The following is a 109135-nucleotide window of genomic DNA, read 5'->3' on the forward strand; positions in this document are numbered from 1 at the left end:
CGCTTCACCTCGACATCGACCCGACCGCCCACCCGGCCTGGACCGGCGGCACCGGCAAGATGCTCGACGCGGGTGGCCAGGTCGCGCGCTTCAACAAGCGCTTCGGCGGCCTGACGCTCGGCAAGAAGTAAGCCGGACTCATCGTCAGATGAACAAGGGACGCCTGGCTCCGACCCTGGAGACCGGGCGTCTTCTGTTACGGCCCTGGCGGCGGGAGGATTTCCGCCCCTATCACGCGATCATGAGCGAGCCCGCCGTGCATCGCTTCTTCGGTCCCGAACCCATGGGGCAGGAGGAATGCTGGCGCCGTCTCTGCGCCGCGATGGGCAATTGGCACATGAACGGCTTCGGCGGCTTCGCGGTCGAGCGGAAGGCCGACGGCAAGCTGGTCGGCAATGTCGGCGCCTTCACCGCCTGGCGCGACTTCGAGCCGGAGTTCGGGGACGAGCCCGAGATGGGCTGGATCTTCGCGACCGAGACCCATGGCGAGGGCATGGCGTTCGAAGCCTGCAGCGCTTTGCTCAACTGGGCGGAGGCGACGCTCGACCCGACGCCCGTCTGGGCGATCATCAGTGAGGGCAATGAGCCGAGTTTCCGCCTCGCCGCAAGACTCGGCTTCAAGCCGCTGCAAAGCATCGATTATCACGGCCCCACGACGGTCCTGCAGCGCCCGTCCTGGTAAGTCACGCGAACCCTTGCGGTTCGTTTTTGCTTGACTAGTAGGATTTGAACGGGCCTTCTCGTTCCGGTCGGTGCAGCGCGACTGTGCCGAGCGCGGGGGGCTCGCGGCGGGTCGGACCTATTGGTCGCGCCCGCCGCGGTTTCGGCCGGGCGGTGCAGTCAGCCGGGAAGCGGCGCGATCACGCAATTATCAGACGGTCCCGGCAAGGACCCCGACGACGGCGCCATCCTGCCGTGGTCCCAGCGTGCCCATCCGGGCCAGCTCGAGCCCCCGGGCGATCATGCCACCTGGCTGATCATGGCCGGGCGCGGCTTCGGCAAGACCATGGCGGGCGCCGAATGGATCGCGGCCAAGGTCCGCGAGGCCGAGGGGCCGATCCGCTTGGCGCTGGTCGCGGCAACGATCGAGGAAGCGCGGCAGGTGATGGTCGAAGGCTATAGCGGCCTCCTCGTCGTCGCCCCCGACATCATCGACCGCTTCCATTCGAGCAAGGGCGAGCTTCACTTCAAGAATGGCTCGATCGCCAAGCTGTTCAGCGGCGCGAGCCCCGAGAAGCTACGCGGCTTCCAGCATCACCACGCCTGGTGCGACGAACTCGCCAAGTGGAAGAAGGGCGTCGACACCTGGGACAATCTCCAGTTCGGGCTCCGGCTTGGCGAGGAGCCCAAGGTGGTGGTCACCACCACGCCCGCCGCCTCGCCCGCGCTCGAGCATATCCTCAATGCCTGCGACACGGTGGTCAGCCGCGGCACCACCTTCGACAATCCGCACCTGCCGAAGCGCTTCCTCGACAAGATGGAGCGCGACTATGGCCATACCCACAAGGGCCGGGTCGAGCTCTATGGCGAGATGCCGCCGCCCGAGGGCGCGCTCTGGACTCCCGAGATGATCGCCGCCAGCCGCAGCGACGAGCCCTGGCCGGCGCTCGACGATGTCGCGATCGGGGTCGATCCGCCGTCGGGCGGGGGCGTGTGCGGGATCGTCGCCTGCGCCCGCGATCCCGCCGGCACCTATCATGTGCTCGCAGACCACAGCGTCGGTGAGGCAAGCCCCGCCATCTGGTCGGGCCGGGTGGCCGATGCCGCGCGCTCCTACGAGGATCTGCTGAGCGACGGGCGGGCGGTCCAGATCGTCGCCGAGGGCAACCAGGGCGGGACCATGGTCGAGGACGTCATCCTCAAGCAGCCGGGAAGCGCGCTCAAGGTCGGGCTGGTCCACGCCCATGTCAGCAAGTCGGCCCGGGCCGAACCCATTGCCATGCTGTTCGAAAGCGGGCGGGTACGGCTTCACGGCAGCTGGCCCGAGCTCGAGCGCCAGCTGTGCGGGCTGATCGCGGGCGGCGGCTATGACGGACCGGGGAGGAGCCCCGACCGGGCCGACGCGATGGTCTGGGCGCTGACCAGCCTCAGCCTCAGCGCCGGGCGGACGCGGGCACCGCCGTGGCTTCGCTCGCTTCGCTGAGCGCGCGCCGGTCGGCCTCGCGCTTGGCCAGCGCCTTGCGATCGGGCTTGCCGATGAGCGTGCGCGGCAGATCGTCGAGGATCTCGATTTCGGCGGGACGTTCATGCTTGCCGACGCGGACGCTCACGGCCTTGAGGATTGCCGCCGGATCGGTCTCATGGTCTTCGTGGAGCACGCAGAAGGCCTTGGGCCGCTCGCCGACGCGGGGATCGGGGATAGCGATGACCAGCGCTTCCTTGATCGCCGGATCCTTGAGCAAGGCGGCCTCGACCTGGCTCGGGAAGACCTTGAACCCGCCGACGTTGATCATGTCCTTGGAGCGGTCGACGAGTCGAAGATAGCCGCCCGGTTCGACGAAGCCGAGGTCGCCGGTGTGGAGCCAGCCGTCGGCGAGTGGCTCGGGCCGGCCGTCCGCAGCGCGCCAGTAGCCGGTCATCACCTGCGGTCCCCGAATGAGGATCTCGCCTGCTTCGTCGGCGCGGAGCTGGCGCTCGGGCTGCTCGGCGTCGCAGATCCTGATCTCGGTCCCGGGAAGGAGCAGACCGGCGGTCCCGGCGCGGGTCTCGCCGACGTACGGATTGACCGACACGACCCCGCTGGTCTCGGTCAGCCCATAGCCCTCGAGCACCCGCGCGCCGGTCATGTCCTCGAACCGCTCCTTCAGCGCCGACGTCATGGCGGCACCGCCCGAGAAGCATTGCTGGACCGTGGCGAAGCTCGTCCTGGCGCAATCGGGATGGTCGATCATCGCCTGGTACATGGCCGGCACGCCGGCGAGGTCGGTCAGCTGGTTGCGGCGAATGGCGGCAAGCGCCTCGCCGGCGTCGAACCGGGCAAGCAGCGTGATCGTCCCGCCCGACAGCATCGAGCGATTGAGGACGCAGCTGTTGGCGAAGATATGGAAGAGCGGCAGCGCGCCAAGGACCCGGCCCTCGCGGACGCCATGGCCGGGATCGATCGCGGCAAGCTGCTGGGCGTTGGCGGTGAGGTTGGCATGGGTCAGCGCCGCGCCCTTGGGCACGCCAGTGGTGCCGCCGGTATATTGGAGGAGCGCGATGGCCGCCGGGTCGACCGCAGGAAGCGGCTGCTGCCCGGGGTCAGACAGGAGGCGCTGCCAGCTGCCGATCCGGCTGTCGCTCGGAAGGACCTGGCGCTCCTTGCGCTTCAGCAGGCGGAAACCGAGCGCCTTCGCCGCAGGCAGCACCTCGGGAAGGTTGCCGACCACCAGCTGCCGGACGAGGCCATCGTCGAGCAGCCGCTGGATTGGCGACCACAGCTTGGCGAGGTCGAGGCAGACCATGATCTCGGTCCCCGAATCACGCGCCTGGAAGGCGACCTCGTCGGGCGAATAGAGCGGCGAGAAATTGACCACGGTCGCGCCGGCGAGGAGGGCGCCATAATAAGCGATCGGATAATGGGGGGTGTTGGGCAGGAACAGGCCGACGCGCGTGCCCGGCTTCACGCCGAGGGCGAGGAAGCCCTGCGCCGCCGCCAGCGCATCGCGGTGGAGCTTCCGATAGCTCCAGATCCGGCCCATGAAGTCGAGCGCCGGGCGATCGCCATAGCGGGCCGCGCTGCGGGCGAGGATCTCACCCACTGGCATCGGCTCGGGCGTCCAGCCCTTCGGCACCGGGTGGCCTGTCATGCCCACTTCACCGTCCACCGCTCGCTCCCTTATTTCACGCTCACTGACAACATTGTCAGTGACAAGAGGTTAGCGCGCGGTAACGAGCCTAGAGCGAACGGGCAATCAGCTCCTTCATGATCTCGCTCGTCCCGCCGTAGATCCGGGTCACGCGGGCGTCGCGCCACAGGCGGGCGATCGGATATTCGTTCATGTAGCCCGCGCCGCCATGAAGCTGGAGCGAGGCGTCGCAGGCGGCGAATTGCAACTCGGAATGCCACAGCTTCGCCGCGCTCGCCTCGGCGGGGGTGAGCTGGTGGCGAAGGTGCCGCTGGATCGCCCAGTCGAGATGCGCCCAGCCGACCTGCAGCTGCGCCTTGAGGTCGGCGAGGGTGAACTTGGTGTTCTGGAAGTCGAACACGGTCTTGCCGAACGCCTTGCGATCCTTGGTGAAGTCGACCGCGAGGTCGAACGCCCGCTGGGCCGCCGCCTGGCACTGGACCGCGATCGAGAGGCGCTCCTGCGGAAGCTGGTTCATCAGCATGGGGAAGCCCCCATTCTCGGCGCCGAGCAGGCGGTCGGCGGGAAGGTGGACTTCGTCGAAGAAGAGCTCGGACGTGTCGTTGCCGTGGAGGCCGATCTTGTCGAGGTTGCGGCCGCGGGTGAAGCCTTCATCCCCCGTCTCGACGAGGAAGAGCGAGATACCGCGCGCGCCGCCTTCCTCGGTGGTCCGGGCGCAGACGATGACGAGGTCCGCGGCCTGGCCGTTGGTGATGTAGGTCTTGCTGCCCGACAGGCGCCAGCCGTTGCCGTCCTTGCGGGCGATGGTCTTCATCCCCTGGAGGTCGCTTCCCGCGCCCGGCTCGGTCATGGCGATGGCGGTGATCGCCTCGCCCGTGACCATCCGCGGGAGCCACTTCTTCTTCTGCTCCTCGGAGCCGTAGGCGAGGATGTAATCGGCAACGATGTCGCTCTGGAGCGAGAAACCGGCCGCGCTTCCAGCATAGCTCACTTCCTCGCTGACGATGGCGTTGAAGCGGAAGTCGAGGCCGGTGCCGCCATATTGCTCGGGCACCGTCGGGCACAGCATCCCCGCTTCGCCCGCCTTCAGCCACGCCTCGCGCTCGACGATGCCCTCGCGCTCGTGGCGGTCGGTGTCGAGCCCGCCGACGACGCGCCTCACGGTGTCGCGAAATGCCTCATGCTCGGGTTCGAACAGGATCCTCGTCGCGGTATCGAGCACGTCAGTCTCTCCTTGCCTTTGCCGCAGCCTACGGCCCAAGACGGCAAAGGAAAGGGGAAGCGATGCCGGGCGCGCTTGGCGGACTGACGATCATCGAGATGGCGGGACTGGGGCCCGGCCCCTTCGCGGGGATGATGCTCGCCGACCATGGCGCGCGGGTGATCCGGGTCGAACGGCCCGGCAATCTCAGCGTCCCCAACGATCCACTGACACGAAATCGCGAAAGCATCGCGCTCGACCTCCGGCAGGAGGAGGGGAGGGCGATTGTCCGGGCGCTGGCCGCCAGGGCCGATGGGCTGATCGAAGGCTATCGCCCGGGCGTGATGGAGCGGCTCGGGCTCGGGCCGGAGCCGCTTCGCGCCGACAATCCCAGGCTCGTCTATGGGCGGGTGACGGGTTGGGGGCAGGCGGGACCGCTGGCGCAGGCCGCGGGGCATGACATCAACTATCTCGCGCTCACCGGCTTGCTCTCCTGCATCGGTGAGCCCGACCGGCCGCCAGTGCCGCCGCTCAATCTCGTCGCCGATTATGGCGGGGGCGGGCTGATGCTCGCCTTCGGGATGGTGGCGGCTTTGCTCCATGCGCAGCGGAGCGGTGAGGGGCAGGTTATCGATGCGGCGATGACCGACGGCGCGGCGCTGACCGGTGCGCTCATCTACGGGCTTCGCGCGGCGGGTGCCTGGCGCGACGAGCGGGGGGCCAACCTGCTCGACGGCGGGGAACCGGTCTATGGCTGCTATGCCTGCGCCGACGGCAAGCCGATCAGCGTCGGCGCGATCGAGCCGCAGTTCCGTGCCGCGCTCTATGCCGGGCTCGGGATCGCGCCAGGATCGGGGCGCGAGGCCATCGCCGCGGCCTTCGCCAGCCGGCCGCGTGAGGCCTGGATTGCGCAGTTCGAGGGCGAGGATGCATGCGTCGCGCCGGTGCTGGACCTCGCAGAAGCCCCCGACCATCCGCACAATGTGGCGCGCGGGACCTTCGTTGCAGTTGGCGGTGTGGTTCAGCCCGCGCCGGCCCCGCGGCTGGAGGATACCCCCGCTGCGGCGCCGCGCCCGCCTCGCCGCGAGGGCGAGGATGGCGCGACGATCCTCGACGAACTTGGTTATGACCCCGAGGCCATTGCCGGCCTTCGCGAGACGGGAGTGCTGCGTTGAACCCTGCCTTCGAGGCCATGGACATCAGCATCTTCGAGAAGATGAGCCTTGCCGCAGCCCGGCACGGGGCGGTCAACCTCGGCCAGGGCTTTCCCGATTTCGGCTGGCCCGAACCCCTGCTGGACGAGGCCGCGCGGCTCCTGCGGGAGGGCAGCAATCAATATGCGCCTTCGCGCGGGCTCCCGGCCCTGCGCGAGGCGGTCTGTCAATTTTATTCAGTGCGACAGGGGCTTGCGGTCGATCCTTCGCAGGTGGTCGTCACCAGCGGCGCGACCGAGGCGATCGCCTCCATCCTCTTCGCCAGCCTCGACCGGGACGACGAGGCGATCATCGTCGCGCCGGCCTATGACGCTTATGCCCCGCTGATCCGGCGGGCCGGGGGCAAGGTCGCGGAGGTTGCACTGCGGCCACCGAGCTGGCGCCTGACCGAGGAGGCGATCGCCGCGGCGGTGACCCCCCGGACGCGGATGCTCGTCATCAATAACCCGCACAATCCGACCGGCCGCCTGCTCGACGCCGAGGAACTGGCGGCAGTGGTGACGGTCGCGCGGCAGCACGACCTCCTCATTCTCAGCGACGAGGTGTGGGAAGAAGTGCTCCCGCCGGGGGCGTCCTTCACCTCGCTGGCGGCGCTGGCGCCCGAGCGGGTGATCAAGGTCGGGTCGGCGGGCAAGATCTTTTCGCTCACCGGGTGGAAGGTCGGCTGGCTGATCGCGCCTGCCGCGCTCGCCGACGTCATCGCGCGGGCGCACCAATATCTGACCTTCGCGACCGCGCCCAACCTTCAGGCGGCGGTGGCGGTCGGGCTCGGCCATCCCGAATGGCTGGCCGAGGCCCGGACCGGGTTCGCGCGCGCTAGGAAACGGCTGGCGCAAGGACTTGAGAATGCCGGTTATGCGTTGTTGCCGAGCGAGGGGACCTACTTCCAGTGCGTCGACCTTCGCGCCTCTGGCATCGGCCTCGACGACGTCGCCTTCGCAGAGCGCGCGGTGAGCGAGGCAGGGGTGGCGGTGATTCCGCTGTCGCCCTTCTACGAGACGGCGCCCGAACGCGGGCTGGTGCGGCTCTGCTTTGCCAAGCAGGACGCGACGATCGACGCGGGGATTGCGGCCATGGCGCGGGCAAGGGCGCTTTAGTTTTCCTGCGAAGGCAGGAGCCTAGTGCCTTTTGCTCTGCCTCCGCAGGGGAACGGTCAGCTTGCGCTCCAGCTCAGCCGTTCGCTTCGAGCCGCTGGCGCAGATAGGGATCCTCGGGCGGGCGGATCAGCATCTTCCAGCGGCGCTTATGCCGGCTCGCCCAGGGAACGAGCTCGTGCGCTTCGAGCGGATGGGCGAGGAGATAGCCCTGGACGAGATCGCATTCGAGGGCGCGCAGCGCGGCGAGCTGCTCGACCGTCTCGACCCCCTCGGCGGTGACGGCGAGACCAAGGCCGTGGGCAAGCTCGATCACCGAGCGGACGATCACCTGGTCGTCGCGGCTAGTCGCGAGCCCCGTGACGAACTGGCGATCGATCTTGATCTCGGTGAAAGGGAGCTTCCTCAGCTGGATCAGCCCCGAATAGCCGGTCCCGAAATCGTCGATGGCAAGCCCCACGCCCTTGATCCGGAAGCGGGTCAGCGTGTCCATCAGCTTGATCAGCGGCTGGGTCGCGCCCTCGGTCAGTTCGAGCACCAGCCGCTCGGTCGGCACGTCCAATGCGCGGCACAGGCGTTCGACGAGGTCAGGAAAGTCGAGCTGCTCGAGGCTCATCGCCGAGATGTTGACCGCGACGTCGGTGTCCAGCCCCTCGTGATGCCAGTCGCGCCACTGGCGAAGCGCGGTGCGCAGCGCCCACTGGGTGAGGTCGTCGATCAGCCCATGATCCTCGGCCAGCGACACGAACTGGATCGGTGGGACGGCGCCCAGGGTCGGATGCTGCCAGCGGACAAGGGCCTCGACCCGCACGAGGCGCCCGTCGTCGGTCGCGACCTTGGGCTGGTAGGCGAGCCTCAGGCCCCCCGTCGCCAGCGCCCGCTCGAGGTCGTCGAGCAGTCGCCGCTCCTTGGCATTCACGGGACCAGGCCCGGCTTCAGCGAATGGAGCAAAGTCTCGAGCTCGTCGAGGCGAACCGGCTTCTCGAGCGGGCCGACCATGGTGAGCCCGAGCGCCGAGCCGAGGCGGAAGGCGCTTTCGAGCACGCGCCGGTCGAAGCCGGAGACGATCAGCACGGGTCCGGCGAAATCATGGTCGGCGAGGAAACGGAGGAATTCGACCCCGTCAGTGTTGGGCATGCCGAGGTCGAGCACGACCGTTTCGGGCCGCCGCGCGGTGAAGGCCTGCTCAAAACCCTGCCGGTCCGACGCGATCGCCGGGACATAGCCGCACAGCTCCGCCGCTTTTGCGACGAAGTCGGCAAGGGCCGGTTCGTCATCGATGACGAGGAGGCGGGGTCTGTCGGCCATTGGACCAACCCTTCAAGCCTTTGTGCCGGACATGCAACCGCTTCTTAACCTGCCGCGGCGTAAAGCGATGCCAATGCGCTCAGCGATGAGCCTCACTTAAGTCCCAAGCGCCCCGCGAGGAGACCGAGACGCGTGTTCCACAGTCTGATCCGTCGCCGTAGCCGGCATGCGGCCGAGGTCGACGCCGCGGCGTTCGATTCGACCACCGTTTCCCTGAGCCTCGCCGTGCCGCGGCCGCCCGAGCGGCGCAGCGACGACCGGGTCATGCCGACCCTTCGCGTCGCCAAGATGACCAGCGCCTTTGGCGAGCAGCTCATTCGCCTCCGCAACATGTCGGCAGGCGGGGTCATGGCCGATTGCTCGCGCTGCCCGCCGATCGGCGAGACGGTGACGGTCGAGTTCAACGGCCAGTCGATCCCGTCGAGCGTGGTCTGGATCCGCGAGGGACTGATCGGCCTCAAGTTCGACCAGGGCGTCGACCTTGGCGAGCTGTTCGCCGGCCGCAAGCCGCGCCACGGCTTCCGTCCGCGTCCGCCGCGCCTCGAGGTCGGCTGCTCGGCGACGGTCAAGCTCAAGAAGCTCTATTACAAGGTCGAGGTCCACGACATCAGCCTTGGCGGCATGAAGGTCGGCCCGATCGACGAATATTGCATCGGCGAGCCGGTGGTCGTGGTGGTCGAGAGCCTGCGCCCGATCCGCGGCGAGGTGCGCTGGTACAGCGATCGCCGCGCCGGCATCGTGTTCGACAAGGAGCTGACCTTCGACGAGCTCGCCGAATGGGTAGGCAAGCGCCTCGAGCTCGCCAGCCTCAAGGCAACCTTCAAGCACTGAACCCTTGCCTTGCGCCGGGCGTGCGACACGCCATATCCGCTCCGAAACAAGGAGTAGATAATGGCGCAAGAGCAAGCGATCCTGGCCGGCGGATGTTTCTGGTGCACCGAAGCGGTGTTCCTCGACGTGGTCGGCGTGTCGGGGGTCGAGAGCGGCTATATCGGCGGGCAGACCGTCAACCCGACCTACAAGCAGGTGTGCGGCGGCGATACCGGCCATGCCGAGGCGATCCGGGTCAGCTTCGATCCGGCCGAGATCAGCTATGGCGAGCTGCTCGACATCTTCTTCGCGACCCATGATCCGACCCAGCTCAATCGCCAGGGCAACGACATCGGCACCCAGTATCGTAGCGCGATCTTCCCGCTCACCGAGGCGCAGGAAGCCGAGGCCCGGGCCAAGATCGCGGCGCTGAACGAGGAGCAGGGCGGGCGGATCGTCACCACGATCGAGCCGGCCAGCGACTGGTATCCGGCCGAGGATTATCACCAGGACTATTGGGCCAATGAGGGCCAGCGCAATCCCTATTGCATGGCCGTCATCCCGCCCAAGCTGCAGAAGCTTCGCAAGAGCTTCCAGAACCGGCTGAAGGCGAGCGCGACCGCCTAGGCCAGGCGGCTGAGCGCGAAGGCGGCGAGAAAGCCCGTCACCGCGATCAGCCCGGCAAAATCGTGGGTGCCCTCGAAGGCTTCGGGGACCATCGTGTCGACGATCATCGCGAGGATGGCCCCCGCGGCGATCGCCTGCACGAAGGCGACCGCTTCGGGGGCAACGCCGGCAAAGGCGATGTAGCCGACGCCGGCGGCGATCCCCGAGGCGAGCGCGATGCCCGCCCACAGTGCCATGACCCCGCCGAGCTTCTTGCCTTCCGACTTCATGCCCGCCGCGCTCGACAGGCCCTCGGGGATGTTCGACAGGAAGACCGCGATCACCGCGACGAGGCCGACGCCCTTGCCGGCAAGCAGGCTGACCCCGATGACGATGCTCTCGGGAATGCCGTCGAGGAGCGCGCCCATCGCCAGCGCCGCGCCATTGTCGGGATGGTTCGCGCCCTGTTCGTCGCGGGCCTTGGACGGGCTGCGCTTCCGGTGCCGGGCGCCGCGGTGCGACAGCCAGTAATTGGCGAGGGTGTAGACGAGGGCGCCGGCGAGGAAGCCGCCCGCGACCGGCGCGAAGCCACCCTGCCGCCAGGCTTCGTCGATCAGTTCGAAGGACAGCGCGCTGATGAGGACGCCCGCGCCGAAGGCCATGATCGCGGCGATGGTCCGGCGCGACAGCGGCACGAACCAGCCGACCAGTGCCCCGAGGAGCAGCGCCGAACCCGAGAGGAGGCCCCACAGGCCGGCTTGCAGTGCCATTGGCATGATGGCGTAATGATCCTGCCGCCCGACGGTTGCCAGCCCGTTTTCCGACAAGCGGACGCGCCAGCCCCGGCGGCGCGTGCGCCGAGCCGACGAAAAGGCACTAGGCTCCTGCTTTCGCAGGAGAACATATCTGGTAGACCGCGCACATGCCGCGCCCCTGCTTCAAGCTCGAGAAGGACCATCCCTTGCCCCTCGCCGGGGTCGACGAGGCGGGCTGCGCGCCGCTCGCGGGGCCGGTGGTGGCGGCGGCGGTGGTACTCGACCGCGAGCGCTTCCCGCGCGGGATCGACGACAGCAAGAAGCTCAGCCTCGAGGCGCGCGAGGCGATCCACGCCAAGCTGATGGTCCAGGCCCGCTGCGGGGTCGGCATCTGCACCGTCGAGGAGATCGATGCGCTCAACATCTACTGGGCGCGGATGCTGGCCATGGCCCGTGCGGTCGAGGCGCTGGGCTTCGACCCTGCCTTCGTTCTGGTCGACGGTAACCGCTGCCCCAAGTGGGACCGGCCGAGCCTGCCGATCATCGCCGGCGACGCCAAGGCGCGCTCGATCGCCGCGGCTTCGATCGTGGCGAAGGTGACCCGCGACCGGATCATGGCCGATCATGCCCGCGACTATCCGGGCTATGGCTGGGAACGGAATCGCGGCTATCCGACCCCCGACCATCGCAGGGCGCTGCGCGACCTCGGCCCGACGCCGCTTCATCGCAGGACCTTCGGGCTGGTCCGCGAAGTGCTGGCCGAGCGCGCCCAGCCGAGCTTCGCCTTCGCCGCGGAGTAGCGCGCCGACGATCTTGGCGAGCCGAGTCCTTCGCGCCACACCACAGCTTCTTGAGTCCTGCTGACGGGCGAGGACTCAATATCTTGTGCCGAGCTCGTTGCGGACTCGTTCCGTTCCGGTCGCACGCCCGGGGCCGTTAACCCTTTCGTCGTTGACCGCGAGTCCGGGGGGACTCACCATGGCGGACGAAGCAGGGGACCTACCTTACCATGAACCTCGTACTGCCCGTCCGGGACATGCCCGTCCGCGCCCGCAAGAAGCCCGCCGCCGATCCGAGCGGGCGGATCATCGCGGGCGACTGCATCGCCGAGATGCGCAAGCTGCCGGCCAAGAGCGTCGACCTCGTCTTCGCCGACCCGCCCTACAACCTTCAGCTCGGCGGCGACCTGTTCCGGCCCGAGGGCGGCCGCGTCGACGCGGTCGACAATGACTGGGACCATTTCGACAGCCTTGCCGCCTATGACGCCTTTACCCGCGAATGGCTGACCGAGGCTCGCCGCGTGCTCAAGGACGATGGCGCGATCTGGGTGATCGGCAGCTACCACAACATCTTCCGGGTCGGATCGGCGCTGCAGGACCTCGGCTACTGGATCCTCAACGACATCGTCTGGCGAAAGTCGAACCCGATGCCCAATTTCCGGGGGACGCGCTTCACCAACGCGCATGAGACCCTGCTCTGGTGCTCGAAGAGCCAGGACAGCAAATATACCTTCAACTATCGCGCGATGAAGGCGCTCAACGACGATCTCCAGATGCGTTCCGACTGGGTCCTGCCCATCTGCTCGGGGTCCGAGCGGCTGAAGGGTGGGGACGGGCACAAGGCGCATCCCACCCAGAAGCCCGAGAGCCTGCTCTATCGCGTGCTTCTCGCCTGCACCCAGCCGGGCGACACCGTGCTCGATCCCTTCTTCGGAACCGGGACGACGGGGGCCGTCGCCAAGCGCCTCGGCCGCAAGTGGATCGGGATCGAGCGCGAGCCCGACTATCTCGCCGCTGCCGCCGCGCGGATCGAAGCAACGCTGCCGCTCGACGAGAGCGCGATGGAGACGGTGCCCGACAAGCGCTCGCAGCCGCGGGTCGCCTTCGGATTGCTCGTCGAGAGCGGGCTCATCGCGCCGGGCACAATGCTGATGGATTCGAAGCGGCGCTGGAAGGCGGCAGTGCGGGCCGACGGCTCCCTGTCCTGCGGTCCGCACACGGGGTCGATCCACAAGGTCGGCGCCGGGCTCAACAATGCGCCGAGCTGCAATGGCTGGACTTACTGGCATTTCGAGCGCGGCGGGCGCCTGCTTCCGCTCGACACGCTCCGGCAGGAACATCTGGCTTCCCTGACCTGATCTCGATGACCTTTCGAACCATCCTGAAGCCGACCGGCTTCGTCGACGCTCCCTTCGGCCATGACGGCAAGGTCGCACGGCTGGCGGGGACCATGTTGTGGTTCTCGGTAGTCGAGCTGCTGCAGGTCGGCGGGGATGGCAGGGTGACGAGCGAACTGGTCCCGGTCGAGCGGATCGAAGACCGGCTCGAGGATGACGTCATGGCGGCGAACTGGGCGGCACTGACCAGCCCCCGTGCGCCGCTGCAGCTTGGCGGGCGGACCATCCGCCTTGACCAGCCGCAGCTGATGGCAATCCTCAATGCCACCCCCGACAGTTTTTCGGATGGCGCCAAGGCGGCGAGCGCGGAAGACGGCTTTGCCGCAAGCGAGGCCGGCGCCGCGATCCTCGACGTCGGCGGCGAAAGCACGCGGCCCGGCGCCCGGACCGTTTGGGAAGGCGACGAGATCGAGCGGGTGGAGCCGCTGGTGCGGTCACTGGCCGCAAGTGGGGCCGCGGTCTCGATCGACACCCGCAAGGCGGCGGTGATGGAGGCCGCGCTCGCCGCGGGCGCCGCGCTGGTGAACGATGTCTCGGCGCTGACCTATGACCAGCGTTCGGCCGAGGTCGTCGCCAGGGCCGGAGTCCCGGTCGTGCTGATGCATCACCAGGGCAGCCCCGAATCGATGCAGGACTCGCCGGCCTATCCGCGCGGGGCCCTGGTCGAGGTCTATTTCTGGCTCGAGGACGCGATTGCGCGCGCAGTGGATGCGGGGATCGACCGCGCGAAGATCATCGTCGATCCGGGCATCGGCTTCGGCAAGACCGTCGCGCACAACCTCGAGCTGATGAACGGCCTTCCGGCCTTCCACGGGCTCGGCTGCCCGCTGCTGGTGGGGGCGAGTCGCAAGCGGACCATCGGCGCGCTCCACAACGAGGCACCGGCCGACCGGCGGCTGGGCGGGAGCCTTGCGCTTGCCCTGAAGGCGCTCGACGGCGGCGCGCAGATCATTCGCGCGCACGACGTCTATGAAAGCGTTCAGGCGATGCGGGTGTGGCGCGGACTTCGCGACCAGGCGCTGACGCCGCGCCTCTAGGGCGCGACCGCGACGATCATCGGGCCGAGCCCCGAAAAGCTGTCCATCCGCCCGTTGACCGGGTCCCACAGGCTGCTGACTGAGCCGTCGAGATACAGCGCCTGACGGCAGCCGAGGGAATCGCGGAACAGCCGCGCGAACTTGCCGAAGCTGACCGCCGTGTCGCTGATCGCGAAGACCGCCGTGCCCGAGGTGTCGATGCCGACCCCATTGCGGACGAAGCGCGAGCTGCCGTCGGCGGCAAAGCGGGGATTGGTCTTGCCATCGATCACCAGCATCGGCCCGCTCTGCGTGGCGAGCCTGATGTCGGGCGAGGGGGTAAAGGCGGGGGTCGTCAGGATCTGCGGCTTGCCGTCCTTGCGGACGAGGAAGACACCGTTGGGCTGAAGGTGGAAGTTGCCGCCGCCATTGGTCCGGCGATTGATCGCATGCCACTCGCGGTCCTCGGCGACCGCGAGGCCGATCGGGCGACCTTCCTCGTCGAACATGCCGGCATTCATCGCGAAGCGAACCGAGGCGGCGCGGGCCCCGAGCACATGCTCGAGCGCGGCGAAGCTTCGGTACGGGCTCTCGTCGCGTCCGGCGACATGAAGCTCGAGCCGTGCACTGGGCTCGCTGCAGACGGTAAAGCTGTCGCCTTCGAAATTGACCGTGCGGCAGGGACCCTCGGCGGTTTCGGGCGCGGGCTCTGGACGCTTGCAGGCGGCGAGCAGCAGGACGAGGAGCAGGATCGCGTGCATCGGACCAGAACGCCGATGCACCGGATCAGGGGCCGGTGTCGATGCCCAGTTCGGCGAGCTTGCGATAGAGTGTCGAACGACCGATCCCGAGGCGCCGGGCGACCTCGGTCATCTTGCCGCGATAATGGCCGATGGCGAGGCGGATGAGGTCGGCCTCGATCTCGTCCATCGGGCGAAGATGCCCGTCGGCGCGCCACAGGGTGATCGACGGCGCGCCGGCCAGCGCTGCGGACGCCGCCTGCTGGCCGATGTCGCGGGCGGTGTCGCCGACCCGGTTGGTGAAGCGCGACTGGAGCGCGATATGGGGGAAGTCCTCGGCGGTCAGCGCCGCGCCCTGCGACTGCAGCGCCGCCCGGAATAGGACGTTCGAGAGCTGGCGGACGTTGCCCGGCCAGCCGTAGCGCATCAGCACCGCGAGCGCGTCCTCGCCGATCGACTGCGGGCGAATGCCCGGCTGGCCGGTGTGGCGCGAGAGGAGGTGGCGGGCGAGGGCCGGGATGTCGCCGCTCCGGTCGCGGAGGGCGGGAACGCTGACGATGGTCCCGCCGAGCCGTTCGGCAAGGCCGGGATCGAAGCCTTCGGGCAGCGGGCGCGAGCAGGTGGCGATCACCCGCACGTCGACGCTGTTCGAGCCGTTGCAGCCGACGGGACGGACCTCGCCCGTGGCGAGCACGCGGTCGAGCGCGCGCTGCGTGGCGGGAGGCAGGTCGGCGATCTCGTCGAGGAGGAGCGTGCCGCCATCGGCCTCGACCAGCTTGCCGACGCGTTCCGCGAAGGCGCCCGGGAAGGCGCCCGCGACATGGCCGAACAATTCGCTGTCGACGATGTTGGCGGGGACCGCGCGGCAGTCGATCTGCACGAGGGGTCCGCGGGCGCGCGGGCTTGCGGAATGGACCGCGCGGGCGATGGTTTCCTTGCCGGTCCCGCCTTCGCCGAGGATCAGCAAGGGCAGGCGGCTCCGCGCGGCCTTGGCGGCGACCGCGAGCGCGATGCGGAAATCGGGGGTCGCGCCGACCAGTTCGTCGAGGCTGAGGCTCGGCGCCATCTTCTCGGACAAGGGCGCAAGCTCGCCGGTCGGGCGACGCCGGTCGGCATTGACGGCGAGCGCCTCGACCAGCCGCTCGGGTGCGACCGGGCGGACGAGGAAGTCCGAGGCACCGGCGCGCATCGCCTCGACCGCCTGGCCGACCGACCCGCCCTCGGCGAGGACAATGATCGGAAGGCCCGGGCGGTCGGCGCGCAGGGCCCGGACCAGCGCCGGTCCGCCGCGCGGGTCCCAGCGGCCGATCAGCACCGCGCGAATCTCATGGCCATTGGGGCCGCCGAGCAATTCCTGCGCCTCGGCCACGCCGGGCGCGCCGAGCGTGTTCCAGCCGGCGCGCGTCGCGGTTGCCGCGACGAGGCGGCGCTCGTCGGGTTCGGCATCGACCAGCAATAGGAATCTTATGGTGTCGGCGCGCACGTCATGGGCTCCCTGCGGCGAGACCATAAGCCAGCCAAGGTAAAGAAAGCGTGAGCGCGGCGGGGACTTCCCGAAACCGGGGGCAGGCGGCTATGACCGCCTCCAAGCAAGCTTATCCGCCACTCAAGGAGCAACAATGGCCGCCGAACCTACCACCAACGACACCTCGCCCGTCGACTATCGGGTGGCCGTCAAGGATTACAGCCTGCTGATCGCGATGCTGAAGTGGGGGGCGGTGATCGCCCTGATCCTCGGCTTCCTGGTCATGATCATCATCGCGAACTGACCTTGAAGGTCGCGATCCTCGCCGAAACGGCGCCGGGCGAGACCCGGGTCGCCGCCATCCCCGAGACGGTGAAGAAGTTCGCCGCACTGGGCGCGACCGTCGCGGTCGAGCAGGGGGCCGGGGGATCGGCGGGGATCAGCGACGAGGATTATGCGGCCGCCGGCGCGACCGTTGGCACGCGCGACTCGGTGCTCGACGGCGCCGGGCTGGTGCTGACCGTCGCCGGCCCCGAGGCCTCCGCGCTGCGCGGTGCCGCGAAGGACGCGACCCTCGTCGGGATGCTCGATCCCTTCGCCCGCCGCGAGGCGGTGCAGGGCTATGCCGAGGCGGGGATCGATGCGCTGGCGATGGAGTGGATGCCGCGCATCACCCGCGCCCAGTCGATGGACGTCCTCTCGTCACAGTCGAACCTTGCCGGCTACAAGGCGGTGATCGACGCCGCCGCGGCTTATGGCCGGGCCTTTCCGATGATGATGACCGCCGCGGGCACCGTCAGCCCGGCGCGGGTCTTCGTCATGGGCGTCGGAGTCGCCGGCCTCCAGGCGATCGCCACCGCCCGCCGCCTCGGCGCGCAGGTCAGCGCGACCGACGTCCGCTCCGCCACCCGCGAGCAGATCCAGTCGCTCGGCGCCAAGCCCATCTTCGTCGAGGGTGTGGCGGGGATCGAGGGCGAAGGGCAGGGCGGCTATGCCGGCGAGACTTCGGACGAATATAAGAAGGCGCAGGCCGAGCTCGTCTCCAGCCACCTCGCCAAGCAGGACATCGTCATCACCACCGCGCTCATCCCGGGCCGGCCCGCGCCGCGGCTGATCAGCGATGCGCAGCTGGCGACGATGCGCGCGGGATCGGTCGTGGTCGACCTCGCCGCGAGCGCGGGCGGCAATGTCGAGGGCTGCGTCGCCGGCCAGACGGTCGAGCGGCATGGCGTCACCATCATCGGCGCCGACAATCTCGCCCGCTCGCTGCCGAGCGATTCCTCGGCACTCTACGCGCGCAACCTGTTCAACTTCCTGTCGGCCTTCTGGGACAAGGAACAGGGCCGCCCGGTCTTTCCCGAGGAGGACGAGATCGTGAAGGGCGTCCGGCTGACCCACGGGGGCAGGATCGTGAACGAGCGCCTGGCCTGATGGGCCTGTTCAGCGCGACCGAGGTCGACACCGACGCAATTGCCGAACGCTACCGTGCCCTGCTGGTCGAGGGTGAGGAAGTGCTGATCGCCTTCAAGACGATCCGCGACATCGCCTTCCTCACCGACCGACGCCTGTGCCTGGTCAACATCCAGGGCTGGGTCGGCAAGAAGGTCGCGATCCAGTCGATTCCCTATCGCTCGATCACCCGCTTCAGCCTCGAGACCGCGGGCACCTTCGACCTCGACGCCGACATGGTCTTCTGGCTTGCCGGCACCAGCCAGCCGCTCGAGATCAAGATCGGGCGGGGGAGCAATCTCGCGATGATCCAGCAGATACTGGCGCGGGGCATATTGAGATGAACCGACCGTCGTCGCGGCAAGGCCGTGATCTCGGGACTGTAGGGCGAAGCTCCTGAGGTCCGGCCTGCGCCGGGACGACGGATCTGGTAGAAGGGGCGCCATGACCACACGCGACCTGATCGTCGTGGGAGGCGGACCGGCGGGTGTAATGGCCGGGCTGCTGTTCGCCCGCGCCGGCTGCCGGGTGACCGTCCTCGAGAAACATGCCGACTTCTTCCGCGATTTCCGCGGCGACACCGTCCACCCCTCGACGATGGAAATCCTCGCCGAACTCGGCCTGCTCGATCGTTTCCTCCAGCGCCCGCACAACCGGCTGACCCGAGCGCAGCTCCGGATCGGCGGGCGCGAGTGGCGGATCGGCGACCTCTCGCACCTCCCTACGCCCGCGCCCTTCATCGCGATGATGCCGCAATGGGAGTTTCTCGATTTCCTCCGCGACGCGGCGGCGCGCTATCCGGGCTTCGAACTGCGGATGGAAGCGCCCGTCGCCGCGATGATCGAGGAGGAGGGGCGCATCCGCGGAGTCAGGCTCGGCGACGGGACCGAACTTCGCTCGACCCTTGTCATCGCCGCCGACGGGCGCGGGTCGATCGTCCGCGCGGCGAAACTGCTTCCGCTCGAGGACCTGGGCGCGCCGATCGACGTCCTCTGGTTCCGCCTGCCCAAGGAGAGCGCGCAGGGCGAGGCGCTGCAGGGCGTGGTGGAGGCGGGCAGCATGCTCGTCCTGATCGACCGCAAGGACTATTGGCAATGCGCCTTCGTCATCCCCAAGGGCGCGGCGGCGGAAGTGATGGCCGGCGGGATCGAGCCCCTTCGCGACCGGCTCCGGTCCCTCGCGCCCGAACTCGACCTCGCCGGGCTGACGGCGGTCGACGAGCTTCACCTCCTCAACGTCGCGCTCGACCGGCTGACCAGCTGGAGCCGGCCCGGGCTGCTCGCGATCGGCGACGCCGCCCATGCGATGAGCCCGATCGGCGGAGTCGGGATCAATCTTGCGATCCAGGATGCGGTCGCCGCGGCCAATATCCTCGCCGGTCCGCTGGCGCGGGGCGCGGCGATCGATCCGCTGCTGCCCAAGGTGGAGGAGCGGCGCCTGCTCCCGACCCGGCTGGTGCAGGCGGCGCAGAAACGTGCGCAGGAGACGATCCTGTCGCCTTTGCTTGCGAGCAGCGACCGGCTGACCACCGCGCCGCTGCCGATCCGGCTGCTCGACCGGTGGCCGGTGCTGCAGCGTATCCCCGGGCGGATGATCGGGCTCGGCATCCGCCGCGAGAAAGTGGAAAGCCCCGAGGCTCAGCCAGCCTGAGGGAGCGTGCAGCAGTCGACCCAAGTCGCCCGCGTCAGTTCGGCGAGGCGCCCGGGCGTGATTTCGAGACTGGCCTGGCGGTCGCCCGCGGCGGGGAAGACCGTGGCAAAAGCCTTGAGGCTGACGTCGGCATAGACCGGAAGCTCGGTGGCAAGGCCGAACGGGCAGACCCCGCCGACGACATGGCCCGTCGCGGCAAGGGTGGCCTCGGCATCGAGCATCCGGATTCGTCCACCGAACGCGGCCTTGCATTTGAGGTTGTCGAGCCGGGCATCGCCCCGGGTGACGAGGAGGAGGGTCCTGTCGCCGACCTTCAGCGCGATGGTCTTGGCGATTCGCCCCGGCTCGACCCCGAGGGTCGCGGCGGCATCGGCGACGGTCGCAGTACTGGCATGGGCCTCGATCAGTCGGAGCTCGGGCGCATGAGTGGCGACCCAGGCCTTGACCGATTCGAGGCTCATTCGACGACCGTCGTCCCCGCGCAGGCGGGGACCTTAGGAACGGAGGATATCCGTTCGCTGAGGTCCGCGCAGTCGCGGAGCCGACGGGCCGTCATCATCGGATCAGGCTGCCGCCATTTCCTTCTGCAGGTTCTGGACGACCGCTTCGAAGAACTGCTCGGTGGTCATCCAGGCCTGGTCGGGCCCGACGAGGATCGCGAGGTCCTTGGTCATCTTGCCGCTCTCGACGGTCTCGATGCAGACGCGCTCGAGGGTCTCGGCGAACTTCACCACCTCGGGCGTGTCGTCGATCCGGCCGCGGAACTTGAGGCCGCCGGTCCAGGCGAAGATCGAGGCGATCGGGTTGGTCGAGGTCGCCTTGCCCTGCTGGTGCATGCGATAGTGGCGGGTGACGGTGCCGTGCGCCGCCTCCGCCTCGACCGTCTGGCCGTCCGGGGTCATCAGCACGCTGGTCATCAGGCCGAGCGAGCCGAAGCCCTGCGCGACCTGGTCCGACTGGACGTCGCCGTCGTAATTCTTGCAGGCCCAGACGAACTTGCCGCTCCACTTGAGCGCGCTCGCCACCATGTCGTCGATCAGGCGGTGCTGATATTCGATCCCGGCGGCCGCGAACTTGTCCTTGAACTCGGCCTCGAACACTTCCTGGAAGATGTCCTTGAAGCGCCCGTCATAGGCCTTGAGGATGGTGTTCTTGGTGCTGAGGTAAACCGGCCAGTTGCGCTGCAGGCCGTAGTTCAGGCAGGCGCGGGCGAAGTCGCGGATGCTCTCGTCGACATTGTACATGCCCATCGCGACGCCCGAGCTTTCGAACTCGAACACTTCATGCTCGATGACCTGGCCGTCCTCGCCCTCGAACTTGATGGTGAGCTTGCCCGGACCCGGAACGCGGAAGTCGGTCGCCTTATACTGGTCGCCGAAGGCATGACGGCCGACGACGATCGGGTCGGTCCAGCCCGGGATCAGCCGGGGAACATTGGCGATGACTATCGGCTCGCGGAAGACGACGCCGCCAAGGATGTTGCGGATGGTGCCGTTGGGGCTCTTCCACATCTTCTTGAGGCCGAATTCCTCGACCCGCTGCTCGTCGGGGGTGATGGTCGCGCACTTCACGCCGACGCCATGCTCCTTGATCGCATTGGCGGCATCGACGGTGACCTTGTCCTCGGTCGCGTCGCGATTCTCGATCGACAGGTCGTAATAATGCAGGTCGACGTCGAGGAATGGCAGGATCAGCCGCTCGCGGATCCACTGCCAGATGATGCGGGTCATCTCGTCGCCGTCGAGCTCGACGACGGGGTTCTTTACCTTGATCTTGGTCATGTGCCTGCCTTGATGATGTCGGGCGCGCACCTAGCGCTCCGCACCCGCTCTGGCAACGCGCGGCAGGGCTCGTTAAGAGGTCGGCATGGCGCATATCGATAATCCCGACAGCCAGCTGACCGCGGTCAAGTGGCGTTTCCCCTCGGTCCACCCCGAAGGCCGCAAATATGTGGTGATCGCGGCGGGGATCACCCTGCTCGTCTACCTCAGCCTCAGCCACTTCCTCGGCTGGCTGCTGGTCGGCCTGACCATCTGGGTCGCGGCCTTCTTCCGCGATCCGGTGCGGACCACGCCGACCGATCCCAAGCTGGTGGTGTCGCCCGCCGACGGGCTGGTGACCATGATCACCCGCGTGCCCGCGCCGCCGCAGCTCCGGGCCGAGATGGGCGAGGGGGAGTTCACCCGCGTCTCGATCTTCATGAGCGTGTTCGACGTCCACATCAATCGCAGCCCGATCGCGGGCACCATCCGCCGCATCTCCTATATCCCGGGCAAGTTCCTCAACGCCGACCTCGACAAGGCGAGCGAGGACAATGAGCGGCAGCATTTCCTCGTCCAGGGCGACAATGGCGTGTCGATCGCCTTCACCCAGATCGCCGGCCTCGTCGCGCGGCGGATCCTGAGCTTCGTCCGCGAAGGCCAGCGCATCGGCGCGGGCGAGCGGATCGGCCTCATCCGCTTCGGCAGCCGGGTCGACGTCTATCTTCCCGCCGGCACGGGCTCGCGGCTGCTGCTCGGCCAGCGGGCGATTGCGGGCGAGACGATCATCGCCGAGCTCGGCACCGATCCGCTGCTGACCGGGACCAGCCAGTGAGGGCGCCGGAGGGCCGCGGCCTTCCGCTTCGCGCCTTCATTCCCAATGCGGTGACGGTGCTGGCGCTGTGCGCCGGGCTGACGGCGATCCGCTACGCCTTCGCGCAGGACTGGGAAAAGGCGATGATCGCGATCGTCGTTGCCGGTGTGCTCGACGGCATGGACGGCAATATCGCGCGGATGCTCAAGGCCAACAGCAAGTTCGGCGCCGAGCTCGACTCGCTGTGCGACAATATCGGCTTCGGCACCGCGCCGGCGCTGATCCTGTTCCAGTTCAGCCTCGCCGCGGCGCCCAAGTTCGGCTGGACCGTGGCGCTCGCGCTGGCGGTCAGCTGCGCGCTCCGGCTTGCCCGGTTCAACGCGCGGATCGATGCCGACGTCCAGCCGCACAAGTCGGCCGGTTTCAATACGGGAGTTCCGGCCCCGGTCGGGGCGGGGCTGGCCTTTGCGCCCGTCTATCTGTGGCTGATCACGGGCAACGACCTGTTCCGCGACTGGCAGCTGGTGATGCCCTGGACCTTGTTCATCGCGGTGCTGATGATCTCGGCCATTCCGACCTTCAGCTGGACCTCGGTGCGGATCCGGCGGAGCTGGCGGATCGTCGCGCTCGCCGGGGTTGCCCTGCTGGCGGCGGCGCTGATCAACGAGCCGTGGATCACGCTGCTCGCGATCTCCTTCGCCTATCTCGCCAGCGTTCCGTTCAGCCTCTTGAGCTACGGGCGGGTCAAGCGGCGGCGCGCAGCCGAGGCGCGGCCTTAAGCGGACGGCTGACCCGGCGCGACACGGTCCGGACCGTCACCGGGCGGGTCACCAGCATCGGTTCGGTGAGCAGCGACCGCCCCGCCAGGGCGGCGAGGATCTTGTCACGGTGGGTGACGAGCGTCTCGCCGATCGTCAGCAGTGCGGTGCCAAGCAGAGCGGTGAAAGCGAGAAAGGCGAGGATCATCACGGCGTTCTTCCCTTGTTCTTGAGGAAGGCAACGGCGTCCGATTCATTTCGTTCCGGAATGGTTCGGAAAACCGTGCTTATGCGCCAATGTTCTCTTGATGTTCTCGTGCTGTCAAGGGCTTTGTTCCACGTTCGTTCTCAACCTCTTGTGGCGTGAGCGAAGAATGTCGAGCACGGCGGACAGCGGAATATCGCGTCCCCGGAGCGTCACGAGCAGGTGAAAGAGGAGGTCGGCGGCCTCCTCGGCAAGGCCCTCGGGATCGCGGCTGACCGCGGCCATCGCGACCTCGACGCCTTCCTCGCCGACCTTCTGCGCGGCCTTGGCCGGGCCATTCGCAAGCAGCCGCGCGGTATAGCTGTCGGCGGGGCTGGCCGCTGCCCGCTCGGCGACAATCCGCTCGAGCGCGCCCAGCCAGCCGGCGCCCGGTGCCTCGCCGTCGAAGCAACTGTCTCGCCCGAGGTGGCAGGTCGGTCCGGCGGGCTCGGCCAGCGCCAGCAAAGCGTCGCCGTCGCAGTCGAGGCTAAGGTCGACCAGCCGGAGCCGGTTGCCGCTGGTCTCGCCCTTCTGCCACAGTCGCTGCTTCGACCGGCTGTAGAAGGTGACGAAGCCGCTCCCGACCGTCGCCGCCAGCGCGTCGCGGTTCATGTAGCCGAGCATCAGGACCTGGCCGGTCGAATGATCCTGGACGATGGCCGGGATCAGGCCATCCATCTTGTCCCAGGCGAGCGTGTCGGGATCAATCATCATCGGCGCACCTCGATGCCCTGACCGGCGAGCCAGTCCTTCAGTTCGGGGATGCCGATCAGTCGGTCGTGGAAGACCGTTGCCGCCAGCGCGCCGCTCGCCCCGGCGGCGAAGGCGTCGCGGAAATGCTCGGGGCGGCCCGCGCCGCCGCTGACGATCAGCGGCACGTCGACCGCGGCCATGACGTCGCGCGCATGGGCAAGGTCGTATCCGCTTCGGACGCCGTCCTTCGCCATCGCGTTGAGGACGATCTCGCCCGCGCCGCGATCGACCGCCTCGCGTGCCCAGTCGAGCGTCTCGCGGCCGCTGTCGCGGGTGCTGTCGGGCGAGCCCGTATATTGCTTGACCCGGTAGCGGCCGTCGGGCTGCGCGAGGCTGTCGATCCCGACCACCACGCACTGGCTGCCGAAGTCGCGGGCAAGGTCGCTGATCAGCGCCGGATTTTCGAGCGCGGGCGAATTGACCGAGACCTTGTCGGCGCCCGCCTCGAGGACCGCGGCGGCGGTCGCGCGGTCGCGGATCCCGCCCGCGACGCAGAAGGGAATGTCGATGACGCCAGCAATGTCGCGGACCCAGCCGAGGTCGAGGCTGCGCCCTTCGGCGCTCGCCTTGATCTCGTAGAAGACCAGTTCGTCGGCGCCTTCCTCGGCATAGCGCAGCGCGTGGGGGACGATGTCGCCGATGTCGCGGTGGTCGCGGAACTGGACGCCCTTCACCACCCGCCCGTTGGCGACATCGAGGCAGGGGATGATCCTAGCCGCGGGCATGGATTGCGTCCTTCAGCGGAAGGCGGCCTTCCCACATCGCGCGGCCGAGGATCGCGCCGTCGGTGGTGAGCAGGCGGAGGTCGCCGAGCGACGTCACGCCGCCGCTGGCCTGGATGGCGAGATGGGGCAGGCGGGTGACCGCTTCGGCAAGCAGCGCATGGTTGGGCCCTTCGAGCATCCCGTCGCGGCCGATGTCGGTGAGGAGGAGGTGGCGCGCCTCGGGGTAAAGCTCGGCGACCGCCCACAGACTCTGACCGCTATCCTCCTGCCAGCCGTGGGTCGCGACCATCGGCACATCGCCGGCCATGCGGACATCGAGGCTGAGGGTGATCCGGTCGGGGCCGAAGCGGTCGAGGAGGGCGGCGGTGGCCTCGGGATCGCGCACGGCGAGGCTTCCGACCACCACCCGCGCGGCGCCCGCCTCGAGCAGGGTCGCGACATGATCGGGCGAGCGGACCCCGCCGGCGACCTGCAGCTTGAGCGCCGAGCCGCGCGCCAGCCCGGCAAGCAGCTCATGCTGCATCGGACGGCCTTCGCGCGCGCCATCGAGATCGACGACATGCGCCCAGGTCGCGCCGTCGGCGGCGAAGCCCGCCAGCGCCTCGTCGGGGAGGGCGGGGTAGAAGGTGACGTCGTCGAAGCGGCCCTGGCGGAGGCGGACGATGCGGCCGCCGATCAGGTCCATCGCGGGGTAGAGGATCATGTCGACAGCCAGCTTTCGAGGAAACGCGCGCCGGCCTTGCCGGAACGCTCGGGATGGAATTGCGCGCCGATCCAGTTGTTCCGGGCGACGACGGCGGGGATCGCCCGGCCATGCTCGGCCCGGGCGCGCGTGAACGGCCCGTCGTCAGCGGCGTAGCTGTGCGCGAAATAGACGTAATCGCCGTCGCTTAGGCCGATGTCCTCGGATTCGACGCCAAGCCGGCTCCAGCCCATGTGCGGGACGGTGATGCCGGGTGCGGGCCGAAGCTTGCGGACGGTGCCGGGGATGATCCCGAGCGCTTCCGCATCGCCTTCCTCGCTCCGCTCGAACAGGAGGTGCATGCCAAGGCAGATGCCGAGTGCGGGGCGGTCGAAGCCAGTCAGCGCCAGTCGCAGGCCAAGCGCGTCGATCCGCTCCATCGCATAGGCCGCGGCCCCGACTCCCGGGAGAAGCAGCCGCTCGGCCGCGGCGACGACGGTCGGGTCGCTCGCGCGGCGCACCTCGGCCCCGAGCCGGCTCAGCGCCTGCTCGATCGATCCGATATTGCCATAGCCGAGGTCGACGATGGTGACGCTGCTCACAGCATTCCCTTCGTGCTCGGAAGCGCGTCCGATTTGCCTTCGATCGCAAGGGCCTGGCGAAGGGCCCTGCCAAACGACTTGAAGCAGGCCTCGACCTTGTGGTGGTCGTTTTCGCCCACGACCCGGACGTGGATGGCGGCGCCGAGGCTGTCGGCGAGGCTGCGGAAGACGTGCGGGGTCATCTCGGTCGGATAGTCGCCGATGTGCGTCGCCTCGAACGCGCCGTCGAACTTGGCGAAGGGCCGCCCCGACAGGTCGATCAGCACCTGCGCCTCGGTCTCGTCCATCGGCAAGGCGAAGCCGAAGCGGCCGATCCCGCGCTTGTCGCCGAGCGCGGCCTTCAGCCCCTGGCCGAGCGCGATGGCGACGTCCTCGATGCTGTGGTGTGGATCGATCTCGAGGTCGCCCTCGCAGGCGACGATCAGGCTGAACCCGCCATGCGCCGCGACCTGGTCGAGCATATGGTCGTAATAGGGAATGCCCGTCTCGATCCGCCGCGGCTCGGCGCGGTCGAGGTCGAGCGACAGTGCGATCCGCGTCTCCTTGGTGTCGCGGGCGATCTCGGCGCGGCGCTCGGGCCGGGCCTCGGTCGCGACCCCGAAGGCGGCGAGGGCGAGGTCATTCTCCTGCGGTGTGCCGATGGTGAGGCGGATCCCGCCCGGCGCGGCATTGGGCCGGTAGCGGACCTTGATCCCCGCCGCGATCAGCCGGGCGGCGAGCGCCTCGGTGTCGCTGGTCTCGAGGAACAGGAAATTGCCCACGCTCTCGTGCACCCGCACGACATGGGGCGAGCCGGCGAGGAGCGGGGCTAGGCGGGCGCGCTCGGCCTTGATCTCGGCGATCCGCCGCTCGTGGACCAGGCGGCGGGAGGGCTGGAGCGCTTCGAGCGCGGCGGCGATGCTCAGGGTCGGCAGCGGATAGGGCGGAAGCACGCGGTCGACGATGGCGATCGTCTCGGGCGGCGCGATCAGCGCTCCGACCCGCGCCCCGGCAAGGCCCCAGGCCTTGGACAGGGTCTTCAAGACCATCAGATTGTCGCGTCGGAGCGCCTCGCTCGCGAGCGACGGTTCGTCGCCGAACTCGAGATAGGCCTCGTCGACGAGGATCAGCGTGCCGGGCAATTGGTCGGCAAGGAGCAGTATTTCGCCCACGGGGACCGGCGTGCCCGTCGGGTTGTTGGGCGCACAGATGAAGGCAAGCTTGACTCCGCCTTCCGCCGCTACCGCGGCAGCGAAGGCGTCGGCGGAAAAGGCAAAACCTTGCCCGAGCGGGACTTCGCGCACCCTCGCGCCCTGCAGCCGTGCGAAATGGGCATAGGCGGAAAAGGTCGGCGTGCTGACCGCGACTGCATCGGCCGGGCCACCGAGGAAGGCGCGGCAGAGAAGGTCGATCACATCGTCGCCGCCGCGCGCGGTCAGCAGCGCTTCGGGCGGCACCCCCCAGAGTGACGCCATGGCGGCACGCAGCGTCGCGGGGCGCGATGGCGGATAGCGGTTGACGCCGGCGCCCAGCGCGCCGCCGGACAACGGCCCATAGGGATTTTCGTTGGCGTCGAGCTTGATCACCGGGCCCTCGTTGCGGGCCTCGCCGAGGTCGAAGGGCGCAAGCGCCAGGATCTCTGGCCGGGCGAGCCGGGTTGCGAGCGCACTCATGCCGCCCTCGCATCGGCGGCACGGGCGTGCGCCTCGAGCGCTTCGAGGCGGGCGAGCGCGGCGGCCGGGACAGCGAGCAGGCGGCCGGCCTCCGCGGAGACGCGCTGGATCGAGATGGCCTTCATGAAGCTGTGGGTGGTGATCCCGCTCCAGGCGCGCGCGGCGCCGTCGGTCGGGAGGACATGGCTCGACCCGACCAGATAGTCGCCAAAGCTCTCGGCCGCGGCATGGCCGGCGAAGATCGCCCCGGCATTGGTCAGCGACGGGAGCAGGGCCTCGGGATCGTCGAGCGCGAGGCAGAGGTGCTCGGGCGCATAGGCGTTGGCGATGGCGGCCGCTTCGCCAAGGTCGGCGGCGAGGATCACCCGGCCATGCTCGAGCGAGCGGCGGGCAAGCTCGGCGCGGGGAAGCGAGGCAACCTGCCGGGCGACCTCCGCCGCCACGGCCGCGGCGATGGCGGCATCGACGGTGACGAGAAGCACCTGCGCCGAGGCGTCATGCTCCGCCTGGCTGAGGAGATCGGCCGCGACCGTCGCGGGACTGGCGCTTGCGTCGGCGATCACCATCAGCTCGGACGGGCCCGCGGGCATGTCGATCGCCGGGCCGCCGGGAAGCGCGCTGACCTGAGTCTTGGCTTCGGCCACCCAGATATTGCCGGGGCCGCAGATCTTCGGGCAGGCGGGGATGTCGCCCGCACCGAAGGCAAGCGCGGCGATCGCCTGCGCGCCGCCGACGGTCCACACGGTCTCGATCCCGCACAGCTCGGCCGCGAGCGCCAGCGCCGGGGCGAGGCCGGAAGCACTCGGCGGCGTGACGACCACGATCTCCTCGACGCCCGCCGACCGGGCCGGGAGCGCGAGCATCAGGAGGGTCGAAAAAAGCGGGGTGGCGCCGCCCGGGACATAGAGACCGACCCGGTCGAGCGGGCGCCAGACCTTCTCGACCGAGAGGCCGGGGAGGGTGGTGACGCGCGTATCGTCGGGGCGGCTCGCCTCGTGGAAGGAGCGAATGTTCGCCGCCGCCAATTCCATCGCCGCGACGTCGGCCGGAGCGAGGGTCCGGCGTGCCTCGGCAGCGCGCGGGGCGACCGCGACCCGCTCGGGCGCGGCGCCGTCGATCGCGGTCGAGAGGCGCACCAGCGCGTCCCAGCCGCCGGTGCGGACGTCGTCGATGATGGCGCCGACCTTGGCGACAAGCTCGGGTGAGCGGCGGGCAGGCGGACGCGCGAGCGCCTGCGCCCGCTGGCCCGCATCCAGTTCTGACCAGCGAAATTCGATCACATCATCATCTTTTCAATCGGGAGCACGAGGACGGCCGAGGCCCCCGCACCCTTCAGTTCCTCGAGCGTCTCCCAGAAGACCGATTCCTGGCAGACGGCATGCACCGCGAAATGACCGGGCCGGCCATGGAGCGGAATGATCGTCGGGGCGTCGGCCCCGGGGAGGATCCGGGTGATCGCCGGAAGCGCCTCGGACGGCGCGTTGAGCAGGATATATTTGGCGTCCTTGGTGGTGAGCACGCCCTGGATCCGGCTGAGCAGCGATTCGCCCAGGGTCCGGCGCGCATCGGGCACGGCCTGCGTGGTGCGGATCAGCACCGCCTCGCTGTCGAACACGTCGGCGACGGCGCGCAGGCCATTGGCCTCGAGCGTCGCACCCGTCGAAACGAGGTCGCAGATGAAGGGCGCGATGCGAAGGCGCGGGGCGAGCTCGACCGCGCCGTTCATCTTGACCACGGTCGCCTTGATCCCCTGCTCAGTGAGCCAGCGCCCGACGATGTTCGGATAGGAGGTGGCGATGCGCTGGCCTTCCAGCGTCGCGGGTCCATTCCACGCGGTCGCCTCCGGCGCGGCGAGCTTCAGGGAGCAGCGGGCAGTGCCGAGCGGGGCGACGACCTCGATCTCGGGCTCGCCCGACGACAGGCGGAATTCCTCGAGCACGTTGCCGCCGACGATCCCGAACTCGCACACGCCATCGGCGACGAAGGTCGGAATGTCGTCGTCGCGGACGAACATGACGTCGGCCGGGAAGTTCTCGACCCGTGCGGTGAGGGCATTGCGGCCGTTCTGGAGCCGGAGGCCGGCGTCCTTCAGCAGGTCGCGGCTGATGTCGCTGAGGCGCCCGTTCTTCTGGATCGCGATGTGCAGGCGGTTCCCGTCAACCAGCATCCTGGTCCTCCCCGGCAAGCTGGTCGAGCGCGGCGCGATAGCCGCGATTGGGTTCCTGGCGCAGGAAGCGCGCGACCCGGACGATGGTGGTGGTCGACACGCCCGTCGCATCATGGATGTCGCGATAGGAAAGGTCGGTCCCGTCGAGCAGGCGGGCGACGTGCCAGCGCTCGGCAAGGGTGCGAATCTCCTGCGGGGTGCAGAGATCGGTGAGGAAGCGGGCCATGTCGGCCGGATCCTGCGGGGTCAGAAGGGCCCGGCAGAGATCCTCGGTCAGCCGCTCGCCATCACGGGAGGGGGCAGGAGAGGGGAGCATTTGTTCCATCGTGCTAATACGCTGAAACGTGCAAATAGGCTCCGCGCCTGGCCTGTCAACCCTCGGGCAGAACCCAGCGCACCGTGCCGCTGACCTCGTCGGCAACCTTTTCGCCCTGCGCATCGCGGGCCGGGTCGAGCCGGGCACGGCGCTGGAGCACGCGGCAGGTCGTCGCATCGAGCGAGGCCGATCCACTGCTTCGCGACACCCGGCAATTGGTCGGCCGGCCTTCGGGCGAGACGCTGAGAACGAATGCCACGTCGCCCTGCTCCTCCTTGCGGATCGCGTCGGCGGGATAATCGTCGGGCGAGAAATAGGCGGCGAGGTTGGACCGCGCCGGCGCATCGCCCGACGGCGGAGCGGGCGCCGGAAGCGGCCTCGCGGCGGGCGCGACCGGTCGTTCGGGTGCCCGGCCGTCCTGCTGCCACCCCCAGACGATCACTGCCAGCAGCGCCGCGACCACGAAAGCGGCAAGCGCGCCGCTCGAACGGGCCGGCTGGATGGGAGAGCGCGGATCGGTGGGCGGGGAGGCGGACATGGGCCGGAGACAAGCAGAGGCCCTGGCGCCTGTCGACCAAAAGCAAACGCCCGGGCCACTCGCATGAGCGACCCGGGCGTCCTGCGTGACGATTGCTCGTCAGCCCCCTTGGACCTTTCGCGACAGGAGTGTGTCGCGGCTTGGAGCCCGATTGCTGCCGCCATTTCCGGGACTTGTCACGATGCGTGGCAAAGCGAGACCAGTTTTCCACAGCCCCTGTTGCCGCATGGTCACACGGGCAGGGGTGATTGCCTGTTCATCTGCCGCTCTCTAGAGGCGGCTCATGCGCCTTCTCCAAGCCTTTCTCCCCGTCCTCAAGGAAAGCCCCTCGGACGCCCAGATCGTCAGCCACAAGCTGATGCTGCGCGCGGGGCTGGTCCGCCAGACCGCCGCCGGAATCTACGCCTGGCTGCCGCTTGGCCTGCGGGTCCTCAACAAGATCGAGCAGATCGTCCGCGAGGAGCAGGACAAGGCCGGCGCGATCGAGCTCCTGATGCCGACGCTCCAGAGCGCAGACCTGTGGCGGCAGAGCGGGCGCTACGATGCCTACGGCCCCGAGATGCTCCGCATCCGCGACCGCCACGATCGCGAGATCCTCTATGGTCCCACCAACGAGGAAATGATCACCGCCTTGTTCGCGGCCGACACCACCAGCTACCGCCAGCTTCCGCGCACGCTCTACCACATCCAGTGGAAGTTCCGCGACGAGGTCCGCCCGCGCTTCGGCGTGATGCGCGGCCGCGAATTCCTGATGAAGGACGCCTACAGCTTCGACCTCGACGAGGCCGGCGCGCGGCTCAGCTACTACAAGCAGATGCTGGCCTATCTGCGGACCTTCCAGCGGATGGGGATCCAGGCGGTGCCGATGCGTGCGGCCAATGGCCCGATCGGCGGCGACCTATCCCACGAGTTCATCGTGCTCGCGCCGACCGGCGAGAGCGAGGTCTTCTACGACAGCGCCTATGACAGCTTCGACTGGAGCCAGGCCGACCTCAATTACGCCGACGAGGCGGGGCTCAAGGGTCTCTTCGACCGCGTCAACACGACTTATGCCGCGACCGACGAGACTCATGACGAGGCCGCCTGGGCCAAGCTCCCCGAAGCGAGCCGCCGGACCGGCCGCGGGATCGAGGTCGGGCACATCTTCTACTTCGGCACCAAGTACAGCGAGTCGATGGGCCTCAAGGTGAGCGGCCCCGACGGCGGCAATGTCGTGCCCCACATGGGCAGCTACGGCGTCGGCGTCAGCCGTCTCGTCGGCGCGATCATCGAGGCGAGCCATGACGACAATGGCATCATCTGGCCCGAGGCCGTTGCGCCGTGGCAGGTCGGGCTCGTCACCATGCGCGGCGACGATGCCGCGAGCCAGGCGGCCGCGAACGACATCTACGACAAGCTCACCGCGGCCGGGGTCGAGGTCCTCTACGACGACCGCGACGAGCGGGGCGGGGCCAAGCTTGCCGGCATGGACCTGATGGGGCTGCCGACACAGATCATTCTCGGGCCGCGCGGCCTTGCCGCCGGGACGGTCGAGCTCAAGGACCGCCGCACCGGCGCCAAGGAAGAGATTTCGATCGAGAGCGCGATCGCGAGGCTCACCGCATGATCCTCTCCCGCTACGAGCGGATCATTGCCAAGCGCTATCTCCTCCCCGGCAAGGGCGAGGGCGAGCGCTTCATCTTCATGGTCTCGATGATCAGTCTCGGCGCGGTCGCGCTGGGCGTCGCTGCGCTGATCATCGTGATGAGCGTAATGAACGGCTTCCGCGCCGAGCTGTTCGAGAAGACCGCGGGGCTGAACGGCCATGCCGTCATCCAGGGCTATGACGGCCGCCTCTCCAACTGGCAGCAGGTCGCCGACGGCGCGAAGAAGGTCCCGGGCGTCACCTCCGCTCTGCCGCTGATCGAGCAGCCGTTGATGGCAAGCGCCAATGGCCGGGTCGAAGGCGTGCTGGTCCGCGGCATGCGGGTCCAAGACATGCGCGCCAACCCGGTGCTGACCGGAGGCGTCAAGAGCGGCAGCCTCGCCAATCTGACGCCGGGCTGCAACTGCGTCGCGATCGGCACCCGCCTCGCGACCCAGCTCGGCACCTTCCCGGGCGGCGAGATCAGCCTGATCAGTCCGGAAGGCCGCTCGACCCCGGTCGGGACCGTCCCGCGGATCGTCAGCTACACCGTTGCCGCCACCTTCGAGGTGGGCGTCTACGATTATGACAATGCCTTCGTCATCATGCCGATGGAGGATGCGCAGACCCTGCTGATGATGGGCGACCAGGTCGGCATCGTCGAGGTGAAGGTTACCGATCCCGACAAGATCCAGAACCAGATGGGGGCGCTGTCCGCCCTCGTCTCGGGCCGCGGGGTCGCGGTCGACTGGCGCAGCATGAATGCCGCCATCTTCGAGGCGCTCGAGGTCGAGCGCGTGGCGATGTTCGTCGTCCTTTCGCTGATCATTCTCGTCGCGGTGTTCAACATCCTGTCGAGCCTGATCATGCTGGTCCGCGCCAAGACCCGCGACATCGCCATCCTCCGCACCATGGGCGCGAGCCGCAAGGGGATGATGAAGGTCTTCGTGACCGTCGGCACCACCATCGGCTCGCTCGGGATCCTTCTCGGGCTGATCCTCGGCGCAGTCTTCCTCTTCTTTCGCCAGCCGATCGTGAACGTCATCCAGTGGCTGACTGGCCAGAATCTGTGGGATCCCAGCGTGCGCTTCCTGTCCGAGCTGCCGAGCAAGACCGATCCGGTCGAGGTGACCGTGATCGTCGTCACCGCCTTCGTGCTGAGCTTCCTCTCGACGCTCTATCCGGCGTGGAAGGCGGCGAGCACCGACCCTGTGCAGGTGCTTCGTTATGAGTGATTTTCTCGCCGCTGCTCCCCTTCAGGGGAGCTGTCACGAAGTGACTGAGGGGTTGGGGCAAACCCATCCGGCCCTGCGGGCCACCTTCCCTGAAGGGAAGGGGCGATGACCGCCGTCCTCGAAACAACCGGCTTGCGCCGTGCCTTCACCCAGGGCGACGTCACCATCGAGGTGTTGCGCGGGGTCGATCTGGCGGTGCAGCCGGGCGAGATTGTCGCGCTGCTGGGGCCGTCGGGCTCGGGCAAGTCGACCCTGCTCCAGGCGGTCGGCCTGCTCGAAGGCGGGTTCGAAGGCTCGATCCGCATCAACGGCCGCCAAGCCGAGAAGCTCGACACCGACGGGCGCACCGAGCTGCGCCGGGAGGCGCTCGGCTTCGTCTACCAGTTCCATCACCTGCTGCCCGACTTCACCGCGATCGAGAATGTGACGCTGCCGCAGCTCATCCGCGACGCCGAGCCCGAACCTGCGCGCGAGCGGGCGATCGCGCTTCTCACCGCGCTCGGCCTCGGTCACCGGCTCGACCATCGCCCGGCCAAGCTTTCGGGCGGCGAACAGCAGCGAGTCGCGGTCGCCCGCGCGCTGGCCAATCGTCCGCCGCTGGTGCTGGCAGACGAACCCACCGGCAATCTCGACGAGCATACCGCCGACGTGGTCCTCGGCGAATTCCTGAGCCTCGTGCGCGGGGAGGGGAGCGCCGCGCTGGTCGCCACGCATAACGAGCGGCTTGCGCGCAAGATGGACCGGGTGGTCCGGCTCCACGACGGGCAGCTCGAACAGCTGGGACCAAAGAACGGCTGACGCGTTAGGGGGCCCATGGTGCAGCGTCCCCCCTACGATCCCGACATGCCGCCGCCGGGCGGTTTCAATCCGCGTTTCAGCGACGGAAGCGAAGGCCCGCGTCCGGGACGGGAGCGGCAACTTGACGACGAGGATCGGCGCTTCACGCGTGAGCGACCGGCGGACGATCCCTTCGACCCCCGCGGTCGGGGCACCGGCGCGCCTCCGCCGCGCTCCGGCATGGCGCGATCGACCATCATCCTGCTCGCGCTCGGCGGTCTCCTCCTGCTCGGCGCGATCATCTTCGGCCTGTCGCTCGGGCGCTCGGGGCCCGGCAGCGACAGCCTGGACAATGCCGCCGACGCCGAAACCGCCGCCGCGAGTCCCGAGCAGCGCTGCGCCAGCCCGGCGACCTACGACCTGCTGAAGCGCGAGCTCTTCCGCCAGGCCTCCGCCGCGCGCGGGGCCGACCAGGCCGCTTTCGACCGGCTCGCCGCCTATGCCGCGCTGCGGGTCACCGAACCCGTGCTGAAAAGCGGCGGCGAGGAGGGCGACACGCGCATCAGCTGCGGCGCCGACGTCGCGCTCGACCTGCCGCCTGGAGTCCAGGTCGTCGGCGGGCGCCGGACGCTCAGCACCAGTCTCACCTACGAACTTCAGCCTGCCGCCGACCGCACCGGTGACGTCATGACGCTGTCGGGCGCCGAGGCGATCGTCACGCCGCTCGCGACCCTCGCGCGCAGCAGCGAAGGCTCCGTTCCCGCCACCCCGCCGGCGACCGTACCTGAGCCCGCCGTCGTCCCCGAGGCGCCGAGCGACGCTGCCCCCAGCATTCCCGACGCGCCGCCGGTCCCGCCCGAGCCGGCACCGGTGACCAGCGCTGCGCGACCCAGCTTCAATTGCGCCCGGGCGCGCACCTCGGGGGAGATCGCGGTCTGCCGCAGCGACAGCCTCGCCGCGCTCGACCGGCAGATGGCGAGCTTCTACGTCGCTGCCCTGCGTGACGCCGACGGCGAGCAGCGCGCTCTCCTCCAGCGCACCCGCGACCGCTTCCTCGCCTATCGCGATCGCTGCACCTCGGACCGCTGCATCGCCGACAGCTATCGCGGCCGCATCAGCGAGATCCGGGACATCGTCGACGGGCGCTGGCGGGGGCGGTAGGCCGGCACCGACGATCACGGTTGTTGGGGATAAGTCGCGCCCTTTCGCTTCCCTAGGCGCGCCCCCATTTGCTATCCCGAACCATGGCCTTCGTCCCGCTTCGCGTCCTCTCCTCCTTCAGCATGCTCGAAGGGGCGATCGAGCCCAAGGCGCTCGCCAAGCAGGCCCGCAAGCTCGGCTTTCCGGCAGTCGCTTTGACCGACCGCAACGGCCTTTACGCCGCCATGGCCTTCAGCGAGGCGGCGAGCGGGGAGGGCGTCCAGCCGATCATCGGCGCGACCCTCGGCCTTGCCCGACCGGCGGCCTGGGGCGGCAAGGCCGAGACGATCGACTGGCTGGTGCTGCTGGCCAAGGACGAGACCGGCTACAGCAACCTCTGCAAGCTCGTCAGCAAGGGCCATATGGAGCGGCCCGACCACCTCGATCCGCATGTGACGCTCGATGACCTCAAGGGCCACGAGCAGGGGCTGATCGCGCTCACCGCCGGTGGCGAGGGGAGCGTCGTCCGGCTGCTCGCTGACGGGCAGGCGAGCAAGGCACGGCTGGCGCTCGGCGAGCTTGCGTCCATCTTCCCCGACCGCCTCTATGTCGAACTGAGCCGCCGCGGCGATGCTGCCGAGGAAGCGGCCGAGGAGGCGCTGCTCGACCTCGCTTATGCGCTCGACCTGCCGATCGTCGCGACCAATCCCGCGCTCTACGCCGAGCCCGACTTCCATCCCGCGCACGACGCCATGCTGTGCATCGCCGCCAGCGCCTATGTCGACGAGGCCGAGCGCCGCCGCTCGAGCGAGGACGCCTGGCTGAAGCCCGAAGCCGCGATGGCCGAACTGTTCGCCGACCTTCCCGAGGCGCTCGAGAACACGCTGGTCGTCGCACGCCGCTGCGCCGTCGCGGCGCCCAAGCGCCGCCCGATCCTGCCGCGGATGGGCGAGGACGAGGACGAGGCGCTGCGCAAGGCCGCTCATGCGGGACTGGAGGCGCGGATCGCTTCCTATCCCGAGGACCAGAAGCCGACCTATCGCGAACGGCTCGATTTCGAGCTCGACGTCATCGTCCGGATGGGCTTCGCGGGCTACTTCCTGATCGTCGCCGACTTCATCCAGTGGGCCAAGGCCAACGACATTCCGGTGGGGCCGGGGCGCGGCTCGGGCGCGGGCTCGGCGGTCGCCTGGGCCTTGCTCATCACCGACCTCGATCCGCTGGCGTTGGGCCTGCTGTTCGAGCGCTTCCTCAACCCCGAGCGCGTGTCGATGCCCGACTTCGACATCGACTTCTGCGAAACCCACCGCGACAAGGTGATCCGCTACGTCCAGGAGAAATACGGCCGGGACAAGGTGGCGCAGATCATCACCTTCGGGCGGCTGAAGGCACGCGCGGTCCTCAAGGACACGGGCCGGGTGCTCCAGATGAGCTACGGCCATGTCGACCGGTTGGCGAAGCTCGTCCCCAACCATCCGACCGACCCCTGGACGCTCGAACGATCCTTGAACGGGGTCAGCGAGTTGGCGGCGGAAGTGAAGAACGAGCCGCAGGTGAAGCGCCTCTTCGACCTCGCGATGAAGCTCGAGGGCCTGCCGCGCCACAGCTCGACCCATGCCGCGGGCGTGGTGATCGGCGATCGCCCGCTGCAGGAGCTGGTCCCGCTCCACCGCGACCCGCGCTCGGACATGCCGGTCACCCAGTTCGACATGAAATATGTCGAGGGCGCCGGGCTGGTAAAGTTCGACTTCCTCGGCCTCAAGACCCTGTCGGTGCTGAAGGAAGGCCAGCGCCTCCTCGCCAAGCGCGGGGTCACGGCCGAATATGACAAGCTCGGCTGGGACGATCCGGCGGTCTACGAGCTGCTCCAGCGCGGCGACACGGTGGGCGTGTTCCAGCTCGAATCCGAGGGCATGCGGCGGACGCTGGCGGCCGTGCGGCCGACCAATTTCGGCGACATCATCGCGCTCGTCTCGCTCTACCGGCCGGGCCCGATGGACAATATCCCGCTCTTCGGCGACCGCAAGAACGGGCGCCAAGCGATTGAATATCCTCATCCCCTGCTCGAGGAAGTGCTGAAGGAAACCTACGGCATCTTCGTCTATCAGGAACAGGTGATGCAGGCCGCGCAGGTGCTCGCGGGCTACAGCCTGGGCGAGGCCGATCTTCTCCGCCGCGCGATGGGCAAGAAGATCAAGAGCGAGATGGACGCCCAGCGCGCGCGCTTCGTCGAGGGCTGCGCCGCGAACGACATCAAGCCGCAAAAGGCCAACGAGCTGTTCGACTTGATCGACAAGTTCGCCGGCTACGGCTTCAACAAGAGCCACGCCGCGGCTTATGCGCTCGTCGCCTATCATACCGCCTGGCTGAAGGCGCATCATCCGGCGGAATTCTTCGCCGCCTCGATGAGCTACGACATCCACCAGACGGACAAGCTCTGTCTGTTCGCTGACGATTTGCGGCGGATGGGGCTGACGTTGCTTCCGCCCGACATCAACGCCAGCGAGGCCGACTTCGACGTCGCCGACAATGCCGTCCGCTATGCGCTCGGTGCCTTGAAGGGCGTGGGCGAGAAGGCAATGGCCGAGCTGGTCGCCGACCGGAAGACCAAGGGGCCCTTCGCCAGCCTCGAGGATTTCGCCGCGCGGATCGATCCCCGGCTGCTGAACCGCCGCCAGCTCGAGAGCCTTGCTTCGGCCGGTGCGCTCGACGGGCTCAACCCGGACCGCGCCGCGGTCCATGCCGGGGCCGAGACGATCCTCGCCCACGCGACCAGCGCGCACCAGCAGCGGACCAGCGGGCAGGGCGGGCTTTTCGGCGGTGGCGGAGACGACGCGGCTGATGTCGCGCCGATCCGCCTTCCGCGCGACGCGCAGTGGACGCTGGCTGAGCGCATGGCCGCCGAGCGCGACAGTTTCGGTTTCTATTTCTCGGCCCATCCGGTCGATCAGCACAAGCATCTCCTCGCCGCGCACCGGGTCCGGTCGAGCGTCGATCTCGGCTCGGTCCCGATCCCCTCGGACGGGCGCGGCGCGGCGGTGATGGCGGGGCTGGTCGAGGAAGCCCGCTGGCGCACCTCGCAGCGCGGCAAGCGCTTCCTGATGGCGCGCTTCAGCGACAGCGGCGGCCAGTTCGATGCGACGGTGTTCGACGAGGAAGCCTCGGCGGCGGTCGAGGCCGCGGCCAAGGTCGGCCAGTGCGGCCTCCTTTCGGTCGAGCTCGACCGGCGTCCGGGCGAGGAGCAGCCGCGGGTGACGATCAAGCGCTTCCAGCCGCTCGACGAACTCGCCCGCCGGAGCCGGGTCGAACTCACTATTCGCTGCCCTGACGAGGCCGCGCTCGGGCCGGTACTGAAGTTATTGTCCACGCTCGGCGGCGGCAGCGGCGCGATCCGGCTGGTAGTGCCGATCAGCGGCGAGCGGACCGCCACGCTGCTTATCCCGGGCCGCTTCGCGGTCGATGCCGAACTGGCCGCGCGGCTCGCCCGCCATGTCGGCGACGAGGGCGTCACGCTCGCGGCCGCCGAGCAATTGCGACTGGTCGGCTGAACGAGAAACGTCGCCCCCGCGCGGGCGGGGACGACGTTCTCGCTGAAGGCGGGCCCCGGCATTCGCCGGGGCGACTTGCCGCGCCGAGGCGCGTCAGTTCATCTTCATGCCTTCCTTATTCATGAGCAGGGTGATCCTGGCATTCTGCTCCTCGGTCATGCTTTCCTTGAAGCGCGGGAAGACCTGCTCTTCCTCCATCCGCGCATGGGCCTCGATGAGGTCGCGGAACTCGCGCACGGTCGGCAGGAATTCCGCCGACCCCTTGTCCATGTTTTCAAGGCGATAGAGATAGGTCTTCACATAGCCATGCTCATGCTCGAGATGGTCGGCGTCGACCGTCTCATTGGCCTGGCGAAGCGCCGGATAGACGATCTGCTCTTCCTGATGCGCATGCTTGTTCAGCGCATAGTGAAGCGTCTTCACCAGCGCGGTGCGCTTCAGCGTCTCGTCGTCCTCGGTCGCGAGGATGAGGTCGAACTTGGCGAGCGTCGCCTTGTGCTCGAGCTTGAGGATCTCGTCCCAGGCGTTGCCGGCCATGACCGATTCCGACGCCTGTTGAAGAAACTTGCGGGCCAAGTTGGCACCGATCCCGATCGCCGCGCCGGCGGCAAGCGCGCCGAGCAGCGGCGCGGCCCCGCTCTCGCCATTGCCGAAGCTGAAGGCGCTCTTCTCGCTCGCCTTCGGCTTGCGGGTGCGGTTGCTGCTGGTGCGGCTCTTCTCGTTGGTCTCGTTACGCGTCGCCATGATCACTCTCCCAAGGCTTCCTGTTCTTGCCTGCCCAAACGGGCAGGGGAGCAGGGCCGTTCCTCTTGCGAGTGAATTGCAGGGGCGGGCGTCAGGCCTGGTTGAGGTCGGCCTCGGGCATCTCGGCGGGCGGAGCGCTATTCTCAGGCGTCGGCGGCGGGACCGGTTCGACCTCGGCGTCGGGCGCGGTCGCTGGCGGAAGATCGTCGAGCACGTCGGCGGGCGGCGGCGGGGGCGGGGTCGCGGTCTCGACATCCTCGCCCGGCAGCGATCGTGGCTTCGCGCTCGGCGGCGGCGCGCGATCCTTCGGCGCGCTGCTTCCTTCGTAGACGCAGGCGTCGAGCCCGTCGCGCGCGACCGCGGCGATCCGGGCGGCGATGGTGTTGCCGTAGCGCCGGGTGAAGCCCTTGGGCGCGATCGCCGCGCGCCCCTTGGGGAGCGGCAGCACCGCCGCCATGCGCGCGGCCTCCTCGCGGGTCAGCGCGCTGGCGTCATGGCCGTAATAGCGCTCCGCCCCGGCATTGACGCCATAGGTGCCGATCCCCGTCTCGGCGACGTTGAGATAGACTTCCATGATCCGCCGCTTGCCCCAGAGGTGCTCGATCAGGAAGGTGAACCAGGCTTCCAGCCCCTTCCGGGCATAGCCGCCGCCCTGCCAGAGGAAGACGTTCTTGGCGGTCTGCTGGCTGATGGTGGAGCCGCCGCGGATCCGGCCACCGCTGGCATTGCGCCGCGCGGCATCGCTGATCGCGTCCCAGTCGAACCCCGAGTGGCGGCAGAATTTGGAATCCTCGGCGGCGACCACCGCCCGGACCATGTCGCGGTCGATCCGGTCGAGCCCCATCCAGTCGCGCGTCGCCCCGCGCCCGGCGACGAGGTCGCCGACCATGGTGGCGGTGACGGGAGGGTTCACGAAGCGGTAGGCGAGGACCCACAGCACCGAGAGGACAAGGAAGGCGAGAATGGCCTTGACGATCCAGCCGGCGACGCGGGCCAGCGGATTGCGGCGTCGGGTCTGCGAAAGGGAGCGAGCCATGGGCGAGGGGCTACTGCCCTCTCCGGCGCGACGCTAGCCCTGCTGGTCGAAGCGGTCGGCGGCGGCCTGGTAGCTGCGCGCCATGTTGCTGAGGACATCGGCGGCCTGGCGGTCAGAGATACCGGCGGCAAGGCGCCGACAGCGCTCCGCCTTGGCGGTAAGGCTCCCCTTGTCGTCGGCGTCGGCGTCGGTTGCCGGGGCCATGGGGGAATATCCTTCGCGGGTCGGGTCGGTTGCCAAAACGATCAACTCACAGACTAATTCAACGGGAACAGGCTTTGCGCGCCGTTGGGCGGCAACGGATTGGATCCGGTCCGGTTCCAGATTCTTACCAATCGAATACGTATGCGGGGCAGCCGTGTGACTGCCCCGCAACAGATCAGAGGGCGACCTCGGCCTGGTTTTCCTTCTCGTGATCCTTGCCCGGATCGCGGCCGAGCATCTTCAGCGCAGCGGCAACGAGGGTCGAGCCCATCTCGGCCTTCCAGATCTCGGCCTTGCTGGTGTCGAAGCGGAGCAGCTGCAGATCGGGGTCGTCCTTGCCGTCCTTGTACCAGGCGGCGATGAACGGGTTCCAGAACTTGTCGACCAGCGCCCGGTCTTCGACCAGCTCGAGCGTGCCGTGGATATGGGCGAAGAGGTCATGGCCCTTGGAGACATAGGTGCAGACGACCTTGTTGTTCTCCGACAGGCCCTTGACGATTGCTTCGGACTTGGCGCCGAAGAAATAGATGTCGCCGCCATCCTCGACGTCGTCCTGCCAGTTGACCTGCGCGGTCCACGGGCGGGTGCGGCTGTCCTCGACGCCCTGCAGGCCGATCATCACGAAGGGCGAGCTTTTCAGCTCCTTCCAGAACATCTGCTTCAGTTCGTCGGCGCGCTCGGCATCAGCCACGTATCTTCTCCCGTGTGAATATGTTCGCGAACCGAAACGGGAGAGGGGAGGGAGGGTTCCCGCGGGGCGTGCGGTCGAAGGGCCGGCCTAGCGGACCCGGCGCACCAGGAGGCCGCCGCCCTCTGCCTCGCGAACCTGGAATTCGGGCATCGCCCGGACCAGCTCGGACAGGCTCCGGGCGCCATAATTGCGGACCGAGAAGCTCAGCACCGCCTTGGCGCGCTGGCCGACCTCCGAAAGGGAGGCATAGCCTTCCTCGTCGCGCTTGCTCTGCTTCCAGGCCGACCCGAGCACCTTGAGAAGTTCCTCCTCGACCGGGCGCGCCTCATGCTCGGGATCGGCGGGCTCGCCATTCTCGGCCGCGGCGAGGGCGGCGACGTCGAAGAAGCGGGTGCAGCTGTTCTGGAAGCTGACCGGGGTCTTGGCGGTGCCGAAGCCATAGACCGGTATCCCCGCCTCCCGGATGCGCTGGGCAAGGGGCAGGAAGTCGCTGTCGCTCGACATGATGCCGAGCCCGTCGATCTGGTCGCGGTGGAGCATGTCCATCGCGTCGATCACCATCCGCATGTCGGTGGCGCTCTTGCCCTTGACCACGTCGAACTGCTGGATCGGCTGGATCGAATGCTGGGTGGTCAGCTGGCCCCAGCCCTTGAGCGCGGGCTTGGACCAGTTGCCGTAGGCGCGCCGGACGTTGATCGCGCCGAGTTCACCGAGCACCAGCAGCACTTCGTCGAGATGATCGGGCGAGGCGTTGTCGGCATCGATCAGCAAGGCGATGTTGCGGTCGCGGTCCATCGGTCAGGCCTCTTCGGGAACGGGCTGGAAGCGGTCGCTGGTCTCGTCGAGCTCGTAGAGCGTGCCCTCGGCGATGGCGAACCAGCAGCCGTGGAGCTTGAGCGTCCCGGCCTTCTCGCGCTCGGCGACGAAGGGGAAGGTGCGCAGGTTGGCGAGGCTGACCTTCACGCCCTCGAGCTCCAGCGCATGCTGGGGATCGGCGGGCGCCTCGGCGACCACGCGGTCGCGGGCCTCGTCGAGAAGGCCGATCCACTTGTCGATGAAGATCCGGTCGGGTTCGCCGTGGCCGGCCAGCGCGGCGCTGATGCCGCCGCAGGCGCCGTGGCCCATGATCACGATATGCTTCACCTCGAGCTTGGTGACCGCGAATTCGAGCGCCGCCGAGACGCCGTGGAGGCCGCCGCCCATCTCGAACGGCGGGATCAGGTTGGCGACATTGCGCAGGATGAAGGCCTGGCCGGGGACGGTGTCGAAGATGGTCGCGGGATCGACCCGGCTGTCGCAGCAGCCGATGATCATCACCGGCGGCTCCTGGCCCGTCGCCAGTTCCTCCCAGCGGCGATGCTGGTCGCGATAGCCTTGCGAACGGAAGCGATTGTACCCGCGGAGAAGCGCACGAAACTCAGGCATGTGGCAGGGTCATCCTATTGGTCGTCATAGTCTGCCACCCCCGCCGCCCCGGCTAACGAAGCCGCCGCGCCTTGGCAATCGGGTGGCCTGCGGAACGATTGGGAGTTTCCCGCGCTCTTGCCTTGCAGATTGAAACTCGAGGAGCACGGAATCATGAAGAAGGCGATGATGGCGGCGATGCTCGTCGCGGGCGTGTCGGTCACCGGTTGCGCGACCACCAACCCCTATGGCGATCCCTATTACAATGGCGGCTCGAACCAGGCCGGTCGCGCGGCGACGGGCGCTGCGGTCGGCGCGGTGGTCGGTGCCGGTGTCGGCGCGGTCGTCCCGGGCGTCTCGACGGTCGAGGGCGCGGTTGCCGGCGGCATCGCCGGTGCGGTGCTCGGCGCGGTCGTGAAGGGTCGTCAATATTACCGCGATACCCGCGGCTACTGCTATTACGTCGATCGTAACGGCAACCCGATCTACGACTACAACACCCGCTGCTAAGGCCGGGTGAGGGGGAGGGGAGACACTTCCCTCCCTCGTCGAATTGCTAGGGGTGGCGACAGCCACCCCTAGTCGCTACATGGCGCGGCATGAACGCGCCGACCCCGCTTCCCACCCCGCCCAGAGCCCGCAAGCCCGACTGGATCCGGGTCAAGGCCCCGACGTCCGAGGGCTATGCCCAGACGCGCAAGCTGATGCGCTCGCTCAACCTGGCGACGGTGTGCGAAGAAGCGGCCTGCCCCAATATCGGCGAATGCTGGACCAAGAAGCACGCCACGGTGATGATCCTTGGCGACACGTGCACGCGGGCCTGCGCCTTCTGCAACGTCAAGACGGGCATGCCCCGCGCGGTCGATCCGTTCGAGCCGCAGAACACCGCCATCGCCGCGGCCAAGCTCGGGCTCGAGCATATCGTCATCACCAGCGTCGACCGGGATGACCTGCCCGACGGCGGCGCGAGCCAGTTCGTCAAGGTGATCGAGGCGCTCCGCAAGGAGACCCCGTCGACCACCATCGAGATCCTCACGCCCGACTTCCGCAACAAGTCGGAAGACGCGGTGGCGCGGATCGTCGATGCCGGTCCCGACGTCTACAATCACAATCTCGAGACCGTGCCGAGGCTCTATCCGACCATCCGCCCGGGCGCGCGTTACTACGCCTCGCTCCGGCTCCTCGAAAGCGTAAAGCGTCGCAATCCGGCGATCTTCACCAAGTCGGGAGTGATGGTCGGCCTCGGCGAGCAGCGCCTCGAAGTTCATCAGGTGATGGACGACATGCGCTCGGCCGACATCGATTTCCTGACCATGGGCCAATATCTCCAGCCGACGCCGCGCCACGCGAACGTCGAGGAGTTCGTCACCCCGCAGGCGTTCAGCGCCTACGCCGCGATCGCCCGCGCCAAGGGCTTCCTGCTGGTTGCCGCCTCGCCGCTGACCCGCTCGAGCTATCACGCCGGCGACGACTTCAAGAAGATGCAGGCCAATCGCGCCGCGCGGCTCGCCCGCTAGGACCCATGCCGCGCCACACCGAACAACGCTTCCTGCCCTATAGCCCCGAGCAGCTGTTCGACCTCGTCGCCGACGTTGCGCGCTACGACGAGTTCCTGCCCTGGGTGACGGCGGTGCGGATCCGCTCCAGTAGCGAGACAGAGATGGTGGCCGATTTGATCGTCGGCTTCGGTGCCTTTCGCGAGCGCTTCACCAGCAAGGTCGCCAAGCAGCGGCCACAGGCGATCACCGTCGATTATGTCGAAGGGCCCCTGAAATTTCTTCACAACGAGTGGCGCTTCGAGCCGGTCGAGGGCGGGACCAATCTCCACTTCGCGGTCGACTTCGCCTTCCGTAACCGGATCTTCGAGGCGGTCGCGGGGCAGGTGTTCGACCGAGCTCTGCGCAAGATGACGAGCGCCTTCGAACAGCGCGCGGCGGCCCTGTATGGCGCGGGCGTCAGCCCCGCGACGGCACAGACCCCGGACAGCTGATCGCTCTTGCCGATGAAGATCCCTGCTTTCGCAGGGATGCTCATTCAGGCGGCTCGAGCAGTTCCAGCGCGCAGAGCGCCGCCTGGCGCCGGATCCCGGTGCGGCCTTCGGCGGCATCGAACAATTTCATGTCGGCGATGATCGCGTCCGGATCCTGCCCCTTGGTGGCGCGGGCGAAGACCACCGTCCCCACGGGCTTGGTCTGACTTCCGCCGTCGGGCCCGGCGATCCCGGTGATCGCGACGGCGACGTCGGCGCCGGACTTTTCGAGCGCGCCCTTGGCCATCGCCCAGGCGGTCGCGACGCTGACCGCGCCGAAGGTGTCGAGCACGTCCGACGAGACTCCGAGCGCCGCCATCTTGGCGTCATTGGCGTAAGTGACATAGCCCGCTTCGAAGACCGCGGAGGAGCCGGCAATCTCGGTCAAGGCGGCGCTGACCAGTCCGCCGGTGCAGCTTTCCGCGACCGCGATCCGCCGGCCCAGCGCCTTGTTCCGGGCGATGACGTCACGGGCCTTGTCGACGAGGTCGGGGGGAAGGAGCGAGTCCATGGATCAGTCCTCAGGCGGGAAGGCGGATGGTGGCGATGGCCTGGGCGGCGATGCCTTCGCGCCGCCCGGTAAAGCCCAGTTGCTCGGTGGTGGTGGCCTTGATGCTGACTTGGGTCGTCTTGAGTTCGAGGATCTCGGCGACCCGCGCCTGGATGGCGGCGCGGTGCGGCCCGACCTTTGGCGCCTCGCAGATGACGGTGCAGTCGACGAAGTCGATGATCCCGCCGCGTTCGCGGATGAGGTCGGCGGCGTGGACGAGGAAGCGGTCGCTCGCGGCGCCCTTCCACTGCGGGTCCGACGGCGGGAAATGCTGGCCGATGTCACCCAGCGCCGCCGCGCCGAGCAGGGCATCGGTGATCGCATGGAGGACCACGTCGGCGTCGCTGTGCCCGGCGAGGCCCTGCGGATGATCGATGCTGATCCCGCCCATGATGACCGGGCCGGGCCCCGCGAAGGCATGGACGTCAAAGCCGGTGCCCGAGCGGCTGATCATCTGCGCGGCAAGCATCATTTCGGCGCGTTCCCAGTCTCTTGCAGTGGTCAGTTTATGGAGGCTCTCATCACCCGCGACGGTCGCGACCTTGAGCCCGGCGAGCTGGAGCACGGTCGATTCGTCGGTCGGCGCGCCGCTTCCGGCTTCGTCATAGGCGTAGACGAGGTCCGAGGTGTGGAAGGCTTGCGGCGTCTGGATGCGCAGCAGCTGGGTGCGGTTGACCGTCCCGCGCAGCTCGCTGTCGCCCTTGGCGAGCGTGTCGGCCACCGGCAGCACCGGCACCGCGCCATCGGCCTTGGCAAGGGCATCGAGCAGGCGGTCGACGACGTCCGGCGGGCAAAAGGGGCGGGCGGCGTCATGGACCAGCACCACGCCTTCCTCGATGGCCGCGAGGCCGGCGCGGACGCTGTCGGCGCGCTCGGCCCCGCCGATGATCGGTGCGCCGACGTCGAGCCCGGCAAGCGCCTCGGCGGCCTGTGCCTCCTGGCCGGCGCCGATCACCACCCGCACCGCACTCACGCGGGGGTGGGCGAGAAGCGCCTCAACGGCATGGCGAAGCAGGGGTTTCCCGGCGAGCAGGCGATATTGCTTGGGGGTCTCGCCGCCCATGCGCGATCCCGATCCGGCGGCGACGACGAGGGCGGTGACGGGCTCCATGTCGCGCGCCTTGCCCGCGAAGCCCTGCTCCTGTAAAGGCGCGCGCTCCCATGGACAGTTTCAAGCCTATCGCGATCGGTCCGGTCCGCATCGACGCGCCGGTCATCCTGGCGCCGATGACGGGCGTCACCGACCTGCCGTTTCGTAAGGCGGTGAAGCGCTACGGCGCGGGCCTGACGGTGAGCGAGATGATCGCCAGCCAGGCGGCGATCCGCGAGACCCGCCAGAGCCTCCAGAAGGCGCTATGGGACCCCAGCGAGGAGCCGGTCAGCCTCCAGCTTGCCGGCTGCAGCCCGAAGGAGATGGCCGAGGCGGCAAAGCTCAACGAGCAGCGCGGCGCCGCGATCATCGACATCAACATGGGCTGCCCGGTGAAGAAGGTCGTCAATGGCGACGCCGGAAGCGCGCTGATGCGCGACCTGCCGCTCGCCGCCTCGATCATCGAGGCGACGGTCAAGGCCGTCTCGGTCCCCGTCACCGTCAAGATGCGGATGGGTTGGTGCCATGACAGCCTCAACGCGCCCGAGCTCGCGCGCATCGCCGAGGACCTCGGCGCGAAGATGATCACCGTTCACGGCCGCACCCGCAACCAGATGTACAAGGGCTCGGCCGACTGGCGTTTCGTCCGCGGGGTCAAGGACGCGGTCTCGCTGCCGGTGATCGTCAACGGCGACATCTGCAGCCGCGAGGACGCCCGCGAGGCGCTTGCCCAGTCGGGCGCCGATGGCGTCATGGTCGGCCGCGGCGCTTATGGTCGTCCGTGGCTGCTCGGACAGGTGATGGCCGACCTTGCCGGTGGCGAGCGTCCCGATCCCAGCATGGACGAACAGCTCGCGCTCATCCTCGAGCAATATGACGCCATGCAGTCGCTCTACGGGACGGTGACGGGGGTCAATCTCGCCCGCAAGCATATCGGCTGGTATACCAAGGGCCTCCACGGCTCGGCGGAATTCCGCCAGAAAGTGAACACGCAGGACGATCCCAAGGTCGTCGTGCAGATGTTGCGCGATTTCTACGCACCGTGGCTCTCGAAGGCCGCTGCCTGAACCCCGCGGCGGAAAAGCGCGGCTGGCGCCGTGCACTTCCGCGAAGCTAGCCTTCCCACGGGCGGCGCGGCCCAGAAAAGTTAACGCCGCACCGACAAACTGTGTTCTTTTGGCCACAAGTCCATGCTAGGGCCGAAAGGATGGATGCCCGCTCGGCCGCTTCCAAGATCGATCAACCGCCCAGCCTGACCCGCTGGCTCGCGGCGGAGCGTGCCAACGGGCGCTTCTACCGGATCATGGAACTGGTCGCCGCGGCTTCGCTGCTGGCGATGGTGCTGATCAGCTATGTGACCCTCGCCCGCGGCGATCCCTCGCAAATGGCGTCGCCGTCGCTGATCGCCTTGCTGCTGGTCGGCAACCTCATCCCCGCCATCCTGCTGATGGTGCTGCTGACCCGGCGTCTCGCGGTGCGGCGGGCGGAGCAGGGGGGTCTCGGCACCGGGCGCCTCCACACTCGCCTCGTCGCCCTCTTCTCGATCATTGCCGCGGTCCCGACCGTCCTGATCGCGATCTTCGCCTCCGTCCTGCTCCAGTCGGGGCTCGAATTCTGGTTCTCGAACCGCGCCCAGACGGTTCTCAACCAGGCGCAGAACACCGCCGCCATCTACGAGCGCGAGCATCGTGAGCGGCTTCGAGCGGACATGGAGGCGATGGGCTCGGACGTGGTCCGCGGGCTCAACACCTACGAGCCGACCTCCGAGAATTTCAAATATATCATGCTGCAGCAGGTCGCGGTGCGGCAGCTGCGCGAGGCCGCGCTCTTCAGCATCAGCAACAAGGGCGAATGGATCACCTATGCGGTGGTGAATTTCGACGACCGCCCGCTCCAGCAGCGCTTCTCGCCGGCGGATGCGGGCAAGCTGGTCGCGGGGCAGGTCAGCATCAAGATCGCCAATCCCGACCGGGTCGAGGGCCTGATCCGGCTCGATCCGAGCGCGCCCATCTTCCTCTACGGCGCGCGTGAGATCAACGCCGCCGCGGTCAATGCGCTGCGCCAGACCAGCGAGGCGGCGCAAGGCTACAGCAGGACGCTGGAACGGGCGCGCTCGCTCCAGCTGCGCTTCAACGCCGCTTTGCTGCTGGGTTCGCTGCTGGTCGTCGGCATGGCCATCTTCTTCGCGCTCAAGATCGCCGACAGGCTGGTCCGTCCCCTGGGCGGCCTCGTCACCGCCGCGGGCAAGGTCGAGGAGGGCGACTTCTCCGCCCGCGTGCCGATCGACAGCAAGGACGACGAGATCGGCGTCCTCTCCGCGGCCTTCAACCGGATGACCGGGCGCCTCGAGGAACAGACCGGGGCCCTGAAGGCGGTGAACACGCAGCTCGATACGCGCCGTGCGTTCATCGAGGCGGTGCTTGGCTCGGTCACCGCCGGGGTGATCGCGCTCGACAATGACCGCCGGATCCTCCTCACCAACCGCTCGGCCGAGGCGCTGCTCCAGCACGGCTGCGAAGGGATCGAGGAGCGCGCGCTCGGCGACGTCAGCCACGAGCTCGAGGAATTCCTCTGCGGCGACCAGCGCGAGGCCGATGTCCTCGTCCGAGCCGAGGGCGGGCAGCGGACGCTCGCGGTCAAAAGGGTCCGCTATGCCGACGGCTGGGTGCTGACCTTCGACGACATCACCGAGCAGCTCGCGGACCAGCGCCGCGCCGCCTGGTCCGACATCGCCCGCCGCATCGCCCACGAGATCAAGAATCCCCTTACTCCGATCCAGCTTGCCGCCGAGCGGATCCAGCGGCGCTTCGGCAAGGAGGTCCAGTCCGACCCCGAAACCTTCGGGCGGCTGACCGAGACGATCGTCCGCCAGGTCGGCGACCTTCGCCGCATGGTCGACGAATTCTCCAACTTCGCGCGGATGCCGAAGCCCGTGTTCCGCGAGGAGAATGTCCACGAGATCGCCCGCACCGCCCTGTTCCTGCACGAGGTCGCGCATCCCGGAGTTACCTTCACGCTCGATCCGGCGCAGGGCGACATCCGCATGGTCTGCGACCGCCGCCAGCTTGCCCAGGCGCTGACGAACGTGGTCAAGAATGCGGTGGAAGCCATTGAAAGCCGGCGTAATCGCGGCGAGCACAACATGGCCGGCGATCGCGTTGGCCTGGCCCTCCGGCGGACCGAGCAGCAATTGGTGATCGACGTGACCGACACCGGCGTGGGCCTACCCGAGGAACGCGAGCGGCTGACCGAACCTTATATGACGACGCGGGTGCGCGGGACCGGGCTCGGGCTGGCGATCGTCAAGAAGATTGTCGAGGAACATGGCGGCGAGATCGCCTTCCTCGATCGCGCAGGCGGTGGGACCCATGTCCGCATCGCCTTCGATCTCGCCAAGCTCGCCGTTCTGGCGGAGGCGGCTGAGAATGCCCCTGATGAGGAGAGTGCCTGAGATGGCTCTGGAAGTGCTGGTCGTGGACGATGAGGCCGATATCCGCGAACTCGTGGCCGGTGTGCTCGAGGACGAGGGCTATGCGGTGCGTTCCGCCGCCAACTCGACCGAAGCGCTCGAGGCGATCGAAAGCCGTCGCCCGAGCCTCGTCCTGCTCGATGTCTGGCTGCAGGGCTCGCGGATGGACGGGCTGCAGCTGCTCGAGGAAGTGAAGCGCCGCGACAGCTCGCTGCCGGTGCTGATGATCAGCGGTCACGGCAATCTCGACACCGCGGTCGCCGCGATCCGCGAGGGCGCGGTCGATTTCATCGAGAAGCCGTTCGAGGCGAGCCGCCTGCTCCACCTCGTCGGGCGGGCGACCGAAACCGACCGGCTGCGCCGCGAGAATGCCGACCTCAAGATGCGGATCGGGACCGAGGACCAGCTGAATGGCGCGTCGGTCGCGATCAACACGGTCCGCGCGACGCTGAAGCGGGTCGCGCCGACCGGCAGCCGCGTGCTGATCACCGGGCCCGCCGGGGTCGGCAAGGAGATTGCCGCGCGGACCATCCACAATTGGAGCACGCGCGCCGGCGGCCCCTTCGTCACCGTCGCCGCGGCGCGGATGGATCCGGGCCGGGTCGAGGAGGAGCTCTTCGGGTCCGAGGCCGATGGCGTGGCGCGCCCCGGCTTCCTCGAGCAGGCGCATGGGGGGACGCTGTTCCTCGACGAGATCGCCGACATGCCGATTACCACGCAGGGCAAGATCCTGCGGGTGCTGACCGATCAGAGCTTCACCCGTGTCGGCGGGCAGCGGCCGGTCAAGGTCGACGTCCGCGTGCTCTCGGCGACTTCGCGCAACCTCAGCGACGAAATTGCCGCGGGCCGGTTCCGCGAGGACCTCTATTATCGCCTCAACGTCGTGCCGGTTCGGATCCCGCCGCTGCGCGAACGGCGCGAGGATATTCCCGAGCTCGCCAACCATTATCTCGCCCGCTTCGCCGCCGAGCGCCGGATGCCGCCGCCCAACCTCTCGGACGAGGCGCTCGCCGCGCTCCAGGCGCATGACTGGCCCGGCAACGTCCGCCAGCTCCGCAACATCATCGAGCGGACCGTGATCATGGCGCCGACCGAGCGGCTAGAGCGGATCGACGTCGATCTGCTGCCGTCCGAAGTGCTCGACACCGGCGGTTCGGGCGGGCTGAGCAGCGCGACCCTGTCGATCATGGGCTCGCCGCTGCGCGAGGCCCGCGAGAGCTTCGAGCGCGAATATCTCCGGGTCCAGATCCGCCGCTTCTCCGGCAACATCAGCCGCACCGCGAGCTTCATCGGAATGGAGCGCTCGGCGCTGCACCGGAAGCTCAAGGCCCTTGGGCTGGGCGACAAGGGACAGAATGGCGAAGAGGAGCGTTCTGGCAACTGAGGCGCTTTCCTGCCTCGAACATAATTAGAAGAACAGCAGAACAATGCCGTCCAAGACCCTCAGTTTGCAGGACCATTTCCTCAACAGCCTGCGCCGCTCAAAAACTCCCGTCACCATCTTCCTGGTGAAGGGGGTGAAGCTCAACGGCATCATCACCTGGTTCGATGCCTTCTCGTTGCTGCTCCGCCGCGACGGGGTCAGCCAGCTCATTTACAAGCATGCCATGTCGACGATCATGCCCGCCCGGACGCCGACCGATATCGATTTCGACAGCTTCAAGGGCCAGAATGTCGAGCCGGGCCGGGCGACCCTGCAGGACCTGTTCCTCGCCGCCTCGATCCGCCAGCGGGAACCGATGACGGTGTTCCTCGTCAATGGCGTCATGCTCCAGGGCGAGGTGGTGGCCTTCAACCGCTTCTCGATGCTGCTCGGCCGCGGGAGCGAGGTGCAGCTGGTCTACAAGCATGCGGTCTCGACCATGCAGCCGGCGCACCAACTGCAGCTCGGCGAAGTCGAGAATGACGACGATCAGCCGGAGGACGCCAAGTGAGCACCGGGTTCGACCGCGCCGGCGGCGACGGGCTGCGCCGCGGCGAGACCGCGCTGGTCGTGCTTCCCGACCGCGCGCAGGAGAGCAATGCCCGGTCGGTCGAGGCCCGGCTCGACGAGGCGCAGGGACTGGCCGAGGCGATTGGCCTCGACGTTGACGACCGCCTGTCCTTCCGGATCCGCCAGCCGCGACCCGCGACCCTGTTCGGCAAGGGTCAGGTCGAGGAGATCGCGGCCCGCGCCGAGGAGCGCGAGGCCAAGGTGCTGGTCGTCGACGCGGCGCTCACCCCGGTCCAGCAGAAGAACCTCGAGGACGGGACCAAGGCCAAGGTCATCGACCGCACCGGGCTCATCCTCGAAATCTTTGGCGAGCGGGCGGCGACGGCGGAGGGCCGGCTCCAGGTCGAGCTCGCCCACCTCGATTACCAGGCCGGGCGGCTGGTCCGCAGCTGGACCCACCTCGAGCGCCAGCGCGGCGGCTTCGGCTTCCTCGGCGGCCCGGGCGAAACCCAGATCGAGGCCGACCGCCGCCTGATCCGCGACCGCATGGCCAAGATCCGCCGCGAGCTCGACCAGGTGAAGCGCACCCGCGCCCTTCACCGCGACCGGCGCAAGCGCGCGCCCTGGCCGGTGATCGCGCTGGTCGGCTATACCAATGCGGGCAAGTCGACGCTGTTCAACCGCCTGACCCGGGCCAAGGTGCTGGCCGAGGACCTGCTGTTCGCGACGCTCGATCCGACGATGCGCGAGATCAGCGTTCCGGGGTTCGACAAGGCGATCCTGTCGGACACGGTGGGGTTCGTCTCCAACCTCCCGACCGAGCTCGTCGCGGCCTTCCGCGCGACGCTCGAGGAAGTGGCGAGCGCCGACCTCATCCTCCACGTCCGCGACATCCACCATCCCGACAGCGACGCGCAAAAGGCCGACGTCGAGCAGGTGCTCGCGAGCCTCGGCATCGGGCAGGGAGAGGAGGGGCCGGCCCGGATCGAGGTCTGGAACAAGGTCGACCTCCTCCAGGGCGAAGACCGCGAGGCGGTCGAGAATGAAGCGGACCGGCGTCATGACGTCATCACCGTTTCGGCGCTGAGCGGCGAGGGGACCGATACGCTCCTCGCCCGGGTCGGCGCGGCGCTTCGCGAAGGAGCGGCGGTGCACCACCTGCGGATCCCGACCAGCGACGGCAGCCGCCTCGCCTGGCTCCACAGCCGCGGCGAGGTACTCGAGAGCCGAGCCGATGGCGACGAGATGTTCGTGGCGGTGCGGCTGAGCCCGGAAAACTGGCAGCGCTACCAGGGCCTCTAGGCGCGCTATCGCGAGCGAAGTTGACGAAGTTGACACAGGGCGGGGCCCGTCGTCGGCTTCATCGTCACAGAGCAGCAAGGTCAAAGAGCTAAAGGCGAACCCGTCTGGTTCCTTTGCGCAGATTTACTCCTACAAGGCAATCGCTTGCGGGGGCGGCGGAGTGGCGTAGGATCTACCCATGGATTTCCTCGCGGCCTCGATTGCGGCGTTCCTGACCTGCCTTCTTTCCGGCTTGGCCTTCGACTGGGTTGCACGGCACTTTGCGGGCGCGCGGACGGCGGCGCTGGCGGCCTTCTGGGTGACGGTCGGAAGCGCGGCCGGTCGTTATGGCGGTGCCGCCAAGGCCGATGACGATTTGCTTATGGTCCTGGGCGGACTGACGGGCGCCGCGCTGGCACTCTTCATCCTTTGGCAGAAGCTGCTACGCGGGCGGCCTGAAGCGGTGGACTGAAGCCTAGAGATAGTCGGCGAGTGCGAAGGAAACCGGGCTGGCCGTGCCGCCACGCTCGACCGTCAGCGTCACCGGCGAGCCCGCATCGCCGCCAAGCGCGCGAAGCATCCTCCGGAGATCACCGCGGACGCGGTCACCGATCTTCAAGCCGGCCTTATCCGCCGGGCTGCCGCGGCCGACGTCGACGATCTCCACCGCCTTACCAGTGGGCTCGAGCCACAGTCCCGAGCGGCCATAATCTTCGGTGAGCGGCGCGAGCCCGGCATGCGGCTGCAGCCAGAGCGAACGGCTCGCCACTTCGGTCGACAGGTTGAACCAAGCCGAGATGGCGGGCGAACGCCTCAGGCGCGCTTTGCCTTGCGCCACAAGGCTTCCTTGTCGTCGAGGCTGAGGTTGGTGAAGCCGGGGGCCTGCTCGATCGTGCGGAAGCGGCGTTCGAACTTGGCGTTGGCTTTGCGCAAAGCCTCTTCGGGGTTGATTTTGAGAAAGCGTGCGAGGTTCACGACGGCAAACAGGAGGTCGCCAACTTCCTCTTCGCGCTCGGCGTCGCTGGTCGCGGTCTCGACCTCGTCCAGTTCCTCGAAGATCTTGGCCCTGGCGCCGCTCGCGTCGGGCCAGTCGAAGCCGGTCCGGGCGGCGCGTTTCTGGAGCTTCAAAGCGCGTTCGAGCGCGGGCAGGCCGAGCGCGACGTCCGCGAGGACGCTCGGATCGGCGTCGGCTTTGGCGGCACGCTCGGCCGCCTTGATCTCTTCCCAGCGGTGGTGGCCGCCGGTGGCGTCATCGCCGAAGATATGCGGGTGGCGGCGCTCCATCTTGTCGCTGATCCCGGCAAGCACGGCGTCGAGCGTGAAATGGCCGGCCTCAGCTGCCATCTGGCTGTGGAAGACAATCTGGAGCGCAAGGTCGCCGAGCTCGTCCTTGAGGTCGGCCATGTCGCCGCGCTGGATGGCGTCGGCGACCTCATAGGCTTCCTCGATCGTATAGGGCGCGATCGTCGCGAAGGTCTGGACCGTGTCCCATTCGCAGCCCGTCGCCGGATCGCGCAGCCGCGCCATCACATTCATCAGCCGCTCGAGCGCGTCGCCGGCATCGGGCTGCTGATGGCGGATTTCTCCGTCGGGGGGGCTCGCTGGGGCGCTCATTCGTCCTCGTCCGTAAGTCTGATAATATGTATTATGTTAAGTGACGGCTGGACGTTGGATGGCGATCAGCCTTCCAGCACCAGCCAGCGCCCCTCGACGCTCCAGCGCTTGAGGCTGGTGAGATAGTTCATGCCGAGGACGTTCAGCTCATCGCCGTCGGCGATGAACATGCGGACGTCGCGCCGCTCGATCCCGCCGACCGACACCGTGTCGGCACGCGCGGTGCCGACGCGGATCAGGCCATTGCCGGTGCGGACAACCTGGTTGCGGCGCTCGGTCACGGGCACGCCGGCAAGCGCCGCGGTCTTGCGGCCGATCGTAGTCATGGTCGCGCCGCTGTCGACGAGGAAGTCGACCGGAATGCCGTTGACGTCGGCCTGGATCCAGAAATGGCCGTCGACCGCGATCGGCACGCGAATGGCCTGCTCGGCGACACGAACCGGACGCCCGGTGGCTTCGGCCTCAAGCCGCTGCGCGACATAGCTCAGATCATCGCGGAAGCTGAAGACGATGAAGCCCGCGCCGAAGATGACGACGAAGGCCAGCACCGAGGTGATGCCCTTGGCGACCGGCGAGCGGCGGCCGATCAGCGCGCCAAGCACCAGCATCACCGCCATCAGGAGGTAGAGGCCGCCGAGCTGGAGGTCGTTGGTCATCATCGGATCACGGCTGAAGCACAAGCTTGTCGCCCTGGACGCCCCAGCTCGACAGGCTCGAGAGGAAGTTCATGCCGAGCACGCTGGTGCCGTCGTTGGGGTTGATGTTGACCGACAGGTCTGCGCGGCGGATCGAGCCGACTTCGAGGAGGCCGGCGGTGACGCGCGGCATGAAGACCTCGCCATTGGCGGTGCCGACGACGTCGCCGCGCATGCCGGGCTCGAGCCCCGCCGCGTCGGCGACCTCCTTGGAAACGGTGGTGGTGGTGGCGCCGCTGTCGACGAGGAAGCGGACGGGCTTGCCGTTGATCCGGGCATCGACCCAGAAATGGCCGTCGCCGCGCTTGGGAATGGTGAGCGCCGAGCCGCTTGCGACCGGAGTCGCCTCCCCCATCGCCTCGCTCTTGAGGCGGGCGCCGAGCGCGCCGAATTCACCGCGAAAGGCGAAGAGAGCGAAGACCGCGCCGAAGATGGCGACCCAGGCGAGGCCCATGCGAAGCGCGCTGCTGGCGGTGAGGCCGCGGCCGAAGAGGCTCGCTCCGATCAGCATCAGCAGCAGGAGGAGGTAGAGGGCGTTGGGGGCCTGGTCGTTCACTTACAGCTCGATCTCCAGCCCGTCGAAGGCCGGTGCGGCCCAGTCCGGAAGCTCCGCCACAAGTTGGGCATGATCCATGCTGTTGTCGAGGTGCGAGAGATAGAGCTGGCCGACGCGCAGCTCGCGGGCCCAGCCGAGGAGGGCGTCGAGATGCGCGTGGGTCGGGTGCGGGCGGCGTCGGAGGCAGTCGGCGATCCAGATGTCCGTGCCCTGGTAGAGGGACGCCATGGCGTCGGTCAGTTCATGGAAATCAATCGCATAGACGAGGCTCCTGGCACCGTCGTCGAAGCGCATGCCGAGGCTGGTGATGCGGCCATGCGGCTGGTCGACGAAGCGGACCCGGACGCCGCCAAGCTCCCACTCCCCGTCCACCGCGTGGGTGCGTGCAACCGCGGGATAGAGGGCATTGCCCTCGAACAGGTAGCGGAAGCGCGGGACGACCCGGTCGAGCACGTCCTGGCGGGCGTGGACGGGGACCTGGTCGCCGCGATTGTGGGCGAGCTGGCGCAGGTCGTCGAGGCCGTGGATATGGTCGGCATGGTCGTGGGTGACGACGACGCGGTCGACGGTCGCGACATCAGCGGCGTTGAGCTGCTCGCGAAGGTCGGGACCGGCGTCGATGAGGAGGCGGGTCTCGCCGAGCGTGGCGAGCGCCGAGGCCCGGAGCCGGCGGTTCTTCGGCTCGGCCGGATCGACGCTGCCCCAGTCATTGCCGATCCGCGGAACGCCGGCACTGGTGCCCGAGCCGAGGATCCGGAACTGCACTTAGCGGGTGGCCCGGGTGAACAGCCGATGGAAATTGGTGGTGGTGCTCGCCGCCAGCGCCTCGGGGCTGACCCCGCGCAGGTTCGCGACGAAGGCCGCGGTGTCGGCGACATAGGCGGGCTCGCACGGCTTTCCGCGATGCGGGACGGGCGCAAGGAACGGACTGTCGGTCTCGACCAGCAGCCGGTCCTCGGGAATGGTCTTCGCAACCTCGGCCAAGTCCTTGGCATTCTTGAAGGTCACGATGCCCGAGAGCGAGATATAGAAACCGATGTCGAGGCCCCGGTCGGCCAGCCACTGGGTGCCGGTGAAGCAGTGGAGCACCCCCGTCACCCCGCCCTTGGCAACCTCCTCGGCGAGGATCTCGGCGGTATCCTGCTCGGCGTCGCGGGTGTGGATGATGAGCGGCAGGCCGGTGATGCGCGCGGCCTCGATCTGGGCCCGGAAGCGCGCCTTCTGGCTGTCGCGGTCGGACTTGTCGTAAAAATAATCGAGCCCGCATTCGCCGATGGCGACGACTTTCGGATGGGCCGCGGCGTCGACCAGCGCCGCCAAGCCGAGGTCGGGATGGGCGTCGGCCTCGTGCGGGTGGACGCCGATCGAGGCCCAGACGTCGGGGTGGCGCTCGGCGCCGGCGACGACATCGGCCCATTCGCGCTGGCGGGTGGAGATGTTGAGGAAGCCGCCGACCCCGCGGGCCCGGGCGCGGTCGAGCACGCCGGCCTCATCCTCGACCAGTCCGGGGTAGTTGAGGTGGCAGTGGCTGTCGATCAGCATCAGGCGGGCTCTTCGGTCGCGACCAGCTCAAGACGCGGGAAGATGGGCTGGGGTTGCGCGAGGCGGCCGGCATCCCTCCCCTCCCCGATATAGGCCTTGAGCAGGGCGATGGCGGTGGGAACGACCGGTTCGACCATCGGCGCGAGGCGCTCGACCGCGGCGGCGAGCGTTCCGAGGACCTGCGCCATTCGCTCGGGATCGGTCTTGCGCAGCGCCCAGGGCGCCTGCGCGTCGACATAGGCATTGGCCGCGAACACCGCGCCCATCCAGGCGTCGAGCCCGGCGGAGAAATCATAGTCGGCGAAGCGCTCGGTGACGGTCGCCCCGGCTTCGTCGACCCTGGCGAGCAGGGCCCGGTCGTCCTCGGCCTCGCCCGGCGGCGGAAGGACGCCGTCCAGGTTCTTGACGATCATCGAGAAGGTGCGCTGGGCGAGGTTGCCGAAGCTGTTGGCGAGCTCGGCATTGCAGCGGGTGACGATCGCCTCGTCCGAATAGCTGCCGTCCTGGCCGAAGCTCACTTCGCGCATCAGGAAGTAACGCAGGGAATCGACCCCATAGGTTTCGGCGAGCGTCATCGGATCGACCACGTTGCCGAGGCTCTTCGACATCTTCTCGCCGCGGGCGAGGAGGAAACCGTGGCCGAACAGCGCCTTGGGGAGCGGGAGCTTGGCGCTCATCAGGAAGGCCGGCCAGTAGACCGCGTGGAAGCGGACAATGTCCTTGCCGATGAGGTGGAGGTCGGCCGGCCAGAAGCGGTCATATTGGGCTCGGTCGTCGGGGAAGCCGACCCCGGTCATATAAGTGGTGAGCGCGTCGACCCAGACGTACATGACGTGACCGGGCGAGCCGGGCACGGGCACGCCCCAGTCGAAGCTGGTGCGCGAGACGCTAAGGTCCTTGAGGCCGCCCTCGACGAAGCGGACGATCTCGTTGCGGCGGCTGTCGGGGCGGATGAAGTCGGGGTTGCTGCGATAGAGTTCGAGCAACGGCTCGGCATAGCGCGACAGGCGGAAGAACCAGCTTTCCTCGACGGTCCATTCGACCGGGGTCCCCTGCGGCGACAGTTTCTCGCCGCCTTCGCCAGTCGTAATTTCCTTCTCGTCGTAGAAGGCCTCGTCGCGGACCGAATACCAGCCTTCGTAGCGATCGAGATAGAGGTCGCCATTGGCCTCCATCGCCTTCCACAGCGCGATCGAAGCGGCGTGGTGCCGCTCCTCGGTGGTCCGCACGAAGGCATCATAGCTGATCGTAAGCCGGTCGCACATGTCGCGGAAATAGCCGGACATTTCGTCGGCGAATTCGAGCGTTTCGCGGCCCTGCCCACGCGCGGTCTGGACCATCTTCAGGCCATGTTCGTCGGTCCCGGTGACGAGCCGCACGTTGCGCCCCTGCGCGCGCTGGAAGCGGGCGATGACGTCGGCGGCAATGGCCTCATAGGCATGGCCGATGTGCGGGCGGCCGTTGGGATAGGCGATGGCGGTGGTGATGTAGAAAGGTTCGGACATGTCGCGGGTGCCATACGAAAGACTGTTCCCCGGCGAAAGCCGGGGCCCAGTTTTCTTCGGCAGCAAGGCACTGGGTTCCTGCTTTTGCAGGAGAACTATCCAGCCACGCTCGCCATGATGGTGCCGAGCGAGAAGATGGTCGCGGCGGGATCGAGCGAAAGGCGGGGCGCGATCTGGCTGGTCTCGCGGACCTGGTCGTAGGCGGCGAGCGCGCGTTGCCGCCGTGCTCCCTCGGCCGAGCGGGCCTCGGCGGCGACCAGCGGCGGGATCAGCGACAGGAAGGCGGCATAGCGCGGCCGTGCGGCCTTCAGCGCCAGTGCCGAAGCGAGCCGCGAACGACGGCTGTTGTCGGGATCGCCGCGGCGGAGGATCGACAGCGCCTCGTCGGCGAGCGGCGCGAGGTCGAGTTCGGCGAAGGCCAGCGCCCGATCGGCCGAACCGGCGGCGAGCGGAATGAGCGCGGCGCGCTGGTCGGCCGTGAGCTTCGGCACCTCGGCCCGCAGGATGGCGTCGAGCGTGTCGTCCCCGAGCGCGGCGAAATCGAGCCGGCGGCAGCGCGAGCGGATCGTCGGAAGAAGCCGCCCGGGCACATGGCTGACGAGCAACAACAAGCACTTGGCCGGGGGTTCTTCGAGCAATTTCAGAAGCGATTGCTGGGCCTGCGGCTCGAGGTCGTCCATCGCGTCGATGATCGCCACCCGCCAATCGCTCAGCGCGGGCGCGGCATGGAACAGCTCCTGCAGCTTGCGGATCTGGTCGATGACGATGCCGCGGCGAAGCTCGCCCTTGTTGGCGCCGGTCTCGTGCGCCTCGCGCTTGATCAGGCGGAAGTCGGGATGGCTTCCGGCCTCGATCAGCCGGGCGATGCGATGCTCTGGCGGGACCTCGAGCCCGGGAAGCGCGGCGACCGATGGCCCGGCGGCTTCGGCCAGCACGCGCAGCGCCGCGGCGCGGGCGAAGCTCCCCTTCCCTACCCCGCGCGGCCCGGCAAGCAGCCAGGCATGGTGCAACTGCCCGCTGTCGAGCGCCGCCCGAAACGCCGCCACCGACCGATCCTGCCCGAGCAGGGTCATGCGCGGGGGCTCAGGGAGATGGCGGTCGGCAGGCAGAAGGGCACGGGAGGCTCCGAGGGTTCAACCACCCCTCGCTATCGCTTTGCGGGGCCGGGTCAACTCCTCAGGCGGCGCTCCCCAGCAACCGGTCGATCTCGGCGATTTCGCGTTGCTGGTCGGTGCGGGTTTTTTCGATGACGGCGCGTAAGGGGCCTTCGACGCCCTCGCGGAGCGCGATGTCGGACATGGCGATGGCGCCGCGGTGATGTTCGCGCATCTTGGCGAGCCAGGTTTCGGACGCATTGGCGCCCTCGGCCGTCATCATGCCCTGGTGCATCTGCATCATCGCGGCGCGATAGGGCTCGGCGGACTTGGGATCGGCGGCCCCGCTCTCGCGCAGGGCCTTCAATTCCTCGATCTCGCGCGACTGGCGATCGACCGTCTCCTGCGCGAGGGCGCGGACTTCCGATGTCGGGTCGAGGCCGAGGACGACCTTCGACATGTCGACCGCGCCCTGGTGATGGGCGATCATCATCACGGTCCAGCTGTCGGCGACGCTTGCGCCGGCGGCGGCCATCATGTCGCGGTCCATCTTGGCCTCGGACGCGGCGTAGGGATCGGCCGCGTCCATCTCCATGCCCTCGTTCATTGCCGCGGGCGCATTGGCGGCCGGTTCGGCGGCGCGGTCGTTGCAGGCCGCAAGGAGGATCGTGGCGGCGAGCAGGGTCAGGAAGCGCATCGGGAATTTCTCTCGTTTTCGTAGCCTTTGCGGGTGAACCCCCGGCACTGCCCTCCGGGTCCAGCTCAGAACCAGAAGCGCAGCCCGGTGACGACTTTCAGACCCCCCCTCCCCTCGCCATCGAGACGGCGGAAGCGCCGAGTGTCGCCGAACGACCGCTCCCACGCGATTCCTGCGTAAGGCGCCAATTGCGGAGAGAATTGATAGCGGAGGCGGAGGCCGAGATCGGCGGTGGAGAGGCCGGCGCCGATCCTTCGTGACGGCACGTCCTGCGCCGACAGGTCGAGCTCGGCACGGGGCTGGAGGATCAGCTTCTGGGTCAGGCGAAGGTCGTGCTCGGCCTCGAGCCGGGCGCTGAGTTCGCTCTTGTGCGAGAGGAAGAGCGCGCCCTCGACATGGATCCAGTAGGGCGCGAGGCCCTGGAGACCGAGCACGAGATGGGTGCGGTCGGGGCCGGTGCCGACATCCTGGCGGAGGCCGGCCTGGAGGTCGAACCATGGGTCGATGGCGTGGCTCCACAAAGCCTGGACCTCGGCCTGTTCGGGCGCGCGACCGCGCTCGCCCTCGATCTCGGTCTTGAACCAGGCCTTGTCGATGTCGCCACCGATCCAGGCCTCGGTATCGAGGAGATAGGAATCGCGCCCCTTGCCGAGTCGGGCCTCGAGCTGGTCGACCAGCAATTTGCCGGCGGGCATGCCGCCATGCTCCGTGGCGAGCGTGCGGCGCGATCTGGCCATCGCCTCGGCGCCGAACACAATGTCGGCGGCATGAGCGGGGCCGGACATAGCCGCGGGCGGTGGCGGGCCGACGGGCGGCGCCGCGGCGGGCATAATGTGGCCGGCATGCGGATCGGCCTCGGGCTTGCAGTGACCCATGGCGGCATGTTCGGGCGGACAGGCAGGGCTCGGCGGTGGTGGCGGCGGCGGGTCGGCGGGCTTGCAGTGACCCATGGCCGCATGCTCGGGCGGACAGGCGGCCGCCGGGGCTTCGGCCGGAGCGGCATGGCCCGCATGCTGGGCGAGCGCCGGGGTGGCGGCGTCGGCAAGCAACAAGGCGAAGAGCGGCTTCATGACGCCGCTCCATCGAGCGGGCGGACGGTGACGACGCGCATCATCCCGGCGTGCATGTGGTAGAGGAGATGGCAGTGGAAGGCCCAGTCGCCGGGCGCATCGGCGGTGAGGTCGAGGTCGACATAGCCGCCGGGGAGCACGCGGACGGTGTGTTTCAGGGGCTGGCTGTCCCCCTGCCCGTTCACCAGCTCGAAGAAATGACCGTGGAGGTGCATCGGGTGGGTCATCATCGTGTCGTTGATGAGCCGCAGCCGGACCCGCTCGTTGCGGGCGAAGCGATAGGGTTCGGGCGCCTCGCTCAACTGCTCCCCGTCCATCGACCACATGAAGCGCTCCATGTTGCCGGTGAGGTGGATGTCGATGCGGCGGGTCGGCTGGCGGCGATCGGTGGCGGGAGTGAGCGCGGCGAGGTCCTTGTAGGTCAGCACCTTGTGGCCGACATCGTCGAGACCGAGGCCGGGATCGCCGATCCGGTCGACCGGCATGGGCGCGATCATGTCGACCCCGACCCCGACTGGGAAGGCGACTGCGGACTTGTCGCGCATCTTGTGATCCATCGTTCCGCCGTGGCCCATCGCGCCATGGTCCATGCCGGCCATGTCGCCCATGCCCGCCATGCCCGCCATCCCCATGTCCTTCATGCCAAGCGTCGGGCGCGGGCGGAGCGGCGCGATGACGGCGCGCAGCCCGGCGCGGGGCGCAAGGGTGGCGACGGCCATGCCTGAGCGGTCGATGGTCTCGGCGACGAGGCTGTAGGGCTGGTCGGCGGGGGTGACGATGACGTCATAGGTCTCGGCATTGCCGATCTGGAATTCGTCGACCTCGACCGGACGGACGGGGATACCGTCAGTCGCGACCACGGTCATGCGGAGACCGGGAATGCGCAGATTGAAGATGGTCTGCGCGGCGGCGTTGATGATCCGAAGCCGGACCCGCTCGCCCGCGCGGAACAGGCCGGTCCAGTTCTCCGCGGGGCTGTGGCCGTTGACGAGGAAGCGGTAGGCTGCGGCGGTGACGTCGGCGATGTCGGTCGGGTCCATCCGCATTTTGGCGAACATGGCGCGGTCGGCCGGCGTCATGGGGTCGTTCGCGCCACGATCGGACAAAGTCCGCTTGTTTCGGTTGAAGACCCCCGCTTCCTGGCGCAGGCGGGTGAAGATCTGGTGCGGGTGGAGGAAGCTCCAGTCGCTCAGCACGATCACATGCTCGCGGTCCGACGCGATCGGGTCGGGCCCGGCGGGGTCGATGATCAGCGGGCCGTAATGGCCGACCTGCTCCTGGAGGCCCGAATGGCTGTGGTACCAGTAGGTGCCCGACTGCTTGAGCGGGAATTCGTAGGTGAAGCTCGAGTGCGGTTTGATCCCGGGGAAGCTCACCCCGGGGACGCCGTCCATCTGGAAGGGCACGATCAGGCCGTGCCAGTGGATCGACGTATCCTCGTCGAGATGGTTGTCGACCGTCAGCCGGACCTTGTCCCCTTCGCGCAGGCGGATGAGTGGCGCTGGGAGCGTGCCATTGATGGTGACGGCATGGCCGCTGCGTCCGTCGACGGTGAAGCGGCTCTCGGCGACCGTGAGCCGGATGTCGGTGCCGGACAGGCCGGTCAGGCCCTTGACGGCAAGGCCGTGGCTGTTGGTACTGGCCCAGGCGGACGCGGCCGCGGCGAAAGCGCCGAGCGCGAGCGAGCCGCCCATGAAGGCGCGGCGGTCGATGGTGACGGATGACGTCATGATGATCCTCGAGGAGGCAGGAGAGGCGCGCCGGCGGGCGGCGGGCCCTCCTCCCCCTTTTCTAGCGCTTAGTGGTCGTGCCCGGCGTGCGGCGCCGGCGCCTCGGCCGGGGCGGCGGGGGCATGATGCTTCATCATCTCCGCGCAATGCGCCTTCATCTCGGCCGAGGCCTTGGGATCCTTGCAGGCGGCCATCATCGCCGCATGGTCCATCGGGGCCTCACCGGGCTTCATGGCCTGGTGCTGGGCATGGCCGGCATGAGGATCGGCCGCGGGCGCGGCCGTCGGTGCGGCAAGGGCAAGCGCGAGCGCGAGCGCGCCAAGGAACAGGGTCATCGTTCATTCTCCACGAAAAGGTCCAAGGAAACGAGGGCGTTGCCTCGTGTCGTTCAGACGGTTCGTGGAGGCGGGGTGGACGGCGTCAGCGAGCGTCCGGCAAGCGACGGCGTCAGCGCCGGGACCGCCCGCGCCTCGGGCGGAAGGGCCGCGACGGCGATGGGCTGGGCAAGCGACGGGAGGGCGCTGCAGCTGCCGGTGCAGTGAAGTCCGGCGGGCTTGCCGGGCGCCTTGTCGCTGCTGCTGTCGCCGCAATGATCCGCCCCCGGCATCGCCATGGCGGCATGGGGCGCGGGCGTCGCGGCGGCGGCGGGCACGGTGGCCATGCCGAACGGCATCAGCACCAGCGCCAGCAGCGCGACAAGGCGGAACAGCCGTTCGAGCACGGGTGTAAGAATAAGCGCCCTCACCTTGCGGTGCAATGAGCGGGTGCCGGCGCCCGTCGGAAAGTCAGGCGCCCAGCCGGTCGAGAAAGGCGCCAAGCGCCGCGACGGCATCGGCCTGGACGGCGTCCTGCGGCTGGTGCGCGTCGATCAGCGCGTGCCGCTCGGGCGAGGCGCGGACCTGGTCGAGGAAGGACTGGCGGACCCGGTGATGGAAATCGTCGGCAAGGCCTTCGAACCGCCCTTCGTCCGCTTGCTCGTTCGCGAGCCGGGCGCGGCTTCGGGCAAGGCCGACGTCGGGATCGACGTCGAGGACCAAGGTAAGGTCGGGCCAGAGATCGTCGAGGAACGAGCGGTGGAGCGTGCGGATCTTCTCTTCGGCAAGGCCGTGACCGGCGCCCTGATAAGCGAGCGTCGAGCCGGCGAAGCGGTCGGTGACGACGATCCTGCCGGCGGCGAGCGCGGGAAGGATCAGGGTCCGGACATGCTGGACCCGGGCCGCGGTGACGAGGAGCAATTCGGCATCCTCATGCCATTGCGGCCCCGCGGCATTGAGCAGCAGCCCACGCAGCGTTTCGGCTTCGGGCGTTCCCCCGGGTTCACGGGTCAAGAGCGGCTCGCGGCCACGGGCACGCAGCGCCGCCGAGAGCGCGGCAATGACGCCCGACTTGCCGGCGCCGTCACCACCCTCGATCGCGATCAGGGCGCCCTGCCCCGTTCGACCGGCCATCGGCCCCTCCCCCGCCGCGGCGCGGATCAGGCGAGCCCGACCAGCTGGCGGAGGCCGAGCCACAGGCGGCCGAAGAAGCCTGCCTTGTCGACCGCCTCGCCAGCGACCAGCGGCATCCGCTGGACGGTGCCGTCGGGCGTGGTGACGACCAGTTCGGCGACTTGCTGGCCCTTGGTGATCGGGGCCTTGAGCGGACCCTGGTAGGCGATCTTCACCTTCGGCTCGCCGCCGACCGCGCCGGCCGGATAGCTGACCGCGATGGGACGCTGCGCGACGAGCGGCACGGTCGCGGCATCGCCGAGCTGGACCTCGGCCGAACCGACCGCGGCATTGGCGGCGTAGAGCGGCTTCGACTGCCAGGCGTTGAAGCCCCAGTTCATCAGCTTGACCGATTCGTCGATGCGGCCGTTGAAGCTGTCGAGCCCGGCGACAACCATGATCAGGCGGCGGCCATTCTGCTCGGCCGAGCCGGTGAAGCCATAGCCCGCCTCCTCGGTGTGGCCGGTCTTGAGGCCGTCGGCACCGGGGATCTTGCCGAGGATCGGGTTGCGGTTGGCTTGCGTGATGTCCTGGCCCGAGCCGAGGGTCTTGCCCCAGGTGAAGGAGGGTTGGCCGTAGAATTGCTTGTAGAGCTTGGGGTGGCGCTCGATCGAGGCGCGGGCGAGCTTGGCGAGGTCGCGCGCGGTGACCACGGTGCAGCCCTCGTCGGGCCAGCCGTTCGAATTGCAAAAGCGGCTGCTGGTCATGCCGAGCTTCTTGGCGAGCGCGTTCATCTGCTGGGCGAAGGCCTGCTCGGTACCCGCGATGCATTCGGCAACGACCACCGAGGCGTCGTTCCCCGACAAGGTGACGATGCCGTGGAGGAGGTTCTCGAGGCTGACCTGCTCGTTCGGGGAGAGGAACATGGTCGAGCCGGCGGCCGGGCCGTGCCACTTCTGCCAGGTGGCGGGCTGGACGGTGCAGGTCTTGGACAGCGGCAGCTTGCCCGCGTCGATCAGCTCGAAGGCGACCTCGGTGGTCATCATCTTGGCCATCGACGCCGGCGGCATCGGCGTGTCGGCATTCTTCGCGAGGAGCTCGGCGCCCGACGAGAGGTCGATCAGATAGGCGACCCGCGCCGACGTGTCATAAGGCGGCGCGGCGGCGGGCGCGGCGATGGTGCTGGCGAGGGCCGTGGCGGCGACGAGGGTGCGAAGACGATTCATAATCGCTCTGGTAGCCAAGCCTATTCCCCCCGTCATCCCGGGCGCGGACCGACGGGCGCCTTTTCTTGTGCGGTTGCGACGAAGCCAGGCAGACCCCGGATCAGGTCCGGGGCGACAGGCGTCGGCCTCAGCCGCCCGCCGCGATCCGGTCGGCGAGGAGGCCGACCGACAGCGCGTAGAAATTAGAGCAATTATAGTCGAGAATCGCTCGATAGTTGGTAGTCAGGAGATAGGCGGTCGCACCGGCGCCGTCGGGCTCGATCAGGGTCGCCATCTCGCCTTCGGCCAGCGACTGTCCCTGCGGCTGGACGCCCAGCGCACGCCATTCGCGCATGGTCAGCCAGCGGCTGTGGCGCTTGAACACCTGCGGACAGCGCGGCGGATTGAGCGTGCTGCGGATCGCCGCCCGGTTGAGGGTCGAGGGCACGTTGACCGGAATGCCCCAGTGGGTACCGGGCTTCCAGCCGGCATCGCGCAGATAGTTGGCGATGGAGGCAAGGCCGTCCATCTCGCTGCCCCAGATGTTGACCTGCCCGTCGCCATCGCCGTCGACCGCGAGGCGGAGGACGTTGGACGGCATGAATTGCGGATAGCCGGTGGCGCCGGCCCAGCTGCCCTTGAGGCGGCTGCGCGGATAGCCGCGGTCCATCAGCTGGAGGGCGGCGACGAACTCCTCCTCGAAGAAGCTCCGGCGGCGCCCCTCATAGGCGAGCGTCGCGAGCACCTCGGCCAGATCGAAATTGCCAGTCACGCGGCCGAAGCTCGTCTCGTGGCCGAAGATCGCCATCAGCACCTGCGGCTCGACCCCGTAGCGCTGCTCGATCCAGGCGAGCTGCGGGCGATAGGAGCGGAAGCGCGCCGCGCCGCGGGTGATGAGGTCGGTCGTGACGTGACGCGCGCGATAGGGCGCGAAGGGCGGGATGTAGCTCGAATTGGGCGGGCCGCCGGGCTGCTGGCGGTCGAGTGCGATCACCCGCCCGTTCTGGCGCAGCATGGGGATGACCGCGGCGATGGTCGCCTCGCGCACCCCGGCGCTCCGGGCAAGGCCGGACAGGCGGCTCTTGTAGCTTTCGAAGCCCGACGCCGTCGTGGAGACGGTGGGCACGGGGGTAAGCGGTTCGCGAACCTGGATCTGCACGGGGACCGGCGCGGGCGTGATCGCGCGCGGGGCCGGTCGGGGCGTCGGCTGGTCGGGCAAGGGCGCAAGTGGATCGCGCTCCTGGCGCGCGCTCGCCGGGGTCATGGCGATGGCCGCGAGGCACAGCAGCGAACTACTCCAACGAAACGCCACCTTGTGTCTTTCCCCTCCGGCCATGGTGCACCAACGCTTGAGCCATGCACCCGTTCAGGTGCCTTGCGTCAAGCCGTGTGCAGGGTCTAGGCGAGCCAAGCTGAACGGGTGCCGACGCGCGTCCGTCGCCAGCGCAGGCGCGGATGGGTGGCCGAGTGGTTTAAGGCAGCGGTCTTGAAAACCGCCGTGCGGGGAACCGTACCGTGGGTTCGAATCCCACCCCATCCGCCACTTGCCCCGCCCGGTCTTTCGCGGGGGTGGCGCGGGCAATCGAGGCGCGGTATTGGCGCCGCCATGCTGAAGACGCCCGATCCCGCCCTCGCCCATGAGCCCAAGCTGCTGCCCTTCGACTGGTCCGATCCGTTCGGCCTCGACGAACAGCTGACCGAAGAAGAGCGGCTCGTCCGCGACACCGCCGAAGGTTATGCGCAGGAGAAGCTCCAGCCGCGCGCGACCGAGGCCTTCCTCAACGAGGAATTCGATCGGGCGATCATGTCGGAGATGGGCGAACTGGGCCTGCTCGGCCCGACCATCCCGACCCAATATGGCGGCGCCGGCCTCGGCTATGTCGCCTACGGCCTTATCGCCCGCGCGATGGACCGGGTCGACAGCGGCTATCGCTCGGCGCTGAGCGTCCAGAGCAGCCTCGTCATGTATCCGATCTTCGCCTACGGCTCGGAAGAGCAGAGGATGAAGTATCTGCCGGGCCTCGCCCGGGGCGAGCTGGTCGGCTGCTTCGGCCTGACCGAGCCCGACGCCGGTTCCGATCCCGGCGGCATGCGCACCCGCGCCGAGAAGACCGCGACCGGCTACAAGCTGACCGGCGCCAAGATGTGGATCACCAACTCGCCGATCGCCGACGTGTTCGTGATCTGGGCCAAGTCGGACGCGCATGGCGGCCGGATCCGCGGTTTCATTCTCGAAAAGGGCATGCCAGGCCTGACCGCGCCCAAGATCCAGCAGAAATTGTCGATGCGTGCCTCGATCACCGGCGAAGTGGTGATGGACGGGGTCGAGGTCGGCGAGGATGCGCTGCTTCCCAACGTCGAGGGGCTGAAGGGTCCGTTCGGCTGCCTCAACCGCGCTCGCTACGGCATCGGCTGGGGCGCGATGGGCGCGGCCGAGTTCTGCTACGAGGCCGCGCGCCGCTACACGCTCGACCGGCATCAGTTCGAACGGCCGCTGGCGTCGAACCAGCTGGTCCAGCTCAAGCTCGCCAACATGGTCACCGAGATCGCGCTCGGCACGCAGGCGGCGCTGCGCGTCGGCCGGCGGCTCGAAGCGGGCGAGCTCATTCCCGAGACCATCAGCCTCATCAAGCGCAACAATGTCGGCAAGGCGCTCGAGATCGCCCGGGTCGCGCGCGACATGCATGGCGGCAACGGGATCAGCGCCGAATATCAGGTGATCCGCCACCTGCTGAATCTCGAGACGGTCAACACCTACGAGGGCACGCACGACGTCCATGCGCTGATCCTCGGCCGGGCGATCACCGGGCTGAGCGCATTCTGAGTCCCGAGGTTCCCGCCTCAGCGGGGACGGCCATTGGAGTAACTGGACGGGCCCCGGCGACACCGGGGCCCGTTTCCGTTCGTGCTTACGAAGGCTGGCCTTCGCCGGTGCCGGCACCGGCGCTGAGCTGCTCGAGGTCGCCCGCATCGGGGCGCTTGTCAAAGACGGCGTCGATCAGGCCGAATTCCTTGGCCTCGTCGGCCTCGAGGAAGCTGTCGCGGTCCATCGCCTTCTCGATCCGCTCGAGCGGCTGACCGGTATACTTCGCATAGAGCGAGTTGAGGCGGGTGCGCATGCGCAGGATCTCGCGCGCCTGGATCTCGATGTCCGAGGCCATGCCCTGGGCGCCGCCCGACGGCTGGTGGATCATGATCCGGCTGTTGGTCAGCGCGACGCGCATCCCCGGCTCACCGGCGGCGAGGAGGAAGCTGCCCATCGAGGCGGCCTGGCCGATGCAGACGGTGCCGACGCGCGGACGGATGTACTGCATGGTGTCGTGGATCGCGAGCCCGCTGGTGACGACGCCGCCCGGGCTGTTGATGTACATGAAAATGTCCTTCTTCGGGTTCTCGGACTCGAGGAAGAGCAATTGGGCCACGATCAGCGAGGACATGTGATCCTCGATCGGGCCGGTGATGAAGACGATCCGCTCCCGCAGCAGCCGCGAATAGATGTCGAAGCTGCGCTCGCCCCGGTTCGACTGTTCGATGACGATGGGAACGAGGCCGGAGATGATGTCCTGATGGTCGGGCAAGGGAAGTATCCTGTCGTTACGTGTGGTGACTACATCGGCGGGCGCAAAGACAAGTTCAAGCCCGCACCTGCCCCGCCCCGCGGACCACATATTTGAAGCTGGTGAGCTGCTCGGGACCGACCGGGCCGCGGGCATGGAGCTTGCCCGTGCCGATGCCGATCTCCGCCCCGAAGCCGAACTCGCCGCCGTCGGCGAACTGGGTCGAGGCGTTCCACAGGACGATCGCGCTGTCGACCGAGGCAAGGAAGGCTTCGGCGGTGACGGGATCCTCGGTGACGATCGCCTCGGTATGGCCAGTGCCGTAGCGCGCGATATGCGAAGCCGCTTCCTTCCAGTCGCTTACGGTGCGGATGCTGAGGATCGGTGCGAGATATTCGGTGCGCCAGTCCTCCTCATGGGCGGGGAGCATGGGGACGATTGCGGCGGCCTCCGCATCGCCGCGAAGTTCGCAGCCGTCGAGCGCGGCGGCGATGGCCGGAAGCATCGGCAGTGCCGCGCGGTCGATCAGCAAGGTCTCGGTCGCGCCGCAGATGGAGACGCGGCGAAGCTTGGCATTGGCGACGATCGCGGCGGCCATGGCGGGGTCGGCGGCGGCATGGACATAGGTGTGGCAGACGCCCTCGAGATGGCCGAGGACCGGGACCCGCGCGTCGGCCTGAACCCGCTCGACGAGGCTCCGGCCTCCGCGCGGGATGAGGAGGTCGAGGGTCCCGCCAAGGCCCGAGAGCAAGGCCCCGACCGCGGCGCGGTCCGCGGTGGGCACGATCTGCACCGCGCTTGGGGGAAGACCCGCATCGGTGAGCCCTTGCACCAGCGCCTCGTGAATGGCGGCGGCGCTTGCGAAGCAGTCGGAGCCCGGACGCAGGATCACGGCATTGCCCGAGCGGACGCAGATGGCGGCGGCGTCGGCGGTGACGTTGGGCCGCGCCTCGTAGATCATGCCGATGACCCCGATGGGGGTGCGGACGCGCGCGATGTCGAGGCCGTTGGGACGCTTCCAGCGGGCGATCTCGGTCCCGAGCGGATCAGGCAGGGACGCGACCTGGTCGAGCCCGGCGGCGATCGCCTCGACCCGGGCCGCATCGAGCATCAGCCGGTCCTGGTGGCGGGTCGCGGCGGCAAGGTCGCGGGCATTGGCGGCGAGGATCGCGGACGCGTGGTCGCGAAGCCGGCTGGCCATGGCGAGAATCGCGGCGGTGCGCTGTTCGGGCGAGGCCTGGCGGAGCGCTTCGGCGCCCTTGCGGGCGGCGCGGCCGAGGTCGAGCATCGTCTCTTCAAGCGTCATCGCAGCACCATATCGTCGCGGTGGATGAGGGCGTCACCCCGCGAATAGCCGAGCCGTGCGGCGATGTCGGCGCCCTTCGCTCCGATCAGCCGCGCGGCTTCGGCGGCGTCGTAGCGGCTGAGGCCGCGCGCGATCTCCCGGCCCTGATCGTCGATTACCGACAGGCAGTCGCCACGGGCGAAGTCGCCGCTGGTCGCGGTGATCCCGGCGGGCAGGAGGCTGCTCCCCCGGCCGAGCGCCGCGGCGGCGCCGGGGTCGACCCGGACGCTGCCAAGCGGTGCGAGCGTACCGGCGATCCAGGCCTTGTAGGCGGTAGCGGGATTGCCCTCGGCGGCGATGCGGGTGCCGCGCGCCTCGCCGGAGAGAAGACGCGCCAGGGGCTGCTCCCCTGCCCCGCTCCCGATCAATGTGGCGCAGCCGGCGGCGGCGGCGATCCGCGCGGCCTCGAGCTTCGTCCGCATGCCCCCGGTGCCCGGGCCGGCGCTGTCGCTGTCGCCGGCGAGCGCGATGATGTCGGGCGTAAGCGCGGCGACCTCGGCAAGGTGGCGAGCGGCCGGATCGCGGCGCGGATCGGCGGTGTAGAGACCGTCGACGTCGCTCAGCAGGACGAGGAGGTCGGCCCCGGCGAGCTGCGCGACGCGCGCGGACAGGCGGTCGTTGTCGCCGACCCGAAGCTCGGCGGTCGCGGTCGAATCATTCTCGTTGATGACCGGCAGCGCGCCCGCGCCAAGCAAGGCGGCGATGGTCCCGCGGGCGTTGAGGAAGGCCCGGCGGTCCTCGGTGTCGTTGGCGGTGAGGAGCAATTGCGCGGTGACGATGCCGTGGGCGGCGAAGGCCTCGGCCCAGGCCCGCATGAGGAGCGGCTGGCCGGTCGCGGCGGCGGCCTGCTTCTGGTCGAGCCGGGCCGAGCGCGGGAGGCCGAGCCGTCCTCGCCCCAGCGCGACCGCGCCCGACGAAACCAGGATGACATCGGTGCCCTGGGCCCGCAGCCCGGCGAGATCGGCGGCGATGGCGGCGAGGAAGTCGGCACGCGCGCCCTCGCCGCTCGTCACCAGCGCGGAGCCGAGCTTCAGCACCAGCCGCCGGACGGCTGGCCGGGTCATCAGCGCGGGAGGCCTGGCGCGGGCTGCGCGAGATAGGCCAGCCGGCGGATCTCGCGCCGGCCATGGGTCACCGTGTCGAGGATCAGGCCCGCGAGGAAGGAGAGGACCGCGACGATCACCATGCCGGTGACGAGGATCGCGGTCGGGAAGCGCGGCACCAGCCCGGTGTCGAGATAGGTGAGGACGAGCGGCACCGAGAGGGCGAGCGCAAGTGCGAGGAGCAGCGCGCCGATCGACCCGAAGAACAGCCACGGCCGCTCGACCCGGAACAGGTTGAGCATGACCTTGAGGATGCGCCAGCCGTCGCGATAGGTCGAAAGCTTGGAGGCCGAGCCCTCGGGCCGGGCGCCATAGGCGGTGGCGACCTCGCCGACGGGCATCCGCAGTTCGAGCGCATGAACGCTCATCTCGGTCTCGATCTCGAAGCCCGACGAGAGGACCGGGAAGCTCTTCACGAAGCGGCGCGAAAAGACCCGGTAGCCCGAAAAGACGTCGGTGAAGCTGCGCCCGAACAGGCTCGAGAGAAGGCCGGTGAAGAGCCGGTTCCCGAGCACGTGGCCGCCGCGATAGGCATCCTTGGCCTCGTGCTGGCGGGTGCCGACGACCATGTCGAGCTGCTCGGCGAGGAGCAGGTCGACCATCGCCGGGGCGGCCTTGGGGTCGTAGGTGAGGTCGCCGTCGGCCATGACGTAGATGTCGGCGTCGATGTCGGCGAACATGCGCCGGACGACATTGCCCTTACCCTGCTGGCGCTCGGTGCGGACGATCGCGCCGCTGTCCCGGGCGACCGCGACGGTGCGGTCCTGGCTGTTATTGTCGTAGACGTAGATGTCGGCCTGGGGGAGCGCGGCACGGAAGCCCGCCACCGTCTGCGCGATGGCGGCTTCCTCATTGTAGCAGGGCAGCAGCACGGCGATGCGTGGCTGGTCTTGCTTGGTCACCTTGTCACCCACCCCTTGCCGTCACCCCGGACTGGATCCGGGGTCCCGCTGTGTCGCGGCGAAGAGAGAAGAAGCGGGACCCCGGGTCAAGCCCGGGGTGACGCTCACTCTTCGAGGACGACTTAAGCCGAGGCCTTCTTCGCCTTCTTGGCGGGGGCCTTGGCCGGAGCGGCGTCCTTGACCGGCTCGGCCGGAGCCGGCTCGGCGGTCTCGCCCTCGACCGCGCCCTTGGCGGGCTTGGCGGCCTTCTTCTTCGGCGCGGCCTTCACTTCGTCAGCGGTCGCGGCGGCTTCGGCAGCGGGCGCTTCCTCGGTCGCGGCGGCAGCGGCCTTCTTGCCCTTGGCAGCGGCCTTCTTGGCCGGCTTCGCCTCATGGGCATGGTCGTGGCCGCAGCCCGGACCATGGACATGGCCTTCCTCGGCCTCGAGATCGGCTTCGATCTCGGCGCGGGTCGCGGTGCGATCGCTGATGTCGGCCTTGGTGAAGAGGAAGTCGACGACCTTGTCCTCGTAGAGCGGGGCGCGCAGCTGGGCAGCGGCCATCGGCTCCTGCTGGACATATTGGATGAAGCGATCGCGGTCGGCCGGCTGATACTGCTGGGCGGCCTGCATGATCAGGCGGTTCATTTCCTGATTGGTGATCTCGACGCCGTTGGCGGCACCGATCTCGCTCAGCAGGAGGCCGAGGCGGACGCGTCGCTCGGCAATCTTCTTATATTCGTCCTTGTCCTTCTCGATCTCGGCCTTGGCGGCTTCGGGATCGCTCTCGTGGCCGGCTTCATGCTCGAGCTGCGCCATGATGTTAGCGAACTCGGCCTCGACCATCGACGGCGGGACGTCGAAATCGTGGGCGGCGGCGAGCTGGTCGAGCAAGCGGCGCTTCATGTGGGTGCGGGTCAGGCCGTTCAGTTCCTGGCTCTGCTGGTCGCGGAGCAGGCCCTTGAGTTGGTCGAGGCTCTCGAGACCGAGGGTCTTGGCGAAATCGTCGTCGATCTTGGTCTCGCCCGCGACCTTCACCGCCTTGACGGTGATGTCGAAGGTGGCCGGCTGGCCCTTGAGGTTGGCGGCGGGATAGTCGTCCGGGAAGGTGACGGTGAGCGTGCGCTCCTCGCCGACCTTGGCGCCGATCAGCTGGTCCTCGAAGCCGGGGATGAGCGTCCCCGAGCCGATCTCGACCGCCATGTCGGTGCCGGTACCGCCCTCGAAGGCGACGCCGTCGGCGGTCTTGCCGACGAAGTCGATCACGACCTGGTCGCCGGTCTCCGCCTTCTTGCCCTTCTTGGCGTCCTCGAAGCGCTTGGACTGGCTGGCGAACTGCTGGACCTGCGCGTCGACCGCGCTCTCGTCGACCTCGGCGGTCAGGCGCTCGAGCTTGAGGCCGTCGATCTGCGGGGTCGGAACGTCGGGCAGGGTCTCGAGACGGACGGTGACCTCGGCGTCCTTGCCGGGCTCATAGCCTTCCTTGAGTTCGATCGCCGGCTGCATCGCCGGGCGGAGCTTCTGCTCGCCGAGGAGTTGCTGGACGCCATTCTGGATGGTCGTCTGGAGCGCGTCCTGGTGCAGCGCGTCGCCATGCATCTTGCGGATGAGGTTGGCCGGCACCTTGCCCGGACGGAAGCCCGGCATCCGCACCTGCGGCGCGATGCGCTTCACTTCGTCGCCGATGCGGGCATCGATCTCGGCTGCCGTGAAGGTCAGCTGGTAGGCCCGCTTCAGGCCTTCGTTCTCGATCTCGACGCTCTGCATGATGGTTGAATTCCCGGGTAAGCAGTTGATGTTTTTAGCGGATCAGCTCGCTTGGGTGTTAGGCGAAGCTTGGTGCGGGCGAAGGGACTCGAACCCCCACATCTTGCGATACTGGAACCTAAATCCAGCGCGTCTACCAATTCCGCCACGCCCGCGCGAGCGTTCAGGGGCGGCCCTATAGCAGGTGCCAGCCAAGGGGCAAGCGGGCGACGGGAGCCAAGCGACGACCCGGTTCGTTCAAGGCCTCATGCAACAGCTCCCCCCCTTCCCCGACGACGCCCCCGGCGCCGACCCCGCCACCCCTTCGCAGCCGGCGCAGCCGAGCCAGCCCGGCCAGCCGACCGAGGCCCCGCCCGAGACCCCGCCGACCGAGGCGCCGATCGACGTGCCCTCGCCGCCGAGCCCGGCAACCGACCCCTCGCCCACCCCGATTTCGCCGGTGGGCGAAGCCTAGACGCGTTCGGCGCGGGCGATCAGGCGATCGATAAGGGCTTCGGCGAGGAAGCCGATCGCCGCGCCCGCGACGACATCGGTGAGATAATGGCGGGAGCGCAGCACCTGCGCGCCCGCCGCGACTCCGGCGAGACCAAGCGCGGGAGCACGGCCGCCCGGCCAGGCGCGCCCGACCGCCATGGCGACGGCGACCGCGCCCGCGGTATGGCCAGAAGGAAAGCTGTTGAAGTCGCTTTCGTGGCGTCGGCCTTCGCGAAGCACATATTCGCCGCGTTCCGCCGCCGCATCGGGCCGGGTCCGGTCGACCGCCTGCTTGATGACCCCGCGCACCGCGGTGGCGACGAGGTGCGCGGCGAGGATCCGCGTCCCGCCGCGCCAGGTCGGGCCGTCGCGAAGGAGGACGCCGGTGGCGAGGGTCGCCGCCGCCGCGGCGTAGAGCGGTTCCTGATCCGACAGATCGCTGACCGCCCCGATCGCCTCGACGGCGCGGTTGCCCGCGAGCGGGATCAGGAAGTCGGCGACGGCGGCGTCCCATTCCTCGGGCGGGGAAGATGCCTCGATTTCGGGGTGGTTCCTGCTCTGGCTCATGCCGCACCAACCCGCGCATTGCCGCGGATGTTGCAGTCCGTTTGACAGCGTGCGGCGTGGGCCTATCCCCGCAGGTCCAAGCGAGCGGAGCAGAGACGGGTGATGGGTGCAGCGTTCTTCCTGGCCGCGGCGATGGTCGCCGCGCCGCCTGTCGTCACTGCCCCGCCTGCGCCGCCGCCACCGGTGGCGCAGCGCAGCATCGCCATCAACGGTGTGCGGATCAGCGTCGGCGGCAAGGCCTGGCCGACCGTCCCGCCCGGGCCGATGCTCTCGGGGCCCGACTGGGCCGACTATAATATCTACCCGGCCGAAGCCCGCGCGCTCGAGCAGGAGGGCTCGGTCCGGAGCGCGCTTCTGATCGATGAGCAAGGCCGGACGATCGATTGCAAGGTGATCGTCTCGAGCGGCTACCGTGCGCTCGACGAAGGCACGTGCGCGCGGATGAAGGAAATCCTCTGGCAGCCGGCGAGCGTCGATGGGAAAGCGGTGCAGAGCAGCCGCACCCTCGCCATCTCCTGGCAGCTCGGCGACCAGCTTCCGATCACGCGCTCGACCGCGGCCTCGGTCGTGCGGTTCGAGGGCGGACGGCCGCGCTCCTGCACGATCGCCATCACCGGCCCCGCCTTCAAGCCGTTCGAGCGCAGCGGCTGCCTCTCGACCGAGCGGCTGGTCAACACGCTCGCCCCGCTCGGCGACCGCACCGTCCGGATCGAGCTCATCATCGTTCCCGAGACCGAAGAGCTAGGCAAGGCGCCCAAGCGCCTGCTCGCGTCCCGCCGGGTGCAGTTCGGGGTCAATGACGAAGGCGATCCGGTCGATTGCGCGGTGGTCGGCGAAAGCGGCGATCCGCGGCTGCTCGGGCCGGCGACTCCGGGGGTGTGCGACGACCAGCTGCGGCGACTGTGGTTCGCGCAGCCAGGGGAGGACGATCCGCAGCACGGTCTTTACGAACTGCGGGTCATCGACGTCAGGCGCTAGGTTCAGCTCCGGCGGCGGGCGCTCGCGACCATCGCCTCGAAATCGGGCAGCACGCGCGCGAAATAATGGGTGCGCGCGGCGTCGACCATGACGAGGTAAAGCTTCCCGTCGATCACCGCGCCGACCGCCCGGCCCTTGCGCCAGACCTCGTCGCCGTCGAGATGCTCATAATCATATTGGAAGCCGTTGGCGCCGAGGAAGGGCCGCGGCGCGAGGGCGAGCGTACGATAGTCGACCGAGCCGCCCTCCACCCGGTAGAGCGTCTCGATCAGCCCGGTGATCTCGGGCGCGGTCATGTCCGAGCGGAACTTCGGGACCTGCCGGTCGGCCTTATATTCCTGGCGAATGATGCGCTTGTCGTTGGGGAGACCCGCAATGAAGCTGACCGAATCGAGATAGGGACCGTTCAAGGTCCAGTCCTCGACCCAGCGGACATCGGTGAAAACGCTGCGCTGGGTGCGGTTCCATTCGCGCGGGGCGGTGATGCTCATCGCGCCCGAGCCGACGTTGATCGTCTGGCCCGCGCGGACCAGCGAATATGGACTGGCAAAGCCCCCGCCCCCGGTTCCGGTGGAGGCGCAGGCGGAAAGGGCCGAGAGGCTAAGCGCAGCGGCGGCGAAGCGGAGGGTGCGGGTCATGCGGGTGCGCGCCTTTCAGCTCTGGATCATCTGGCGCACGAAGGGCGCGTCGGGGGCGCCGGGCGCCATGGCGAGATAGCGCTGCAGCGCGACCCGGCCCTCGGCGGTCCGGCCTTCCTTCATCAGCATCACCCCATGCCAGCGCCAGGCGTCGGGCGGGGCATCGGGATAGCGGACCGCGGCGGCATAGTCGGCGGCCGACGCGGCCTTGTAGCGGTCGGCGTTGCGGAGACGATTGACCTCGGCGCGGGTGAAAAGGAGCTGGCCGTTCCAGCCGTCCTTGGCGAGCGTTTCGACGATGTAATTGCTGGCGCCGGGATCGTTCAATTTGACCTGGTCGTCGAACAGCATGGTGCGGATGGGCGCGATCGCGGCCTGGTAGCGCTCGCGTCCGCGGTCGTAACTGCGGCCCGGCACAGTCAGTTCGGCGGCCGACAGCTTGAGGTCGTTGAGGCGCTCGCGCGGCGCCGGGTGGGTGGCGAACAGGCTGTAGCCGCGATCGACCCGCTTGCGTCGCTCGCGCGCCGACCATTCGAGCTCGGTGATGAGCTGGTCCCAGGTCTCGGACATGGACAAGGGCGCATAGCCGGCCTCGGCGATGAGCTTGACGCCGAGCGCGTCCGCCTCGGCCTCGAGCTGGCGCGAATAGCGGAACAGGGTCAGCATGGTGCCGAGCTCGGCCAGCCGGACGAGGTCCCCGGTGTAGGTGCCGGTGGCGCCGCCCGCGAGCCCCGCCCCCATCGCGATGGCGGTGAGGATATTGCTCTTGCGCTTGAGGTCGCGCCACGAGCGTAGCTGGTGCTTGAGGAGGAAGTGGCTGCTCTCGTGGGCGATGACCCCGGCGAGCTGCGCCTCGTCGCGCATCCGGAGCAGGAGGCCGGTGAAGACGACCGTGAAGCCGGTCGGGAACATCATCGCATTGAATTCGGGAATGCGCGCCAGATAGATGCGCATGTCCTTCGCGGCCGGACCGCCGACCTTGCCGATCAGCCCCTGAAGATAGCGGTTGAGGCCGGGATCGCGGACGAGGAGGTTCGAACCCGCGACTTCTTCCTCGACCCGCTCCATCTGCTGCCACAGGCCCTTCTCGTCGGTGTCGACCGCCATGTAGCCGGGACCGATCAGCGGACGGAGCGAGGACGGCGCGATGCGCGCGGCACCGGGCGCCGCGACCAGGGCGGCAGCGCCACCGGCGATCATCGCCCGGCGGGAAACGGCAAGCCCGCTCACTTGGCGGCGCCCTGCGCGGCGGCCTGGGCACGGCGGACGTCGCGGCCCGGCTTCATCCGTCCAAGAAGTCGCTCGACCATCTGGTTGGCGCCTTCCGGGGTGCGCAGGTCACCCATCTTGATCCCCGCTACCTGGCTTCCGGCGGAGAGGACATTGAACCAGACCACCTCGCCGGTGCGCAGGTCGACGAGGCTGGCATAAGCGCTCTGCCCGCCGCCGCCGATGTTGGGCGCGCAGAAGCCGACGAAGCAGCCGGCGATCCCGAGCACCTGCAGCGCGACGCGGCCGCCATCGGCGATGCTGTCCTCGGCATGGAGGAAGAGGGCGTAATCATAGCCGGTCGCCTGGCCGAGGCGGACCGCATCCTCGCCGAGCGTATAGTCGAGCCCGCGGCCGCGCTTGGTCGGAAGCTCGGCTCCGGCGAACTTGTGCAGCGCGATCGACGAGCCGACCGCATTATGGAGCCGTTCGAGGTCGGCGATCGTGTCGGCGGGGACGTTGGGCAGCGCGTTGCGGCGATCGAGGACCAGCGTCTGCCCGCCCCGCCCCGATTGCTGCGCGCGCAGCGCGGCGACGACATTGGCGCGCGCGGTCTCGGTCCAGTCGGCGCGCGGCTCGGTGAGGCCGCCGGCCTTGACCGAACCGACGGTCACGTCAGGACGCATCACCAGCAATTTATAGTCGCCCTGCGGCGGGGTGAACTGGAGGTCGGCGATCTGGCGGGTCTGGACACAGGCCGACAGGCTGAAGGCGAGTGCGCCCATCGCCGTTACGTTGCTCAACCGCCGCATCGTCCGGGACCCCTCTTCACGCACCCAAGGGCAGCAAAAGCCCATGCACTTCAACCACTTGGTAGCCAATCGGCTAAGTGATGCAAGCTTTCCGCCAGATGAATGAATGCGCTTCCCGCCGGCCGCGATCAACCGCTTAGACTTTCCTAACGGCGCGCTAACCCTGTCTTTACGCGGCTTGGTATAGCTTGCGCCCTTACCAAGCGTCCCACCTCGGTTTTGGGGGGCGGAAAGGAACGGGAATGGCGCAATCCGGAGTGGCACGGAAGACCGGGTCGGCAGTGGCCGAGGCCCATGCCGCGCGCCTCGATGCGGCCGGCAGCCACCAGCATGCCCATGCCGCCGACCTCGCCGGTCCGCTTGCGCCCTATCGGGCCCGCGACCTCGACGATTTCGTGCATCTCCTGTGCGCCATCTACGGCCGCCAGCCGAGCGTGATCGAGCTTGCGCTCTTCTCCGCGCCGCCGGCGCCGGTCCGCGCCTGGCTCGAGCAGGCCGCCAATGCCTTCGAGCGCGAGCGGCTCTACCTCGTCCGGCTGACCGCCGCGGCCGGCCCGGTGCCGAGCACGCCCGGCGCCGCCGAGACCGAAGCCGCGCTGGTCGCGCAGCGCCATGCGCTCGAGACACTGGCACGGTCCGAGCGGCAGGGCTGCGCGCTCGGCGCGGCGACCGCGCTGGTCGGCGACTGGCTCAACCTTCGCCCTCTCCTCGACCGCGCCGCACACCGCGTGTCGGTCGACGTCCCGCCCTGCGCGCTGCCAAGCGAGCAGTCGATCGCCGACATCCTGCTCGATGCCGCCGAGGGCGTCGCGGCCGAGCGGGCGATCCGGTTCGGCGCCGAGCAGTTGCTGCTCCAGCACCGCGCCTTGTTCGACCTGCTCGAGGCCCGCAGCGAGGCGCGCGAGGACTACTAAGCGTCCGCGTGGCCTGCTACGCGCGGGCCATGCGCTTCGAAGGCACCCATGATTATGTCGCGACCGACGACCTCAAGGTCGCGGTCAATGCCGCCGTCACGCTTCGGCGGCCCCTGCTCGTCAAGGGCGAACCGGGAACGGGCAAGACCGTGCTCGCCCACGAGATCGCCCGCGCGCTCGATGCGCCGCTGATCGAATGGCACGTCAAGTCGACCACGCGCGCAATCCAAGGCCTCTACGAATATGATGCGGTGGCGCGGCTGCGTGACGGCCAGCTCGGCGACCCGCGCGTCCACGACATTGCGAATTACATCCGCAAGGGGAAACTCTGGGAGGCGTTCACCGCGCCCAAGCTCCCCGTGCTGCTGATCGACGAGATCGACAAGGCCGACATCGAATTCCCGAACGACCTCCTTCAGGAGCTCGATCGGATGGAATTTCACGTCTACGAGACGGGCGAGACGGTGAAGGCGGCCGAGCGGCCGGTGGTGGTGATCACCTCGAACAACGAGAAGGAGCTGCCCGACGCCTTCCTGCGCCGCTGCTTCTTCCACTATATCAGCTTCCCCGACCGGGCGACGATGGAGCGGATCGTCGAGGTCCATTTCCCCGGCATCCAGAAGATCCTCGTCGGCCGTGCATTGGACCTCTTCTACGAGGTGCGCGAGGTGCCGGGCATCAAGAAGAAGCCGTCGACCAGCGAGCTGATCGACTGGCTGAAGCTGCTCCTCCACGAGGATATGCCGCTCGAGGTTCTGCAGAACCGCGATCCCACCAAGGCCATCCCGCCGCTGCACGGCGCGCTCTTGAAGAACGAGCAGGACGTGATGCTGTTCGAGCGCCTGGCCTTCATGGCGCGGCGGAAGGGGTAGGATAAGCCGCCCAAATCCGTCGTCCCCGCGCAGGCGGGGACCTCGGGAGGGGAAGGGTTGACTGAGGTCCCCGCCTTCGCGGGGACGACGGCTATGTAAGGTGAAGGTGGTCCGCGAGGTCAGCCCATGTCGGATTGGCTTCTTCGATCAGCCGCACCTTCCACGCGCGCGACCATTTCTTGATGCACTTCTCGCGCCAGATCGCGTCCTCGATACGCTCGTGCGGTTCGGCAAAGACGACGTTCAGGCAATTGTATTTGCGCGCGAATTGGGAACCTTTGCCCGACCGGTGCTGGGTGAGGCGTTCGGCCAGGTCAGCGGTGACCCCGGTGTAGAGGACGCCGTTGGGCTTGTTAGTCAGGATGTAGACCCAGCCGCTCATTAGCGCGTTGCGGCGATCTGACTGAGGTCCCGGCCTTCGCCGGGACGACGATTGTCGGGCATGGCCGGCCTCCCCTTTTAGAGCGATCCGGCGCCTTGGAGCTTACCCCTACTCCTCCCGGTACGCCAATTCGAAATTGCCCCAGCGGCGGCCGTTGATGAAGAGGGGCACGAAGACGTTCTTGACCGGGTAGGTCTTGTCGCCGAGCTCCATGCGGTAGGTCATCAGCATCGCCGGCTTGTCGCTCTCGATCGCGGCCCGGGTCTGTTCGTCCATGAAGATGCGGCGGTTGCGGCAGTGGGCGTCGTTCCAGACGGGATCGGGCCCGGGCTCCTGGCAGCGCTCGGACAGGTGGGTCGGAAGGAAGCCGTCGACGTTGGTGATGGCCGAGCCGAGGATCCGCGCTTCCTTCATCTTGAAGCGGTCGAGGATCGGGCGAATATGCTCGTCGGCGAAATTGCAGAAGCGATTGTCATACTGGACCGGGTTGCGGCCCGGGATCGGCGTGTAGGTCCGGTCGAACACGTCATCCATGACGATCTCGCCGCGCGTGATGCCACGCTCGGTCGCCTCGGCGATGGCGCGCATCGCGTCCTGCGCGAGGATGATCATCGGCGTGTCGTCGATCTCGGCGCCCGAATTGGCGAGCGTGTCGAGCATGGTCGCCGACAGCATCTCGAGCTTGGACAGGCGCTGCTGCGCCTCGACCAGCGCGCCGCCATTCTCGCGCGCGTCCTCGGCAAAGTCGGTCAGGCTCGCCTTCACCCGGTCGACGCTCGACTGGATGAGGCTGGTCGAATGGGCGATGCCCTCGGTCTGGCGGTCGACCATGCCGACGATCTCGCTCACTTCGCGGACCGTTTCGCTGATCTGGCCGAAGCCGTTCTGGGCGGCGCGGCTGCGCTCGACGCCGGTCTTGATCTCGGTGGTGACCGCGCCCGCCTCGCGGGTCAACTCGCTGATGGTGAGGCCGATCTGGCTGGTCGCGGCGCGGGTGTCGTGCGCGAGCTTCTTCACCTCGGCTGCGACGACCGCGAAGCTGCGCCCGGCGTCACCGGCGCGGGCGGCCTCGATCGTGGCGTTCAAGGCCAGCATGTTGGTCTTGCGGGCGATCGCCTCGATGGTCGAGGAGACGCTCTGGACTTGGTTCATCGCGGCGGCGAAGCCGGCCATGCGCTCGCCCAGCTGGACGACCAGTTCGGTCAGGCCCTTGAAGCCCATGATGGTCTGCTCGATCGCCTCGCGACCGGCATCGAGCTTGGCCTTGGCCTGCTCGGACAGGAGACGCGCCTCGTCGGTCGAATCGGACACGCGGGCCTGGTCGGCGAGCAGCCGGGTGGTGACTTCCTCGAGCCCATCGAGGGTCTTGAGGTGGACTCCGATGCGCTGCGACACGTCGGTCACGTAGCCGGCGACGTCCGAACATTCGATCGACAGCGAACCGCAGCTCCGCGCCACGGTGCGGATCGCATCCTCGGTGACCTGTTCCAACCCGGCCGTCGCCATACTCATCCCCGGCAAACTGAAAGCTTGTTCGCGGCGGATGTAACGGGGAGCTCCTACCGATCGGTTAACCACCAAGAGAAAGGGCGCCGGCCCTGCGACCGACGCCCTCCCCTTTGGCTAATCTCGAAACGGAAGATCAGGCCTGCGTCTGCAGGTAGACCAGCCACATCTGGGCGATCCCGGCGCGCTGGCCCTTGACCGCGTTGAGCGCCGCCGTCGCGCCGGCCTTGTCGCCCGAGCGAGCGAGCGCGATGCCGAGGCGGAGGTTGGCGAGGTCGGCGGCGGCACCGCCCTTGGCGACGTCGGCGCGATAGGCGGCGGCCGCCTTTGCATAGTCACCGCGGCCGAGGTAGACGTCGCCGTTGGGCGCGCTCTTGTCGGCGGCGTCGCGGGTGCTGGCCGACGCGTAAGTGTCCTTCCAGAGCGGCTTGCTCTTGTCGAGCTTGCCCGCCGCGAAGGCCTCGTCGAGCACGGCCTTGGCCTCGCCCGGAAGGCCCTTCGTCATCAGCGCGTCGACATAGGGATAATAATCGCCCTCACCCTCAAGGCTCTTGGTGGCGCGCTGCAGGCGGAACAGGTCGATCTTGTCCGACGCCTGGAAGTTGCCGAACTGCTCGGTGATCTTGATCGCGGTCCGCCAGTTCTCGCTGGTCGGGGCGGTCTTGAGCTGGGCGACGGCGAGGTCCTTCGCGGCCGGCAGGCGGTTGTTATAGGCGATCGCGAGGATCCGGCGCTGGAGCTTCGGATCGGCGGGCTTGCCGGCGCGCTGGTCGAGCTCGGCGGCCTTCTGAAGGTCAGCGACGGCCTGCGCATACTTCTTCTGGCGGTTGTTGAGCTCGCCGCGCAGCAGATAGGCGTCGGTGTTGTTCGGATCGAGCGCCAGAGTCTGGTTGACGTAGGTCTCCGCCTTGGCGTCGGCATTGCTGTTGTAGCTCAGCCGGGCGGCATTGATCGTCAGATTGGCAAGGTCGGCGCCCTGCGGGATGCCGCTCGCGATCATGCCCTCGAGCACCGGGATCAGCGCCGCGTCATTCTTGGCGTCGAGATAGGGCTTGAGCTGAAGCTGATAGGCGAAATAGCGGTCGGTCGGAGTCTTGGCGGCGGCGAGCGCCGCGGCCGACAGGGCTGGAAGATCAGCGACGCGATTCTCGTTCGCGGCCTTCTGCAGCGCCTGGAGCGCCGGACCGGCTTCCTTGGAGGCCTGCAGCTTGGCGGCGGGCGCCGCCTGCTTCTGCGCCAGGGCCGGGACCGGCGCGGCGGCGGTGAACAGGAAGGCAGCCATCAGCGCCTTGGCCTTCATCGACATTCAGAAACTCCTCCGTGAATGGGTGACGGTCCTTTAGACCGCTCGTTGAAACCTCGCCAGCGCTACAGCCCGAATGCTGCTGAACAATGATTGAACCACGCAATTACAGAGAGTTAGCGGGCGGTATGGACGGCAGTGCCACGGCTTTGCTAGCCGCCGCCGCGTGATCATCCTGCTTTCGCCCGCCAAGACGCTCGATTTCGCCTCGCCCGCGCCCGAGACTCCGACCCCGCCGCGCTTCGCCCGCGAGGCGGCGAGCATCGCCCGCGCCGCGGCCAAGCTCAAGCCCGCCGAGCTGGCGGCGCTGATGCACATCTCTGACAATCTCGCCGAGCTCAATGCGACCCGCTTCAAGACCTTCCGCAAGGCCGAGGAACGGCCCGCGATCCGCGCCTTCGCGGGCGATGTCTATCGCGGCTTCGACGTGAAGAGCGCGGACGAGGACGTGATCGCTTATGCGCAGGACCATCTGCGGATCCTTTCGGGCCTCTACGGCCTGCTCCGGCCACTCGACGCGATCCGCCCCTATCGGCTGGAAATGGGGACGAGCTGGAGCCCGAGTGGCGGCAAGCTGGTCGAGCATTGGGGCCGCAAGGTCGCGCGGAGCGTGCTGTCGGACCTCAAGGAAGATGGCAGCGGGATCCTGATGAACCTCGCCAGCAACGAATATTTCGCGGCGGTCGGGCCGTTCGTGCCCAAGAAGGGCGTGACCCTGGTCAGCCCGGACTTCCGGGTGCGGACCGCCAAGGGGCTCCAATTCCAGAGCTTCGCCGCCAAGGTCGCGCGCGGCACACTGGCGCGCTGGCTGTGCGAGGAGCGGGTCGAGGATCTCGCTGCCCTCCCCCGCTTCGACCGCGACGGCTGGGCCTTCGATCCCGAGGGAAGCACGGCGGCCAAGCCGTTGTTCGTCCGCGCCTAATTCCCCGGCGAAGGCCGGGGCCCAGGGCTCTCGCCGGACCAGGAAGAACCGGGCTCCTGCCTGCGCAGGCGAACCGGATGGCGGAACCCCATAATTCCCTCGCGCGTACGCGCGCGCGCTGCTAGTCGATTGCCGGGCGGGTTCGCCCCGAATGACAATCATAAGCAGGTAGACACTTGGCCACTGAAGCCCCGGCGGACATTCCGCCCCCGAGCGACGTCATTGCTCCCATCTCCATCGTCGAGGAGATGAAGACCAGCTACCTCGATTATGCGATGAGCGTCATCGTCAGCCGTGCGCTGCCGGACGTCCGCGACGGGTTGAAGCCGGTGCATCGCCGGATCCTCTATTCGGCCAGCGAGAACGGCTTCTTCTACAACCGGCCCTACCGCAAGTCCGCCCGCATCGTCGGTGACGTGATCGGTAAATATCACCCCCACGGCGACACCGCGATCTACGACGCGCTCGCCCGGATGACGCAGGACTGGTCGATGCGGGTCCCGCTGATCGACGGCCAGGGCAACTTCGGATCGATGGATCCCGATCCGCCCGCCGCCATGCGTTACACCGAGGCGCGCCTCGCCAAGGCGGCCGGCTTCCTGCTCGACGATCTCGACAAGGACACGGTCACCTTCCAGCCCAATTATGACGCGTCCGAGCGTGAGCCGCAGGTGCTCCCGGCGCGCTTCCCCAACCTCCTCGTCAATGGCGCGGGCGGAATCGCGGTTGGCATGGCGACCAACATCCCGCCGCACAATCTCGGCGAGGTGATCGCCGCCTGCCGGGCCTATATCGAGGATCCGGCGATCACCAGCGAACAGCTGATGGACTATGTGAAGGGGCCGGACTTCCCGACCGGCGCCATCATCCTCGGCACCGCCGGCATCCGCTCGGCCTATACCAGCGGGCGCGGCTCGATCGTGGTCCGCAGCCGCTACAAGGTCGAGGAAGGGCGCGGCGACCGAAAGTCGATCGTGCTCACCGAAATCCCCTACCAGCAGGGCAAGAATGCGCTGGTCGAGAAGATCGCCGAGGCCGCCAAGGACAAGCGCATCGAGGGCGTCAGCGACATTCGCGACGAATCGAACCGCGAGGGCGTGCGGATCGTCATCGACCTCAAGCGCGACGCGACCCCGGAAGTGGTGCTCAACCAGTTGTGGCGTCACACGCCGGCGCAAGGCTCCTTCCCGGCCAACATGCTGGCGATCCGCGGCGGGCGCCCGGAGACGCTGGCGCTGCGCGACATCATCGAGAGCTTCATCAAGTTCCGCGAGGAGGTCATCACCCGCCGCACCAAGTTCGAGCTGAACAAGGCGCGCGAACGGGCCCATATCCTGCTTGGCCTGGTCGTCGCGGTCACCAACCTCGACGAGGTGGTGCGGATCATACGTGGTTCAGCCTCGCCCGCCGAAGCGCGCGAGGCGCTGCTGGCGCGCGAATGGCCGGGCGACGAGATCCGCCCCTACATCCAGCTGGTCGAGGCGATCGAACCGCAGGCCGCGGGCGAGACCTATCGCCTGAGCGAAGTCCAGGTGAAGGCGATCCTCGATCTTCGCCTCCACCGCCTGACCGCGCTGGGCCGCGACGAGATCGGCAACGAGCTCGAAGGCCTTGCGAAGACCATCGGCGAACTGCTCGAAATCCTTGGGAACCGCGTTCGCCTCTACGAGGTGATGCGCGAGGAGCTGGACGACGTCGACGCGCAATTCTCGACCCCGCGGCGGACCGAGCTGGCTGCCGCCGCCGACGGCATCGACGACGAGGATCTGATCGAGCGCGAGGACATGGTCGTGACCGTGACCATGACCGGCTACATCAAGCGCACCGCCTTGTCGGTGTTCCGCGAGCAGAAGCGCGGCGGCAAGGGCCGTTCGGGCATCGCCACCAAGGACGAGGATGCGGTCACCAACCTGTTCGTGACCTCGACCCACAATCCGGTGCTCTTCTTCTCCAACCTCGGCCGGGTCTACCGGATGAAGGTCTGGCGCCTCCCCGAGGGCGGGCCGACCGCCAAGGGCCGGCCGATGATCAATCTCCTGCCGTTGGCAACGGGCGAGGTCATCACCACCGTCCTTCCGCTGCCCGAGGACGAGGAGCAGTGGAATGCGCTGCACCTGATGTTCGCCACCGCCCATGGCGCGGTCCGGCGCAACAGCATGGACGCGTTCAAGAACATCCCGACCGCGGGCAAGATCGCGATGAAGTTCGGGATCGCCGACGAGGGCGAAGAAGAGGATGCGACCGACCGGCTGGTCGGCGTGGCGCTCTGCAGCGAGGAGGACGATGTCCTGCTCGCGACCCGCAACGGCAAGGCGATCCGCTTCATGTCGACCGCGATCCGCGAATTCCAGTCGCGCTCGTCGACCGGCGTCCGCGGCGTCCGCCTGCTCGGCGACGACCAGGTCATCTCCATGTCGATCCTGCGCCGGGCCGGAACCTCGCAGGAGGAGCGCGAGGCGTATCTGCGCAGTCCCAAGTGGCGCGACAATGATGCGGCCGAGGGCATCGAGGCCGATCGCTACGCCTTCATCGCTGAGAATGAGCAGTTCATCCTGACCGTCACCGAGAACGGCTTCGGCAAGCGCACCAGCGCCTATGAATATCGCCGCACCGGACGCGGTGGCCAGGGCATCACCAATATTGACACCTCGGAGCGCAATGGCGGCGTGGTGGCGAGCTTCCCGGTCAAGCCGGGCGAGCAGATCATGCTCGCGACCGACCAGGGCAAGATGATCCGCACCACCGTCGGCTCGATCCGAATCGCCGGGCGCAACACGCAGGGCGTGATGATCTTCCGCGTCGACAAGAGCGAGCATGTCGTCTCCGTCGCCAAGATCGACGAGGAGGAAGAGGTCGAGGTCGAGACGCTGAACGACGGCGAGACCGTGGTCGACGATGGCGCGAACACGGCCGAGCAGGAGCTCGACAAGCCGGTCGATCCCGGGGTGAGCGAGGATTAAGTCGCCCGCTCCTCCCCTTCAGGAGAGGTGGCGGCCGCAGGCCGACGGAGGGGTTCGTGCCGACCGCACCAACCCCTCCGTCACTTCGTGACAGCTCCCCTGAAGGGGAGCGGCAAAAGGTTGAGCAACCCTCCCCCGCCTTGCTTGTTCTTCTCCTGACACAAGGAGGAGTGACGAATGCCAATTCCCAATCGCGCGCTGGTGCTGGTGGTCGACGGCCGCAAGATGCTGTTCTTCCGCAACGAGGGCGACGCGAACCAGATCGACCTGCGCACTGAGGCGCATGAGGAGCGCGAGGACGCCCATCATGACGGCGACCTCAAGACCGACGCACCCGGCTCGTCCGCGAACAGCGTCGGCAGTGCCCGCTCGTCGATGGAAGAGACCGACTTCAAGCAGCAGGAAGAGGATAATTGGGTGAAGGACGTGGCCGAGAAGCTGCGCCTTCGCGCGCTTCGCGGCGACTTCGAGCACCTGTGCATCGTCGCCCCGCCCAAGGCGCTCGGCGTGCTTCGCAAGTCGCTCCACAAGGAAGTGGAGAAGCGGGTGGTCTGCACCATCAACAAGGAAATGAGCGGGCGTCCGATCCCCGACATCGAGAAACTGATCGTCGCCGAGACCAAGGCCGACGAGCCGGCGGACGTCTGATGTGAAGGCGTCGTCCCCGCCCTCGCGGGGACGACGTTTCTCTCACGGAAACAGATGCTCCACCTCGGCGTCGGGAAGGACGTCGCGGAGGAGAATGTTGCGGTGGCAGCCTTCGGGTTCGCGTTCGTAGCAGAGGAGCGCCGACGGCTGTGCCTCGGCCAGTTCCTTCAGTTCCTCGGCCTGGACCATCGCCTCGGGCAGAGCGAGCTGGCCGGCGTATATTTCCTCGAGTTCGGCAGTGCGGCCCTTGCGCGCGGCCTCGCGACCCGCGGCCGGCGTGCCAAGTGCCTTCAGATGGACATAGCCGATCCCCTCCTCCGCAAGCGCGTTCTTGAGGGGCGTCTTCGAAAAGCCGGGACGGCGCGACAGCGGCAGCGCGCGGATATCGAGCACCTGCCGGACCCCCGCGCGCTTCAATGCCGCGAGAAAGTCGGCCTGGGTGGTGGCTTCATAGCCGATGGTGAAGAGGCGCATCGCCCCAAGCTGTGGACGCGGGCGGCGAACCGCAAGGGTCAGGCGGCGACGCTGTGCTGCACCGGCGCGATCGCGACGCAGCGATTCCGCCCTTCCCGCTTGGCGACGTAGAGCGCCGAATCCGCCTCGGCGAGCGCGCGGTCGACCTTGTGCTCGCAATCGACATGGGCGAGCCCGATGCTGATGGTGACGGGCGGGAGGCCGTCCTCGACTAGTCGCTCGACCGCCTTGCGGATCCGCTCGGCGCAATGGAAGGCCTCGTTGCGCGTGGTGGCGTAGAAGAGAACCCCGAACTCCTCCCCGCCGAGCCGTCCGAACAGGTCGGAATTGCGCAGCTGGCCGCTGATCTCGCGGGCGACCGCCTTCAGCACCTCGTCCCCGACCGGATGGCCATGCTCGTCGTTGACCGCCTTGAAATGGTCGACGTCGATCACGGCGATGGTGGCCGAGCGGTTGAGCGGCTTCAATTGGTTGAGCGCTGTCACCGAAGCGTCGGTGAAGGCGCGGCGGGTCAGCGCGCCGGTCAGATAGTCGCGGTGGGCGAGCGTCTTCAGCTCCATCTGGTCGACCACGACCTTGGCGAAGCGCTGGAGCAGTTCGATGTCGCCCGGGGTGAAGTCATGACGTCGGCGGTGGATGGCGCAGAGCGCGCCGACGTTGAAGCCGTCGGGCGTGGTGAGCGGCGCCGCCGCATAGGCGCGGATATGGGGTTCGCCGGTGACCAAGGGATTGTCGGCGAAGCGCTCGTCCTGCTCGGCATCGGGGATGACCATCGGGAAGGTGTCGCGGATCGTATGGTCGCAGAAGGCAACGTCGCGGGGAGTGACGCTCACGTCGAGCCCCTGCATCGACTTGAAGCGCTGCTCGTCCTTGTCGATCAGCGAGACGGCGCAGATCGGGACCCCCAGCAGGTCACGGACCAGGCCCGTGATGGTGTCGAAGTTCGGCTCCGTCACGCTGTCGAGCGCGCAGTAGCGGTGGAGCGCCAGAAGCCGGCCGGCTTCGTCCTGCATCGTGGGTTCTGCCATACCCGCAGGAGTAAAGCGGACAGCCTCAGCAACTTGTTGCGCTTGGGTCCGGAACGGATGAAGTCAGAGCGGCGCGACCAGGGGGAAGGTCGGGATGGCGATGTCGAAGCCGCGACCGGCCTCGTCCACCATGGAGTAGCTTCCGGTCATGCTGCCATTGGCGGTCGGAAGCGGGCAGCCCGACACATAATCGAAGGCGGCGCCGGGGGCGATCAGCGGCATCTCGCCGACCACGCCCTCCCCGCGGACCTCGTGCACCGCGCCGCGCCCGTCGGTGATGGTCCAGGCCCGGGCGAGCAGCTGGACGCTCGCCGCGCCCTCATTCTCGATGCGGATATGGTAGGACCAGAACCAGCGGCCGCTGGCGGGCGCGGACTGTTCGGGAAGGAAGCTGACCGCGACCCGCACGACCAGATCGCCGGTCCGCGCCTCGTGGGGAAAAAGCATCGACATGGCGCGGGCGGTCATGGCGTCACGCTACCAGCCCCAGTGCCCGGCGCAAGCGAGCGTTGAGCCGTTCGCGCGCGTCCCAGGCGGGTTCGCCCGGGCGCTGGAGAAGGTCGCGGCGGATGCGCGCCCCGGTCCGGCCGAGCCCCGCCGGCCAGTCTGCGACCGCGCGCTCGACCTCCGCCGGCGCCAGGCCGAAGCCAAGCTCGGCAAGGAGGAGGAGCTCAAAGGCGAGGAGCGCCGGCCCCCACCCGCTTGCCGACGGCGCGGCGACGATCGCGTCGAGGAGGCCGCCGAGCCCTTCGTAGAGTGTCGGATAAGGCTGGCGCTCGGGCAGCACCTCGGCGGTGAGCGTAGTCGCCCAGACGATCCCCGCCGCCGGCAGCGGTTCGGTCATCAGGGGCGAGCGGCTGCGGGTCAGCTCGACCTCGGCCTGCGGCAGCTGCGCGTCGGTCCGGGCCGAAAGCCGCGCCTCGACCTCGTTGCCGGCCATGAGCACCGGCCGCATCCGCCGCCCGCGCGCGCCCCGGACATAAGCGGCGACGAGGCCATGGTCGGGGGTAAGGAAGCGGGCGATCGCCCCCGCCTCCCCGTGGATCCGGACCGCGAGGACGATCGCCGGAGTGGTGAACCTCACCTTTTATCCATTGGGATGGAAATAGTCGTAGAGCTGCCGCGCCGTGGCCTTGCTGATGCCGGGCGCGCGCTCGAGATCCTCGAGCGCCGCGCCCTTGACCGCGCGCGCGGTACCGAAGTGCATCAGAAGCGCGCGCTTGCGGGTCGGGCCGATCCCCGGGACCTCGTCGAGCGAACTCGTGGTCAGCGACTTGGCCCGCTTGGCCCGGTGGGTGCCGATGGCGAAGCGGTGGGCTTCGTCGCGCAGGCGCTGGAGGTAGAAGAGCAAGGGCGCGTTGACCGGGAAGGTCAGCTCGCGGCCGTTCGGCAGGTGGAATACCTCGCGTCCCTCGCGGCCGTGGTGCGGACCCTTGGCGACACCGACCACCGGCACGTCGTGAACCCCGGCATCCTCCATGATCTCGAGCACGGCGTTCAATTGCCCGCGGCCGCCGTCGATCAGGATGAGGTCGGGCCATTCGCCGCCCTGGCGGTCGGGATCGTCCTTCTCGAGGCGCTGGAAGCGGCGCTCCAGCACCTCCTTCATCATCCCGAAGTCGTCGTCGGTCGCGGCCTTCTTGATGTTGAACTTGCGGTAGCTGTTCTTGCGGAAGCCCTCGGGGCCGGCGACGATCATCGCCCCGGTCGCGGCGGTGCCCATGATGTGGCTGTTGTCGTAGACCTCGATCCGCTTGGGCGGCTCGGACAGTTCGAAGGCGTCGGCGAGGTCGCGCAGCAGTTTCGTCTGCGTGGTGCTCTCGGCATGGCGGCGGTCCAGCGCCTCGACCGCGTTGCGGCTGGCCTGGTCGATGAGCTTCTTGCGGTCGCCGCGCTGGGGCCGCTCGATCAGCACCTTGCGGCCCGCCTTCTCGCACAAAGCCTCGGCGACGAGCTCGGCCTCGGCGACCTCACGATCGACGAGGATGCGCCTCGGCGGCGGCATGTCCTCGTAGAACTGGACGAGGAAGGTCGAGAGCACTTCTTCCTCGGGGACGTCGGCGGTGTGGCTGGGGAAGAAGGCCCGATGCCCCCAATTCTGCCCGCCACGGATGAAGAAGGCCTGGATGCACATCGATCCGCCCTTGGCCGCCAGCGCGAAGATGTCGGCATCGCCCAGCCCCTCGGCGTGGACGGTCTGCGTGCCTTGGATGTAGGTCAGCGCGCGCAGTCGATCGCGGAAGATGGCGGCGAGCTCGAAGTCCATCTTCTCCGCGGCCTCGGCCATCTGCTTGCTCAGCCGCGCCTGGACCCCGGTCGACTTGCCGGCGAGGAAATTCTTCGCATCGTCGACCAGCTCGGCATAGGCGTCCGGCTCGATCCGGCCGACGCAGGGCCCCGAGCAGCGGCGGATCTGGTAGAGCAGGCACGGCCGCGAGCGATTGGAAAAGAAGCTGTCGCTGCACGAACGGAGCAGGAAGAGCTTCTGCAGCGCGTTCAACGTCCTGGTGACCGAGCCCGCGCTGGCGAAGGGGCCGAAATATTGTCCCTTGGCCCGCCGTGCGCCGCGATGCTTCTGGACGCGGGGAAAGGCATGGTCTTCGCGCAGCAGGATGAAGGGGAAGCTTTTGTCGTCGCGCAGCAGCACGTTGTAGGGCGGGCGGAAGCGCTTGATGAGCTGCGCCTCGAGAAGCAGCGCCTCGGCCTCGGTATGGGTCGTGACGATGGTCATCGAGCGGGTCTGCGCGACCATCCGCTGAAGCCGCTTCGAGAGGCGCGAGACCTGCGTGTAGTTGGTGACCCGGTTCTTCAGCGCGCGGGCCTTGCCGACGTAGAGCACCTCCCCGCGCGAATCCTGCATCCGGTAGACGCCGGGGCGGACGGGCAGGGTCTTCACGACATTGCGGATGGCGGCGACCCCCGCCTCGATGTCGGGCGCCTCGCCGCCGCCCTGGACGGTGGCCGTCGCGGCATGCTCGTTGAAGCGATCTTTCGCGCTGGGATGGTCCGGTCGGTCGGCCGGGGTTCGGTTCATGAGGGCGATGTAGGGACTGAAGGCCGTTCACGGAAGCAGGGAGAATGGCGGGCGCCGGCGTGTTATGACAGGAGGATGACCAAGCCGAGCCACCAGTCATGAGCGTCGCCTTCCGCCGCGAGAGCGACGACGAGCATCTCGAGCCGACGTTCGAGCTGCCGATCCCGCCCGGCCCCAATCTGGTGACCGAGCGCGGACTTGCGCAGATCGAGGAAAAGGCCGCTGCGATTGAAGCGGAACTGGCCGGCGAGCAAACGGAGGAAGCGCGCAAGAAGCTTCTGCGCGATGCGCGCTACTGGCGGCAGCGCGCGGCAAGCGCCCAGCTCGCGCCCACCCCGAACGGCGAGGAAGTCGCGGTCGGGACAATCGTCACCTATCGCCGCGACGGTGCGGAAAAGACGATCACGGTCGTCGGTCATGACGAAAGCGATCCTGCGGCCGGCTTGGTCGGCTTCACCGCGCCACTGGTCCGGGCAATGCTCGGCGCCGGCGAGGGCGAGGAGGTCGAAGGCCCCGGCGGGACCGTGACGATCCTCCGCATCGCGGTCGCCTGAGCAACTCAACCCGCTCTGAAGCCCGCGTTAACCATCACTTTAGCAGTTTTCCGCTAATCGCGACGGGTGTTGACGCGAACGCCTCGAATCCCGGTCGCCCAAGAACGGCTGGGAGTTGCCCCCAGCCTCGGCTGGCTGGCGCTCATCATGAGCCTGACGGTCGGGACGTCGGTCGCCGCCATCGTCATGGGCGAGCGCGTCGGGATCCCGGTGCTTCCCGTCTACTGGGAATATGTCGCGGCGGTGTTCCGTCTCGCGCCGCTGATCATGATCTGCCTCGCGATCGGAATCGTCTCGACGCTGGCGCTCCGCCGCGAGCAGCGCCCGGTGATGGCGATCGTGACCATGGCCCGGACGCGCTTCCACAGCCGCGAGGAGTTTGCCGGGACGGTCGGGCCGATCCTGCTGATGCCGCTCCTGCTCGGGGCATTCGGAACCCTGAAGCAGTTGCTTCCGCTCTATCGCCCCTTCCAGTGGGACGACACGTTCGCCGGCTTTGCCCGCCACATCTTCTTCGGTCGCCGCGGCTGGGAGGTCACCCACGCGCTCTTCCCCTCGCCCGAGGCGACGCTGGTGATCGACCGCCTCTACACGGCCTGGGTACCGATCCTGTTTGCGGCCGTGCTGCTCTACGCTTTGTTCGCGCCGGCCGCGCTTCGGGCGCGCTTCTTCCTTACCCTGACGCTCGGCTTCATCCTGCTGGGCGTGGTCAGCGCCTTCATCTTCTCCTCGGCCGGGCCCTGCTACGCCCGGCTGATCGGGACCGCCTCGGCGCCGGCCTATGACGGGCTGATGGCCCGGCTCCAAGCAATCGATGCGGCCGGCTATCACCTTCAGGCGCTCGACTGGCAGCGGCAATTGTGGGACGCCCACGAGAACCGCAACTACGGTTTCGCCATGGGCATTTCGGCCATGCCCTCGATGCACAATGCGGTGAGCTTTCTCTACGTGCTGAGCGCCTGGCATGCCCGCCCCTGGGTGCGCCTGTCAGCGATCGCCTTCGCGGTGGCGATCCTGATCGGCTCGGTACACCTCGGCTGGCATTATCTCGCCGACGGGCTGGTCGCCTGGGGGATGATGACCCTGATCTGGACCGGTGCCGGCGTGATGCTGCGCACGCAGATGCCCTGGCCCGCCCCGCGGATATAGGCGCCCGTCCTCAAGACCGCCTGAGCCGTCTCAGGCGGCGGCGCGGGCCTGCTCGCGGTCGCCGAGGATCCATTCGACCGCCTTGGCGGCGTGAATCTCGGTGGTGTCATAGACCGGCAGGACGTTCGCGCGGGTATCGACCGCGAGCACCAGTTCGGTGCAGGCGAGGACCACCGCCTGGACGCGCTTCTTGCCGAGCTCGGTGATCAGGGTCTTCAGCTTGCGCTGGCTATCGCGGACCACGCGACCGGCGGCGAGCTCCTCGTAGATGATCCGGTCGACCTCGCTGATCCACGCCTCTTCGATCGGCGCCAGCGTGATCCCGCGCTTCTCGAAGGTCGAGCGGACATGGCCCTCGGTCATGGTGGTGCGGGTGCCAAGCACGGCGACGCAGCTGCGGCCGTCGGCGGCGATCCGCTCGGCCGCGGCATCGCCGATGTGAAGCACGGGGACGTCGACCGCCGCGGCGACCGCGTCATAATGTTTGTGCATCGTGTTGGAGGTAAGGATCAGCCCTTCGGCCCCGGCCGCGACCAGCCGGCGGACGCTCGCGAGAATGATCTCCTCGCCCCCGGCCCAGTCGCCGCGGCGGTGGAAAGCGGCATAATCGTCCTCGCAGTCGAGACTCTCGATCAGCAGGCGCGCGCTGTGAAGGCCGCCGAGGCGCCGCGCGACGCCCTTATTGATGTGCTCGTAATAGAGCGCGGTCGAATTCCAGCTCGCCCCACCGACGATCCCGAGCTTGCGCACCTGTTCAGTCCCCTCACCCCGCCGCCCTTCCACAGCGACGCCAAATAGTTAACGGGACTGTTGTCGCTCAAGCCGGGTTTTCGGACAAGCGCATGAACGTCAAATGTTGGCACGATTAACGCGGCAAAGCCGAGGTGTGGCGGCGCGGCGACAAAGCGTTGCGGAGGCGTATCTACCCCAGCGCCTTGACGATCTCCTCGACCATCTTCTTGGCGTCGGCGAGCAGCATCATCGTGTTGTCGCGGTAGAAGAGTTCGTTGTCGACGCCGGCATAGCCCGCCCCGCCCATCGAGCGCTTGATGAAAAGGACGGTGCGCGCCTTTTCGACGTCGAGCACGGGCATGCCGTAGATGGGCGAGCTCTTGTCGGTCTTGGCGGCGGGGTTGGTGACGTCGTTGGCGCCGATAACGAAGGCAACATCGGTCTGGGCGAACTCCGAGTTGATGTCCTCGAGCTCGAACACCTCGTCGTAGGGCACGTTGGCTTCGGCCAGCAGCACGTTCATGTGCCCTGGCATGCGGCCGGCGACGGGGTGGATGGCATATTTGACCTTCACCCCTTCCTTCTTGAGCTGATCGGCCATCTCGCGCAGGGCATGCTGCGCCTGGGCCACCGCCATGCCGTAGCCCGGCACGATGATGACCTGGTCGGCCTGCTTCATGAGGAAGGCCGCGTCCTCGGCCGAGCCGCGCTTGTAGGGGCGGTCGATGATTTCGCCCCCGCCGGTCGCGGCGGTCGCGCCGAAACCGCCGGCGATGACGGAAAGGAACGAGCGGTTCATCGCCCGGCACATGATGTAGCTGAGGATCGCGCCCGAGCTTCCGACCAGCGCGCCGGTGATGATCATCGCGCTGTTGTGGAGCGTGAAGCCCATCGCCGCCGCGGCCCAGCCGGAATAGCTGTTCAGCATCGAGACAACGACCGGCATGTCGGCGCCGCCGATCGGGATGATCAGCAGGAAGCCAATGGCGAAGCTAAGCGCCATCACGGTCCAGAAGATCCAGGGGCTCTGGTCCTGGGTGAAGTAAGCGATGAGGACGAGGATCGCGGCGAGCGTGCCGAGATTGATGAGGTGGCGGCCGGGAAGCAGGATCGGCGACCCGCTCATGCTGCCGTTCAGCTTGAGGAAGGCGATCACCGAGCCGGAGAAGGTGATCGCGCCGATGGCGACGCCGAGACCCATCTCGAGCCGGCTCACCGGCATGATGTGGACGACCGGCGCCGAGGCAATGGGCGAGATGATCGCGGCGATGCCAAACGCCTGCGGGTTGAGGAAGGCGGCGGCACCGACCAGCACCGCGGCGAGGCCGACGAGGCTGTGGAAGGCCGCGACCAGCTGCGGCATCTCCGTCATCTTGATCCGCCGGGCGGTGACGATGCCGATGACCGCGCCAATGCCGATGGCGGCGAGGATTTCGATCAGCGCGAGGGTATCGAGGCCACCGACGACTGCCGCCGGATTGCCTTCACCGCTTGACGGCAGATGCGTGATCAGCGTCGTCACCACCGCGATCGCCATGCCGATCATGCCGAGGCGGTTGCCGCGCTGGCTGGTCGACGGGCTCGACAGGCCGCGCAGCGCGAGGATGAAGCAGACGCCCGAGACGAGATAGGCGAGGAGGACCCACGACGGGGTGGCGTGCGCGGCCTCCATCACTTGTCCTTCTTCTTGTACATGGCGAGCATCCGGCTGGTCACCGCGAAGCCGCCGAAGATGTTGATGCTGGCGAGCACCACGGCGAGGAGGCCGAGCCACTTGGAGGAGGCGCTGCCGGCGGCGGCCGACGCAATCAGCGCGCCAACAATGATGACGCTCGAAATGGCGTTGGTCACCGCCATCAGCGGCGTGTGCAATGCCGGGGTCACCGACCAGACCACGTAATAGCCGACGAAACAGGCCAATACGAAGATCGACAGGATGGAAATGAAGTCCATGGCCCTCCCCTTGCTTGCCCCTTGCATGGCACGGCGCAGGGCCGAGGCCTAGCGGCAAAAGGAAAGCGTCCGCAACGGACCTTACTTCCGTTCACGATGCTTCGGTTTCCGATTTCCTAACCTTTGTCGGGCAAGCCACATTGCATGAGCTCGGACCGGCAGATGATCGATGCCACGCCGCAGCGGCCCTGGCGCCTGCTGCTGTGGGCGGCGCTCGCCTCCCTGCTGTGCGGGCTGATCAGCTTCGGCGAGATCGCCGAGGACGCGCTCCGAGTCGCGCGCAACAACCTCCATCCGGGCACGGCCAGCGGCGATATCGTCTTCGTCGGGGTCGACGACCGCAGCCTCAGCGAAGTCGGCAAGTGGCCGTGGAGCCGCGAAGTCCAGGCGAAGCTCGTCGACCAGGCGAGCGCGGCAGGCGCGAAGAAGATCTTCCTCGACATCATCTACGACAGCCCCGGCAGCGCGCGCGAGGATGCCGTGTTCGAAGATTCGCTGCGGCGTTCGGGTCGGGTGGTGCTGGCGGATCGCTATGGGTCCGGGCCAAACTTCCAGAAGAGTGAGATGACCCGCCCGCTGAAGCGCTTTTCGCGCTGGACGGACAGCGCCATCATCAGTGCGAACTACAATTATCAATATGCCATCCTGAAGCTGCCATTCTCCGCACGTACCGACAGCGCCCGACTCCCGGGTTTTTCGGTTGGAATGTCCGGTCGTCATTTCGACCGAGGCGACACTTATCGGATCGACTACAGCATCAGCCCGTTCAGTGTGCCTTATGTGAAGGCCGCAGACGTAATCTCAGGCAAGGCGGCTAATCAAATCCGCGGCAAGACGATCATCGTCGGACTCAATTCCGAGCAACTGGGTGATCAATTCTGGGTGCCTGGCCACGGCAAGCTGGCCGGCGCCTACGTCCAGGTTCTCGGCGCCGAGACCCTCAAGCGCGGAGTACCGCTTGATCTGGGGTGGATTTTGCCGTTGCTCCTGACGCTCGGCGCCATCGCCTTTGCCGCGCACCAGTCAAGCGGCACACGGCAGGCCATCATATTGAGCGGAGCAGTTCTCGCTCTTCTCGTCGGCCCGATCCCGCTCGAGCAGTCGCTATTCTTCGTCGATATCACCCCGGCCCTGTTGGCGGTCATAATCGTCGGTGTGCGGCTGGTGCAGCTCAACTGGCGCAACCGCGGACTCGTCAATGCCGAGACCGGCCTGCCCAACCTGACCGCGCTGCGCTCGATGAAGTGCAAGGGCGACCGTGCGCTGATCGTCGCCCGCATCCACAACCAGTCCGAACTGCGCGCCGCGCTGAGCGAGGCCGAGCAGCAGGAAGCCGATGCGCAGATCGTCGCGCGCCTCAACGCGTCCGGCGACACCAAGCTCTACCAGGGTGAGGATGGGACCTTCGTCTGGCTGATGGAATCGACCGGGACCATCAGCAACCATCTCGAGGCGCTGCATTCGATTTTCCGGACGCCCATTTCGGTCCGCGGGCGGCAGATCGACGTGGCCTTGAGCTTCGGGGTTGAGCTCGACAGCGGACGCCGCATCTCCAACCGCCTCGCCTCCGCCATCCTCGCCGCCGACGAGGCGTGGAGCGAGGGCCTTCGCTGGAAGCTCCACGATCCGGCGCGCCAGGAAGAGATGAACTGGCGCGTGTCGCTGCTCGGCGAACTCGACAGCGCGATCGACAATGGTGAGGTCTGGCTCGCCTACCAGCCGCAATACGAGATCCGCACCGGGCGGGTGATCGGCGCAGAGGCACTGGCGCGCTGGACCCACCCCCAGAAGGGCCCGATCAGCCCCACCGAATTCATCAAGGCCGCTGAACAGAATGGCCGGATCGGCAAGCTGACCGACTTCGTCCTCGACCGGGCGATCAGCTCAGCCGCGGCGATCAATCGGCGCGGCGTCTCCTTCCAGGTAGCCGTAAACCTCTCGGCCCGGCTGCTGAGCGAGCGCGACCTGCAGGTACGGATCGAGCGGATGCTCTCGAGCCACGGCCTTGCCCCGACGCTGCTGACGCTCGAGCTCACCGAAACGGCCTCGCTCCAGGATGCCGACAGCGGATTGGCGACGCTCGACGCGCTTCGCCGGCTCGGCGTGCGCATCGCCATCGACGATTATGGCACGGGCCTGTCGACCCTCGACTATCTCAAGAAGATCCCGGCCAACGAGATCAAGATCGACCAGAGCTTCGTCAAATCGATGCGGGTCAATCGGTCGGACCTGATCATGGTTCAGTCGACCATCGCCCTCGCCCACTCGCTCGACCGGACCGTGGTCGCCGAGGGCGTTGAGGACAAGCAGTGCCTCGACGAGCTGACCCGGATGGGCTGCGACGTCGCCCAGGGCTTTGCCATCGGCCGTCCCATGGGCGTCCGTGAGCTTCTCCAGCGGCTCCAGATTCGCCCCGCCCGCAAGGTCGCCTAACCCCCGATTTCTCCCATTCTTGCCTATTCTGGTCGCAGCACACCTGCGCCACGCCTAGGATTATGCCTAAGAAACATCCTTAAACGTTTGCTAACCGTATCGATTAGGGTTAATACTCCCTCCAGAAGCGGCGATTCGCTGCGAACAGAGGGAGTGTGTCATGGGCTTTTGGACCTGGCTTCTCGGCGGCGGCACTGCCAACACTGGTGGTCGCGGCTAAGAACGGAATCGGCTCCGGCCGACCAAACTTAGTTTTACAAGACGCGCGTTGGGCACCGCCCGGCGCGCGTTTTTGTTTGTGGTGAATGTCCGGGGCGAATTGCCGAGGTCGGAACGGTGAACCGCCCCGACACCCCTTTCCCGTTGGTATTAGCGGACACAGAAAAGCCGGTCAGTTTCCTGACCGGCTTTCCGTTATGCTGAGCATGTGATCGCGGCCTAGCCCTTGCGAAGGGCGCCGGCTTTGTGGGCTGCCTGCTTGCCGTCCTCGGTCTTGACCAGATATTCGGGATTGTCCTTCGACGCGGCCACGTGATGGCCCTTGATGTCGGTCGGCGAGGTCAGTTTCTTGACCACCTTGCCGTGGGCGCTGCCGCCGTGGCTCGACCAGCTCACCTTGTCGCCTGCCTTGAAGCTCTTCTCGGCCATGTCGTCACTCCTTGCTTGTCTTGGGGTGAGAAACCCGCCGCCGCCGCGCTTGGCTCCCCGCCCCTCCTACGGCACAAGGGCCTATGGCGGGCGAACTTGGCGGGCAGGGACTTCATGACGCGCTGGTGATCCTCGGCGCGGCCGGGGTGGTGATCCCGGCCTTCGCGCGCTTCCGGGTATCGCCGGTTATCGGCTTCATCCTGGTCGGGGCGGCGATCGGGCCCGCCGGGCTCGGCCGGTTTGCGACCGACTATCCCTTCCTCCAGCCGCTCACCATCAACGACCGGGCGCGGATCGAACCCTTTGCCGAAATCGGCATCCTGATGCTGCTGTTCGGGATCGGCCTCGAGCTCAGCTTCCGCCGCCTGTGGACGCTGCGCGGCAAGGTCTTCGGGCTGGGCGGGGCGCAGATGCTGGTGACCGGGCTGCTGCTCGGCACCGGGCTTGCCCTGCTCGGCGGCCTGCCGCCGCTGGCCGCCGCCATCCTCGGGCTCGCGCTCGCGATGAGTTCGACCGCGATCGTCATGCCGCTCGCCGGGACCGCGACCGCCACAGGCCAGACCGCGCTCGCCATCCTGCTGCTTCAGGACCTGAGCCTCGTGCCATTGCTCCTGCTGCTCGACGCCAAGAGCAGTCCCGAGGCGCTGGCGCTGGTGCTGGCCGGCGGGGTGCTGGTAATCGCGCTGCTGATGCTGGTCGGCCGGATCGTCCTTCCGCGCCTGTTCGCGCAGGCCGCGCGGACCAAGAGCCCCGAGCTGTTCCTTGCCATCTCGCTTCTCGTGCTGATGCTCGCCAGCCTCGCCACTGGGGCCGTCGGGCTGGGTGCGGTCGCGGGCGCGCTCATTGCCGGGCTGCTGATCGCCGAGACCGACTATCATGCCGAGGTCGAGGTCATCACCGCCCCCTTGCGCGGCCTCGCGCTCGGCATCTTCCTCATCACCGTCGGAATGCGGCTCGACCTCGGGCAGCTTGCCGCGGCCTGGCCGGCCCTGCTCGCCGCGACCGTCGCGGTGCTGGCGCTGAAGGCGCTCGTGCTCTTCGCCATCCTTCGCTGGCGTCGCAACCGGGCCGGAACCGCAGTCGAGATCGGCCTCCTCATGGCAAGCCCGTCCGAATTGACCCTCATCGTCCTTGCAAGCGCGCTCGCGGCCGGGGTGCTGGGGGCCGAAACGGCGGCTTTCTGGACCCTCGTCACCGCCATCGGCCTCACGCTGACGCCCTTGCTCGCCGCCGCCGGCAAGCGGATGGCGCGGCGGTTCGATCCGGCCGCGCTCAGCAGCGGCGCGTCGGACGTCGCGGGCAAGACGATCATCTTCGGCTTCGGGCGGGTCGGGCGGATCGTCGCCGACATGCTGGCCGAGCATGGCCGCCCCTATCTTGCGGTCGACGGAGACATCGACTGCGTCGCCGCGGCCCGGGCCTCTGGCTATGAGGTATTGTTCGGTGACGTGGCGCGAGGCGATGCGGTCGAGCGCTTTGGCCTGGGCAAGGCGGCCGCGCTGGTACTGACGATGGACGACCCGGTTCTCACGGTGCGCCTGTCGCGCGACATCCGCGCTGCCTGCCCCGAGCTCAGCATCGTCGCCCGCGCCCGCGACGGCGCCCATGCGGCGCAGCTCTACAAGGCCGGCGCGACCGATGCGGTGCCCGAGACGATGGAAGGATCGCTCCAGATGAGCGAGGCGGTGCTGGTCGACATCGGCGTCGCCATGGGCCCGGTCATCGCCTCGATCCACGAAAAGCGCAGCCAGCTTCGCGCCGCGATCCGGGAGGCGGGCGAACTGGTTCAGGAGCCGTCGCTAGGGCGGCGGCGCTAGGGCGATCTAGCGGCGGCTGATTTCCACCATCAGGCCCGCATCGCCCTCGATCCGGGCCGACTGGCCGGCAGCGAGCGCAACGGTCTGCTCGACGCTGGCGCTGCGCTGCCCGCGATCGCAGCCGGTCCCAAGCGGCCGGCGCCAGACGACATTCACCCGGAAGCGATTTTCGTCCCCATAACTGGGAGAGACATTGACCATCAGGCTGCGGTCGAGCTGGCCATCAAACATTGGACAGACCGCGTCCGCGCTTTCGCGGCTGCTCTGATTGAACGAGGCGCCCGAGGAGCCGACGCGCATCTGGTCAGCGAACAATTGCTGGCCGCCGCCCGTCACCCGGACCGAAAAGGTGACTGGAACGCGCATCTCGCGCGGCGACGTCCGCACGATCGGCGGCGGCACCGGCACGGGGATTGCAAGCGGCGGCGGGGGCGCCGGAGGGGCGGGCTGCGCGATCGCCGCCCCGCTGGCGAGAAGCGCAACAAACTGGCCGAAGATCATCGCTTACTCCGTCAACAAGGAATCGATTAGACGCTGACCTTCGCCAAGACTTCCTTAATGGCGGCAAGCGCCTCATCGGCCTTCGCGCCATCGGGGCCACCGCCCTGCGCCATGTCGGGACGTCCGCCCCCGCCCTGCCCGCCGAGCGTCGTGACCGCGGCCTTGACGAGGTCGACAGCGCTTACCTGGCCGGCGAGGTCGGACGTGACGCCCGCGGCGACCGAGGCGCGACCGTCGTTGACCGCGATCAGCGCCGCGACGCCCGAGCCGAGCTGCTGCTTCATCGCGTCGAGCTCCGAGCGGAGGACCTTGGGATCGAGCCCCTCGACGACGCGGCCGAGGAACTTCACGCCCCCGACTTCCTCGGGACCGGCAGCAGCCTGACCGCCGCCGCCGCCGAGCGCCAGTTGGCGCTTGGCGTCGGCCAGTTCGCGCTCGAGCTTGCGGGTCTGCTCGACCAGAGCGGCGACACGGGCCGGCGCCTCGTCGGGCGCCGCCTTGAGGCTGGCGGCAATGGCGCGGAGGCGATGGTCGCGATCGAGCAGCCACTGGCGCGCGGCCTCGCCGGTCAGCGCCTCGATGCGGCGGACGCCCGAGGAGACGGCGCTTTCGCCGATGATCTTGAAGATGGCGATGTCACCGAGGGCGGTGACGTGGGTCCCGCCGCAAAGCTCGACGCTGTAGGTGCCCTCGTCGCCGGTGCCCATCGAGAGGACGCGGACCTCGTCGCCATATTTCTCGCCGAACAGAGCCATCGCGCCTTCGGCGATTGCCTCGTCGGGAGTCATCAGGCGGGTCGAGACCGGCTGGTTGGCGCGGATGTGGAAGTTCACCTCGGCTTCGACCGCGGCAATGTCCTCGGCGCTCAGCGCATTATTGTGCGCGAAGTCGAAGCGGAGCCGGTCGGGCGCCACCAGGCTGCCCTTCTGGGTCACATGCTTGCCGAGCCGGCGGCGAAGCGCGGCGTGGAGCAGGTGCGTGGCGCTGTGATTGGCACGGACCGCCCGGCGACGCTCCTCGTCGACCTGCTGGAGGACGGGTTCGCCGATCGCCAGGCTTCCGCCGGTAGCCGTGACCGAGAGGATGTGGAGCTTGCCGAGCTGCTTCAAGACGTCCGTAACGTCGCCCGCGAAACCCTTCAGCGTGCTCAACTTTCCGGCGTCACCGACCTGGCCGCCGCTTTCCGCGTAGAACGGGGTCTGGTTGAGCAGCAGCTGCCCCTCCTCGCCTGCGTTCAGCGCATCGACCCGCTGGCCGTCGCGGACGATGGCGAGGACCACGCCCTCCCCTTCATGGCCAGCGTAACCGGTGAATTCGGTCGCGCCATGCTCTTCGGCGAGGTCGAACCAGATTTCGTCGGACGCGGCCTGGCCCGAGCCCTTCCAGGCGGCGCGGGCGCGGCTCTTCTGTTCAGCCATGGCGGCGTCGAAGCCGGCCCGGTCGACCTCAAGCCCCTGCGCGCGAAGCGCATCCTCGGTGAGGTCGTAGGGGAAGCCGAAGGTGTCGTAGAGCTTGAAGGCGGTCTCGCCCGGAAGCGTGCCGCCCTCGCCCAGCCCGGCGGTCGCCTCGTCGAGCAGGCGAAGACCGTTCGAGAGGGTCTGGCGGAAGCGCGTCTCTTCCTGGCGCAATGTCGCCTCGATCAGCGGCTGGGCGCGGACGAGTTCGGGATAGGCGGCGCCCATCTCGGCCGACAGCGCAGGAACGAGCCGGTGCATCAGCGGCTCGGACGCGCCGAGCAGGTGGGCGTGCCGCATCGCGCGCCGCATGATCCGGCGAAGGACGTAGCCGCGGCCTTCGTTGGCCGGAAGCACGCCGTCGGCGATGAGGAAGGACGACGCGCGCAGATGGTCGGCGATGACCCGGTGCGAGGCCTGGCTCTGCCCTTCGGCGCGGGTTCGGGTCAGTTCTTCCGACGCGGCGATCAGCGCCTTGAAGGTGTCGGTGTCGTAATTGTCATGGACCCCCTGCATGACCGCGGCAATGCGCTCGAGGCCCATGCCGGTGTCGATCGACTTGCTCGGCAGCTCGGAGACGATCTGCCCCGCCGCCTGCTCATATTGCATGAAGACGAGGTTCCAGATCTCGACGAAGCGGTCGCCGTCCTCGTCGGGGCTGCCGGGAGGGCCGCCGGGGATATGATCGCCGTGGTCGAAGAAGATTTCCGAGCAGGGACCGCAGGGGCCGTCGTCGCCCATCGCCCAGAAATTGTCCTTGGTCGGAATCCGGATGATCCGGCTCTCGGGCAGGCCGGCGATCTTCTTCCACAGGTCGAAGGCTTCGTCGTCGGTGTGGTAGACGGTGACCGTCAGCCGGTCGGGATCGAGGCCCCATTCGCGCGTGCACAGCGTCCAGGCGTGGGTGATCGCCTGTTCCTTGAAATAGTCGCCGAACGAGAAGTTGCCGAGCATCTCGAAGAAGGTGTGGTGGCGCGCGGTGTAGCCGACATTGTCGAGGTCGTTGTGCTTGCCGCCGGCGCGAACGCACTTCTGCGAAGAGACCGCGGTCGAGTAGGGTCGCGTCTCCAGCCCGGTGAAGACGTTCTTGAACGGGACCATGCCGGCGTTGACGAACATCAACGTGGGGTCGTTCTGTGGGACCAGCGGCGCGCTGGGCTGGCGGCTGTGTCCGGCGCCTTCGAAATAGTCGAGGAAGCTACGGCGAATGTCGTTGGTCGAAGTCATGGGCGAGCCTCTACCACGGCCTTGCTGCGCTGCGAAAGATGACCTTTCGCAACCGCGCCGGAACGGTCAGGCGGGCTGGCTGTGAAGCTCGGCGAAGGAGCGGAACTGGGCCTTTAGATCGGGATCGTCGAGGCGGTCGGTCAGTTGCTCGACCACTGACAAAAGGGGCGTCGCATAGCCCTGCTCGAAGCCCATCGCCCAGTCGCCGAAGCTCGGGCGGTCGATCGCGCGGCGGCTGAGCTGGACGAGCGCGAAATGGCGCTGGTCGGCGCGGATCCGCTCATAAGCCCGCTCGAGCGGATCGCGCGGGCCCTCGAGGACCTGGAGGAAACGCCGCCCGCCAGTCACCAGCAGCCCGGTCAGCCCGTCACGCTCATTGTTGACCCGCGAGGCGCGCAGGATGTCGTCGATCGTCGCGGGATCCGGCATGACCCGCGACGTGCTGACATAGACAATCTGTTCCATGGCCATCCATTTCCCGAAAATACGCACACGGCCCCACCCACCTCCGGGTAGGCGGTCAGCGTTTAACGAGAAGTAAATGACTTGATTTGGATCAAATATGTCGGAGCATCAGGGTCACCGCGAGCCCGATCATGACGAGGATGGTGGACAAGGCCGTCACGAGGAAGCCGGCCCCGCGCTTCTGCGCATCGGCGGCATAAGTGACGATGTAGAGGATCCGTCCGACGCACCAGACGAGGCCGTAGAGTGCGCCCCAGCGGTCGCCCCAGAAGGCGGCGGCGAGCGCTAGCACCGGAATGAAGGGGATGAGCTGTTCGGCGGTATTCTGCTGCGCACGGAAGACGCGCTCGAACTCGGTTGGGCCGGTCACTGCGGGGGCTTGCACCTTGTACCTGCCCCGGGCGCGCCCGACGAGGATCGCCGACCAGATGTAGATCGCAAGCGCGAGCAGCAGGGTCGCGATCGAAAGCGGATATGAAGTCATGTGGAGCCCCCTCCGGTAGAACGGGCTCCAGCATGGCCAACACCCCGCTCCGGCTCAAGACCGGCGCGGGGCTGGACGATCAGCGTGCCAGCTTCTTGTAGCTGGTGCGGGTCGGGCGGTCGGCCTCGGGGCCGAGGCGGCGACGCTTGTCTTCCTCATAGGCTTCGAAATTGCCTTCGAACCATTCGACATGGCTGTCGCCCTCGAAGGCGAGGATGTGCGTCGCGAGACGGTCGAGGAAGAAGCGGTCGTGGCTGATGACCACGGCGCAGCCCGCGAAATTCTCGATCGCCTCCTCGAGCGCGCCGAGGGTCTCGACGTCGAGGTCGTTGGTCGGTTCGTCGAGCAGCAGCACGTTGCCGCCCTGTTTCAGCATCTTCGCCATGTGGACGCGGTTGCGTTCACCGCCCGAGAGCTTGCCAACATTCTTCTGCTGGTCGGGACCCTTGAAGTTGAACGCCCCGACATAGGCGCGGGTCGAGGCGTCCTGGCCGTTGACCTTCATATAGTCGAGGCCGTCGGAAATCTCTTCCCAGACGTTCTTCTTCGGATCGAGGTGGTCGCGGCTCTGGTCGACGTAGCCGAGGCGGACGGTCTCGCCCATGTCGACCTTGCCGCTGTCGGGCTGCTCCTTGCCGGTAAGGATGCGGAACAGGGTCGACTTGCCGGCGCCGTTGGGGCCGATGACACCGACGATCCCGCCCGGCGGAAGGGTGAAGCTCAAATCCTCGAACAGCAGCTTGTCGCCATAGGCCTTGGAGATGCCTTCCACCTCGATGACCTTGCCGCCGAGGCGCTCGGGCACCTGGATGACGATCTGCGCCTTGCCGATCCGCCGATCGTCCTGCGCGTCCTGGAGCTGCTCGAACTTGCGGATACGCGCCTTGGACTTCGACTGCCGGGCCGCCGGGGTCTGGCGGATCCACTCGAGCTCGCGGGCCAGCGCCTTCTGCTTGCCGCTCTCCTCCCGGCTTTCCTGCTCGAGGCGCTTCGCCTTCTTCTCCAGATAGGTGGAGTAGTTTCCTTCGTAGGGATAATAGGAACCGCGATCGAGCTCGAGGATCCATTCCACCACATTGTCGAGGAAATAGCGGTCGTGGGTGATCATCAGCACCGCGCCGGCATATTCCTTGAGGTGCGTTTCCAGCCACTGGACGCTTTCGGCGTCGAGGTGGTTGGTCGGCTCGTCGAGGAGCAGGATCGAGGGCTTCTGGATCAAGAGGCGGGTCAGCGCGACGCGGCGCTTCTCACCGCCCGACAGGTCCTGGACCGACCAGTCCGAGGGCGGGCAGCGCAGCGCCTCCATCGCAATCTCGAGCTGGTTGTCGAGCGTCCAGCCGTCGACCGCGTCGATCTTGCCCTGGAGTTCGCCCATCTCCTCCATCAGCGCGTCGAAGTCGGTGTCGTCCTTGGGATCGCCCATCTCGGCCGAGATGGCGTTGAAGCGATCGACCATGTCGGCGACGTCGCGCGCGCCGTCCTTGACGTTCTCGAGGACGGTTTTGGTGGGATCGAGCTCGGGCTCCTGCGGCAGATAGCCGACGGTGATGTTCTCGCCCGCCCAGGCCTCGCCGGTGAACTCGCTGTCGAGGCCGGCCATGATCTTGATCAGCGTCGACTTACCCGCGCCGTTGGGACCGACAATGCCGATCTTGGCGCCCTGGTAAAATTGCAGGTTGATGTTGTTGAGGGTCGGCTTGTTCGCGCCGGGGAAGGTCTTCGTGAGGTTCTTCATCACGAAGGCATATTGAGCGGCCATGGGGTCGCGGATCCTTGTCTTGATGCTGGAAGAGGTTGCGGGAGCAGATAGGGGAAAGGCTCCTCCGTCTCAACCTCCCGTCATCCCGGGCCTGACCCGGGATCCCGCTTCTTCTTCTTTTGGTCGAGGCAGGAAGCGGGACCCCGGATCAAGTCCGGGGTGACGATTTCCCTCTCGAGTATCCTAAGGCTCGCCCTGCGGCCTCGGCAGCAGGAGGGCGAGGAGCTTGGCGCGGCATTCGCCGTCGATGATCCCGTCGATCCGCTCGGGCCGGAAGCGGCGCTGGAAGGCGATCACGGCCTTCCAGCTGTCGGTGACGTCATAGCCGAAGCGCTCGAGCGCGAGGAGGAAGGCGGCGTCGGACCAGAAGGGATCGATGAGGTTGCGGGTCGGGCTCGGCAGCGCAAGCCGGC

Annotated in this window: 111 protein-coding genes, 2 tRNA genes and 1 pseudogene (2 of these 114 cut by a window edge); 43 read left to right on the forward strand and 71 right to left on the reverse strand. The window is 68.0% G+C overall.

From position 1 onward, the window contains the following. The 3 genes from rpmE to AC4GYU_RS09630 form a co-directional block, all read left to right on the forward strand. A protein-coding gene (gene rpmE / locus AC4GYU_RS09620; protein WP_491086663.1) for a 50S ribosomal protein L31 crosses the window boundary here: on the forward strand, nt 1–131 show its 3' portion. Its footprint begins 100 nt before the window's first position; the window shows 131 of its 231 coding nt (coding positions 101–231); its start codon lies off the left edge, out of view; the stop codon is at nt 129–131. Between the two features lie 17 nt (nt 132–148). Continuing rightward, nucleotides 149–682, forward strand: coding sequence for a GNAT family N-acetyltransferase (locus AC4GYU_RS09625; protein ID WP_491086664.1), 534 nt, complete (start codon nt 149–151; stop codon nt 680–682). A 120-nt stretch (nt 683–802) separates the two neighbouring features. Beyond that, complete coding sequence (locus AC4GYU_RS09630; RefSeq protein WP_491086665.1) at nt 803–2143, forward strand: terminase large subunit domain-containing protein; 1341 nt, start codon at nt 803–805, stop codon at nt 2141–2143. Here AC4GYU_RS09630 and AC4GYU_RS09635 read toward each other — a convergent pair. Beyond that, a complete protein-coding gene (locus AC4GYU_RS09635; protein ID WP_491086666.1) occupies nt 2094–3806 on the reverse strand; it encodes an AMP-binding protein in 1713 nt (570 codons plus the stop codon). The genes AC4GYU_RS09630 and AC4GYU_RS09635 overlap by 50 nt on opposite strands. Nucleotides 3807–3876: 70 nt before the next feature. Further along, nucleotides 3877–5010 carry an acyl-CoA dehydrogenase family protein gene (locus AC4GYU_RS09640; RefSeq protein WP_491086667.1) on the reverse strand — a complete coding sequence of 378 codons (1134 nt, stop codon included), beginning with the start codon at nt 5008–5010 and terminating at the stop codon, nt 3877–3879. A gap of 62 nt (nt 5011–5072) precedes the next feature. Here AC4GYU_RS09640 and AC4GYU_RS09645 point away from each other — a divergent pair, with 62 nt between their 5' ends. Next, nucleotides 5073–6164 (forward strand): CaiB/BaiF CoA transferase family protein, encoded by a 1092-nt coding sequence (locus AC4GYU_RS09645; RefSeq protein ID WP_491086668.1) that lies wholly within the window; start codon nt 5073–5075, stop codon nt 6162–6164. After that, nucleotides 6161–7300, forward strand: a complete 1140-nt coding sequence (locus AC4GYU_RS09650) for an aminotransferase class I/II-fold pyridoxal phosphate-dependent enzyme (RefSeq protein WP_491086669.1) — start codon at nt 6161–6163, stop codon at nt 7298–7300. The genes AC4GYU_RS09645 and AC4GYU_RS09650 overlap by 4 nt, the downstream gene beginning before the upstream one ends. 73 nt (nt 7301–7373) lie before the next feature. Here the strand turns inward: AC4GYU_RS09650 and AC4GYU_RS09655 are convergent, their stop codons facing one another. Further along, nucleotides 7374–8216 (reverse strand): EAL domain-containing protein, encoded by an 843-nt coding sequence (locus tag AC4GYU_RS09655; protein ID WP_491086670.1) that lies wholly within the window; start codon nt 8214–8216, stop codon nt 7374–7376. Next, nucleotides 8213–8605, reverse strand: a complete 393-nt coding sequence (locus AC4GYU_RS09660) for a response regulator (RefSeq protein WP_491086671.1) — start codon at nt 8603–8605, stop codon at nt 8213–8215. Before AC4GYU_RS09660 ends, AC4GYU_RS09655 begins: the two co-directional genes overlap by 4 nt. 132 nt (nt 8606–8737) lie before the next feature. Between AC4GYU_RS09660 and AC4GYU_RS09665 the strand changes: the two genes are divergently transcribed. Together AC4GYU_RS09665 and msrA are read left to right on the forward strand one after the other, a co-directional pair. Next, a complete protein-coding gene (locus tag AC4GYU_RS09665) occupies nt 8738–9436 on the forward strand; it encodes a PilZ domain-containing protein (RefSeq protein WP_491086672.1) in 699 nt (232 codons plus the stop codon). A 60-nt stretch (nt 9437–9496) separates the two neighbouring features. Further along, complete coding sequence (gene msrA, locus AC4GYU_RS09670) at nt 9497–10042, forward strand: peptide-methionine (S)-S-oxide reductase MsrA (RefSeq protein ID WP_491086673.1); 546 nt, start codon at nt 9497–9499, stop codon at nt 10040–10042. On the opposite strand, the gene AC4GYU_RS09675 is transcribed toward msrA, so the two are convergent. After that, nucleotides 10039–10797, reverse strand: a complete 759-nt coding sequence (locus tag AC4GYU_RS09675) for a ZIP family metal transporter (RefSeq protein ID WP_491086674.1) — start codon at nt 10795–10797, stop codon at nt 10039–10041. The genes msrA and AC4GYU_RS09675 overlap by 4 nt on opposite strands. Nucleotides 10798–10943: 146 nt before the next feature. On the opposite strand from AC4GYU_RS09675, the gene rnhB reads away from it, so the two are divergent. The 3 genes from rnhB to folP all read left to right on the forward strand — a co-directional run bounded on the left by rnhB (nt 10944) and on the right by folP (nt 13989). Then, nucleotides 10944–11576: a ribonuclease HII gene (rnhB, locus tag AC4GYU_RS09680; RefSeq protein WP_491086675.1), complete on the forward strand. Its 633-nt coding sequence runs from the start codon at nt 10944–10946 to the stop codon at nt 11574–11576. 209 nt (nt 11577–11785) lie between these two features. Next, entirely contained in the window at nt 11786–12913 is a 1128-nt protein-coding gene (locus AC4GYU_RS09685) for a site-specific DNA-methyltransferase (protein ID WP_491086676.1), read from the forward strand. Between the two features lie 5 nt (nt 12914–12918). Then, nucleotides 12919–13989 (forward strand): dihydropteroate synthase, encoded by a 1071-nt coding sequence (gene folP / locus AC4GYU_RS09690; protein WP_491086677.1) that lies wholly within the window; start codon nt 12919–12921, stop codon nt 13987–13989. Here the strand turns inward: folP and AC4GYU_RS09695 are convergent. Further along, the gene (locus AC4GYU_RS09695) at nt 13986–14729 is read right to left on the reverse strand and encodes a phosphodiester glycosidase family protein (RefSeq protein ID WP_491086678.1); all 744 of its coding nucleotides are present in this window, start codon (nt 14727–14729) and stop codon (nt 13986–13988) included. The genes folP and AC4GYU_RS09695 overlap by 4 nt on opposite strands. 25 nt (nt 14730–14754) lie before the next feature. Continuing rightward, nucleotides 14755–16191, reverse strand: a complete 1437-nt coding sequence (locus tag AC4GYU_RS09700; RefSeq protein ID WP_491086679.1) for a sigma-54-dependent transcriptional regulator — start codon at nt 16189–16191, stop codon at nt 14755–14757. 136 nt (nt 16192–16327) lie between these two features. Here AC4GYU_RS09700 and AC4GYU_RS09705 point away from each other — a divergent pair, with 136 nt between their 5' ends. From AC4GYU_RS09705 to AC4GYU_RS09720, 4 genes are all read left to right on the forward strand, one after another. After that, nucleotides 16328–16477 (forward strand): hypothetical protein, encoded by a 150-nt coding sequence (locus tag AC4GYU_RS09705; protein ID WP_491086680.1) that lies wholly within the window; start codon nt 16328–16330, stop codon nt 16475–16477. Between the two features lie 2 nt (nt 16478–16479). Continuing rightward, the gene (locus AC4GYU_RS09710; RefSeq protein WP_491086681.1) at nt 16480–17604 is read left to right on the forward strand and encodes a Re/Si-specific NAD(P)(+) transhydrogenase subunit alpha; all 1125 of its coding nucleotides are present in this window, start codon (nt 16480–16482) and stop codon (nt 17602–17604) included. Next, the gene (locus AC4GYU_RS09715) at nt 17604–17966 is read left to right on the forward strand and encodes a PH domain-containing protein (RefSeq protein WP_491086682.1); all 363 of its coding nucleotides are present in this window, start codon (nt 17604–17606) and stop codon (nt 17964–17966) included. The genes AC4GYU_RS09710 and AC4GYU_RS09715 overlap by 1 nt, the downstream gene beginning before the upstream one ends. A 100-nt stretch (nt 17967–18066) precedes the next feature. Next, nucleotides 18067–19272: an FAD-dependent oxidoreductase gene (locus AC4GYU_RS09720; RefSeq protein WP_491086683.1), complete on the forward strand. Its 1206-nt coding sequence runs from the start codon at nt 18067–18069 to the stop codon at nt 19270–19272. Here the strand turns inward: AC4GYU_RS09720 and AC4GYU_RS09725 are convergent. Both AC4GYU_RS09725 and AC4GYU_RS09730 read right to left on the reverse strand, forming a co-directional pair. Further along, nucleotides 19260–19733 (reverse strand): YbaK/EbsC family protein, encoded by a 474-nt coding sequence (locus tag AC4GYU_RS09725; protein WP_491086684.1) that lies wholly within the window; start codon nt 19731–19733, stop codon nt 19260–19262. The genes AC4GYU_RS09720 and AC4GYU_RS09725 overlap by 13 nt on opposite strands. A gap of 102 nt (nt 19734–19835) precedes the next feature. Further along, complete coding sequence (locus AC4GYU_RS09730) at nt 19836–21053, reverse strand: NADP-dependent isocitrate dehydrogenase (protein WP_491086685.1); 1218 nt, start codon at nt 21051–21053, stop codon at nt 19836–19838. 85 nt (nt 21054–21138) lie between these two features. Between AC4GYU_RS09730 and AC4GYU_RS09735 the strand changes: the two genes are divergently transcribed. Then, the gene (locus tag AC4GYU_RS09735; protein WP_491086686.1) at nt 21139–21867 is read left to right on the forward strand and encodes a phosphatidylserine decarboxylase; all 729 of its coding nucleotides are present in this window, start codon (nt 21139–21141) and stop codon (nt 21865–21867) included. Continuing rightward, nucleotides 21864–22625 carry a CDP-alcohol phosphatidyltransferase family protein gene (locus AC4GYU_RS09740; protein ID WP_491086687.1) on the forward strand — a complete coding sequence of 254 codons (762 nt, stop codon included), beginning with the start codon at nt 21864–21866 and terminating at the stop codon, nt 22623–22625. The genes AC4GYU_RS09735 and AC4GYU_RS09740 overlap by 4 nt, the downstream gene beginning before the upstream one ends. Here the strand turns inward: AC4GYU_RS09740 and AC4GYU_RS09745 are convergent. The 10 genes from AC4GYU_RS09745 to AC4GYU_RS09790 all read right to left on the reverse strand — a co-directional run bounded on the left by AC4GYU_RS09745 (nt 22591) and on the right by AC4GYU_RS09790 (nt 30283). Next, nucleotides 22591–22815 (reverse strand): hypothetical protein, encoded by a 225-nt coding sequence (locus tag AC4GYU_RS09745; RefSeq protein WP_491086688.1) that lies wholly within the window; start codon nt 22813–22815, stop codon nt 22591–22593. The two genes, AC4GYU_RS09740 and AC4GYU_RS09745, sit on opposite strands and share 35 nt — an antisense overlap. 111 nt (nt 22816–22926) lie before the next feature. Continuing rightward, on the reverse strand, nt 22927–23562 hold the full coding sequence (gene hisIE / locus AC4GYU_RS09750) for a bifunctional phosphoribosyl-AMP cyclohydrolase/phosphoribosyl-ATP diphosphatase HisIE (protein WP_491086689.1): 636 nt from the start codon (nt 23560–23562) through the stop codon (nt 22927–22929). Beyond that, nucleotides 23559–24326 carry an imidazole glycerol phosphate synthase subunit HisF gene (gene hisF, locus AC4GYU_RS09755; RefSeq protein ID WP_491086690.1) on the reverse strand — a complete coding sequence of 256 codons (768 nt, stop codon included), beginning with the start codon at nt 24324–24326 and terminating at the stop codon, nt 23559–23561. The genes hisIE and hisF overlap by 4 nt, the downstream gene beginning before the upstream one ends. Continuing rightward, on the reverse strand, nt 24313–25029 hold the full coding sequence (locus AC4GYU_RS09760; RefSeq protein WP_491086691.1) for a 1-(5-phosphoribosyl)-5-[(5-phosphoribosylamino)methylideneamino]imidazole-4-carboxamide isomerase: 717 nt from the start codon (nt 25027–25029) through the stop codon (nt 24313–24315). The genes hisF and AC4GYU_RS09760 overlap by 14 nt, the downstream gene beginning before the upstream one ends. Continuing rightward, nucleotides 25026–25610, reverse strand: a complete 585-nt coding sequence (gene hisH, locus AC4GYU_RS09765) for an imidazole glycerol phosphate synthase subunit HisH (protein WP_491086692.1) — start codon at nt 25608–25610, stop codon at nt 25026–25028. The genes AC4GYU_RS09760 and hisH overlap by 4 nt, the downstream gene beginning before the upstream one ends. Next, the gene (hisB, locus tag AC4GYU_RS09770; protein ID WP_491086693.1) at nt 25607–27262 is read right to left on the reverse strand and encodes an imidazoleglycerol-phosphate dehydratase HisB; all 1656 of its coding nucleotides are present in this window, start codon (nt 27260–27262) and stop codon (nt 25607–25609) included. The genes hisH and hisB overlap by 4 nt, the downstream gene beginning before the upstream one ends. Then, the gene (hisD, locus tag AC4GYU_RS09775; RefSeq protein WP_491086694.1) at nt 27259–28542 is read right to left on the reverse strand and encodes a histidinol dehydrogenase; all 1284 of its coding nucleotides are present in this window, start codon (nt 28540–28542) and stop codon (nt 27259–27261) included. Before hisD ends, hisB begins: the two co-directional genes overlap by 4 nt. After that, nucleotides 28539–29429, reverse strand: a complete 891-nt coding sequence (gene hisG / locus AC4GYU_RS09780) for an ATP phosphoribosyltransferase (RefSeq protein WP_491086695.1) — start codon at nt 29427–29429, stop codon at nt 28539–28541. The genes hisD and hisG overlap by 4 nt, the downstream gene beginning before the upstream one ends. After that, nucleotides 29419–29754 (reverse strand): YerC/YecD family TrpR-related protein, encoded by a 336-nt coding sequence (locus AC4GYU_RS09785; RefSeq protein WP_491086696.1) that lies wholly within the window; start codon nt 29752–29754, stop codon nt 29419–29421. The genes hisG and AC4GYU_RS09785 overlap by 11 nt, the downstream gene beginning before the upstream one ends. A gap of 46 nt (nt 29755–29800) precedes the next feature. Continuing rightward, the gene (locus AC4GYU_RS09790) at nt 29801–30283 is read right to left on the reverse strand and encodes an energy transducer TonB (RefSeq protein ID WP_491086697.1); all 483 of its coding nucleotides are present in this window, start codon (nt 30281–30283) and stop codon (nt 29801–29803) included. A gap of 283 nt (nt 30284–30566) precedes the next feature. Between AC4GYU_RS09790 and proS the strand changes: the two genes are divergently transcribed. The 5 genes from proS to dnaE all read left to right on the forward strand — a co-directional run bounded on the left by proS (nt 30567) and on the right by dnaE (nt 38607). Next, on the forward strand, nt 30567–31889 hold the full coding sequence (gene proS / locus AC4GYU_RS09795; protein ID WP_491086698.1) for a proline--tRNA ligase: 1323 nt from the start codon (nt 30567–30569) through the stop codon (nt 31887–31889). Then, the gene (locus AC4GYU_RS09800; RefSeq protein ID WP_491086699.1) at nt 31886–33142 is read left to right on the forward strand and encodes a lipoprotein-releasing ABC transporter permease subunit; all 1257 of its coding nucleotides are present in this window, start codon (nt 31886–31888) and stop codon (nt 33140–33142) included. The genes proS and AC4GYU_RS09800 overlap by 4 nt, the downstream gene beginning before the upstream one ends. A gap of 105 nt (nt 33143–33247) precedes the next feature. Continuing rightward, entirely contained in the window at nt 33248–33940 is a 693-nt protein-coding gene (locus AC4GYU_RS09805; RefSeq protein ID WP_491086700.1) for an ABC transporter ATP-binding protein, read from the forward strand. A 15-nt stretch (nt 33941–33955) separates the two neighbouring features. Beyond that, a complete protein-coding gene (locus AC4GYU_RS09810; protein ID WP_491086701.1) occupies nt 33956–35080 on the forward strand; it encodes a lysozyme inhibitor LprI family protein in 1125 nt (374 codons plus the stop codon). Between the two features lie 83 nt (nt 35081–35163). Then, nucleotides 35164–38607 carry a DNA polymerase III subunit alpha gene (dnaE, locus tag AC4GYU_RS09815; protein WP_491086702.1) on the forward strand — a complete coding sequence of 1148 codons (3444 nt, stop codon included), beginning with the start codon at nt 35164–35166 and terminating at the stop codon, nt 38605–38607. 93 nt (nt 38608–38700) lie between these two features. On the opposite strand, the gene AC4GYU_RS09820 is transcribed toward dnaE, so the two are convergent. The 6 genes and pseudogenes from AC4GYU_RS09820 to AC4GYU_RS09845 all read right to left on the reverse strand — a co-directional run bounded on the left by AC4GYU_RS09820 (nt 38701) and on the right by AC4GYU_RS09845 (nt 42707). Further along, nucleotides 38701–39351, reverse strand: coding sequence for a hemerythrin domain-containing protein (locus tag AC4GYU_RS09820; RefSeq protein ID WP_491086703.1), 651 nt, complete (start codon nt 39349–39351; stop codon nt 38701–38703). 328 nt (nt 39352–39679) lie between these two features. Then, nucleotides 39680–40387 (reverse strand): annotated as a pseudogene (gene mtgA / locus AC4GYU_RS09825) (monofunctional biosynthetic peptidoglycan transglycosylase); the annotation flags it as partial. A 33-nt stretch (nt 40388–40420) separates the two neighbouring features. After that, nucleotides 40421–40591: a hypothetical protein gene (locus tag AC4GYU_RS09830; RefSeq protein WP_491086704.1), complete on the reverse strand. Its 171-nt coding sequence runs from the start codon at nt 40589–40591 to the stop codon at nt 40421–40423. 175 nt (nt 40592–40766) lie between these two features. Then, entirely contained in the window at nt 40767–41282 is a 516-nt protein-coding gene (locus AC4GYU_RS09835) for a pyridoxamine 5'-phosphate oxidase family protein (RefSeq protein WP_491086705.1), read from the reverse strand. An 87-nt stretch (nt 41283–41369) separates the two neighbouring features. Next, nucleotides 41370–42077: an NYN domain-containing protein gene (locus AC4GYU_RS09840; protein WP_491086706.1), complete on the reverse strand. Its 708-nt coding sequence runs from the start codon at nt 42075–42077 to the stop codon at nt 41370–41372. Between the two features lie 3 nt (nt 42078–42080). Next, nucleotides 42081–42707 carry a carbonic anhydrase gene (locus AC4GYU_RS09845; RefSeq protein WP_491086707.1) on the reverse strand — a complete coding sequence of 209 codons (627 nt, stop codon included), beginning with the start codon at nt 42705–42707 and terminating at the stop codon, nt 42081–42083. A 153-nt stretch (nt 42708–42860) separates the two neighbouring features. Here AC4GYU_RS09845 and AC4GYU_RS09850 point away from each other — a divergent pair, with 153 nt between their 5' ends. The 3 genes from AC4GYU_RS09850 to AC4GYU_RS09860 all read left to right on the forward strand — a co-directional run bounded on the left by AC4GYU_RS09850 (nt 42861) and on the right by AC4GYU_RS09860 (nt 44676). Further along, entirely contained in the window at nt 42861–43196 is a 336-nt protein-coding gene (locus AC4GYU_RS09850; protein ID WP_491086708.1) for a YMGG-like glycine zipper-containing protein, read from the forward strand. Between the two features lie 89 nt (nt 43197–43285). Continuing rightward, nucleotides 43286–44203 carry a lipoyl synthase gene (lipA, locus tag AC4GYU_RS09855; protein ID WP_491086709.1) on the forward strand — a complete coding sequence of 306 codons (918 nt, stop codon included), beginning with the start codon at nt 43286–43288 and terminating at the stop codon, nt 44201–44203. Nucleotides 44204–44208: 5 nt separating this feature from the next. Next, complete coding sequence (locus AC4GYU_RS09860; RefSeq protein ID WP_491086710.1) at nt 44209–44676, forward strand: type II toxin-antitoxin system RatA family toxin; 468 nt, start codon at nt 44209–44211, stop codon at nt 44674–44676. A 40-nt stretch (nt 44677–44716) separates the two neighbouring features. On the opposite strand, the gene AC4GYU_RS09865 is transcribed toward AC4GYU_RS09860, so the two are convergent. Both AC4GYU_RS09865 and AC4GYU_RS09870 read right to left on the reverse strand, forming a co-directional pair. Next, nucleotides 44717–45226: a CinA family protein gene (locus tag AC4GYU_RS09865; RefSeq protein WP_491086711.1), complete on the reverse strand. Its 510-nt coding sequence runs from the start codon at nt 45224–45226 to the stop codon at nt 44717–44719. Nucleotides 45227–45236: 10 nt separating this feature from the next. Further along, nucleotides 45237–46376, reverse strand: coding sequence for a bifunctional 2-C-methyl-D-erythritol 4-phosphate cytidylyltransferase/2-C-methyl-D-erythritol 2,4-cyclodiphosphate synthase (locus AC4GYU_RS09870; protein WP_491086712.1), 1140 nt, complete (start codon nt 46374–46376; stop codon nt 45237–45239). Nucleotides 46377–46426: 50 nt separating this feature from the next. On the opposite strand from AC4GYU_RS09870, the gene dusB reads away from it, so the two are divergent. The 6 genes from dusB (at nt 46427) to AC4GYU_RS09900 (ending at nt 53510) form a co-directional block, all read left to right on the forward strand. Beyond that, a complete protein-coding gene (gene dusB, locus AC4GYU_RS09875) occupies nt 46427–47422 on the forward strand; it encodes a tRNA dihydrouridine synthase DusB (protein WP_491086713.1) in 996 nt (331 codons plus the stop codon). Between the two features lie 140 nt (nt 47423–47562). Continuing rightward, nucleotides 47563–49806: a sensor histidine kinase NtrY-like gene (locus AC4GYU_RS09880; RefSeq protein ID WP_491086714.1), complete on the forward strand. Its 2244-nt coding sequence runs from the start codon at nt 47563–47565 to the stop codon at nt 49804–49806. A 1-nt stretch (nt 49807) separates the two neighbouring features. Beyond that, nucleotides 49808–51208, forward strand: a complete 1401-nt coding sequence (gene ntrX / locus AC4GYU_RS09885; RefSeq protein WP_491086715.1) for a nitrogen assimilation response regulator NtrX — start codon at nt 49808–49810, stop codon at nt 51206–51208. A 43-nt stretch (nt 51209–51251) separates the two neighbouring features. Continuing rightward, nucleotides 51252–51758 (forward strand): RNA chaperone Hfq, encoded by a 507-nt coding sequence (hfq, locus tag AC4GYU_RS09890; RefSeq protein WP_491086716.1) that lies wholly within the window; start codon nt 51252–51254, stop codon nt 51756–51758. After that, nucleotides 51755–53059 carry a GTPase HflX gene (hflX, locus tag AC4GYU_RS09895; RefSeq protein ID WP_491086717.1) on the forward strand — a complete coding sequence of 435 codons (1305 nt, stop codon included), beginning with the start codon at nt 51755–51757 and terminating at the stop codon, nt 53057–53059. Before hfq ends, hflX begins: the two co-directional genes overlap by 4 nt. Nucleotides 53060–53237: 178 nt before the next feature. Continuing rightward, nucleotides 53238–53510: a hypothetical protein gene (locus tag AC4GYU_RS09900; protein ID WP_491086718.1), complete on the forward strand. Its 273-nt coding sequence runs from the start codon at nt 53238–53240 to the stop codon at nt 53508–53510. Nucleotides 53511–53513: 3 nt separating this feature from the next. On the opposite strand, the gene AC4GYU_RS09905 is transcribed toward AC4GYU_RS09900, so the two are convergent. The 16 genes from AC4GYU_RS09905 to AC4GYU_RS09980 form a co-directional block, all read right to left on the reverse strand. Next, complete coding sequence (locus AC4GYU_RS09905; protein WP_491086719.1) at nt 53514–53876, reverse strand: hypothetical protein; 363 nt, start codon at nt 53874–53876, stop codon at nt 53514–53516. Beyond that, the gene (gene mazG, locus AC4GYU_RS09910) at nt 53852–54574 is read right to left on the reverse strand and encodes a nucleoside triphosphate pyrophosphohydrolase (RefSeq protein ID WP_491086911.1); all 723 of its coding nucleotides are present in this window, start codon (nt 54572–54574) and stop codon (nt 53852–53854) included. Before mazG ends, AC4GYU_RS09905 begins: the two co-directional genes overlap by 25 nt. A gap of 143 nt (nt 54575–54717) precedes the next feature. Then, the gene (locus tag AC4GYU_RS09915; RefSeq protein WP_491086720.1) at nt 54718–55311 is read right to left on the reverse strand and encodes a retropepsin-like aspartic protease family protein; all 594 of its coding nucleotides are present in this window, start codon (nt 55309–55311) and stop codon (nt 54718–54720) included. 4 nt (nt 55312–55315) lie between these two features. Then, a complete protein-coding gene (locus AC4GYU_RS09920) occupies nt 55316–55903 on the reverse strand; it encodes a retropepsin-like aspartic protease family protein (protein WP_491086721.1) in 588 nt (195 codons plus the stop codon). After that, nucleotides 55904–56668 (reverse strand): MBL fold metallo-hydrolase, encoded by a 765-nt coding sequence (locus AC4GYU_RS09925; protein WP_491086722.1) that lies wholly within the window; start codon nt 56666–56668, stop codon nt 55904–55906. Then, a complete protein-coding gene (locus tag AC4GYU_RS09930) occupies nt 56669–57445 on the reverse strand; it encodes a TatD family hydrolase (protein ID WP_491086723.1) in 777 nt (258 codons plus the stop codon). It lies immediately after the preceding gene. Beyond that, nucleotides 57445–58950: a methionine--tRNA ligase gene (gene metG / locus AC4GYU_RS09935; protein WP_491086724.1), complete on the reverse strand. Its 1506-nt coding sequence runs from the start codon at nt 58948–58950 to the stop codon at nt 57445–57447. Before metG ends, AC4GYU_RS09930 begins: the two co-directional genes overlap by 1 nt. A gap of 95 nt (nt 58951–59045) precedes the next feature. Then, nucleotides 59046–60023, reverse strand: coding sequence for a DNA polymerase III delta subunit-related protein (locus AC4GYU_RS09940; protein WP_491086725.1), 978 nt, complete (start codon nt 60021–60023; stop codon nt 59046–59048). A gap of 103 nt (nt 60024–60126) precedes the next feature. Beyond that, entirely contained in the window at nt 60127–60741 is a 615-nt protein-coding gene (locus tag AC4GYU_RS09945; RefSeq protein ID WP_491086726.1) for a DUF305 domain-containing protein, read from the reverse strand. A 65-nt stretch (nt 60742–60806) separates the two neighbouring features. Beyond that, a complete protein-coding gene (locus tag AC4GYU_RS09950) occupies nt 60807–61811 on the reverse strand; it encodes a copper resistance protein B (protein ID WP_491086727.1) in 1005 nt (334 codons plus the stop codon). Then, the gene (locus tag AC4GYU_RS09955) at nt 61808–63541 is read right to left on the reverse strand and encodes a copper resistance system multicopper oxidase (protein WP_491086728.1); all 1734 of its coding nucleotides are present in this window, start codon (nt 63539–63541) and stop codon (nt 61808–61810) included. Before AC4GYU_RS09955 ends, AC4GYU_RS09950 begins: the two co-directional genes overlap by 4 nt. Before the next feature lie 68 nt (nt 63542–63609). After that, a complete protein-coding gene (locus tag AC4GYU_RS09960) occupies nt 63610–63876 on the reverse strand; it encodes a hypothetical protein (protein ID WP_491086729.1) in 267 nt (88 codons plus the stop codon). Nucleotides 63877–63929: 53 nt separating this feature from the next. Continuing rightward, nucleotides 63930–64262, reverse strand: coding sequence for a hypothetical protein (locus tag AC4GYU_RS09965; RefSeq protein WP_491086730.1), 333 nt, complete (start codon nt 64260–64262; stop codon nt 63930–63932). 64 nt (nt 64263–64326) lie between these two features. Continuing rightward, nucleotides 64327–64989, reverse strand: coding sequence for a dTMP kinase (tmk, locus tag AC4GYU_RS09970; RefSeq protein WP_491086731.1), 663 nt, complete (start codon nt 64987–64989; stop codon nt 64327–64329). Between the two features lie 26 nt (nt 64990–65015). Next, a complete protein-coding gene (locus AC4GYU_RS09975; RefSeq protein ID WP_491086732.1) occupies nt 65016–66194 on the reverse strand; it encodes a D-alanyl-D-alanine carboxypeptidase family protein in 1179 nt (392 codons plus the stop codon). A gap of 127 nt (nt 66195–66321) precedes the next feature. Continuing rightward, nucleotides 66322–67485 (reverse strand): lytic murein transglycosylase, encoded by a 1164-nt coding sequence (locus AC4GYU_RS09980; RefSeq protein WP_491086733.1) that lies wholly within the window; start codon nt 67483–67485, stop codon nt 66322–66324. Between the two features lie 141 nt (nt 67486–67626). Here AC4GYU_RS09980 and AC4GYU_RS09985 point away from each other — a divergent pair. Together AC4GYU_RS09985 and AC4GYU_RS09990 are read left to right on the forward strand one after the other, a co-directional pair. Next, a tRNA-Ser gene (locus tag AC4GYU_RS09985) sits at nt 67627–67716 on the forward strand. A gap of 63 nt (nt 67717–67779) precedes the next feature. Then, a complete protein-coding gene (locus AC4GYU_RS09990; RefSeq protein ID WP_491086734.1) occupies nt 67780–68997 on the forward strand; it encodes an acyl-CoA dehydrogenase in 1218 nt (405 codons plus the stop codon). 85 nt (nt 68998–69082) lie between these two features. On the opposite strand, the gene clpP is transcribed toward AC4GYU_RS09990, so the two are convergent. The 6 genes from clpP to AC4GYU_RS10020 all read right to left on the reverse strand — a co-directional run bounded on the left by clpP (nt 69083) and on the right by AC4GYU_RS10020 (nt 74980). After that, on the reverse strand, nt 69083–69751 hold the full coding sequence (clpP, locus tag AC4GYU_RS09995; protein WP_491086735.1) for an ATP-dependent Clp endopeptidase proteolytic subunit ClpP: 669 nt from the start codon (nt 69749–69751) through the stop codon (nt 69083–69085). Nucleotides 69752–69806: 55 nt separating this feature from the next. After that, entirely contained in the window at nt 69807–71036 is a 1230-nt protein-coding gene (locus AC4GYU_RS10000) for a glutamate-5-semialdehyde dehydrogenase (protein ID WP_491086736.1), read from the reverse strand. After that, a complete protein-coding gene (gene proB / locus AC4GYU_RS10005) occupies nt 71033–72139 on the reverse strand; it encodes a glutamate 5-kinase (protein WP_491086737.1) in 1107 nt (368 codons plus the stop codon). The genes AC4GYU_RS10000 and proB overlap by 4 nt, the downstream gene beginning before the upstream one ends. Next, on the reverse strand, nt 72139–73080 hold the full coding sequence (locus tag AC4GYU_RS10010; RefSeq protein WP_491086738.1) for a glycosyltransferase family 2 protein: 942 nt from the start codon (nt 73078–73080) through the stop codon (nt 72139–72141). The genes proB and AC4GYU_RS10010 overlap by 1 nt, the downstream gene beginning before the upstream one ends. 122 nt (nt 73081–73202) lie before the next feature. Next, complete coding sequence (tig, locus tag AC4GYU_RS10015; protein WP_491086739.1) at nt 73203–74825, reverse strand: trigger factor; 1623 nt, start codon at nt 74823–74825, stop codon at nt 73203–73205. 70 nt (nt 74826–74895) lie between these two features. Further along, nucleotides 74896–74980: transfer RNA gene (locus AC4GYU_RS10020), tRNA-Leu, on the reverse strand. A gap of 92 nt (nt 74981–75072) precedes the next feature. Here AC4GYU_RS10020 and AC4GYU_RS10025 point away from each other — a divergent pair. Beyond that, entirely contained in the window at nt 75073–75279 is a 207-nt protein-coding gene (locus tag AC4GYU_RS10025; protein WP_491086740.1) for a hypothetical protein, read from the forward strand. Here the strand turns inward: AC4GYU_RS10025 and AC4GYU_RS10030 are convergent. Next, entirely contained in the window at nt 75276–75866 is a 591-nt protein-coding gene (locus AC4GYU_RS10030) for a phosphatase PAP2 family protein (RefSeq protein WP_491086741.1), read from the reverse strand. The two genes, AC4GYU_RS10025 and AC4GYU_RS10030, sit on opposite strands and share 4 nt — an antisense overlap. A gap of 102 nt (nt 75867–75968) precedes the next feature. Between AC4GYU_RS10030 and AC4GYU_RS10035 the strand changes: the two genes are divergently transcribed. Further along, a complete protein-coding gene (locus AC4GYU_RS10035) occupies nt 75969–76844 on the forward strand; it encodes an energy transducer TonB (protein ID WP_491086742.1) in 876 nt (291 codons plus the stop codon). Nucleotides 76845–76846: 2 nt separating this feature from the next. On the opposite strand, the gene AC4GYU_RS10040 is transcribed toward AC4GYU_RS10035, so the two are convergent. The 3 genes from AC4GYU_RS10040 to AC4GYU_RS10050 are packed head-to-tail and all read right to left on the reverse strand — an operon-like array spanning nt 76847 to nt 79503. Further along, nucleotides 76847–77482 (reverse strand): hypothetical protein, encoded by a 636-nt coding sequence (locus AC4GYU_RS10040; protein ID WP_491086743.1) that lies wholly within the window; start codon nt 77480–77482, stop codon nt 76847–76849. 15 nt (nt 77483–77497) lie between these two features. Next, nucleotides 77498–78712 (reverse strand): M48 family metallopeptidase, encoded by a 1215-nt coding sequence (locus AC4GYU_RS10045; protein WP_491086744.1) that lies wholly within the window; start codon nt 78710–78712, stop codon nt 77498–77500. After that, complete coding sequence (locus AC4GYU_RS10050; protein ID WP_491086745.1) at nt 78709–79503, reverse strand: hypothetical protein; 795 nt, start codon at nt 79501–79503, stop codon at nt 78709–78711. The genes AC4GYU_RS10045 and AC4GYU_RS10050 overlap by 4 nt, the downstream gene beginning before the upstream one ends. A 242-nt stretch (nt 79504–79745) precedes the next feature. On the opposite strand from AC4GYU_RS10050, the gene AC4GYU_RS10055 reads away from it, so the two are divergent. Both AC4GYU_RS10055 and AC4GYU_RS10060 read left to right on the forward strand, forming a co-directional pair. After that, on the forward strand, nt 79746–80417 hold the full coding sequence (locus tag AC4GYU_RS10055) for a DUF6975 family protein (protein WP_491086746.1): 672 nt from the start codon (nt 79746–79748) through the stop codon (nt 80415–80417). A 29-nt stretch (nt 80418–80446) separates the two neighbouring features. Next, complete coding sequence (locus AC4GYU_RS10060) at nt 80447–81289, forward strand: AAA family ATPase (RefSeq protein WP_491086912.1); 843 nt, start codon at nt 80447–80449, stop codon at nt 81287–81289. 91 nt (nt 81290–81380) lie between these two features. Here AC4GYU_RS10060 and AC4GYU_RS10065 read toward each other — a convergent pair whose 3' ends face one another. The 3 genes from AC4GYU_RS10065 to AC4GYU_RS10075 form a co-directional block, all read right to left on the reverse strand. Then, nucleotides 81381–81671: a GIY-YIG nuclease family protein gene (locus AC4GYU_RS10065; protein WP_491086747.1), complete on the reverse strand. Its 291-nt coding sequence runs from the start codon at nt 81669–81671 to the stop codon at nt 81381–81383. A 108-nt stretch (nt 81672–81779) separates the two neighbouring features. Further along, on the reverse strand, nt 81780–83162 hold the full coding sequence (locus tag AC4GYU_RS10070; RefSeq protein WP_491086748.1) for a methyl-accepting chemotaxis protein: 1383 nt from the start codon (nt 83160–83162) through the stop codon (nt 81780–81782). A 151-nt stretch (nt 83163–83313) separates the two neighbouring features. Further along, the gene (locus tag AC4GYU_RS10075) at nt 83314–84483 is read right to left on the reverse strand and encodes a tetratricopeptide repeat protein (RefSeq protein ID WP_491086749.1); all 1170 of its coding nucleotides are present in this window, start codon (nt 84481–84483) and stop codon (nt 83314–83316) included. Nucleotides 84484–84646: 163 nt separating this feature from the next. Between AC4GYU_RS10075 and AC4GYU_RS10080 the strand changes: the two genes are divergently transcribed. The 3 genes from AC4GYU_RS10080 (at nt 84647) to AC4GYU_RS10090 (ending at nt 89010) form a co-directional block, all read left to right on the forward strand. Continuing rightward, the gene (locus AC4GYU_RS10080; RefSeq protein ID WP_491086750.1) at nt 84647–85402 is read left to right on the forward strand and encodes a YaaA family protein; all 756 of its coding nucleotides are present in this window, start codon (nt 84647–84649) and stop codon (nt 85400–85402) included. 248 nt (nt 85403–85650) lie between these two features. Next, a complete protein-coding gene (gyrA, locus tag AC4GYU_RS10085; protein ID WP_491086913.1) occupies nt 85651–88362 on the forward strand; it encodes a DNA gyrase subunit A in 2712 nt (903 codons plus the stop codon). A 177-nt stretch (nt 88363–88539) separates the two neighbouring features. Then, entirely contained in the window at nt 88540–89010 is a 471-nt protein-coding gene (locus AC4GYU_RS10090; RefSeq protein WP_491086751.1) for a host attachment family protein, read from the forward strand. A 42-nt stretch (nt 89011–89052) separates the two neighbouring features. On the opposite strand, the gene AC4GYU_RS10095 is transcribed toward AC4GYU_RS10090, so the two are convergent. From AC4GYU_RS10095 to uvrC, 5 genes are all read right to left on the reverse strand, one after another. Beyond that, entirely contained in the window at nt 89053–89484 is a 432-nt protein-coding gene (locus AC4GYU_RS10095) for a DUF488 domain-containing protein (RefSeq protein ID WP_491086752.1), read from the reverse strand. A gap of 38 nt (nt 89485–89522) precedes the next feature. Next, nucleotides 89523–90497 carry a sensor domain-containing diguanylate cyclase gene (locus AC4GYU_RS10100; RefSeq protein WP_491086753.1) on the reverse strand — a complete coding sequence of 325 codons (975 nt, stop codon included), beginning with the start codon at nt 90495–90497 and terminating at the stop codon, nt 89523–89525. A 78-nt stretch (nt 90498–90575) separates the two neighbouring features. After that, entirely contained in the window at nt 90576–90965 is a 390-nt protein-coding gene (apaG, locus tag AC4GYU_RS10105) for a Co2+/Mg2+ efflux protein ApaG (RefSeq protein ID WP_491086914.1), read from the reverse strand. A gap of 19 nt (nt 90966–90984) precedes the next feature. Next, the gene (gene recO, locus AC4GYU_RS10110; protein ID WP_491086754.1) at nt 90985–91596 is read right to left on the reverse strand and encodes a DNA repair protein RecO; all 612 of its coding nucleotides are present in this window, start codon (nt 91594–91596) and stop codon (nt 90985–90987) included. Nucleotides 91597–91599: 3 nt separating this feature from the next. Continuing rightward, nucleotides 91600–93546 carry an excinuclease ABC subunit UvrC gene (gene uvrC, locus AC4GYU_RS10115; RefSeq protein ID WP_491086755.1) on the reverse strand — a complete coding sequence of 649 codons (1947 nt, stop codon included), beginning with the start codon at nt 93544–93546 and terminating at the stop codon, nt 91600–91602. Between the two features lie 98 nt (nt 93547–93644). Here uvrC and AC4GYU_RS10120 point away from each other — a divergent pair, with 98 nt between their 5' ends. Both AC4GYU_RS10120 and AC4GYU_RS10125 read left to right on the forward strand, forming a co-directional pair. Next, nucleotides 93645–94100, forward strand: a complete 456-nt coding sequence (locus tag AC4GYU_RS10120) for a GreA/GreB family elongation factor (RefSeq protein ID WP_491086756.1) — start codon at nt 93645–93647, stop codon at nt 94098–94100. A 69-nt stretch (nt 94101–94169) separates the two neighbouring features. Continuing rightward, a complete protein-coding gene (locus tag AC4GYU_RS10125; RefSeq protein WP_491086757.1) occupies nt 94170–95249 on the forward strand; it encodes a phosphatase PAP2 family protein in 1080 nt (359 codons plus the stop codon). A 30-nt stretch (nt 95250–95279) separates the two neighbouring features. Here the strand turns inward: AC4GYU_RS10125 and AC4GYU_RS10130 are convergent, their stop codons facing one another. The 3 genes from AC4GYU_RS10130 to AC4GYU_RS10140 form a co-directional block, all read right to left on the reverse strand. Beyond that, nucleotides 95280–95999 carry an aspartate/glutamate racemase family protein gene (locus AC4GYU_RS10130; protein ID WP_491086758.1) on the reverse strand — a complete coding sequence of 240 codons (720 nt, stop codon included), beginning with the start codon at nt 95997–95999 and terminating at the stop codon, nt 95280–95282. 172 nt (nt 96000–96171) lie between these two features. After that, a complete protein-coding gene (locus tag AC4GYU_RS10135) occupies nt 96172–97653 on the reverse strand; it encodes an NAD(P)(+) transhydrogenase (Re/Si-specific) subunit beta (RefSeq protein WP_491086759.1) in 1482 nt (493 codons plus the stop codon). Next, the gene (locus AC4GYU_RS10140; protein WP_491086760.1) at nt 97653–97934 is read right to left on the reverse strand and encodes a proton-translocating transhydrogenase family protein; all 282 of its coding nucleotides are present in this window, start codon (nt 97932–97934) and stop codon (nt 97653–97655) included. The genes AC4GYU_RS10135 and AC4GYU_RS10140 overlap by 1 nt, the downstream gene beginning before the upstream one ends. A gap of 144 nt (nt 97935–98078) precedes the next feature. On the opposite strand from AC4GYU_RS10140, the gene AC4GYU_RS10145 reads away from it, so the two are divergent. Beyond that, a complete protein-coding gene (locus tag AC4GYU_RS10145; RefSeq protein WP_491086761.1) occupies nt 98079–100367 on the forward strand; it encodes an EAL domain-containing protein in 2289 nt (762 codons plus the stop codon). A 438-nt stretch (nt 100368–100805) separates the two neighbouring features. Here AC4GYU_RS10145 and AC4GYU_RS10150 read toward each other — a convergent pair whose 3' ends face one another. After that, nucleotides 100806–101015 carry a hypervirulence associated TUDOR domain-containing protein gene (locus AC4GYU_RS10150; protein ID WP_491086762.1) on the reverse strand — a complete coding sequence of 70 codons (210 nt, stop codon included), beginning with the start codon at nt 101013–101015 and terminating at the stop codon, nt 100806–100808. Between the two features lie 83 nt (nt 101016–101098). Between AC4GYU_RS10150 and AC4GYU_RS10155 the strand changes: the two genes are divergently transcribed. Continuing rightward, the gene (locus AC4GYU_RS10155) at nt 101099–102832 is read left to right on the forward strand and encodes a cation:proton antiporter domain-containing protein (protein WP_491086763.1); all 1734 of its coding nucleotides are present in this window, start codon (nt 101099–101101) and stop codon (nt 102830–102832) included. Nucleotides 102833–102838: 6 nt separating this feature from the next. Here AC4GYU_RS10155 and AC4GYU_RS10160 read toward each other — a convergent pair whose 3' ends face one another. The 6 genes from AC4GYU_RS10160 to AC4GYU_RS10185 all read right to left on the reverse strand — a co-directional run. Then, nucleotides 102839–103333, reverse strand: coding sequence for a hypothetical protein (locus AC4GYU_RS10160; protein ID WP_491086764.1), 495 nt, complete (start codon nt 103331–103333; stop codon nt 102839–102841). Nucleotides 103334–103359: 26 nt separating this feature from the next. After that, complete coding sequence (alaS, locus tag AC4GYU_RS10165; RefSeq protein WP_491086765.1) at nt 103360–106014, reverse strand: alanine--tRNA ligase; 2655 nt, start codon at nt 106012–106014, stop codon at nt 103360–103362. Nucleotides 106015–106080: 66 nt separating this feature from the next. Then, nucleotides 106081–106479 (reverse strand): BLUF domain-containing protein, encoded by a 399-nt coding sequence (locus tag AC4GYU_RS10170; RefSeq protein ID WP_491086766.1) that lies wholly within the window; start codon nt 106477–106479, stop codon nt 106081–106083. A gap of 91 nt (nt 106480–106570) precedes the next feature. Further along, a complete protein-coding gene (locus tag AC4GYU_RS10175) occupies nt 106571–106963 on the reverse strand; it encodes an MAPEG family protein (RefSeq protein WP_491086767.1) in 393 nt (130 codons plus the stop codon). Between the two features lie 79 nt (nt 106964–107042). Continuing rightward, a complete protein-coding gene (ettA, locus tag AC4GYU_RS10180; protein WP_491086768.1) occupies nt 107043–108722 on the reverse strand; it encodes an energy-dependent translational throttle protein EttA in 1680 nt (559 codons plus the stop codon). Between the two features lie 183 nt (nt 108723–108905). Beyond that, nucleotides 108906–109135, reverse strand: partial view of an N-acetylmuramoyl-L-alanine amidase gene (locus AC4GYU_RS10185; protein WP_491086915.1) — the 3' end only. The gene runs 403 nt beyond the window's last position; 230 of the gene's 633 nt are visible here — the last part of the coding sequence; its start codon lies off the right edge, out of view; it ends in the stop codon at nt 108906–108908.

This window comes from Sphingomonas sp. SP2, from assembly GCF_058313385.1.

What these genes read in the sequence shown, in the direction of transcription:
- AC4GYU_RS10025 (WP_491086740.1), top strand. Translation starts at nt 75,073, where the DNA reads ATGCAACAGCTCCCCCCCTTCCCCGACGACGCCCCCGGCGCCGACCCC.
- AC4GYU_RS09685 (WP_491086676.1), top strand. Translation starts at nt 11,786, where the DNA reads ATGAACCTCGTACTGCCCGTCCGGGACATGCCCGTCCGCGCCCGCAAG.
- AC4GYU_RS09865 (WP_491086711.1), bottom strand. Translation starts at nt 45,226, where the DNA reads ATGGACTCGCTCCTTCCCCCCGACCTCGTCGACAAGGCCCGTGACGTC.
- AC4GYU_RS09860 (WP_491086710.1), top strand. Translation starts at nt 44,209, where the DNA reads ATGCCGCGCCACACCGAACAACGCTTCCTGCCCTATAGCCCCGAGCAG.
- AC4GYU_RS09805 (WP_491086700.1), top strand. Translation starts at nt 33,248, where the DNA reads ATGACCGCCGTCCTCGAAACAACCGGCTTGCGCCGTGCCTTCACCCAG.
- AC4GYU_RS09940 (WP_491086725.1), bottom strand. Translation starts at nt 60,023, where the DNA reads ATGACCCTGCTCGGGCAGGATCGGTCGGTGGCGGCGTTTCGGGCGGCG.
- AC4GYU_RS09625 (WP_491086664.1), top strand. Translation starts at nt 149, where the DNA reads ATGAACAAGGGACGCCTGGCTCCGACCCTGGAGACCGGGCGTCTTCTG.
- AC4GYU_RS10050 (WP_491086745.1), bottom strand. Translation starts at nt 79,503, where the DNA reads ATGCGGCGGTTGAGCAACGTAACGGCGATGGGCGCACTCGCCTTCAGC.
- hisG (WP_491086695.1), bottom strand. Translation starts at nt 29,429, where the DNA reads ATGCTGGTTGACGGGAACCGCCTGCACATCGCGATCCAGAAGAACGGG.
- AC4GYU_RS09790 (WP_491086697.1), bottom strand. Translation starts at nt 30,283, where the DNA reads ATGTCCGCCTCCCCGCCCACCGATCCGCGCTCTCCCATCCAGCCGGCC.
- AC4GYU_RS09730 (WP_491086685.1), bottom strand. Translation starts at nt 21,053, where the DNA reads ATGACCAAGATCAAGGTAAAGAACCCCGTCGTCGAGCTCGACGGCGAC.
- AC4GYU_RS10000 (WP_491086736.1), bottom strand. Translation starts at nt 71,036, where the DNA reads ATGACGCTTGAAGAGACGATGCTCGACCTCGGCCGCGCCGCCCGCAAG.
- dusB (WP_491086713.1), top strand. Translation starts at nt 46,427, where the DNA reads ATGGACAGTTTCAAGCCTATCGCGATCGGTCCGGTCCGCATCGACGCG.
- metG (WP_491086724.1), bottom strand. Translation starts at nt 58,950, where the DNA reads ATGTCCGAACCTTTCTACATCACCACCGCCATCGCCTATCCCAACGGC.
- AC4GYU_RS10175 (WP_491086767.1), bottom strand. Translation starts at nt 106,963, where the DNA reads ATGACTTCATATCCGCTTTCGATCGCGACCCTGCTGCTCGCGCTTGCG.
- msrA (WP_491086673.1), top strand. Translation starts at nt 9,497, where the DNA reads ATGGCGCAAGAGCAAGCGATCCTGGCCGGCGGATGTTTCTGGTGCACC.
- gyrA (WP_491086913.1), top strand. Translation starts at nt 85,651, where the DNA reads ATGAAGACCAGCTACCTCGATTATGCGATGAGCGTCATCGTCAGCCGT.
- AC4GYU_RS10100 (WP_491086753.1), bottom strand. Translation starts at nt 90,497, where the DNA reads ATGCAGGACGAAGCCGGCCGGCTTCTGGCGCTCCACCGCTACTGCGCG.
- hisB (WP_491086693.1), bottom strand. Translation starts at nt 27,262, where the DNA reads ATGAGTGCGCTCGCAACCCGGCTCGCCCGGCCAGAGATCCTGGCGCTT.
- AC4GYU_RS09930 (WP_491086723.1), bottom strand. Translation starts at nt 57,445, where the DNA reads ATGCTGATCGACAGCCACTGCCACCTCAACTACCCCGGACTGGTCGAG.
- AC4GYU_RS09955 (WP_491086728.1), bottom strand. Translation starts at nt 63,541, where the DNA reads ATGACGTCATCCGTCACCATCGACCGCCGCGCCTTCATGGGCGGCTCG.
- proS (WP_491086698.1), top strand. Translation starts at nt 30,567, where the DNA reads ATGCGCCTTCTCCAAGCCTTTCTCCCCGTCCTCAAGGAAAGCCCCTCG.
- AC4GYU_RS09870 (WP_491086712.1), bottom strand. Translation starts at nt 46,376, where the DNA reads ATGGAGCCCGTCACCGCCCTCGTCGTCGCCGCCGGATCGGGATCGCGC.
- AC4GYU_RS10090 (WP_491086751.1), top strand. Translation starts at nt 88,540, where the DNA reads ATGCCAATTCCCAATCGCGCGCTGGTGCTGGTGGTCGACGGCCGCAAG.
- AC4GYU_RS10145 (WP_491086761.1), top strand. Translation starts at nt 98,079, where the DNA reads ATGAGCTCGGACCGGCAGATGATCGATGCCACGCCGCAGCGGCCCTGG.
- AC4GYU_RS09830 (WP_491086704.1), bottom strand. Translation starts at nt 40,591, where the DNA reads ATGGCCCCGGCAACCGACGCCGACGCCGACGACAAGGGGAGCCTTACC.
- AC4GYU_RS09945 (WP_491086726.1), bottom strand. Translation starts at nt 60,741, where the DNA reads ATGCGCTTCCTGACCCTGCTCGCCGCCACGATCCTCCTTGCGGCCTGC.
- AC4GYU_RS09915 (WP_491086720.1), bottom strand. Translation starts at nt 55,311, where the DNA reads ATGATGACCAACGACCTCCAGCTCGGCGGCCTCTACCTCCTGATGGCG.
- alaS (WP_491086765.1), bottom strand. Translation starts at nt 106,014, where the DNA reads ATGACTTCGACCAACGACATTCGCCGTAGCTTCCTCGACTATTTCGAA.
- AC4GYU_RS09675 (WP_491086674.1), bottom strand. Translation starts at nt 10,797, where the DNA reads ATGCCAATGGCACTGCAAGCCGGCCTGTGGGGCCTCCTCTCGGGTTCG.
- AC4GYU_RS09760 (WP_491086691.1), bottom strand. Translation starts at nt 25,029, where the DNA reads ATGATCCTCTACCCCGCGATGGACCTGATCGGCGGCCGCATCGTCCGC.
- hisF (WP_491086690.1), bottom strand. Translation starts at nt 24,326, where the DNA reads ATGCCCGCGGCTAGGATCATCCCCTGCCTCGATGTCGCCAACGGGCGG.
- AC4GYU_RS10160 (WP_491086764.1), bottom strand. Translation starts at nt 103,333, where the DNA reads ATGATCTTCGGCCAGTTTGTTGCGCTTCTCGCCAGCGGGGCGGCGATC.
- AC4GYU_RS09725 (WP_491086684.1), bottom strand. Translation starts at nt 19,733, where the DNA reads ATGAGCCTCGAATCGGTCAAGGCCTGGGTCGCCACTCATGCGCCCGAG.
- hfq (WP_491086716.1), top strand. Translation starts at nt 51,252, where the DNA reads ATGCCGTCCAAGACCCTCAGTTTGCAGGACCATTTCCTCAACAGCCTG.
- apaG (WP_491086914.1), bottom strand. Translation starts at nt 90,965, where the DNA reads ATGTCGATGCTTTTTCCCCACGAGGCGCGGACCGGCGATCTGGTCGTG.
- AC4GYU_RS09705 (WP_491086680.1), top strand. Translation starts at nt 16,328, where the DNA reads ATGGCCGCCGAACCTACCACCAACGACACCTCGCCCGTCGACTATCGG.
- AC4GYU_RS10140 (WP_491086760.1), bottom strand. Translation starts at nt 97,934, where the DNA reads ATGGACTTCATTTCCATCCTGTCGATCTTCGTATTGGCCTGTTTCGTC.
- AC4GYU_RS10030 (WP_491086741.1), bottom strand. Translation starts at nt 75,866, where the DNA reads ATGAGCCAGAGCAGGAACCACCCCGAAATCGAGGCATCTTCCCCGCCC.
- AC4GYU_RS09715 (WP_491086682.1), top strand. Translation starts at nt 17,604, where the DNA reads ATGGGCCTGTTCAGCGCGACCGAGGTCGACACCGACGCAATTGCCGAA.
- AC4GYU_RS09800 (WP_491086699.1), top strand. Translation starts at nt 31,886, where the DNA reads ATGATCCTCTCCCGCTACGAGCGGATCATTGCCAAGCGCTATCTCCTC.
- AC4GYU_RS10120 (WP_491086756.1), top strand. Translation starts at nt 93,645, where the DNA reads ATGAGCGTCGCCTTCCGCCGCGAGAGCGACGACGAGCATCTCGAGCCG.
- AC4GYU_RS10075 (WP_491086749.1), bottom strand. Translation starts at nt 84,483, where the DNA reads ATGTCGATGAAGGCCAAGGCGCTGATGGCTGCCTTCCTGTTCACCGCC.
- AC4GYU_RS09785 (WP_491086696.1), bottom strand. Translation starts at nt 29,754, where the DNA reads ATGGAACAAATGCTCCCCTCTCCTGCCCCCTCCCGTGATGGCGAGCGG.
- AC4GYU_RS09950 (WP_491086727.1), bottom strand. Translation starts at nt 61,811, where the DNA reads ATGAAGCCGCTCTTCGCCTTGTTGCTTGCCGACGCCGCCACCCCGGCG.
- AC4GYU_RS09850 (WP_491086708.1), top strand. Translation starts at nt 42,861, where the DNA reads ATGAAGAAGGCGATGATGGCGGCGATGCTCGTCGCGGGCGTGTCGGTC.
- AC4GYU_RS09900 (WP_491086718.1), top strand. Translation starts at nt 53,238, where the DNA reads ATGGATTTCCTCGCGGCCTCGATTGCGGCGTTCCTGACCTGCCTTCTT.
- AC4GYU_RS10170 (WP_491086766.1), bottom strand. Translation starts at nt 106,479, where the DNA reads ATGGAACAGATTGTCTATGTCAGCACGTCGCGGGTCATGCCGGATCCC.
- AC4GYU_RS10095 (WP_491086752.1), bottom strand. Translation starts at nt 89,484, where the DNA reads ATGCGCCTCTTCACCATCGGCTATGAAGCCACCACCCAGGCCGACTTT.
- AC4GYU_RS10155 (WP_491086763.1), top strand. Translation starts at nt 101,099, where the DNA reads ATGGCGGGCGAACTTGGCGGGCAGGGACTTCATGACGCGCTGGTGATC.
- AC4GYU_RS09975 (WP_491086732.1), bottom strand. Translation starts at nt 66,194, where the DNA reads ATGAATCGTCTTCGCACCCTCGTCGCCGCCACGGCCCTCGCCAGCACC.
- folP (WP_491086677.1), top strand. Translation starts at nt 12,919, where the DNA reads ATGACCTTTCGAACCATCCTGAAGCCGACCGGCTTCGTCGACGCTCCC.
- hisIE (WP_491086689.1), bottom strand. Translation starts at nt 23,562, where the DNA reads ATGATGATTGATCCCGACACGCTCGCCTGGGACAAGATGGATGGCCTG.
- AC4GYU_RS10150 (WP_491086762.1), bottom strand. Translation starts at nt 101,015, where the DNA reads ATGGCCGAGAAGAGCTTCAAGGCAGGCGACAAGGTGAGCTGGTCGAGC.
- mazG (WP_491086911.1), bottom strand. Translation starts at nt 54,574, where the DNA reads ATGAATGTGATGGCGCGGCTGCGCGATCCGGCGACGGGCTGCGAATGG.
- AC4GYU_RS09990 (WP_491086734.1), top strand. Translation starts at nt 67,780, where the DNA reads ATGCTGAAGACGCCCGATCCCGCCCTCGCCCATGAGCCCAAGCTGCTG.
- AC4GYU_RS10065 (WP_491086747.1), bottom strand. Translation starts at nt 81,671, where the DNA reads ATGAGCGGCTGGGTCTACATCCTGACTAACAAGCCCAACGGCGTCCTC.
- tig (WP_491086739.1), bottom strand. Translation starts at nt 74,825, where the DNA reads ATGCAGAGCGTCGAGATCGAGAACGAAGGCCTGAAGCGGGCCTACCAG.
- AC4GYU_RS09735 (WP_491086686.1), top strand. Translation starts at nt 21,139, where the DNA reads ATGGCGCATATCGATAATCCCGACAGCCAGCTGACCGCGGTCAAGTGG.
- tmk (WP_491086731.1), bottom strand. Translation starts at nt 64,989, where the DNA reads ATGGCCGGTCGAACGGGGCAGGGCGCCCTGATCGCGATCGAGGGTGGT.
- AC4GYU_RS10055 (WP_491086746.1), top strand. Translation starts at nt 79,746, where the DNA reads ATGGCGCAATCCGGAGTGGCACGGAAGACCGGGTCGGCAGTGGCCGAG.
- AC4GYU_RS09880 (WP_491086714.1), top strand. Translation starts at nt 47,563, where the DNA reads ATGGATGCCCGCTCGGCCGCTTCCAAGATCGATCAACCGCCCAGCCTG.
- AC4GYU_RS09960 (WP_491086729.1), bottom strand. Translation starts at nt 63,876, where the DNA reads ATGACCCTGTTCCTTGGCGCGCTCGCGCTCGCGCTTGCCCTTGCCGCA.
- AC4GYU_RS10135 (WP_491086759.1), bottom strand. Translation starts at nt 97,653, where the DNA reads ATGGAGGCCGCGCACGCCACCCCGTCGTGGGTCCTCCTCGCCTATCTC.
- proB (WP_491086737.1), bottom strand. Translation starts at nt 72,139, where the DNA reads ATGACCCGGCCAGCCGTCCGGCGGCTGGTGCTGAAGCTCGGCTCCGCG.
- lipA (WP_491086709.1), top strand. Translation starts at nt 43,286, where the DNA reads ATGAACGCGCCGACCCCGCTTCCCACCCCGCCCAGAGCCCGCAAGCCC.
- ettA (WP_491086768.1), bottom strand. Translation starts at nt 108,722, where the DNA reads ATGGCCGCTCAATATGCCTTCGTGATGAAGAACCTCACGAAGACCTTC.
- AC4GYU_RS09720 (WP_491086683.1), top strand. Translation starts at nt 18,067, where the DNA reads ATGACCACACGCGACCTGATCGTCGTGGGAGGCGGACCGGCGGGTGTA.
- AC4GYU_RS09845 (WP_491086707.1), bottom strand. Translation starts at nt 42,707, where the DNA reads ATGCCTGAGTTTCGTGCGCTTCTCCGCGGGTACAATCGCTTCCGTTCG.
- dnaE (WP_491086702.1), top strand. Translation starts at nt 35,164, where the DNA reads ATGGCCTTCGTCCCGCTTCGCGTCCTCTCCTCCTTCAGCATGCTCGAA.
- AC4GYU_RS10060 (WP_491086912.1), top strand. Translation starts at nt 80,447, where the DNA reads ATGCGCTTCGAAGGCACCCATGATTATGTCGCGACCGACGACCTCAAG.
- rnhB (WP_491086675.1), top strand. Translation starts at nt 10,944, where the DNA reads ATGCCGCGCCCCTGCTTCAAGCTCGAGAAGGACCATCCCTTGCCCCTC.
- AC4GYU_RS09695 (WP_491086678.1), bottom strand. Translation starts at nt 14,729, where the DNA reads ATGCACGCGATCCTGCTCCTCGTCCTGCTGCTCGCCGCCTGCAAGCGT.
- uvrC (WP_491086755.1), bottom strand. Translation starts at nt 93,546, where the DNA reads ATGAACCGAACCCCGGCCGACCGACCGGACCATCCCAGCGCGAAAGAT.
- AC4GYU_RS09820 (WP_491086703.1), bottom strand. Translation starts at nt 39,351, where the DNA reads ATGGCGACGCGTAACGAGACCAACGAGAAGAGCCGCACCAGCAGCAAC.
- AC4GYU_RS10040 (WP_491086743.1), bottom strand. Translation starts at nt 77,482, where the DNA reads ATGACCCGCACCCTCCGCTTCGCCGCCGCTGCGCTTAGCCTCTCGGCC.
- AC4GYU_RS09660 (WP_491086671.1), bottom strand. Translation starts at nt 8,605, where the DNA reads ATGGCCGACAGACCCCGCCTCCTCGTCATCGATGACGAACCGGCCCTT.
- AC4GYU_RS09645 (WP_491086668.1), top strand. Translation starts at nt 5,073, where the DNA reads ATGCCGGGCGCGCTTGGCGGACTGACGATCATCGAGATGGCGGGACTG.
- AC4GYU_RS10035 (WP_491086742.1), top strand. Translation starts at nt 75,969, where the DNA reads ATGGGTGCAGCGTTCTTCCTGGCCGCGGCGATGGTCGCCGCGCCGCCT.
- ntrX (WP_491086715.1), top strand. Translation starts at nt 49,808, where the DNA reads ATGGCTCTGGAAGTGCTGGTCGTGGACGATGAGGCCGATATCCGCGAA.
- AC4GYU_RS09810 (WP_491086701.1), top strand. Translation starts at nt 33,956, where the DNA reads ATGGTGCAGCGTCCCCCCTACGATCCCGACATGCCGCCGCCGGGCGGT.
- AC4GYU_RS09840 (WP_491086706.1), bottom strand. Translation starts at nt 42,077, where the DNA reads ATGGACCGCGACCGCAACATCGCCTTGCTGATCGATGCCGACAACGCC.